Annotated in this window: 106 protein-coding genes (1 of these 106 running past the window's edge); 45 read left to right on the top strand and 61 right to left on the bottom strand. The window is 39.5% G+C overall.

All coding sequences use genetic code 11. The features are described from left to right. Together ppnN and ACHSBP_RS13435 are read right to left on the bottom strand one after the other, a co-directional pair. Positions 1-224: the start of a nucleotide 5'-monophosphate nucleosidase PpnN gene (gene ppnN, locus ACHSBP_RS13440; protein WP_395389140.1), read on the bottom strand. 1129 nt of this gene lie to the left of the window's left edge; only the first 224 of its 1353 coding nucleotides appear in the window; it begins with the start codon at positions 222-224; its stop codon lies off the left edge, out of view. A gap of 93 nt (positions 225-317) precedes the next feature. Then, positions 318-1853: a diguanylate cyclase gene (locus tag ACHSBP_RS13435; RefSeq protein WP_395389139.1), complete on the bottom strand. Its 1536-nt coding sequence runs from the start codon at positions 1851-1853 to the stop codon at positions 318-320. Between the two features lie 399 nt (positions 1854-2252). On the opposite strand from ACHSBP_RS13435, the gene ACHSBP_RS13430 reads away from it, so the two are divergent. Together ACHSBP_RS13430 and ACHSBP_RS13425 are read left to right on the top strand one after the other, a co-directional pair. Then, positions 2253-4043 (top strand): M61 family metallopeptidase, encoded by a 1791-nt coding sequence (locus tag ACHSBP_RS13430; RefSeq protein WP_395389138.1) that lies wholly within the window; start codon positions 2253-2255, stop codon positions 4041-4043. 184 nt (positions 4044-4227) lie between these two features. Then, positions 4228-5277 (top strand): S1C family serine protease, encoded by a 1050-nt coding sequence (locus ACHSBP_RS13425; RefSeq protein ID WP_395389137.1) that lies wholly within the window; start codon positions 4228-4230, stop codon positions 5275-5277. Positions 5278-5556: 279 nt separating this feature from the next. Here ACHSBP_RS13425 and ACHSBP_RS13420 read toward each other — a convergent pair whose 3' ends face one another. From ACHSBP_RS13420 to ACHSBP_RS13390, 7 genes are all read right to left on the bottom strand, one after another. Beyond that, on the bottom strand, positions 5557-6024 hold the full coding sequence (locus ACHSBP_RS13420) for a glycine zipper 2TM domain-containing protein (RefSeq protein WP_395389416.1): 468 nt from the start codon (positions 6022-6024) through the stop codon (positions 5557-5559). Positions 6025-6034: 10 nt separating this feature from the next. Further along, the gene (lpoB, locus tag ACHSBP_RS13415) at positions 6035-6634 is read right to left on the bottom strand and encodes a penicillin-binding protein activator LpoB (protein WP_395389136.1); all 600 of its coding nucleotides are present in this window, start codon (positions 6632-6634) and stop codon (positions 6035-6037) included. Between the two features lie 37 nt (positions 6635-6671). Then, entirely contained in the window at positions 6672-7100 is a 429-nt protein-coding gene (locus tag ACHSBP_RS13410; protein WP_105172898.1) for a YcfL family protein, read from the bottom strand. Positions 7101-7109: 9 nt separating this feature from the next. Further along, positions 7110-8519 carry a COG3014 family protein gene (locus ACHSBP_RS13405; RefSeq protein ID WP_395389135.1) on the bottom strand — a complete coding sequence of 470 codons (1410 nt, stop codon included), beginning with the start codon at positions 8517-8519 and terminating at the stop codon, positions 7110-7112. A gap of 151 nt (positions 8520-8670) precedes the next feature. Next, the gene (locus ACHSBP_RS13400) at positions 8671-10473 is read right to left on the bottom strand and encodes a DEAD/DEAH box helicase (RefSeq protein ID WP_395389134.1); all 1803 of its coding nucleotides are present in this window, start codon (positions 10471-10473) and stop codon (positions 8671-8673) included. A 252-nt stretch (positions 10474-10725) separates the two neighbouring features. Continuing rightward, positions 10726-11019 (bottom strand): DUF5329 family protein, encoded by a 294-nt coding sequence (locus tag ACHSBP_RS13395; protein ID WP_395389413.1) that lies wholly within the window; start codon positions 11017-11019, stop codon positions 10726-10728. A 58-nt stretch (positions 11020-11077) separates the two neighbouring features. Then, positions 11078-11926 (bottom strand): endonuclease/exonuclease/phosphatase family protein, encoded by an 849-nt coding sequence (locus tag ACHSBP_RS13390; protein ID WP_395389132.1) that lies wholly within the window; start codon positions 11924-11926, stop codon positions 11078-11080. 179 nt (positions 11927-12105) lie between these two features. On the opposite strand from ACHSBP_RS13390, the gene ACHSBP_RS13385 reads away from it, so the two are divergent. Continuing rightward, a complete protein-coding gene (locus ACHSBP_RS13385; protein WP_395389130.1) occupies positions 12106-12516 on the top strand; it encodes a hypothetical protein in 411 nt (136 codons plus the stop codon). Between the two features lie 56 nt (positions 12517-12572). Here ACHSBP_RS13385 and folE read toward each other — a convergent pair whose 3' ends face one another. Continuing rightward, on the bottom strand, positions 12573-13214 hold the full coding sequence (gene folE / locus ACHSBP_RS13380; protein ID WP_010559167.1) for a GTP cyclohydrolase I FolE: 642 nt from the start codon (positions 13212-13214) through the stop codon (positions 12573-12575). A 484-nt stretch (positions 13215-13698) separates the two neighbouring features. On the opposite strand from folE, the gene ACHSBP_RS13375 reads away from it, so the two are divergent. Beyond that, positions 13699-13950 carry a hypothetical protein gene (locus ACHSBP_RS13375; RefSeq protein ID WP_010559168.1) on the top strand — a complete coding sequence of 84 codons (252 nt, stop codon included), beginning with the start codon at positions 13699-13701 and terminating at the stop codon, positions 13948-13950. Here ACHSBP_RS13375 and ACHSBP_RS13370 read toward each other — a convergent pair. From ACHSBP_RS13370 to ACHSBP_RS13360, 3 genes are all read right to left on the bottom strand, one after another. Beyond that, on the bottom strand, positions 13947-14192 hold the full coding sequence (locus ACHSBP_RS13370; RefSeq protein WP_395389129.1) for a response regulator: 246 nt from the start codon (positions 14190-14192) through the stop codon (positions 13947-13949). The genes ACHSBP_RS13375 and ACHSBP_RS13370 overlap by 4 nt on opposite strands. Next, positions 14189-15634, bottom strand: a complete 1446-nt coding sequence (locus ACHSBP_RS13365; protein WP_395389128.1) for a sensor histidine kinase — start codon at positions 15632-15634, stop codon at positions 14189-14191. The genes ACHSBP_RS13370 and ACHSBP_RS13365 overlap by 4 nt, the downstream gene beginning before the upstream one ends. A 695-nt stretch (positions 15635-16329) precedes the next feature. Then, entirely contained in the window at positions 16330-16701 is a 372-nt protein-coding gene (locus ACHSBP_RS13360; protein ID WP_010559183.1) for a helix-turn-helix domain-containing protein, read from the bottom strand. A gap of 120 nt (positions 16702-16821) precedes the next feature. On the opposite strand from ACHSBP_RS13360, the gene ACHSBP_RS13355 reads away from it, so the two are divergent. The 7 genes from ACHSBP_RS13355 to ACHSBP_RS13325 are packed head-to-tail and all read left to right on the top strand — an operon-like array spanning position 16822 to position 21733. Beyond that, positions 16822-17403: an NAD(P)H-dependent oxidoreductase gene (locus ACHSBP_RS13355; RefSeq protein WP_010559184.1), complete on the top strand. Its 582-nt coding sequence runs from the start codon at positions 16822-16824 to the stop codon at positions 17401-17403. 9 nt (positions 17404-17412) lie between these two features. Next, positions 17413-17955 (top strand): redoxin domain-containing protein, encoded by a 543-nt coding sequence (locus ACHSBP_RS13350; RefSeq protein WP_010559185.1) that lies wholly within the window; start codon positions 17413-17415, stop codon positions 17953-17955. Between the two features lie 8 nt (positions 17956-17963). Then, positions 17964-18329, top strand: a complete 366-nt coding sequence (locus tag ACHSBP_RS13345; RefSeq protein WP_395389127.1) for a cupin domain-containing protein — start codon at positions 17964-17966, stop codon at positions 18327-18329. Beyond that, positions 18329-18970: a DsbA family oxidoreductase gene (locus tag ACHSBP_RS13340; RefSeq protein WP_395389126.1), complete on the top strand. Its 642-nt coding sequence runs from the start codon at positions 18329-18331 to the stop codon at positions 18968-18970. Before ACHSBP_RS13345 ends, ACHSBP_RS13340 begins: the two co-directional genes overlap by 1 nt. 12 nt (positions 18971-18982) lie before the next feature. After that, the gene (locus tag ACHSBP_RS13335; RefSeq protein WP_010559188.1) at positions 18983-19537 is read left to right on the top strand and encodes a carboxymuconolactone decarboxylase family protein; all 555 of its coding nucleotides are present in this window, start codon (positions 18983-18985) and stop codon (positions 19535-19537) included. 1 nt (position 19538) lies between these two features. Continuing rightward, entirely contained in the window at positions 19539-20744 is a 1206-nt protein-coding gene (locus tag ACHSBP_RS13330) for a low temperature requirement protein A (RefSeq protein WP_395389124.1), read from the top strand. A 44-nt stretch (positions 20745-20788) separates the two neighbouring features. Further along, the gene (locus ACHSBP_RS13325) at positions 20789-21733 is read left to right on the top strand and encodes an ion transporter (RefSeq protein ID WP_395389123.1); all 945 of its coding nucleotides are present in this window, start codon (positions 20789-20791) and stop codon (positions 21731-21733) included. A gap of 634 nt (positions 21734-22367) precedes the next feature. Here ACHSBP_RS13325 and ACHSBP_RS13320 read toward each other — a convergent pair. From ACHSBP_RS13320 to ACHSBP_RS13250, 15 genes are all read right to left on the bottom strand, one after another. Then, positions 22368-23798 (bottom strand): hypothetical protein, encoded by a 1431-nt coding sequence (locus ACHSBP_RS13320; RefSeq protein ID WP_395389121.1) that lies wholly within the window; start codon positions 23796-23798, stop codon positions 22368-22370. A 123-nt stretch (positions 23799-23921) separates the two neighbouring features. Then, on the bottom strand, positions 23922-24380 hold the full coding sequence (locus ACHSBP_RS13315; protein ID WP_395389120.1) for a GNAT family N-acetyltransferase: 459 nt from the start codon (positions 24378-24380) through the stop codon (positions 23922-23924). 147 nt (positions 24381-24527) lie between these two features. Further along, entirely contained in the window at positions 24528-25634 is a 1107-nt protein-coding gene (asd, locus tag ACHSBP_RS13310; protein ID WP_394225976.1) for an aspartate-semialdehyde dehydrogenase, read from the bottom strand. Positions 25635-25847: 213 nt separating this feature from the next. Then, positions 25848-28574: a TonB-dependent receptor domain-containing protein gene (locus tag ACHSBP_RS13305; RefSeq protein ID WP_395389119.1), complete on the bottom strand. Its 2727-nt coding sequence runs from the start codon at positions 28572-28574 to the stop codon at positions 25848-25850. Positions 28575-28651: 77 nt separating this feature from the next. Continuing rightward, positions 28652-30253, bottom strand: a complete 1602-nt coding sequence (locus tag ACHSBP_RS13300; protein ID WP_010559195.1) for a hypothetical protein — start codon at positions 30251-30253, stop codon at positions 28652-28654. Between the two features lie 262 nt (positions 30254-30515). After that, entirely contained in the window at positions 30516-31814 is a 1299-nt protein-coding gene (locus ACHSBP_RS13295; RefSeq protein WP_395389117.1) for a tetratricopeptide repeat protein, read from the bottom strand. Between the two features lie 52 nt (positions 31815-31866). Continuing rightward, positions 31867-32469: an energy transducer TonB gene (locus ACHSBP_RS13290; RefSeq protein WP_395389115.1), complete on the bottom strand. Its 603-nt coding sequence runs from the start codon at positions 32467-32469 to the stop codon at positions 31867-31869. 2 nt (positions 32470-32471) lie between these two features. Continuing rightward, a complete protein-coding gene (locus ACHSBP_RS13285; protein ID WP_010559198.1) occupies positions 32472-32882 on the bottom strand; it encodes a biopolymer transporter ExbD in 411 nt (136 codons plus the stop codon). 32 nt (positions 32883-32914) lie between these two features. Next, positions 32915-33442, bottom strand: a complete 528-nt coding sequence (locus ACHSBP_RS13280; RefSeq protein ID WP_010559199.1) for a MotA/TolQ/ExbB proton channel family protein — start codon at positions 33440-33442, stop codon at positions 32915-32917. Between the two features lies 1 nt (position 33443). Beyond that, positions 33444-34808, bottom strand: a complete 1365-nt coding sequence (locus ACHSBP_RS13275) for a MotA/TolQ/ExbB proton channel family protein (RefSeq protein ID WP_395389113.1) — start codon at positions 34806-34808, stop codon at positions 33444-33446. Between the two features lie 12 nt (positions 34809-34820). After that, positions 34821-35582, bottom strand: a complete 762-nt coding sequence (locus tag ACHSBP_RS13270) for a DUF3450 domain-containing protein (protein WP_395389112.1) — start codon at positions 35580-35582, stop codon at positions 34821-34823. Between the two features lie 345 nt (positions 35583-35927). Next, positions 35928-36437, bottom strand: a complete 510-nt coding sequence (locus ACHSBP_RS13265; protein ID WP_010559202.1) for an RNA methyltransferase — start codon at positions 36435-36437, stop codon at positions 35928-35930. Beyond that, complete coding sequence (locus tag ACHSBP_RS13260; protein ID WP_010559203.1) at positions 36437-36937, bottom strand: YcgN family cysteine cluster protein; 501 nt, start codon at positions 36935-36937, stop codon at positions 36437-36439. Before ACHSBP_RS13260 ends, ACHSBP_RS13265 begins: the two co-directional genes overlap by 1 nt. Positions 36938-37038: 101 nt before the next feature. Further along, a complete protein-coding gene (locus ACHSBP_RS13255) occupies positions 37039-38019 on the bottom strand; it encodes a lytic transglycosylase domain-containing protein (RefSeq protein ID WP_395389411.1) in 981 nt (326 codons plus the stop codon). 35 nt (positions 38020-38054) lie between these two features. Continuing rightward, positions 38055-38333, bottom strand: a complete 279-nt coding sequence (locus ACHSBP_RS13250) for a YcgL domain-containing protein (protein WP_010559205.1) — start codon at positions 38331-38333, stop codon at positions 38055-38057. A 136-nt stretch (positions 38334-38469) separates the two neighbouring features. Between ACHSBP_RS13250 and minC the strand changes: the two genes are divergently transcribed. The 3 genes from minC to minE are packed head-to-tail and all read left to right on the top strand — an operon-like array spanning position 38470 to position 40249. After that, positions 38470-39168, top strand: coding sequence for a septum site-determining protein MinC (gene minC, locus ACHSBP_RS13245; protein ID WP_395389109.1), 699 nt, complete (start codon positions 38470-38472; stop codon positions 39166-39168). Between the two features lie 12 nt (positions 39169-39180). Then, positions 39181-39990: a septum site-determining protein MinD gene (minD, locus tag ACHSBP_RS13240; protein WP_010559207.1), complete on the top strand. Its 810-nt coding sequence runs from the start codon at positions 39181-39183 to the stop codon at positions 39988-39990. Position 39991: 1 nt separating this feature from the next. After that, complete coding sequence (gene minE / locus ACHSBP_RS13235; protein WP_010559208.1) at positions 39992-40249, top strand: cell division topological specificity factor MinE; 258 nt, start codon at positions 39992-39994, stop codon at positions 40247-40249. A 42-nt stretch (positions 40250-40291) separates the two neighbouring features. Here minE and rnd read toward each other — a convergent pair whose 3' ends face one another. The 3 genes from rnd to ACHSBP_RS13220 form a co-directional block, all read right to left on the bottom strand. Next, the gene (gene rnd, locus ACHSBP_RS13230; RefSeq protein WP_395389107.1) at positions 40292-41419 is read right to left on the bottom strand and encodes a ribonuclease D; all 1128 of its coding nucleotides are present in this window, start codon (positions 41417-41419) and stop codon (positions 40292-40294) included. Positions 41420-41479: 60 nt separating this feature from the next. After that, positions 41480-43141 carry a long-chain-fatty-acid--CoA ligase FadD gene (gene fadD / locus ACHSBP_RS13225; RefSeq protein ID WP_010559210.1) on the bottom strand — a complete coding sequence of 554 codons (1662 nt, stop codon included), beginning with the start codon at positions 43139-43141 and terminating at the stop codon, positions 41480-41482. 137 nt (positions 43142-43278) lie between these two features. Continuing rightward, positions 43279-44130, bottom strand: coding sequence for an alpha/beta fold hydrolase (locus ACHSBP_RS13220; protein WP_010559211.1), 852 nt, complete (start codon positions 44128-44130; stop codon positions 43279-43281). Between the two features lie 80 nt (positions 44131-44210). Here ACHSBP_RS13220 and ACHSBP_RS13215 point away from each other — a divergent pair, with 80 nt between their 5' ends. Then, positions 44211-45533: an alkaline phosphatase gene (locus ACHSBP_RS13215; RefSeq protein ID WP_010559212.1), complete on the top strand. Its 1323-nt coding sequence runs from the start codon at positions 44211-44213 to the stop codon at positions 45531-45533. Between the two features lie 51 nt (positions 45534-45584). Here the strand turns inward: ACHSBP_RS13215 and tsaB are convergent, their stop codons facing one another. The 5 genes from tsaB to ACHSBP_RS13190 all read right to left on the bottom strand — a co-directional run bounded on the left by tsaB (position 45585) and on the right by ACHSBP_RS13190 (position 50675). Beyond that, positions 45585-46265 carry a tRNA (adenosine(37)-N6)-threonylcarbamoyltransferase complex dimerization subunit type 1 TsaB gene (tsaB, locus tag ACHSBP_RS13210; protein ID WP_010559213.1) on the bottom strand — a complete coding sequence of 227 codons (681 nt, stop codon included), beginning with the start codon at positions 46263-46265 and terminating at the stop codon, positions 45585-45587. Positions 46266-46268: 3 nt separating this feature from the next. After that, positions 46269-48182, bottom strand: coding sequence for an ATP-dependent DNA helicase (locus ACHSBP_RS13205; protein WP_395389105.1), 1914 nt, complete (start codon positions 48180-48182; stop codon positions 46269-46271). A gap of 103 nt (positions 48183-48285) precedes the next feature. Next, a complete protein-coding gene (locus ACHSBP_RS13200) occupies positions 48286-49374 on the bottom strand; it encodes an HDOD domain-containing protein (protein ID WP_040642555.1) in 1089 nt (362 codons plus the stop codon). Between the two features lie 95 nt (positions 49375-49469). Further along, positions 49470-49775, bottom strand: a complete 306-nt coding sequence (locus ACHSBP_RS13195) for an MGMT family protein (protein WP_395389104.1) — start codon at positions 49773-49775, stop codon at positions 49470-49472. A gap of 15 nt (positions 49776-49790) precedes the next feature. Beyond that, positions 49791-50675, bottom strand: a complete 885-nt coding sequence (locus ACHSBP_RS13190; protein ID WP_010559217.1) for a LysR family transcriptional regulator — start codon at positions 50673-50675, stop codon at positions 49791-49793. Between the two features lie 103 nt (positions 50676-50778). On the opposite strand from ACHSBP_RS13190, the gene ACHSBP_RS13185 reads away from it, so the two are divergent. The 4 genes from ACHSBP_RS13185 (at position 50779) to ACHSBP_RS13170 (ending at position 58956) form a co-directional block, all read left to right on the top strand. Next, positions 50779-51837 (top strand): efflux RND transporter periplasmic adaptor subunit, encoded by a 1059-nt coding sequence (locus ACHSBP_RS13185; protein ID WP_010559218.1) that lies wholly within the window; start codon positions 50779-50781, stop codon positions 51835-51837. A 1-nt stretch (position 51838) separates the two neighbouring features. Further along, positions 51839-54916 (top strand): efflux RND transporter permease subunit, encoded by a 3078-nt coding sequence (locus tag ACHSBP_RS13180; protein WP_010559219.1) that lies wholly within the window; start codon positions 51839-51841, stop codon positions 54914-54916. Between the two features lie 121 nt (positions 54917-55037). Beyond that, on the top strand, positions 55038-55520 hold the full coding sequence (gene nudB, locus ACHSBP_RS13175; protein ID WP_010559220.1) for a dihydroneopterin triphosphate diphosphatase: 483 nt from the start codon (positions 55038-55040) through the stop codon (positions 55518-55520). A 133-nt stretch (positions 55521-55653) separates the two neighbouring features. Next, positions 55654-58956 carry a methyl-accepting chemotaxis protein gene (locus ACHSBP_RS13170; protein ID WP_395389102.1) on the top strand — a complete coding sequence of 1101 codons (3303 nt, stop codon included), beginning with the start codon at positions 55654-55656 and terminating at the stop codon, positions 58954-58956. Positions 58957-58995: 39 nt separating this feature from the next. On the opposite strand, the gene ACHSBP_RS13165 is transcribed toward ACHSBP_RS13170, so the two are convergent. Beyond that, entirely contained in the window at positions 58996-59424 is a 429-nt protein-coding gene (locus ACHSBP_RS13165; protein WP_010559222.1) for an Lrp/AsnC family transcriptional regulator, read from the bottom strand. A gap of 138 nt (positions 59425-59562) precedes the next feature. Here ACHSBP_RS13165 and ACHSBP_RS13160 point away from each other — a divergent pair, with 138 nt between their 5' ends. The 5 genes from ACHSBP_RS13160 (at position 59563) to ACHSBP_RS13140 (ending at position 63970) form a co-directional block, all read left to right on the top strand. Next, a complete protein-coding gene (locus ACHSBP_RS13160; RefSeq protein WP_010559223.1) occupies positions 59563-60768 on the top strand; it encodes an aspartate aminotransferase family protein in 1206 nt (401 codons plus the stop codon). Between the two features lie 14 nt (positions 60769-60782). Next, positions 60783-61805: an arginine N-succinyltransferase gene (gene astA, locus ACHSBP_RS13155; protein WP_010559224.1), complete on the top strand. Its 1023-nt coding sequence runs from the start codon at positions 60783-60785 to the stop codon at positions 61803-61805. Between the two features lie 74 nt (positions 61806-61879). Beyond that, a complete protein-coding gene (locus ACHSBP_RS13150; protein WP_010559225.1) occupies positions 61880-62683 on the top strand; it encodes a DUF1338 domain-containing protein in 804 nt (267 codons plus the stop codon). Positions 62684-62810: 127 nt separating this feature from the next. Then, positions 62811-63554: a hypothetical protein gene (locus ACHSBP_RS13145; protein WP_395389100.1), complete on the top strand. Its 744-nt coding sequence runs from the start codon at positions 62811-62813 to the stop codon at positions 63552-63554. A 50-nt stretch (positions 63555-63604) separates the two neighbouring features. After that, positions 63605-63970 (top strand): hypothetical protein, encoded by a 366-nt coding sequence (locus tag ACHSBP_RS13140; protein ID WP_395389098.1) that lies wholly within the window; start codon positions 63605-63607, stop codon positions 63968-63970. Here the strand turns inward: ACHSBP_RS13140 and ACHSBP_RS13135 are convergent. Then, positions 63967-64947 carry a hypothetical protein gene (locus ACHSBP_RS13135; RefSeq protein ID WP_395389097.1) on the bottom strand — a complete coding sequence of 327 codons (981 nt, stop codon included), beginning with the start codon at positions 64945-64947 and terminating at the stop codon, positions 63967-63969. The two genes, ACHSBP_RS13140 and ACHSBP_RS13135, sit on opposite strands and share 4 nt — an antisense overlap. A gap of 195 nt (positions 64948-65142) precedes the next feature. After that, the gene (gene rluF, locus ACHSBP_RS13130; protein ID WP_010559229.1) at positions 65143-66024 is read right to left on the bottom strand and encodes a 23S rRNA pseudouridine(2604) synthase RluF; all 882 of its coding nucleotides are present in this window, start codon (positions 66022-66024) and stop codon (positions 65143-65145) included. Positions 66025-66142: 118 nt separating this feature from the next. Between rluF and ACHSBP_RS13125 the strand changes: the two genes are divergently transcribed. Together ACHSBP_RS13125 and ACHSBP_RS13120 are read left to right on the top strand one after the other, a co-directional pair. Continuing rightward, on the top strand, positions 66143-66928 hold the full coding sequence (locus ACHSBP_RS13125; RefSeq protein ID WP_010559230.1) for a Rossmann-like fold-containing protein: 786 nt from the start codon (positions 66143-66145) through the stop codon (positions 66926-66928). Between the two features lie 104 nt (positions 66929-67032). After that, positions 67033-68622, top strand: coding sequence for an AbgT family transporter (locus tag ACHSBP_RS13120; RefSeq protein WP_010559231.1), 1590 nt, complete (start codon positions 67033-67035; stop codon positions 68620-68622). A 137-nt stretch (positions 68623-68759) separates the two neighbouring features. Here the strand turns inward: ACHSBP_RS13120 and ACHSBP_RS13115 are convergent, their stop codons facing one another. Together ACHSBP_RS13115 and dapA are read right to left on the bottom strand one after the other, a co-directional pair. Continuing rightward, positions 68760-70025 (bottom strand): DEAD/DEAH box helicase, encoded by a 1266-nt coding sequence (locus ACHSBP_RS13115; RefSeq protein WP_395389095.1) that lies wholly within the window; start codon positions 70023-70025, stop codon positions 68760-68762. 106 nt (positions 70026-70131) lie between these two features. Continuing rightward, positions 70132-71046 (bottom strand): 4-hydroxy-tetrahydrodipicolinate synthase, encoded by a 915-nt coding sequence (gene dapA, locus ACHSBP_RS13110; protein WP_395389094.1) that lies wholly within the window; start codon positions 71044-71046, stop codon positions 70132-70134. 146 nt (positions 71047-71192) lie between these two features. Between dapA and ACHSBP_RS13105 the strand changes: the two genes are divergently transcribed. Then, on the top strand, positions 71193-71795 hold the full coding sequence (locus ACHSBP_RS13105; RefSeq protein ID WP_054979791.1) for a DUF6058 family natural product biosynthesis protein: 603 nt from the start codon (positions 71193-71195) through the stop codon (positions 71793-71795). A gap of 42 nt (positions 71796-71837) precedes the next feature. Here ACHSBP_RS13105 and ACHSBP_RS13100 read toward each other — a convergent pair whose 3' ends face one another. The 5 genes from ACHSBP_RS13100 to bfr (ACHSBP_RS13080) all read right to left on the bottom strand — a co-directional run bounded on the left by ACHSBP_RS13100 (position 71838) and on the right by bfr (ACHSBP_RS13080) (position 76801). After that, positions 71838-72479 (bottom strand): outer membrane beta-barrel protein, encoded by a 642-nt coding sequence (locus tag ACHSBP_RS13100; protein ID WP_395389093.1) that lies wholly within the window; start codon positions 72477-72479, stop codon positions 71838-71840. A 176-nt stretch (positions 72480-72655) separates the two neighbouring features. Then, entirely contained in the window at positions 72656-73033 is a 378-nt protein-coding gene (locus ACHSBP_RS13095) for a cytochrome b562 (RefSeq protein ID WP_395389091.1), read from the bottom strand. A 300-nt stretch (positions 73034-73333) separates the two neighbouring features. Beyond that, positions 73334-75574, bottom strand: coding sequence for an acyl-CoA dehydrogenase (locus ACHSBP_RS13090; RefSeq protein ID WP_395389089.1), 2241 nt, complete (start codon positions 75572-75574; stop codon positions 73334-73336). A 270-nt stretch (positions 75575-75844) separates the two neighbouring features. Beyond that, positions 75845-76327, bottom strand: coding sequence for a bacterioferritin (gene bfr / locus ACHSBP_RS13085; protein WP_395389087.1), 483 nt, complete (start codon positions 76325-76327; stop codon positions 75845-75847). 3 nt (positions 76328-76330) lie between these two features. Beyond that, the gene (gene bfr, locus ACHSBP_RS13080; RefSeq protein ID WP_395389085.1) at positions 76331-76801 is read right to left on the bottom strand and encodes a bacterioferritin; all 471 of its coding nucleotides are present in this window, start codon (positions 76799-76801) and stop codon (positions 76331-76333) included. 232 nt (positions 76802-77033) lie between these two features. On the opposite strand from bfr (ACHSBP_RS13080), the gene ACHSBP_RS13075 reads away from it, so the two are divergent. Then, positions 77034-77273, top strand: a complete 240-nt coding sequence (locus ACHSBP_RS13075) for a hypothetical protein (RefSeq protein ID WP_395389083.1) — start codon at positions 77034-77036, stop codon at positions 77271-77273. 58 nt (positions 77274-77331) lie between these two features. On the opposite strand, the gene ACHSBP_RS13070 is transcribed toward ACHSBP_RS13075, so the two are convergent. Both ACHSBP_RS13070 and ACHSBP_RS13065 read right to left on the bottom strand, forming a co-directional pair. Beyond that, on the bottom strand, positions 77332-78021 hold the full coding sequence (locus ACHSBP_RS13070; RefSeq protein WP_395389082.1) for a diguanylate cyclase domain-containing protein: 690 nt from the start codon (positions 78019-78021) through the stop codon (positions 77332-77334). A gap of 75 nt (positions 78022-78096) precedes the next feature. Continuing rightward, positions 78097-79503, bottom strand: coding sequence for a protein adenylyltransferase SelO family protein (locus tag ACHSBP_RS13065; RefSeq protein ID WP_395389081.1), 1407 nt, complete (start codon positions 79501-79503; stop codon positions 78097-78099). A gap of 47 nt (positions 79504-79550) precedes the next feature. Here ACHSBP_RS13065 and ACHSBP_RS13060 point away from each other — a divergent pair, with 47 nt between their 5' ends. From ACHSBP_RS13060 to ACHSBP_RS13050, 3 genes are all read left to right on the top strand, one after another. Then, positions 79551-80486: a hypothetical protein gene (locus tag ACHSBP_RS13060; protein ID WP_395389080.1), complete on the top strand. Its 936-nt coding sequence runs from the start codon at positions 79551-79553 to the stop codon at positions 80484-80486. A 2-nt stretch (positions 80487-80488) separates the two neighbouring features. After that, positions 80489-81661 (top strand): cation:proton antiporter, encoded by a 1173-nt coding sequence (locus ACHSBP_RS13055; protein ID WP_010559245.1) that lies wholly within the window; start codon positions 80489-80491, stop codon positions 81659-81661. Positions 81662-81786: 125 nt separating this feature from the next. Continuing rightward, positions 81787-84063, top strand: a complete 2277-nt coding sequence (locus ACHSBP_RS13050) for a S8 family serine peptidase (protein WP_395389078.1) — start codon at positions 81787-81789, stop codon at positions 84061-84063. Positions 84064-84125: 62 nt separating this feature from the next. Here ACHSBP_RS13050 and ACHSBP_RS13045 read toward each other — a convergent pair whose 3' ends face one another. From ACHSBP_RS13045 to ACHSBP_RS13035, 3 genes are all read right to left on the bottom strand, one after another. Further along, positions 84126-84635, bottom strand: coding sequence for a hypothetical protein (locus ACHSBP_RS13045; RefSeq protein ID WP_010559247.1), 510 nt, complete (start codon positions 84633-84635; stop codon positions 84126-84128). Positions 84636-84808: 173 nt separating this feature from the next. Beyond that, positions 84809-85192: a YacL family protein gene (locus ACHSBP_RS13040; protein WP_010559248.1), complete on the bottom strand. Its 384-nt coding sequence runs from the start codon at positions 85190-85192 to the stop codon at positions 84809-84811. Between the two features lie 182 nt (positions 85193-85374). Further along, on the bottom strand, positions 85375-85815 hold the full coding sequence (locus tag ACHSBP_RS13035) for a hypothetical protein (protein WP_010559249.1): 441 nt from the start codon (positions 85813-85815) through the stop codon (positions 85375-85377). 164 nt (positions 85816-85979) lie between these two features. Here ACHSBP_RS13035 and ACHSBP_RS13030 point away from each other — a divergent pair, with 164 nt between their 5' ends. The 3 genes from ACHSBP_RS13030 to ACHSBP_RS13020 all read left to right on the top strand — a co-directional run bounded on the left by ACHSBP_RS13030 (position 85980) and on the right by ACHSBP_RS13020 (position 92339). After that, the gene (locus ACHSBP_RS13030) at positions 85980-87983 is read left to right on the top strand and encodes a S9 family peptidase (protein ID WP_040642602.1); all 2004 of its coding nucleotides are present in this window, start codon (positions 85980-85982) and stop codon (positions 87981-87983) included. 240 nt (positions 87984-88223) lie between these two features. Then, positions 88224-89327, top strand: a complete 1104-nt coding sequence (locus tag ACHSBP_RS13025) for a branched-chain amino acid aminotransferase (RefSeq protein WP_021033073.1) — start codon at positions 88224-88226, stop codon at positions 89325-89327. A gap of 246 nt (positions 89328-89573) precedes the next feature. Next, positions 89574-92339: a methyl-accepting chemotaxis protein gene (locus tag ACHSBP_RS13020; protein ID WP_395389075.1), complete on the top strand. Its 2766-nt coding sequence runs from the start codon at positions 89574-89576 to the stop codon at positions 92337-92339. An 81-nt stretch (positions 92340-92420) separates the two neighbouring features. Here ACHSBP_RS13020 and ACHSBP_RS13015 read toward each other — a convergent pair whose 3' ends face one another. Together ACHSBP_RS13015 and ACHSBP_RS13010 are read right to left on the bottom strand one after the other, a co-directional pair. Beyond that, positions 92421-93800, bottom strand: coding sequence for a class II fumarate hydratase (locus ACHSBP_RS13015; RefSeq protein WP_395389074.1), 1380 nt, complete (start codon positions 93798-93800; stop codon positions 92421-92423). Between the two features lie 3 nt (positions 93801-93803). After that, complete coding sequence (locus tag ACHSBP_RS13010) at positions 93804-94178, bottom strand: hypothetical protein (protein WP_010559254.1); 375 nt, start codon at positions 94176-94178, stop codon at positions 93804-93806. Between the two features lie 246 nt (positions 94179-94424). Here ACHSBP_RS13010 and ACHSBP_RS13005 point away from each other — a divergent pair, with 246 nt between their 5' ends. The 5 genes from ACHSBP_RS13005 to ACHSBP_RS12985 all read left to right on the top strand — a co-directional run bounded on the left by ACHSBP_RS13005 (position 94425) and on the right by ACHSBP_RS12985 (position 98003). Further along, positions 94425-95129 (top strand): tetratricopeptide repeat protein, encoded by a 705-nt coding sequence (locus tag ACHSBP_RS13005; RefSeq protein ID WP_395389072.1) that lies wholly within the window; start codon positions 94425-94427, stop codon positions 95127-95129. Between the two features lie 57 nt (positions 95130-95186). After that, a complete protein-coding gene (locus tag ACHSBP_RS13000; protein ID WP_395389071.1) occupies positions 95187-95771 on the top strand; it encodes a DUF7010 family protein in 585 nt (194 codons plus the stop codon). Then, positions 95764-96843, top strand: a complete 1080-nt coding sequence (locus tag ACHSBP_RS12995) for a sensor histidine kinase (RefSeq protein WP_395389069.1) — start codon at positions 95764-95766, stop codon at positions 96841-96843. The genes ACHSBP_RS13000 and ACHSBP_RS12995 overlap by 8 nt, the downstream gene beginning before the upstream one ends. Continuing rightward, positions 96840-97442 (top strand): DNA-binding response regulator, encoded by a 603-nt coding sequence (locus ACHSBP_RS12990; RefSeq protein ID WP_010559258.1) that lies wholly within the window; start codon positions 96840-96842, stop codon positions 97440-97442. The genes ACHSBP_RS12995 and ACHSBP_RS12990 overlap by 4 nt, the downstream gene beginning before the upstream one ends. A gap of 375 nt (positions 97443-97817) precedes the next feature. Next, the gene (locus ACHSBP_RS12985) at positions 97818-98003 is read left to right on the top strand and encodes a hypothetical protein (protein ID WP_010559259.1); all 186 of its coding nucleotides are present in this window, start codon (positions 97818-97820) and stop codon (positions 98001-98003) included. Positions 98004-98195: 192 nt separating this feature from the next. Here the strand turns inward: ACHSBP_RS12985 and ACHSBP_RS12980 are convergent, their stop codons facing one another. From ACHSBP_RS12980 to ACHSBP_RS12965, 4 genes are all read right to left on the bottom strand, one after another. Continuing rightward, positions 98196-100445 carry an NAD(P)-binding protein gene (locus ACHSBP_RS12980; RefSeq protein WP_395389068.1) on the bottom strand — a complete coding sequence of 750 codons (2250 nt, stop codon included), beginning with the start codon at positions 100443-100445 and terminating at the stop codon, positions 98196-98198. A gap of 1 nt (position 100446) precedes the next feature. Then, a complete protein-coding gene (locus tag ACHSBP_RS12975; RefSeq protein WP_010559261.1) occupies positions 100447-101421 on the bottom strand; it encodes an acetoacetate decarboxylase in 975 nt (324 codons plus the stop codon). Between the two features lie 102 nt (positions 101422-101523). Next, the gene (locus tag ACHSBP_RS12970; protein ID WP_010559262.1) at positions 101524-102117 is read right to left on the bottom strand and encodes an arylesterase; all 594 of its coding nucleotides are present in this window, start codon (positions 102115-102117) and stop codon (positions 101524-101526) included. A 31-nt stretch (positions 102118-102148) separates the two neighbouring features. After that, positions 102149-105190 carry an FAD-binding and (Fe-S)-binding domain-containing protein gene (locus ACHSBP_RS12965; protein ID WP_010559263.1) on the bottom strand — a complete coding sequence of 1014 codons (3042 nt, stop codon included), beginning with the start codon at positions 105188-105190 and terminating at the stop codon, positions 102149-102151. Positions 105191-105364: 174 nt separating this feature from the next. Between ACHSBP_RS12965 and ACHSBP_RS12960 the strand changes: the two genes are divergently transcribed. Further along, positions 105365-105577, top strand: coding sequence for a PGPGW domain-containing protein (locus tag ACHSBP_RS12960; RefSeq protein ID WP_010559264.1), 213 nt, complete (start codon positions 105365-105367; stop codon positions 105575-105577). 109 nt (positions 105578-105686) lie between these two features. Here the strand turns inward: ACHSBP_RS12960 and ACHSBP_RS12955 are convergent, their stop codons facing one another. Beyond that, entirely contained in the window at positions 105687-106262 is a 576-nt protein-coding gene (locus ACHSBP_RS12955) for an HAD family hydrolase (protein ID WP_010559265.1), read from the bottom strand. A gap of 92 nt (positions 106263-106354) precedes the next feature. After that, complete coding sequence (locus ACHSBP_RS12950; RefSeq protein ID WP_010559266.1) at positions 106355-106957, bottom strand: response regulator; 603 nt, start codon at positions 106955-106957, stop codon at positions 106355-106357. A gap of 241 nt (positions 106958-107198) precedes the next feature. Between ACHSBP_RS12950 and ACHSBP_RS12945 the strand changes: the two genes are divergently transcribed. Continuing rightward, positions 107199-107450, top strand: a complete 252-nt coding sequence (locus tag ACHSBP_RS12945; protein ID WP_010559267.1) for a type B 50S ribosomal protein L31 — start codon at positions 107199-107201, stop codon at positions 107448-107450. Further along, positions 107450-107593, top strand: coding sequence for a type B 50S ribosomal protein L36 (gene ykgO / locus ACHSBP_RS12940; RefSeq protein WP_010559268.1), 144 nt, complete (start codon positions 107450-107452; stop codon positions 107591-107593). The genes ACHSBP_RS12945 and ykgO overlap by 1 nt, the downstream gene beginning before the upstream one ends. A gap of 93 nt (positions 107594-107686) precedes the next feature. Here the strand turns inward: ykgO and ppsA are convergent, their stop codons facing one another. Next, complete coding sequence (gene ppsA, locus ACHSBP_RS12935) at positions 107687-110059, bottom strand: phosphoenolpyruvate synthase (RefSeq protein WP_010559269.1); 2373 nt, start codon at positions 110057-110059, stop codon at positions 107687-107689. Positions 110060-110720: 661 nt separating this feature from the next. On the opposite strand from ppsA, the gene ACHSBP_RS12930 reads away from it, so the two are divergent. After that, positions 110721-111782 (top strand): hypothetical protein, encoded by a 1062-nt coding sequence (locus tag ACHSBP_RS12930; RefSeq protein WP_395389067.1) that lies wholly within the window; start codon positions 110721-110723, stop codon positions 111780-111782. 25 nt (positions 111783-111807) lie between these two features. On the opposite strand, the gene ACHSBP_RS12925 is transcribed toward ACHSBP_RS12930, so the two are convergent. Further along, positions 111808-112707 carry a hypothetical protein gene (locus ACHSBP_RS12925; RefSeq protein WP_010559271.1) on the bottom strand — a complete coding sequence of 300 codons (900 nt, stop codon included), beginning with the start codon at positions 112705-112707 and terminating at the stop codon, positions 111808-111810. A gap of 382 nt (positions 112708-113089) precedes the next feature. On the opposite strand from ACHSBP_RS12925, the gene ACHSBP_RS12920 reads away from it, so the two are divergent. Next, positions 113090-113899: a pyruvate, water dikinase regulatory protein gene (locus tag ACHSBP_RS12920; protein WP_010559272.1), complete on the top strand. Its 810-nt coding sequence runs from the start codon at positions 113090-113092 to the stop codon at positions 113897-113899. 207 nt (positions 113900-114106) lie between these two features. Continuing rightward, positions 114107-114961 carry a hypothetical protein gene (locus tag ACHSBP_RS12915; protein WP_395389066.1) on the top strand — a complete coding sequence of 285 codons (855 nt, stop codon included), beginning with the start codon at positions 114107-114109 and terminating at the stop codon, positions 114959-114961. The last annotated feature ends 382 nt before the right edge of the window (positions 114962-115343 follow it).

Raw genomic sequence — 115343 nt, 5'->3', positions numbered from 1 at the left:
TCTACTTTGATGCCGCGCTCACGACACAGTAAGTTAATATCAAAATTTTGGTATTTATCGTAAATTTCAACACTAGAATCGGTATGACTACCGACATTAAGAACTGCGAGCGAACAATTACGGAATAAGCGATAAAGCTCGCTGGTTGATGAGCGTTTAAGCGCTTCAACTTCTAATTGTGAAAGTAAATCTAACGCGCCTGTTGGATTGATCTGTACTTGCATAGGCGACTCCTTGTACGTCTAAACTATATTTAAATTATGCAAATTATAATAAGCACTTAATTTAAATATAGTTTTTTATCATCACTAAGCAAGCTAATTTTTTAGAACAATACGATCGCGTCCTGAGTTCTTCGCTTGGTATAAGGCTTCGTCTGCACGGTCGAAGGCTTCTTGCATTGAATCGCCTTCCTTTAACTGTGTTGCACCAAACGAGATAGTAATGGTTACTGCTTTTTGTTTAAATTTAAATGGAATTGCCTTAACGGAACGCCTTAGTTTTTCGAGTGGTACCGAAATTTGCTCTAACTTGCTATGGGGCATAATAAGTACAAATTCTTCACCACCAAAGCGAGCGATAAAGTCGGTAACACGAATGGCTTTTTTGAGCGCTTTAGCCACTACTTGCAGGGTTTTATCGCCAGCACTATGACCGTAATTATCATTAATTGATTTGAAGTGGTCGATGTCTGCAACAACAATACAGAGATCGTGGTGGTCACGTTTAAAGGTGTTGTATTCAAGGGCAAAGCGCTCATCAAATGCGGCGCGATTTGGCAGTTGAGTTAGGCTATCTTGTAAACTCTTGAAACGTTGCTCGGCTAGACGCTCTTGATATTGCTCTGTTTCTTTCTCGAGTTTGTTAACACGCTCCCCCATTTCTTTTAACGTAGTGACCAGCTCTTCGCGTTCTTGTTGTTCTAGCTTTTCTTTATTAGCGAGATCAACCGTTAACGATTCCATTTTCTCAGAAATAAGCTGCTTTAGCGTTGTAATATTTTGCGCTTCATCTACGTCTTGGCTAATAGTGCGCATTTTGTGCTGAATTTGCGCGTTTAGATCTTCCATTTGCGAGTTTATTTGGCTAGAGCGTTTTACTGACTCCATTAAACTCGCTTGCAATAAACTTAGGGTTTCATTGATTGCAAATAAGAACTTTTGTGCAGACGCACGTTCTTGTGAAATTGTTTCAACAATAATTCGAATAATTTCAACGCAACAGTCGAGTAGTACAGGTAAGCTGAATTCCTGTGACACTTTTTGTTTTATTGAATCAATGCGTTTACCACTTTCGCCTTCAAAAGCTAATTCACTGAGTAAATTTTGTAACTCTTGCGCAAGCTCTGCTGATTCAGCAATGGCGTCACTGCTGTCTGCCTTGTGCTTTTTCTCTAATACCGCATGGTAAATTTCTACAAGACGCGTTAAAACGGGAATAAACTCGGTAGTTGCTTTTACATTTTCTAAATCACTTGTCAGTAAAATGCGAAGATTGCGACGCAAATCATCAGGCAATCCTTTTTGGCGCTGAAGCTTTCTGCCAGCGGAGTCGACGCTTTGGTGTAACGCCTTTAGATTGGTTTCTGCGCGAGTGGCTTGCTCTTTAAATAGTTTCGAGATCTCTTCAAGCAACGGTACTAACTGTTCGTAATCAACACCTTTTTGAATCGTACTGCGATACTTTGCTAAGCGATTATCTAATTCAAGGTCTAAACCTTTGCAAACTAACGATAGTTTGGCGATGAATTGAGTTAAATAGTCAACTTGTACTTTATAAGCATGTTCGAGTTGTTTACGCCCTTTGATTGCTGAGTCTAACTTTGTGCGTAGAATACTAACTTGCTGAGACACCGTAATTTTTACCTATTTCTTTTGAGCAGTTGAAGTTTATCTCAATGCGCTGTCAATTTCGAGTCAAAATATGCTTATACTAAAGCATAGTTGCTTTTTAAGAATTTGTTCTTATTCGATTAAATACATAAAATTTAAATAGTTAGCTTAGCTATTGTTGTGATGATTTGGATTAAGGTTTTGAATCTTCTAAGGTATAGCGATTTTGTTGCAAGTTGATTGTTGTTAATTTAATGATAATCACACTAAACGGCTATAATCATTTTGTTACATCATGGTTACTCAATTATTCATAACGTTACATATAGAATATAAACAGTAGGCGACTACCTCAGATGCTGGTATTAAAAAGTTAAAATTGCTAGGGTTACGTAATTTTCTACTTTGCTTAATGGTATTATGAAACGTTTTATTCCTGCTTTTCTTCCGTTTGTTACGGCGTCATTATTTTATACAAGTCCGGTATTTGCCAAGGTTGATTATCAACTAACGATTGCACAAGGTGAACATCATTTAGGTAATGTCAGCGCCGAGTTTCCGAGTGGTTCAGAACAATTAATCGTAAAATTACCTTCGTGGCGTACTGGCCGTTATGAATTACTGGATATGGCGAACGGCATTCGTTTATTCAGCGCACAAGACGAAAGCGGGAAAGCGTTAAATTGGCAAAAAATTGATTCTAACTCTTGGCAGATTAGCACCACACCTAATCAAAAAGTAAAAATCAGCTATCAAGTTTACGCAAACGAGTTAGGCATGCGTTCACGCCATATCGATGATAGCCATGCATTTATCGATGCATCAGGCTTTTTTATGTTTTCAGAAGCCTATCGTGACCAAAAGGTGACTGTGGACTTAAACGTACCATCTGATTGGCGCAGTGTATCTGGTATGGAAAATGGTGAGCACGCACATCAATTCGTCGCCGATAATTACGATATTCTTGTTGATTCACCCATTGAAACCGGTATTAACAAGCTATTCAAATGGCAAGTAGATGGTCGCGACTATGAGCTTGTTGTATGGGGTGAAGGTAACTACGACACTGATAAAATGATTACTGACCTTAAAAAGTTAGTTAAAACAGGTTCAGATATTTGGCACGCCTACCCATATAAACGTTACGTTTTTATGGTACATGCGACCAGTGGTGCAAGAGGTGCGACAGAACATCTTAACTCAACGATTATCCAACGTCAGCGTGATTCTTTTCGTGAAAGAGATGATTACATAGGATTTATTACCACCGCTTCTCACGAATTTGTTCACACTTGGAATGTAAAAGGGTATCGCCCACAAGGCTTAACGCCTTACAACTATACAGACCATAATTACACAGATTTACTCTGGGTAGCGGAAGGCTCAACCAGCTATTTTGATGACTTATTGCTAATTCGCGGCGATATTATTACGTTGAAAGAATACTTTAAGGGGTTGTCTAAAAACATTAATAAACATCTTGCACGCCCTGGTCGTGAAATCCAATCGGCATCTGAAACCAGCTTTGATAAATGGATAAATCAAGGTGGCGACCATGATACTAACTTTTCGACCAATATTTACAGTGAAGGTGCGTTGTTATCGTGGGCGCTAGATGTAAAACTTATTTCAGATAGTAATGGTAAAGTCAGTTATCGCGATGTACATCGCACGCTTTACAAAGATTTTGCCTTGCCAAAAGGATTCACTAGCGGCGATGTTAAAGCGATTTTAAAAGCGGTATCGGGCAACGATTACACTGCGTGGTGGCAACAAAATATTGATAGTCCCGCAATGCTTAATTTTGATGACATGCTAAACACAGTTGGCCTTAAGTTTGATTATCCAAAAAGCGTAAGCTTTGCTGCAAGTGCTGATTTAAATGGTGATTATAAAGATGGCCAAGTATTTATAAATAAAGTTAAACGTGAAGGAAGCGCATGGAAAGCTGGATTAACTACTAGCGATATTATTGTTGCGATTAACGGTCAGCGAATTAGCGAACCATTTGATAAATATCTAAAACGCTTTAAGCCAGGTCAATCAATTGATATCAGTTATTTTAGACGTGACACCTTACATTCAACTAAATTATTACTGAGTGAAAAAGCGAGTAGCCCTAAGGTTATTAGTTTAGTTAAAAAACCGTCTCGCAAACAAAAAGCATTGTTTAAAGCGTGGTTAGGGGTCGATTACCCTAAGAGCTTATAAGTTACGATAAAATGGCGCGCTCAACCAGCGTTGAGCGCGCCACATTAATCTTTAATAAACCATTCCTGTTATTATTCATTTCCACTAAACGAGCTTAGTCAATAACGCATTGAAAAATTGTTGTTTACTTTGACAACATTACACTCAAAAATAATACGTCTCAACTACACCCTAAGGAATAGTCGTGTTTAAAAATATACTTAAGCCAGCGCTTTTATTGATGGTACTTGTTAGTGTTTCTGCTTTTTCAAAGGATTATAGTAGCCTTTATAAAAAGCTCGATAAATCTGTCGTTATTATTTATTCAGACAGCCAAGAAGTAAGAGCTGAAGACGACAAGTTAGTGACCAAAACAGCGAGCAGCTTGGGCTCAGGCACGCTGATAAATCAACAAGGTTTAATATTAACCGCGGCGCACGTAGTAAATAGTGCAGATGAACTTACGGTTACGGTAAAAGAACGCGGTACTTACAAAGCAAAAGTATTGGCTAGTTTTGAAGCTGCGGATATTGCATTAATTAAATTGATCAGCAACGAAACTGATTTTCCGTTTGTAGAACTGGGTGATTCAAATAAAGCTGAAATTGGTAATGAGGTGTTTGTTATTGGCACGCCTTATGGGTTAGAACACACATTAACAGTAGGGCACTTCAGTGGTAAACGCATTTATCAGCGCCCTGGATTTAATAAAATTGAGTTTATTCAAACAGACGCTGCAATAAACCAAGGTAATTCCGGTGGCCCGTTATTTATAGAAAATGGTGAATTAATTGGTGTTGTCAGCTATATCCAATCTCGTTCTGGCGGTAACGAAGGTCTTGGTTTTGCTGCAAGCACTGCAATGGTTAAAGATATTTTAATCGCGCAACCTATGGTGTGGTTTGGTTTTGAATACACATTTTTAACACCGGTAATGGCCGCAGCGTTAAACATTCCGCAACGAGCAGGGTTATTAGTTGAAAAAGTAACAACGCAAAGTTTTGCGGAAAAACTCGGGCTTAAAGGCGGAATAGTACCAGCAATTGTTGATAACAACCCGATTATCTTAGGCGGTGATGTTGTTCTATCGATTGGTCCGCATATATTAACGGGTGAAGAGCAAAATTATCTTAATATTCTAAATTACATGCGTTCACTCAAAGGTGGCGATAAAGTAACGTTTAAAGTGTTGCGCTTAGGTCAAGAAATAGAACTTGAAGCAGCGTTACCAAATTTGAAAATTAAACTTAAGTAAAACATTAAGCTCAAAGTAAAAAATAAAATTAGCACCTTCGTTTATGTAAAGGTGCTAATTATTACTTTAATTAACAAGCTGATATCTAATGCGCTACAAATAAAAAAGAATATTTAACCCTTTCTTTTCAGGTAGTTTATAATTATGATAACGTCACATTAAAAGGAGTTTAATAATGGCAAAATCACAAGGCAAAGGATCTGTTCATAAAGACATCATATTGTACTTTATTCTTGTACTAGCGATCGCCGCAATTCCAATCTTATATTTTCAATTTATTCAGTAAGCGATATCAACACGCACAGTATTTGACTGTAGATAAACGATTCTCACCGTTGACCCTTTGCTAAATTGCATGTGGCTGTCGTAATCTTGTATTACCATAACGCGTTGTTTATCTTCAGTTAAAATCATCATTTCAATCAACTTTACAGTGCGCTGTCGGTAATCCGGAACATTTTTTTTAGCAATCGACGCGCCAATGAGTGAGCCAAGTATGGTTGCAGCAACTTGACCACTGCCATCACCAAATTGGTTACCAATAACGCCGCCGATAAGTGCTCCACCAAAATGTTTCCAACCCGCTGATTTATCGCGCATCAATTCAGTATCAGTAATATGGCGAACAGTCTCTACTTTGCCATAAACCACTTTTTCTACGGGAACCGCTTTATTACGCTCATAACCAAAGGTTTGAAAACTCACTATAGCTAAAACGAGTGCCGAAATTATGACAAAAATGCGCATATTCATAGCATTACCAACCTACACGTTTTTTCTCACGATTTTTACGGATCTCTGTTTCATCCGCCCATTCAACTAAGCCAGTTTTAAGGTCCATTAAACGCATGGTGAATTTGTAATAAACATCTTGCTTGTCTTTGTTAAACTTTACAATGCTTGAAAGGTTGCCATATAACATATATTCAGCGCCAACATGCTGTCCAAAAGCAATCGCCTTACTTTGATCTACCATGCCACCATCTTGCTGAAACGTTAATTGTTCACGGGCTGCTTCAACACGTGCCATATCAACAAAGCGCACGCTCCCTGAGCGTAATAGTTTAGTCGAGATAGAGTCTGTAATTGATTCTGTATCTATGTGTTCGCTGGTTTTGTTCTTGATACGTTCAACGAAAAAGATAGGCCTGCCATTTTGACTAAACTCTTTCATCGCAGCAGAAACTAATAGCGAATCCGTCATTTCTGCGGCGACTTTTTGCAAGTCCGTTGAACCAAAACCAATGTCGACGGTTTCAACTTCTGTTGAATCGCCGTATGTCACCACTTCTCGGTTTGCACACCCACTAATCGCTAACGTTGTTAATAGGCTTAATGTAAGTAAACTGTTTTTCATAGTAATTCCTTAATATTTTTCGCACAGAGGTTATGTACTAAAAACGATAAATTGTTTCGTTAATTTCGCGTACATACAAACGAAATTTCACAACGTCTTTTGTTGGTGCAATTGCACCTAAATTTACAACTTGATGACCGTGAAGTGGCAATGACTTCCACGGCTCTTTACCTTGCTCAATTACAAAGCCGTCTTTATCAAACCAATTAAAATGGTATTGCAGGTTTTGCGTTTTTTTATAGCTGCTGGTTAATTCTAAATTTACGTCAAGCAAGCCATTGGTTGTACGCGTGAGTACATTTGAAATGACTAATCGTTTTGCAAGTGTCGGATTATCAACTTTTAAATGCGCCTGCCAATTATCGTTTGCTGTAATCTGTTCGGTTCCTGTTCCTGATGTGACGGGCTTGCCGGCACAACCTTGTAACAACGCAAAGAAAATTAAAATGCCAATTATGTTTTTCATATTCATCACCTATATCGTATAAACCGTTGTATTTAGTGTCGAACCTAGATTAACGACCTTAATCAAAACGGATTTGTTACCATCTGTTGAAAACGAAACGGGATGTGTTATCCCATTTAAATTTATCGAAAGCGTATGCTCACCGCTTGTAAGATACGTTTTTGCAATTTGATAATTATTCGCAAGCGTTAACCACGAGCGAGTATCTGCACGCTCGCTCGCAAGGTTGTAAAGTGTTGCGATTATATTACCAACATCACCGCCATTGCGCGCGGCGCTTTTTCTAAATTGCTCTTTTGCGATTAGCCGTGTTATTTGCCTTGCAACGATTCCGGGCATACGCTCTTTTAAATCTTTTGCCGCAAGGGCAGACAATTTAACGATTGTTTCGCTTTGTAATGTTTGTTCGCCAATATTAATAGATAGAGGTGCTGCGTATTCATGGTTATTTGCATAACTTGGTAATGCAACACTATAAAAACGAATATCATCGCGGGATGTAAATATTGGTAAATCGATACGAGCTTCTGTTTTTTCAGGAATTAAGCCTTGCTCTATTAACACAAGCACTCGCACTTGGTTATTCTTTGTTAGCGGCAAATCAGCATTAAATCGCGCTTTGAAATAGTTATATTCGTCATCAAAGCCAAGGTACTTAGCTAAACGCAAAATATCTTGCTGTAAATAGGTGTTTTCAGAATATATATCGATTGCACGTTTGTAATCGATATAAGCGGCATTGTATTCACCCGTAGCTTCGTATAAAAATCCTGACAAATAAAACGTAAACGCATTTTGAAAGCCATTTTTAACCGAGCCAATCATATCGTCCATAGTTGGATAGCGGCTGTATAGGTCGTTTAAATCTAACGATGTTTTTGCTACTGCTTTTTCTAATTCGTTTTGATTTTTTTTAAGTGCTTGTTGCTGTACTAAATTAGCGCGTCGAACTTCTACTAATGCACCTTCTACATTATTTAAAGCGACATAGTTGAGCGATTGCAGTGTGTGCACCATAGTCTGTTCAAAATAGGGGACGCGGTAGTCTCTTACATTGTCATTAGTTAAAAACGACGCCGTTGTTTGCAGTCCTTCACTGATTTCAATATTTGCTGCAAAATTTTGTTTATCAATCTGATACAGGGCATTTTCGAATGCAACTTTGCTGTCAGTGTAATTTTCAGAGAGTTGTGACACCCTTGCATTTTCAAGCTGACCTAGCGTATTAGATACGTTGTTTGCTGAATGTGTTGGTAGCAAACTCGCGGCTTGTTGCATATTTGCGCTCTGTAATGCGTTGCGAGCAGGGGTGAGTTGTTCAGTGTAGTTGGAAAATAGCTGTCCGCTGGTTATGCTGCTGCAAGCAGACAAAAACACCAGTGTACATGTAATAATTAAAGCTTGAAATACTAAACGCAAATTTCACCTAACAGCCATAGTCATTAAATTTAATTCATATACAGTATGAGCGTCTAAATAGTTTATTTCACGTTTTATGTTGTTGAAATTTGTAAGTGATTAATAACAAAAAAGCCATGCAATGCATGGCTTTTTGTGGAGCTAACCTTAATTAGTTAAACGTTGGCATCGAACGCTCATCTCTTCTTGGTCTGCTTTTCTTTTTAAATGTTTTAATAGAACGATCGTCGTTGCTACGCTCACGTTTACGAGGTGGACGCTTACCACGATTTTCAGAATCATATTGACCCGTTGCACCTTCAACAATGCTTGGGTTAATTTTATGACGACGAATTGTCACGTTCTTTAGTTTTTCAAAACCTTGGCTAGGCAATGTTTTTGGTAATTCAACGTGACAATGGTTATCAAACAGTTTGATATTACCGATTTCACGAGAATTAATACGTACTTCATTAGCAATTGCGCCAACGATGTCACTCGGTTTAACACCTTGTGCACGACCAACTGCAAATTTATAGGTAGCGAAATCACCTGGATTACGACGTTCACGACCGCCTTCACGACGACCATCTCTGCCACCGCGCTCACGGCCACCTTCACGACGACCATCACGTGCGCCACGCTTATCTACCGGATCCGCATGTGGGAATAGTGGTAGTTTTTGCTGTAGTTGATACAACATGGCGGCTGCTAATTGTTCCGTTGTAATTTCACTTTCTTCAGTGAACTTAGCAAGTACCTCAGTGTATTTCTCAAGGTTCGGGCTTGCTGCAACGCTTAGTAGCTTTTCTTTTGTTTTTTCAATGCGGTGCTTGCTTAATTGGCTTGCATCAGGCATTTCGAATGGCGTGATTTGACCTTCAGTTGCACGCTCTAGACGGTTAAGAAGACGCATTTCACGGTGTGATGCAAATAAAATCGCTTCACCTTCACGACCAGCACGACCAGTACGACCGATACGGTGAACATATGATTCACTATCAAATGGTAAGTCGTAGTTAATTACGTGGCTGATACGTGGTACGTCAAGACCACGCGCTACAACATCGGTTGCAATAAGAATGTGAATACGACCATTCTTAAGTTGGTCAACGATGCGTTCACGGTCTTGCTGCTGCATATCACCATTTAGTGCTGCTGCTTTAAAGCCTTTATTAACAAGGTGCTCAGCTAGCGTCAGGGTGTCGTTACGAGTACGTACGAATACGATCATTGCATCGTAATCAACAACTTCTGCAATACGTTCAAGACCCGCTGTTTTACCAATAGCACCAACACGCCATGCACGTTGTGTGATGTTAGCTTTTGCTTGTTTTTCAACAGCAATTTTAACGTGAACAGGATCAGTTAAGAACTGAGACGTAATTTTCTTGATAGGTGCTGGCATAGTTGCAGAGAAGAACGCCATCTGCGTATCTTCTGGTACATGGTCTAAGATCCATTCAATATCGTCTAAGAAACCCATGTTAAGCATTTCGTCTGCTTCATCTAATACACATGCTTTTAGGTTGTCTAGGTTTAAACGACCTTTTTCAATGTGGTCCATCATACGACCTGGTGTACCTACAACTATTTGTGGGCCACGTTTTAGGTCGCGGTTTTGGATAGTATAAGATTGGCCACCGTAAACAGTCGCAATATTTAAGCCGCGAATGTTTTTAGCGAAATCTGTAATTGCTTCTGCTACCTGAATAGCAAGCTCACGTGTAGGACATACCACTAACATTTGTGGTGCGTTTAGGTTTGCATCTAGGCGTGCTAGTAGTGGTAAACCAAATGCTGCAGTTTTACCTGTACCTGTTTGCGCTTCACCTAGTACATCTTTACCTGCTAATAATGCTGGAATTGACTGTTGTTGGATTGGAGTTGGCTCTACAAAACCAAGTTCTGTAATTGCACTTAGAATAGGGGTAGGAAGGTTTAGTTCTTCGAATAAAATTTTGTCGTTTGACATCTACTACTCAACTTTTTTGCGGCTTTCGCCTAAATAAGATACACGGAGGTAGAGGCCAAAATGTAGAAATATACATGGCAGCATATAGCACCCAAATAGCGTTAGCTATTTTAGTTATGTTTGGTCTTTACCTCGTCACACAGTTAACGCGTAATTTAGCGTTCATTCCGACGATTGGCTGATAAAGTCCCAAAACACAGCGCTTGCCGGAGTTGGGGCACTATACAGCAATATACTGCCAATGCAAGTAATTTAGCGGTTTCGCGTTGATTTTTTAAAATTGATCAGTTTGTTATTTAACCACCCATTACTGTTAACAGCTTCTTTATTAGGACATTTTATCTTATAGACTATACCCGTCCACGAGCTTTTAGTTGCGAGATTTTTAATAAAGGATTTACCGTTTTGTGCGTATGATTTTCCATTGTTATATTTTAATGTTAGGTGCTCAGCGGCACGTTTCGCTGAATGGGAAACGCCATTACGTATAAACGAACAATCGCTTTGTTTTATCTCGTTTATTAAAAATTTTACCTCAAGCAGCATTGCTCCGTGCGCAAACGTAGACAAACATAATAGTAATGTACTTAGTTTAATGCTTATTTTAGAGCTCACTGAATTCTAGCTCCGCAACAACAAAGGCATGATCCGATAAAGCGCCTTCAACATTGTAATATGACTTAAAAGTAAAGTGTTGCGAGACCATTATCCAATCGAGTCTTTTTGCGCCAAAGGTGTTGAGTTCATTAGACTGTGCGTTATAAATACGTAAGCCATAGCTATCTGATAAGGTTTTAACGATTGAATTTTGCCACCGCCAATCGGTATTAAAGTCGCCCATAATTATAATAGGGGCGTTCAAATCTTTGAGTTTGGTAAGAAGTTCCTTTATTTGCTTATTACGTACTGATGCTCTTGAGAAATCTAAATGCAAAGAAACCACAATGATATCTTGAGTTTGCTTATTTAAATTAACCTTAGCGTAACTAAAGCCCTTATTAGTTGTAGGCCAACTTGGGGCAAACGTAAATCCATCACAATTTATAAGTGGAAGTTTAGAAAAAAGCGCGGTTCCATAATTTCCCCACCAAGCATTTACATGACTCGTGGCGACGTAATTTTGAAAATTTGTTCGTTTTAATAAGTAATCCACATGACTAAACTGACCACTCCACCAAGAGGCTTTGTCTATTTCTTGAAACGCAACAATATCGGGATTGATTTGATTCACCTTTGTCGCAATCGCGTTTAAATTTGTTTTAATCTGCTCAATTGAGCTGGTTATCTGAGAGAAATTGGTACCGCGCCCGTGGGCGATGTTGGCACTCATTACCGTAACTGTATTTTTCTGAGTATCTGAGGCAGAGCGAGTGTTATCACAATAACTACTGGCTGCAACATTTAAACACCAGACGCTTATCATCAAAATGGTTAACTTAAATAATTTTTCCAAATTGGTCACCTTTAGCTTGCCATTTTCATCGTTAATATGAAAACAGCTTGTTAATGATGTGAGCTTAATGATCACTGAGTTAGTTTAATTTGTAGACAGTTTGGTTTTAGCTATATTTTCCATTGTTAAACTAAATTTAGTGTATATAATTCGCTCAAAATTCATTTAGGAGCTATATTATGCTTAAGTTAATTTCAGTACTTACTCTCACTATGTCGTCATTTGCCTTTGCAAGCAACGATGTGTCTAAAGATACATTCTATACTTCTGTATGTAATGTAGCCAAAACGAATGGATTTCAAGCTGCTAAAGCATTTGCAAAAGAGCAGGGCGTATTTATCAGTGAACATTATTCAGATATCGCGTGTAATGGCGTTTCACTTAAAACCTTTGCGAAAACGCAAAAAGAAAATCAAAACTCATCGCAAGAGTTTAATTTAGTAGATGATAGTGACGCGACGCAATTATGTGCAAAAGCGGCAAAGCTTGGTGTTAAAGCGGTTGAGAAGCGAAGCAAGAATGTTAAAGCACTTACGTGTAATGGCATGCCAGTCACTGAGTTTGTGAAAAGCATTAATACTGCAAGCTAAAGTAAAATTGTATTTAATTAAAAAAGGTGTGATTTTTAATCACACCTTTTTTTGTATTAATTCGCTAAGAACTCAGCGCGAGTATTGCTATTGGTTTTGAAATCGCCACCTAATGCAGTGGTTGATGTTTCAGACGTGGCATCCATTACACCACGGCTTTTAACACAATAATGAGTTGCGTTAATTGATACTGCGACATTGTCAGTTTCAAGCAGAGCTTGTAAAGCAATGAGTATTTGCTGTGTTAGTCGCTCTTGTACTTGAGGGCGCTTTGCAAAAAAGCGCACAATACGATTGATTTTAGACAGACCGATGATCTTTTCATTTGGAATATAAGCGACCTTGGCGTAACCATCGATGGTAACAAAATGATGCTCACAGGTACTCGTTAGTGAAATGCTATTCACTTTAACCATTTCATCTACTTGCATTTTATTTTCAATTAACGCAATTTTTGGAAAGGTTTCGTAATCAAGCCCCGAAAAAATCTCATGCACATACATTTTTGCAATGCGATGTGGCGTTTCGGCTAGGCTATCATCATTAAGATCAAGCCCAAGTGTATCAACAACTTCTGTAAATAAGCCTTTTAGTTTGTCATATTTTTGTTCTGAACTAAGGCCTACGTCTTTGAGAGGTGTTTCTAACCCCTTAGCAATAAGCGCTTCTTTTACAAGAGTGGCTTCTTTGGAAATCATGTTACTTCCTAAATATGGCTGAACGATAGCCAGTGACCTCAATCAATAGTAATTGAGATGATTAACGACGCATTTAAAGGAGTATATTGTAGAGATTTTGCCGAAATTCACAATCATAAAAACGAATTCTATATTTCAAAACAACTACTTTGCGCAATTTATGCACTGGTAGTTATTTGGCAATACGCTATTAACACTTCATAAATAGTTTATTTTCTAATACCTATATCTAATTTACACACGCAAATGTATTTAACGCTAAAACTAGTAAAGTGAAAATAAGTAGGGTAGTTTTGTAGAATCTATGAATAAATAGTCAGTGCTTATTATGAAATTACTTGCGTTACTCTCTGTAGTAATTCTGTTTGTTTTGTTACTCAATCTCTTTGGAAAATTCTTAGCTAAGAAAGCGGGTAAAAATAAATAGGAATTTAAATTCGCTTCTTGGTAGAATAACTTCACGATTAGTAAAGAAGTACATACTATGGATTTAGTTCAGTCCCTTTTTAATTATGCTTGGCAGATTGTTGTTTACTTATTTTTGCTTTGGCTCGTTTATTATTTCTTTACTAATACCTCACGTACCACCAAAGTGTCTGTCACAATCGCATCAGCAATTATCATTACAGTAGGCGTAAGCACCGGCATGTTAGAAAGCCAATTCAACAATATTGATGCTGCGTCTGAGCAACACATTAAGCATATCAAAGCGATCCAAGAAACTTACGACTCTTAGCTATCACTTCCGTTTGAGTTATCAGCAAAGCTTTTTAAAGTTTTATACAACACATTTGCCGTTATAGCAATTATTGGAATGTCACCATTTTCGCCTCTAATACGACGACAAGCTTCCATGCCATCCATTTTGGGCATTTGAATATCCATTAAAATTAAATCGGGTGAGAATTCAGTGAATTGTTCAACCGCCTCAGCACCATCAGTGACAAAGTGAAGAGAAGCATTAGTTGCCTCTATCATAGCTTTGATAATACCGCTACTAAAATTGATAGATGCTTTAAATCGGGTGGGGTAATTGTTTGTTCTTCGCTCACCAGCGTGTTTTTATCGCTTTGCGGTAATGGTAAAAACACAGATACCTGCGTACCTTGGTTAATACCACTGGTTGCAGTAATTTTTCCACCCATTAAGGTAACAAGGTTTTTTGTGATTGCCATTCCTAAACCAGTGCCACCAAACTTGCGGGTGATACTTGAATCGGCTTGGGTAAATCGTTCAAAAAGTTGAAATAATGCCTCTTCACTCATACCGATGCCTGTATCGGTTACCACAAAATTTATTCCATCAATATCATTTAATTGTTTGCGGCAAACAGACACAGTTACACCACCAGTTTCAGTAAATTTGACTGCATTTGACGTTAAATTAAGTAAAATTTGCCCGACACGAACCGGATCACCAACCCACAAATCACTCATGTTGTTGTCTTTTTCTATGGCAAATGAAATGCGTTTATCACTAGCTAGCGGCAAAACATTAGATGATAAACCTTCTAAAACTTCACCTAATGAAAAATCAACCTGTTCTATATCAATTCGATTTGCTTCAATTTTGGAGAAATCCAAAATATCGTTAATGATTGTCAATAAAGCTCTACACGAAAATAATGCCTTTGAGGCTAAGTCGATATTTTTAACTTGTTTTAAATTACCTTGAAGTAATTGCAACGCTCCCATAATGCCGTTTAACGGTGTTCTAATTTCATGACTCATATTTGCAAGAAAATCAGATTTTACGCGCGCGCCTTCCAAAGCTTTGTTTGTTAACTCGTGTTCTTTTTTGTTTGCTGATATTAACTTAATAAAATAAATTGCGAATAAACAAAGAAAAATAACAATACTGGCAATATGAACGCTATACGCAACAGAAAAGTGGTTGTTAATTAATTTTCCTTCTTTTGTTAAACGAGAATTTAGTTGACTATCAAATTGTGCAAGCGCTTTAAGCGCGGGTAAATCATCCACTTTAACAACAGCATCAATTTGTTCACTGCTTTTACCTTGGCCAATCATGACTAAAACAACATTTAACTTTTGTTCGTAGGCGGTAACCGTTTTGCTTATAACCTTAATTGACTCAGGTGTATATTGATTAAACTCCTTAAGCTTCTCCAAGGTCAATTTTATGTCTTGTAGATTTTGATTAAGTAATGGCTCATATCGTTCAATGTCTTTACGTAACACCAAGTTCTTAAAATCATGTATGAACCCGCCATATCCCATTTTTTGTATAAGCGTGTCATGTAATGAGTATACTTGCTGTGCATCAGTTGAATACAAGCGCCATTGTTTATCAACCTGGCTATAAAAGTACAGTGAGACGAATGTAAGCGCGATACCAGTTACAATAACCGCGATTGTGTATACGCTAAGTAGATGACGTTGTTTTTTAAAGTCACTCATGTAAAACGTAATTTATAAAATAATTTGTTCTTTATATAGTTAAGAACTTAATTCGAAAATTGCACTAAAGAATTGATATAGCGAAACACATTAAAGCTTATAATGTACGTTATGTTAAATTACGTGTTTTGCGTCATAAATGTGTCTAACTTCTTCCTGTCGTCGTTGTAACTCAAATCGAGAATCTCACGCAACCCCGTGAGATTTGTAATACCTCAGTAATTCTGTGAGTAGAGAAACTTAACGCAACTTAAATATTTTTAATTAAAGTCAGAGCGTTTCTAATACTAGAAAATTAAAAAGTTATTTAAATTTTGTTTTCAATATCAAAGAGCCATATTGAGTCGTCTAGCTACTGCTAATGGTTAAAATAAATAACAAACGCTAACCACAATTCATTTTTGGACAGAAACGAGCTAGACTCTCTGTGTTTTATTCGTACACTTTTATTTTAAGCTTTCCTGTAAAAGAGCATTAAATTTAGACAGGTTGTCTACTGATAATGTCTCGGACCCAATTATGAAGAGGATCTGCTGTCATCCTTTTGTGCCACGCAACTATGATTTCAAACGAAGGAAGTTCACGATCTTTATCAAAATAAAAACATAAACTTTAAGTTATTTAATGACATTGACTTGGCCAAATCTTGGTTAAAAACATATGACATTGTATTAAATGATGAGCTAATTAATAAGCTACTTTGAATTTAGCTGTACATCATTCGATTCTGACCAGGTTCTTAACTCTTCCAAGATATGTAAAGCTGACTTCCCAAAATCAGTAAGTTCATAAGTAACTGCGATTGGTCTATCGCTTATAACTTTTCTAATTACCATACCTTCGTCTTCAAGTTCCTTGAGACGCTGATCAACCATTTTCTTTGTTGCGCCGCCTAACATTCTAGTTAAATCATTAAACCGGACGGGCTCATCTTTTAAATGATATATGATTGATCCTTTCCATTTTCCGCCGATTAAACGCATGCCTTTTTCAATTGCACAAGGCTCTGTACATGCGTTATAAACTTTTTTTCTTCCCTTACTATCTGTTTCTATTGAACTTTCCACAATTACCCACTTATTTATTCTAGGTTACTAAAAGTATACTAATTGATTGTTGTTAAAAGGTAACTAAAATATACCACAAATAACCGTTCAAAATAAATTTTAATTTTGGAGTAAACACAAATGAGCAATATTTTAATCATCAATGGTCATCAGTATTACCCTTTTTCTGAAGGCAAGCTTAACAGTACCTTAGTAGATAAAGCAGCTAGCTTATTAGAAGGAAAAGGTCATAAAACACGTGTAGTAACAATGTCTGAAACGATAGATGTTGAAAAAGAACTAGAGAACCATCAGTGGGCGGATTTCGTTATTTTCCAATCACCAATTAATTGGATGGGGGTTACTTGGTCTTTTAAAAAGTATATGGATGAAGTGTATACAGCAGGTATGGGCGGTGCTTTGTGTAATGGTGACGGTCGCCACCATGACTCACCTAAAGAAAACTATGGTATGGGTGGCACACTAACTAATACGAAATACATGATGTCATTGACTTTCAATGCGCCAGAAGAGTCATTTAATGACGAAACTGAGTTCTTTGATGGCAAATCTGTTGATGATCTTCTGTTCCCTATGCATATGAACTTCAAGTTCTTTGGTATGAAACCAATGGAAACATTTGCGTGTTTTGATGTGATGAAAAATGCCGATGTGGAAAATGACTTAAAACGTTTTGAAGCGCACATTAACAAACATTTTTAAGGAGCAGTCATGAGCGTTGAATATACCAGTAAGTTACATGCAGGTGCTAATTTTCCAATTATCGAAGCCAAACTTTTGAATGGCGATATTAAAAAGTTGTCGACTCCTGAAAATGGTTTGGATTGGAAGATGGTCGTTGTATACAGAGGTCAGCACTGCCCGCTCTGTACCCGCTACTTAAACCAGTTAGAAAATGCAAAAGGCTTACTTGCTCAAACAGGCGTAGATTTGATCGCCGTTTCTGGTGACAGTAAAGCGCAACTAGAAAGTCATATGGAAAGACTTAATGTGACCTTCCCTATCGCATACGGCCTTACTGTTGAACAGATGGAAGAGCTTGGACTGTATATATCAGATCCTAGATCGCCTGAAGAAACGGATCACCCTTTTGCTGAGCCGGGTCTATTTGTTGTGAATAGCGAAGGAAAGCTCCACGTAGTGGACATTTCAAACAATCCATTTGTTAGGCCAGAACTTCAGTCATTGATAAGCGGCTTAGATTGGATAAGAAATCCCGCTAACAACTACCCTATTCGTGGTATGCGTAAATAGGAGCGCCTATGAAAAAGGTTGTATTGTCAGCTGTTATTTCAACGCTATTGTTTGGCAGTGCGCTTGCAGAGGACACGAAAGTCGAATCTGCGCACATTGCGTCTCCAAATCACTATGAGCTGCTGCGTGAGAACGCGGAAGTTATGGTGCTCAAGATGACACTAAAACCAGGTGAACAGGATAATTGGCATAAACACAATGCTGAGACTGTTTACTTCGAAAAAGGTGGCAAGGCGACGATAACAACGAATGAAAAAGACATGACTTTGGAGATCCCAGACGGCTATGTTATGTGGCATGACCAATGGGAACACCAAGTTAAAAATGTTGGTGACACAACAATCACTGCAATTATCGTTGAAAAGAGAAAATGATGTCAAAGATACAAATTAACATTGATATCGTTTCTGATGTGGTTTGCCCTTGGTGTGTCATTGGCTATGGGCGCTTAAAAACGGCATTAGCCAATTTTGACACTAAATTTGACGTTAATATTGTCTGGCACCCCTTTGAGCTTAACCCCAGTATGCCAAAAGAAGGTGAAAACCTAAGACAGCATTTGTCGAAAAAGTACGGCACTACATTAAAAGGCAGCATTCGAGCCAGAGCCATGTTGACTGAAGAAGGCAAGAAAGTCGGCTTCACGTTTAACTACTTTGATGAAATGAAAATGCTTAACACCCATCAATGCCATCAACTGCTTCACTGGGCGAAAGAAAGTAATTTGCAAAACCAATTAGCAGAAGCACTTTTTGAGCATTTTTTCAGTAATAGAGGCACATTTACAGCATCTGAACTTATCCATATTGTTGACAAGGTTGGCTTGAATTCTCACCAAGCTCAGTCTGTATTAGCTAACAACTCATATAGTGAGGAAGTGAAGTTAAGCGAAGCGCATTGGCATCGAAATGGAATACATGGCGTGCCATTATTTATTTTTAATGGCAAGCAGGCCCTATCAGGTGCAAAAGAAGTAACAACTTTCGAACGTGTACTCAATCAATATTTAAAATAGAGACAACTTATTATGTTTACATATTATGAACCGGATACGGCTCCAGAAGAATCGAAACCACTGATGGAGCAATCTTTAGCAGGTTTTGGCATGATCCCAAACCTCCACAAAATTTTAGCTGAAGCGCCAGCAACGTATAAAGCGTACAACCAAACCTTTACAAGCTTCATGAAAGAAACAACATTTAGCCCAGTTGAGCAACAAGTTGTTTTTATGACGTCAAACTTTGAGAATAATTGCCACTATTGTGTTCCGGGCCATACATGGATGATGAAGTCATCAAAAATGCCAGATGATGTTATTGAAGCGTTGAGAAATGGCACTAAACTGCCAGACGCAAAACTTCAAGCGCTCCATGATTTCACAAAAGCCTTATTAGACAACCGAGGTCATATTGGTGACGATAAGTTAAATGAGTTTTTGAATGCGGGATATACTAAGCGCCAAGCTTTGGAAGTACTCACCGGACTAGCATCAAAACTAATCTCAAACTTCACAAATGCATTAACGCATACAAAAGTAGATGATGCTATGAAGCCTTATGCTTGGGAAAAGCCGGAGAAATAGTATGTCACTAGAAAATCATCCAATGTGGCGATTGCCAAAGCACCACTTAGATCATGAAGGTGCGCATGACCATGTGCATTGGGTTGAGTTATTTTATGATCTTATCCATGTGGTCATTATTTTCTTACTTGGAAATTTTTTAAGTGACCACTTAAGTGTGGATGGTTTTCTAGCATTTGCGGGACTATTTATCGCTGTGTGGTTTGCATGGGCGGACTCTAGCGTATTTAACTCGCTTTATGTCAGCACTGATGTAAAACATCGACTCATCATGTCTTGCCAAATTGTAAGCGCCATGGTGATGGCTGCGTCGATTCCTCATGTTTTAGATAAAGGCTGGATGTATTTTGCCCTTGCTTATGCAGCGAATAGAATGATCACCGCATACTTGTATCACAGAACAAATAGGTTAGGTGTTGAAGCAACTGTGCTTTCCCGTAGAGTAAGCCGCAACTTCTTTGTTCTTGCTATCGTATTCGCAATAAGTGCTTTTCTTCCTGAACCGTATAATTTTGCGGTATTTGCACTTGCCATTGTTTCGATCCAACTACTGTATATGCTTCCCAAAATTGGCGTTTTAGAGTGTAAGCGATTTTTGCCTCGATTAGGGCATATGTCTGAACGGTTTGCTTTATTGCTCCTCATAGTTGTTGGTGAAGGATTCTTTAAGCTAGTTATTACTCTTTCCGAAAAGGGCGTCTATAAAGTTACTCCAGAAGTCCTATTTAACTTTATGTTTGGGGGTATCGCGGTATTTGTTCAATGCTGGATTTATTTCGACTTTGTCGGCAATGGCAAACCGAAAAATCAAGAAAAATGGACACTTGTTAACTGGTGGTTAGCCCATTTGTTTCTGATGCTTTCTGCTGTGATAGTGGGTGTTGCGCTTGCTGGTGAAGTAAAAGTAGGATTTTGGGACCCATACCCGCTTAAATATGGTGCAATTGGTTGTATCGGGCTTGCCTCATATTTACTGTGTCTACTTTGGATTCAATTCAATATCGAAGAACGCATAGCGCATCGATTTGCTACCGCAAATGTGCGTATGTTTGGTGTTGCTTTGGCTTTAGCAACATTAATGGTCTTACCCTATGTGCCAGCTTTAGTAGGTAATCTTTTATGGGGAACGGCATTAATCTCTCAAATAGCCATTCCAGTGACAAGAGCCTACCTTACCTTTTCCAAAGAAGAACAGATTAAAGCTTAACGATTACGCATTAACAGTTAACTCAAAAATTAGCGGAAAAATTGATGAGCAAGGCACTAACAACTAGAAAAAAAGTATACGACATTCTCGAGCATGGGTTCGATGGCTCGAGGACTAGTCGATTATTTAGCGGCTTTATCGTAGTACTTATCATTTTAAATGTGAGTGCCATTATTCTTGAGTCTTATAAACCCATAGGCGAAATGTACCATCAAGAGTTTGTCTTGTTTAACATGTTTTCTGTTGTTGTGTTTACGCTAGAATATTTCGCGAGGATCTGGGTTTCAGTTGAATCACCGCACAGTGACCGTTCTGAACCTATAAAATCAAGAATTAAGTATTCATTAAGTCCAGTGTCACTTATCGATTTGTTGGCAATAGCCCCTTTTTACTTATCGTTCATATTTGCAATAGATTTAAGATATCTGCGTATGCTTAGAATGCTTAGGTTATTGAAACTAACTCACTATTTCAAAGGACTTCGACTATTCATGGACGTCTTGAGAAAAGAATTACCCAGCATAGGCGCTGCAATTATAATCATGAGTGTTTTAGTAATAATGTCAGCCAGTGTTATGTATAGCGTTGAGCACGAGGCTCAACCAGATGTGTTTGATAGTATCCCTAGCGCCATTTGGTGGTCCGTAGTGACTATGACGACTGTTGGCTATGGTGATGTAACACCAATCACTTTCTTAGGGAAATTTATATCCATTTTTATCATGTTGTTAGGTGTTGGTATAGTCGCGTTACCTGCTGCTATGCTTGCAGCTAAGTTCGGAGATGAGCTGAGAACGCGGAAACAACTACTAGAACATGAGATAGCTACTGCTCTTCAGGACGGTATCATTACGTCAGAAGAACAAGTCGCTATTGAAAAGTTGTCTGAATCAATGGGGATCTCTTCACAAGAACTTGAGCAGGTAATATTAAACTATAACAGACACAATTCTAAACCTGTGACATGCGCACATTGTGGTAAAACCTAGCTTTTTAGCGATTCAGCCTAAAAGATATAATAAACCAAGATCTCTAAATAATTTGGTTCACAAACGAGTTGGTTTAAGTCCACTCTGTAGAAGTCAGCCTATGACAGCAAATAACTGCGACTGCCCGCCAGATAAATTAATAATCATGTTTATACGATAAGCTAATAGGAGCTTCACCAGAAGATTGTACATAAGGTTTAAATTGAGGAAATAAATGGTTCATCTCACAGTAAAGGAATAAAGCGCTTCAATTTTTTCTAAATTTACACGATAAAAACAAGTCAAAAACTAAACTATTAATTGTTAGTTATTTATAAGTATGATTAGTCTGAGATTAAAATAACGAAAACTTCTAATTATGAGTTCTTTGATAACTTGCTGATTTATCGTCTATCTAATTCTTAATTCTTTCTGGAATCACCATTCACCTCTACTTAACGTTACGCTAATACGTGTGCAAACAAGTTTATATATTTCACTTTACATAAGCCTGCTTTAAATTGGACGTTTACGTTTGATACGTTGAATTCCGCTAACGAGCTTAGTTTGCAACGTACTTATTATTTATATTTATAGCGAGCGATGAATTTAACGCTGAAATTTACCAAATGAACTTTTAAAAGGCACACTCGCATTATAAGGTATTTGTGTTAAGTGATTTTTCCATTACATCTTTAGTGATGTTGTTGTTTCTGTGATAACCAACGATACGTTTAACGTTTAGTTTTTCTTGTAAAACGAATTGAATAAATTGATGACTATAGCTTGGTAGCAATTTTGCTATGGTGTTGTCGTTAGCGATTTCTAAAAAATCAGTTTGGAAAATAATACCTGCATTTTTAAAGTACGCAAAGCTTTGCTTTTTTGCCCGTGCGTTTTCTAACACAAAAAACTGGATGTCATACATTTTATGGCCATGTGTAATTGGCGAAAACTTAAAACGTGAAATATCATTTTTAAATTTTGCATACTGCTTAATGGCACTTATGGTGTAGCTATCAGCATAAACTGTTGTGCCATTGTCTACAAATGGCACTAACCCCGCAATATGATCGCTATATGGGTGTGTTACGTAAACGCCGGTAATAGATTTATCTGGCTGAACTTGTTTTATTTTTTCAATGATATCAACCGCCATATTGGCATTTCTAGGTACGCCTAAAACAGTAATATCATTATCATTCACATAAAATAATGTATTGTAATGATTGCTTTCATCAGTAATTAAATAAAGCTTGTTAGCAATAGAAGTTACTTTAAGCGCCCTATTGTTTGGGCTTTGTTTAAGGTAAAACCCTTGTGGTAAAACGAGTTTTTCAGGCTCTATTCTATCTATCGTATTAAACGCTTCAATTCGTGTAATAAAGCTCGGTAACGTGTCCCCGTTATAATGCTTAATTAGTGAATGCGCTAAGTAAAAACCATTATTGTATTTGTAGTCATCGTAAATAAAAATACGATTGCGCGTTTTATTATTAATTGAGTTTAAGCGTATCGGATTTGTGCTAAACGTATATTCTATTTCACTTTTTTGTGATGCGTGGTGAGTTAGAGTCACTCTATTATTTGCTTTCGTATACACGACATTTTGTGCAACGTTTTGTTCTTCTAGCAATGGATTGACTGCAAAAAAGTCAATATTCATCAAAGTTAGGTTTTTATAGCGCTCATAACTTTTCATATTCTGCGGCGCTGCACGTTTACCTAATGAAATACCATTTCTTTCGTAGCGTAGACTATGTCTACCATTTTGAAAATGCACCTCATCAAAATACAAACCTCCAGTGTAATGATGCACAACATTTTGATAATAATGCTCGTTTGTCATATCAATGTCGGTTACTTTAAACGCCTTATAGCGAGTCGGAACCTTAAAGTCCCATGACTGATACGGGTTACTTTGCCCTAAATAACTGTGTGTTAAAGAAAATGCTTTAATTGAACGGGTACTTTGGTAATGCTCTTTTAGTTCCTTTACAAACTCAGTAGCATTATTTGCATATGCTACCTGTGTAAAATTAAATATTAGTAACGCTGGGGCAAAAATAGTTAGGTAGGATTTCAAAATAAATTCCGTTTTTTGTTTACACGCATCGTTGCGAGCACATTGTTATTATTGATTAACTATTGCACAACTGTGAAAATATTGAAATCTTTAATTCGTAATTAACTCTTATTGTATTAAAGATTAAAGGGTAAGGGTCATGGATATATCTACCATACCGTCTCTATTGCGTATGCCTGATAGTCGTTTAAAACCAAACGATAAATAAACACTTTCAGCTGTTATTGCCGAATTAACCGTGAACTGCTTGGTATTATTGATACGTTCTGCATCACGCTTAATGGTTTGCCACAAGGTTTTGGCAATGCCCCGCCCTTGGTGATTATCACAGACAAATAAATGATAGAGATGACTATAATCTTTTAACCCCGCAACACCGATAAGTTGTTTGTTGGCGTTTTCTGCAAGTAAGTAATAGTAGCCATTTTGTAGGTTGTTGCGTAACTGCTTAGAACTCATTGAGTTCAGTAGTATGTGGTGAACCTTACTTTCACATGATGGTAATACGTACTTTACCGTTAATCTACTTATCAGTTTACTTATCGCCACTGAATCTTCAAGTATTGCCTGTCTTACCAACATACGAGTCTTTAATTTAGAATAGCTAAAGATTTATTTTACATATAGACAAGTGCTTAGATAGTAATTTATACGTTTAGATATATACTTTTTAAATTTAAAATACAAAAAAGCCACCCGCAGGTGGCTTTAAACAATAGCTGAATAATATTAATCAGTAATGATACGTAACATTCTACGCAGTGGCTCCGCAGCGCCCCAAAGTAGCTGATCACCAACCGTGAACGCACTTATATATTCTGGGCCCATCGATAATTTACGAATACGACCAACAGGAATAGATAGGGTTCCGGTTACATTAACTGGCGTAAGTTCTTTACTTGTTACTTCACGCTCATTAGGTACAACTTTTACCCATTGATTATGTGACGCTAAAATTGATTCAACTTCTTCCACCGAAATGTCTTTTTTCAATTTGATTGTCATTGCCTGTGAATGACAGCGCATAGCGCCAATTCTTACACATAATCCATCAACTGGAATAGGCTGCTTATTGCTACCTAAAATCTTGTTTGCTTCAACTTCCGCTTTCCATTCTTCTTTACTTTGACCTGAAGGCATTGGCACATCAATCCATGGGATTAAGCTACCTGCTAACGGCACACCAAATTGGTCGGTTGGCAAAGTGTCTGATTTAATTTTTTCAGAAACGAGTTTATCCACTTCTAAAATAGCCGATGCAGGATCAAGTTTGTCAGCCACTTCGTGATGAATTTCACCCATTTGCGCAATGAGTTCTTTCATATTACGTGCGCCTGCGCCTGATGCCGCTTGGTAAGTCATTGGGCTTACCCACTCAATAAGGTCTTGCTCAAACAAGCCACCTAAAGCAAGAAGCATAAGTGAAACAGTGCAGTTACCGCCAACAAAGGTTTTAACCCCCTGCTCTAACCCTTGTTTAATTACATCAAGGTTTACAGGATCTAATACAATAATACTGTCATCAGCCATACGTAGTGCAGATGCAGCATCAATCCAGTAACCATTCCAACCGGTTTCACGTAATGCTGGGTACACAGCTTTGGTATAATCGCCGCCCTGACACGTGAGTACCACGTCCATTTTGGCCAGCTCATTGATATCATTTGCGTCTAATAATGGTTTTGCGTCACCTGCGATATCAGGTCCAAGTTGGCCGGTTTGTGAGGTGGTGAAAAAGGTCGCATCAATTTTCGTAAAATCACCTTCCTGTTGCATACGCTCCATTAATACGGAGCCAACCATACCACGCCAACCGACTAAACCAACTTTTAACATAATTCTAATTCCTAAATAAAATGTAATAACTTTGATGCGTGAGAGTTATTAATGTTCTACAAAGTGCAGAAATTTGAATCTATCATTTAGACTTCTAGAAATCTACCGTATAAAAGGCTTTGTTGAATAAAAATCATAAAAAAAAGCCCAACCGAAGTTGAGCTTTTTGGCTAGGTAAATTAATACGCTAGGTTTAGTTGAAAGTCTATGTTGTTAGAACTCGTATGAGAAGTCTAAGCTGATTTCCGTTGGCATTTCTTTTTGACGAATTAATACGTCATTTTGCTCAACTTCAAAGTCTTGACCTAGTAGGTTTTTAACTTTGAACGTAATCGTTGAGTTAAAGTTTGGATAATAACTATATACAAGGTCTAACGAGTTAATTGGTTGCTCGTATGCATCGTCAAAGTTATTAACACCAGCCGCAAGAATACGGTCGCCAAATACATTGTAGATAACGGACGCTTGATGATTACCATTGTGAGAATCATAGTTAAGCTGAACGTTTGCAACGTACTTAGAGTGACCTGTCATTCGACGTTTAAGATTTGTTAAATCGCCGCGCTGACTCTCTAAAATTGTAACTTCTGAATCACTTACCGTTAAGTTACCTGATGTAAAGAACGCACCGCCTAACATATCGGCACTTAGTTCTGTCATCCACTCCGCTTCAATACCGTAAACAACTGCGTTGTCTGCGTTATCAAATTGCAGTGTAAAACGACCATCACTTTCAGTAAGTAACGCTTCAATTGGGCTATCAATATCTTTATAGAATGCACCAATTGAGTAGTTATCACCGTTGTCTAGGTAAAACTCCACACGTGTGTCAAAGTTATCAAGGTAACTTGACTCTAGGTACGGATTACCAAGGGTACGATAATCAGTGAGTGGGTCTTGATATTGAACAGGCGTAAGTTCACGTAGATCTGGGCGAACAACCGTGTTGCCGTAACCAAAACGTACTTGGTAGCTATCTTGACTGTACGTCATAGAAAGTGAGCCAAAGTAGTCGTCTTCCATTACGGTCGCTTGCTCTATGGCTTCGCTGCTTAGCTTATCTTCAAGTAATGCAGGGTCAAATGCACTTCGTGAAAACGCTAACGCAACTTGACGGAAATCTTCATAACGCACACCACCGCTTAAACGCCAGTTGTTATTAATGGTGTAATCGAATGCACCAAAATATGCGTCAATCATTTGCGCTGCTAAGTAGTCATCTGCTGTTGGCTCTTGGAATAATAGCTCAACATCTGTGTTATCTACTGTGCTGTCGTTACTGAAGAAACTGCCAATGTTTAATGCATCATTTTCACTTTGAGCCAGTTCTACTTGCTGAGTTTGTGCAAAGCGGTAGTTAAAGAAGTCAGTGCGATAATCACGCGCTTTTTCTATAAAGTAACCACCACCTGAAAGCTCAATGTCAGAACCATCAAAGTAAAATACCTTGTTTACATTTACGCCCCAGTTTTCAACCTGATCTTCCATATCAACAAAGCGATATAAATACGGGTTGCCACCGAGTGAGCCATTATAGAAGGTACGTTGGTATTGACCGTCTTGATACTCATCGCGCACTGTGATTTCAAGTTCACCTGGAATTTCTGTCGTCGCCGTTGAATCGGTATAATGCCAATCTATACCAACGCCGTCTAATACACTCCACGTTAAATTATGCTGACCGCGAACTTGAAGAATATCTAATTCACGCTCTTCAAATGACGTTGTATGACTGCGCTGAACTTGACCATCATCAATACTTAATGATTTTGATGGCTCTTGATAAATAGCAACTGACGCTTCGTCTTCGGTATCACGAAGTTTCATGTATGTTGCCGTTAATTCATGGCCATCAAGTTTATAACCTAAATTTAAAGAGGTATTTAGCTTGATATTATTTTTGGTAGTTTGCTTTTCATTTTTAGCCGAATAACAGGCAAAAGTTTTTGTTGAACACTGCGCTGCCTTGGCTGCATCGGCTGACGATAATACGGCACCAAACTCATTTGCATTAGACCACTCATTGTCATATGCAACGCTTGCCAAAAAGCCAAGCGACCCGCCAAAACCCAATACATCGTCAAAACGGTCACCATAAACTGCTTTAATGCCAAAATCTGGATTTAAGCTTTCTTCTTGTAATCCATAATCACGTGGCAGTGCTTTAATCAGATCTTTGTTTAACGCAATCGCAGCGTCTTGACCGATATCTTCACCAAGCGCTTTTGACTCAATATCACGAATGTTTCGAATAGAAATATCCGATAAACCGTTAACATAACGATTAAGTGCAGCACGCACCGTGCCAGGCATAGCACGTGTGCCGTCGTCGGTACCTAACCAATCATCGCTGCCACCTTCGTAGGTGTAACCTTCATCATTGGTGTCTTTATAGCTTGCACCGATATCCACTTTAAACACGCGATCATCAGGAATGCTTTTAGTACGAATATTTACGTCACCACCACCGAACGCCGCTGGCATATTTGGTGAATAGGCTTTTTGTACTGAAAGTGACTCGATAATGCTTGATGGGAAGATATCAAGTGGAATAACGCTACGCGTTAAATCTGGGCTCGGTACAGATGCGCCATTTAATCGAACGCTTGAGTAACGCTCACCTAAACCACGTACATAAATAAATTTATCGTTTACTAAGCTTAAACCTGTTACACGACGAAGCGCAGATGCAGCATCTGAATCACCGGTACGTGAAATTTGCTCAGCACCCATAATGTCGGCAACGAAAGCTTGGTTTTTACGCTCTTCAATTACTGCACTTGCACTGCCTTTTAAACGGCTTGCGGTTGCAACAACTTCTTCAATTTCCTTTTGTACTTGTGCCTGTTCATTCTCATCTGCAACAGAGGAAAATGACGAAAACGCACAAAGCACCGAAAGCGTAACTAAATTAGCTTTAAACTGCTTTTTTGGTTTCATTATATAATCCTCTAAACCTATAGTTTTTATAAAGAGGTGTGGCTAACGCCACACCTAAACTCACTACTTGGCTTAGATTAGTGACCAGCGCGCTCTAGCGACGCTTTAACAAATTCTGCCCAATCGCCTGTTGCACCTTCTTGAATTGCGCCAACAAAACCGGCGTTATCAAAGAACGGATTGACTTCGCTCATGTCTTTTGCAACAACTGTCACAGCGTTACCGTCTTTATCCATCATTGCCGATTTAGTAGATACGCCATCTGCTGCAAAAATGTTTTCAAAGTTAGCAAAGCCAATCGTTTGGTTGTTGTTACCTGCCGCAAACCACGCTGCGATATCGAAATCAGCTAATTCACCAGTTAACGGAGTGTCAATTTCTTCAAAGTTAAGACCACATGCAAAAATCGCGCTTTCAAATGAAATATCGCCATTTTTCGCGTTTGCATGAACACCCGCTGCACCTGATAAATCTTTATCGTTAAATAAATCTAAACAGCCTGCTCCAGCTTCTGTAGACGAGTTGGCAAACAGGATATTTGCCATTTGCACTTTACCCCATTCTTTCATTTCCATGCCAGCTCCGTCACGGCGGCCTTCTGCACCTGCAGATCCAGTTGCAACAACCGTTGCGTTAGCAATAATTGGGTTTGATACTGTTGTTACTAAGCCTTGGCCATCACCTGAAAGCGGATCTTTTTTCGCACCGTCAGTTTCAAAGCCGTGGTTACCGTATTCTTTTGAGTGAACAAGGATGTATTGGCCCATGCCTTTCCAACCCTCATCCCAGTCAATACCGTCATCGCCAGTTTCTGTTACAACAATGTGCTTAAGGTTCACTGAACCACCGAATAGCTCGATACCGTCATCGAAGCCGTTGTGAACGTGAACGTAATCGATTGTAGTGCCTGAACCTACCGCGTTAAGCGTTAAACCGTTAAGTTCATCACCTTCAACACCAAAACCTGCGTATTTGATAACAATATGCTTTAAAATACCGCTGTTATCTTGTGGATCGTTACCACCGTAGTATGAAACGATACCTTCTGCTGGGTGGTTACATAGGTCTTGGCTTGCAGCGTCTGCAGTACAACGAATTGAATGACCGCGACCATTTACTTGAATACCACCCCAGTCACCAATTTGTGCTGTTGTTGAATCATCGCCATCAATCTCTGAAATAGAGGTAAATACGATTGGCTTGTCTACTTCACCAATTGCTTCGATATTTGCACCACGTGCAATACGAATAAAGCTTTCTGGTTTAGTGAACGCAATAGTTGCGCCCGCTTCAATTGACAGTGTTGGACCATTATCGTCAATGGTTGCGCCCGTTGACGTATCAATGTCTTTACCAATAAATAAAGCACCTTCGAAGATATGTGCGCCGTTATCTTCAAGCGCTGGGATTACGAAAGAGCTTGTTATGTCTTTTGCGTTACTTGCAAATGCTTGGCTGTAAACACAGTTTACGCCGTCTGCTTCACCAGTGAACGATGCACCGTCAAGCGTATACGTTGCACATGAAATTGGGTCTGGATTTGAACCACCTGGGTTTGTTACAGAGTTGTCTACGCTGTTATCGACTGTAGTTGGTGTAATATTGATATCGCCGCCACAACCTGCAAGAGTAAGTGCTGATGCAACCATGCTCACTTTAAATAAACCAGAAAGTTTCATTGTTTTCTCCGTTGATAGTTTTTAAGCTTTTTCGCTTTTTATGTGCGTGTGCACTAATTTAGAACTGGCTCTAAGTTAGAGGGTTTATGTGTCAAATGGGTTACACTTACTTAACATGTGCGTGACAGTTTCTTGTCAGATTTTTTAAACACTACGAACTTACACGTATACATGAGTTGCTTTAAAAGTGTTTGAAATACAAAGAAATAAGGGACCATGAAGGTCCCTTAGGGTTGATTACAAATTTATTTTGATAGGTATGTTACAAATAAGCCTTGGTTAACGTGTCTTTATCAAGTTTTTCACGTTTCACATATTGCAGCCACTGGGCCGCTAAGCGTTCTGACTTTTTGTATTTTTTAGCTTGCTCAAATGCAAGGATAGCTGCATCGAAGTTTTCGAGATTGTATTGCGCCATTCCAAGCGCAATATAGGCGTTTGATTCTTGCTTTAAACTGCCTTTATTTAACGCAGCACGTGCAGAATCAGCCGCTTCATCAAATAATTCTAAGTTTAAGTACACTTCTGCTAAACGGCGATCATATTCACCAGTATCAGTTTGTTTTGCAGCCGCAATAAAATACGGCACTGCTTTTTTATCTTCTCGCGCTTGCATATAGGCTTCTGCTACAAAGATAAGGTTCTTTGCTGATTTTTCGATATTGCCTTTTTCAAACCCAATCTCCATCGCGTTTGCTGCTTTGTAAGCAAGACCTGAATACATGTATATTTGTGCCAGATTTTTAAGCTTAGTTGCATCATCCAAGAAACCACGTTGTTTTGCTGTTTCAATCAGTGCTAGTTGCTTATCGTCCTGGCCTACTTCACCGTACATGCCAGCCAGCTGTACCCAGTATTCAGGTTTGTCAAAACGTAGCACCATTTCTTCTAGTACACGTACCACCTCTTTTGGTTGGTTTAGCGAATAGTGAGACGCACGCAGTAAGATAAACCAGTTTTCTTTTACGTCTTTATTATCAACTTTGTTAAGGTTAATCGCGGTATTAATGTATTTAATTGCGCTTTGGTAATCCTTCGCTTGATAACTAGCGTTGGCTTTAAGCTCATAATAGTTTGCCTGTGGCGGTTTGGTATTAAGCGACTCCCAACTATCAAGATAACTCAGCACTTTATCGAATTGGCCTTCAGCCATTGCTAATTGCGCTAGCGAGAAAATGGTATTGAGCTTTAAACTTTCTGGGATCGGGTCTTGCTTTACTACATTTTCAAATGCAGCCATAGCCTCACTAACACGGTTTTCGTTGTAATAAATAAAACCGTAAAAGTTGTACATCATGGCTACTTCATAACTGTTCATGCTTGAAGATTTCTTTTGGACAATATCCAGTGCTTCAAGGCCTGCTGCTACATCGCCGTCGTCAGCCAGTTTTTGTGCACGCGCTAGTTGCGTATACACTTTATTGCGAAGAGCTGGAACACGTTTGGTTTTAACTTCTTCAGCAGATACTGATGCAAACTGTGTCTGGAACATCGCGTCGCTCATTGGCGCGCCAAATACACAACCAACTAATGCAATACTAATTAAATTTCTTTTCAACATTGTAATTCAACCTAACTATTTAAAGTGTTAGCGGGACGTTCCCGCTAACAAACTACCCATTAATTTGGAATGTAATTTTGTTTTGTACACCCGCTACTTCAACGGCTTCACCGTTAACAACGCGCGGTTTGTATTTAAACTTAAGCGCGGCGTCCATTGCGGCACGGTTAAAGATTTCTTCTGGCTCAGCTTGTATTACACGTGGTTCACTTACTGTGCCTGATTTAGTTACGGTAAATTCAACAATAACGTAACCCTCAATACCGCGACTTAACGCTCGACGAGGATAAACAGGCGATACCTTAACAATCGGTAGGTATTCACCATCACCCGAATCAAGCGCAAGCCCTGCAGCTAAATCAACATTGGTGTCAACATTGGCAGAAAAATCAAAATTACTCGCTGTATCAGTGCTTTCGCTGCTACTCGTTTGTGGCGCCATTGGCGGTGGTGGCTCTTTTGGCTTTGGCGGCTTTTGCGGCTTTCGTTCTTTCTTTTGCACAGTCTCTTCTTGTTTAAGACGCACAAAATCAAGAACGTTCCCTTTTACCGGTTCACTTGCCACGCCATCACCACTTTGAATTAGCGCCTGCATGCCGAAAAACAACAACGCAGTTACAACAATCGCGATTAAAGTGGAAATTAAATAACGCATTGTTACGCTTCCTGCGCCGCGATTGATACGTCAAATACACCTGCCGAACGCGCCGCATCCATTACCTTAATTAAGGTATCAGTAGTGGCTTTTTTATCAGCTTGAATTACAACGCTGCCCTGGGGGTTTTCTGCGTGTAAACGTTCGATATTAGCTTGAACCGCACGCACATCTACCTGGCGTTTGTTAATCCAAATTTCGCCTTTATCTGATATAGCGACAAGAATATTGGCTCGTTCTTTTTGTACTGCTGTCGCCGCTTCAGGTCGGTTTACATCGATACCCGCTTCTTTTACAAAAGTGGCCGTTACAATGAAGAAAATCAGCATGATAAATACAACGTCAAGCATTGGCGTCATATTGATTTCTTCGTTTTCTTCTTCTTGAAATACATTTGCTAATGGTGCTCTCATTACTAGCTCCTAAAATTCGTTTAAAATTGGTGTTAGTGGTCTAAGACCAATTTATCGTCAAGTAGCGCTACTTCGCGCTTTGCTTTACGCTGTAAATACGTTGAGGCAAATACCCCTGATAACGCACCTACCATCCCTGCCATTGTTGGTATAGTGGCTTTTGATACGCCCGATGCCATTGAGCGTGCGCTACCCGTACCGGTAATTGCCATCACATTAAACACCTCAATCATGCCGGTAACCGTGCCAAGTAAACCAAGTAATGGACACAGTGCTACTAACATATTGATCATGGGTAGATTGTGATTTAGCTTTAAGCTAATACGCGAAATATTTGCTTGTTTGATTTGCTCCGCTTCCCAGCTATTGCGCTCCTCGCGTGCGAACCAGTTGGTGATCACTGATTTTTTACTTGAACGGTATGTTGTAAACAAAAACATAAAACGCTCAATAACCAATAACCACATTGCGCAAATCAGGACTCCGATCACCAGCAGCACAGAGCCGCCGGTGTCTAGAAAATCGCGTATCGCGTTGATGAAGTCCGCAAAGATAACCATCTTACTGCGCACCTTTCTCACTGCGCTCAGCAATGATGCCTGCGCTTTGCTCTTGTAAAATTACCAATAGGTTTTTAGAGCGAGTATTTAGTAGCGTGTAAATAAATACCGTAGGAATTGCCACAACAAGGCCTAACACAGTGGTTACAAGCGCTGTTGAAATACCGCCTGCCATTAGTTTCGGGTCACCAGTACCGAATAACGTAATGGCTTGGAAGGTATTAATCATACCGGTTACAGTACCTAGTAGACCCAGTAACGGCGCAACGACAGAAATGATTTTAATCAGCGTTAAGTTACGTGTAATACGTGGCATTTCTCGTAAAATTGCTTCTGATAATTTGAGTTCTAGGGTGTCGTAGGTTACATCTGGGTATTGATCTTTCACCTTCATTACACGGCCAAGTGGATTGTCTTCTGATGCAACATCCGTTTTAAGCTGACGTTTGATTTTGCCACCCATAATCATTAGCGAAACAAAGCGTTCTAAGGCAATTAATAAACCGATTAAACCTACCGCTAAAATAACGTAACCTACCGCTCCACCTTGGTGAACTTGCTCTTCAGTACTTGGTGCTTGAACTAATAAACCAAGAATTGAGCCACCTGTTGGGTCTAGGGCAAAATCAACAAAACCTGAGTTTGCTGCTTGTAAATCTGCCGCACTTGACTGAAAACGTGAAGCGGGTTGACGCGTCAATTCAGATAATGTGTTAGTGGTTTCGTTGTAAGTAAGGTATTTGCCATCCGCGATTAGGTTGAATGAACCAACACGTACCACTTCTTTATTTACTTTTTCGCCGCCAGCAACAATCACATCGCGGTTAAAGCGCGATACTTTACCTTGCTCAGTCATTTCGCGCTGTAATTCGAACCATACTTTTTCAATATCTTCGATTGACGCAAGCTTTGAACTCGAACCCATTTTTTGCGCAAGTTCGCTTAAGAAAGCACCACGACCTGGCAATTCAGCAGATACGTTTGACGTAATAAATTTACTTTGTGTATCGCCCGCTACTTGCTGTAACACACCAAATAGTTCTTTTAATGAACCCATGCGCTTGTTTAGCGTTTCGCTCATATTCGCTAGTTTGATTTCATTTTCTTCAAACTGAGTTTCAAGACGCGTCGACGCAGAAATTAATCCATCACGTTCATTAATACGCGAACGTAACATCGCAGCTTGTTGAGTATTTGCTTTAGCAAACTCAGCTTCGCGGCGTTGGTTATCTTGTGATTGTTGATAGTTACCCTGCTCAAGTGTTTTTAACAGTGAATCAAGATCTACTGGCTGTGCTACAACTGCACTTGCTGTGAATAGCGTGCTTGCAGCAATAACAGATTTTACGAATTTCTTAACTAACATAATGGCCTCTAATTAAACTGCTTTAACAGGTAGCGTTAACATGTCTGGTGCAAGTTGCTTTTTAGCAATGCGAATTGCTTTATTGATTTGTGAAATATTGCTATCTGGTAAGCGTTCAAACGCCTTAGCGTCGGTATTCCATACACCCGCTTTTTTGCCATCTTTCGTTAGGTAAATAAGGTCAAGGCGACCAATACGTAAAAAGTCCACTTCACGCTCTTGGCCTTCAACATCGATAAGACCGGTGTACGCTTCAATGGTACGGCCATAGTCAACTTCGATTTGATAAGCTTCTAATACGCGGCGGAATTTTTCACTTGATGCTACATCTGCGCGGTCCATTAACTGCTTTAATGTGGCTAAGCGTTCTGCGCGCTCGTTTGGTAAGAAAGGAACATCTAATGCTACAAACTGCTCAAGTGAGGTGATCATCTTAAGCATTAATGGCGTAATTTGACGTTCAATAACCGATACTTGGTCAATTGATACGTTAATGTTGTCCATTTCTGTTAATTGATTTGCGATTTGTTTTTCTAGTTGCTTGTTATAAATCGTTAAACCATCAATCTCTTTATTAACAGTTTTAAATTGCTGTAGGCGACCTTGCATTGTGTCAGCAATTTTATCTATTTTTGCTTGCGACTTTTGTGCTGATTTATTAATTTTATCTGCGCTGTCGATCACAGGCTTAAGTTGATCATTAGCAACGGCCGTTAGCGAACATCCAACTAGCGCTGTTACCAATATCTTTCTACTAAACTTAGTTGTAAACATTTTATGTAACCCTATTAAATGATTGCGCATAGTCTAGAGGCACAAAATGACACAAGGGTTTCATAAACATGTCATTTACATTACATGGCAGTAAATTTGAAATCTTTAGATATTTTTACGTTATAAATCAATTGTTAATGATTTGCATTTTATCTCGCACAGGGATTCTGTTAACGAATATGTAACCGTGATTTTTCATTGACATGACAAAAAATCGTGCGCGTTGTCATATTTCTTAGATGACTTTGAGCAAAACAGATACGGCAAAGTTGGCATGAAGTTGATTGGTAAGAATTGGCTATGCGGCAAAAATACGAATTAATGCCGCATGTGAAAATGAGATTGCTAGTTTTTCTTTTTAAACGTAACGCGATTATTGTTATCGCGATTTTGCAACAAAAACTCTCTTGAGTAGTCAGTGTTAGTAGCCTTTGCTAACCTGTCGTATAAAACAACATTAACCGTTGCTGCAAGATTCATACAGCCAACTGTCGGTACATAAACAACATCATCGCAGTGCTTTAGTACGTCTTTACGAATTGACCCATCTTCGGGTCCTAATACATAAATGGCGTTTTCGGGGTGCTCGAAATGCGGTAACGGTGTTGCCCCATCAATTAATTCAACAGCGATTATTTTAGTATCGGACTTAACAAGTGTTTCAATATTTTCAAGTGCACACAGTGGTATTTCATCGATACGCTGTTTTGTGTCGGTTGCAAATTTTTGCGCAAAACCATAACGATTACCTGTGTGATGAACCTTTTCAACGCCATAGCACCCTGCGGCACGCATTACGCCACCCACATTTGTTGCGCTTTTAGGGTTAATCAGTACCACTTGTACCTTGCTCATTAGTCGTGGTCCTCTTTAGGCCAATCGGCTATGTAATCTTCAAACAAATCCATATCGATTTGGTTATCTTTCATTACACGGCCTTTAACGCTAATCCCCATACGATGCATTACCGCTTTACTGCCGTTATTTAAAAGTGGATGCCAAGACGCAAGGCCACGCCCTTCATGTAGACGACGGTAGCTACAACTTGGTGGCATAAAAAAGATATTATCGATGTTATCTTTGGTCAGTTTTACACAGCTAGGCACTAAAGATGTGCGGTTTTCATATTCTGTACAAAAACACTTTTTAGTATCGAGATAGCGACACACAATCGCAGTATAGATAATCTCTTCGCCTTCACGCAGTACATCGGTACTTTCAAAACTTTCTTCTTGTTCATCGCTATCAATAAATGTGTGTAAACAACATTTACCGCAGCCATCACAAATGGCTTCCCATTCATCGTTGTTCATCTCTGCCAACGACTTTTTAAGCCAAAATTTATCTTCTAACATATGTGCCCCTAAATTTCAGGGCGACATTTTAAGCTAGTTGTGTGAGAAAAGCGAAAAGAAAAAGGTGCCAGATACAACGACTGGCACCGATAAATAGGTGATTAGATTTTAGGGTAACCGATACGGTCTGATAAATAGCCAACTGAAGTCGCAAAATAATAAGAACGATTCCAGTGCATTAGCGCCTTGTAATTGTCATATGCCAAATACATACGGCCATTTTCATCGTCTGGCATAACGAGCGCTGCGGTAATTCCAACATTTGGCAAATCAGTGCCATCAGTACGGCGAAGACCAAGTGCCTGCCAATCGGCTAGACCACGTTCTGATTTATTCCAATTCTCGAGCCATTGTTTGCGAGTACGCGTGCCACGCTGCAAAATATGTTCACTATTGAACCCCTCAGGCAACACCACCTGACGGCCCCATGTTAGTGAGTCATTCCAGCCCGCTTTTTTCAAATAGTTTGCAATAGATGCGAAGGCATCGAGCTTGTTTTGCCAAATGTCTTTTTTACCATCACCGTCGTAATCAACCGCGTAAGCATTAAACGACGTTGGCATAAATTGTGTTTGACCCATTGCGCCTGCCCACGAACCTTTAAAGTGGTCAAGATCAATATGGCCTTCTTCTAAAATCGTTAACGCAGCCCAAAGTTGGCGTTTATACAGCGCCTCGCGACGTCCGTCGTATGCTAACGTTACCACTGAAGAAATAACCGGATGTGAGCCTTGGATTTTACCAAAGTTACTTTCAAGGCCCCAAAGCGCAACGATAAAACGCGCTTGTACGCCATACTTAGCGGCAATTTTTTCAAGCTCTGTTTGATTTTCTTTGTACAGTTTACGTGCTCTATCTATCTTCCACTTAGGTACACGCTTTGGCAGATAAGTTTCTAACGTTTCTTTTACTTCAGGCTGATTTTTATCCGCTTTAATAACTTTTTTCTTAAACTTAACGGTTGCAAAGGCGTTATCAACAATTTTTTGTGAAAACCCTTTTTCAATTGCTTCTATTTTTAAATCTGCAACGTACTGGTTAAATTTTGCTTGCTCTTCATCTGCAAAGGTAGAGACCGAAATAAGGCTTGCTGTGATTAGGGCGAGTTTTTTAAACACTAGTCAGTGACTCCATTTTGTTTTCTAAATTCATCTAATAAACTTTCTTGTTTTGGCGGTAGCTGTAAATAAAATCCTTTTTCAGCTAATTCTTGCTTCACTTTTTCAAGGTCAGCCGTACCAAGTTGTTCACGTTTTGCTAAATTAATTAGCATTACAAAACTTGGTTGACCAAAAGTTGCCATTAAAGGTTCCGGAACTTTTGAAAAATCATCTCTTTTTTCAACGTACAGATAGGTATCTGCCTTTTTTTTACTTTTATACACTGCACTGAGCATTCAAACACCTTTTACTTCTTGCGTAACACTGCGTCACACTATACCATGGCATACACTAAAAGTGAGATAAATTGCGCTTAATGGCTGGATTCTTCTAAAAAATCAGCCTGTGATTTTTATAATAATAATTGAGATTATGTCGGAACAAATTTTTGAACTAAAAGGGAACCTTTTTACACTATCTGTATTGCATCTATTTAAAAACGATCTAGATAGTTTGATTAGTCAACTTGACGAAAAAATTGCTCAAGTACCCAAGTTTTTCTTCGGTGCGCCAATTGTCATAAACCTTCAGTCTGTACCAAACGAACACATTGACTTTGCAAAGTTAAAGCAAGCTTTAATTGACCTACAGCTTAACCCTGTAGGTGTGTGTAACGGTACGGACGAGCAAAACACTGCCGCTAAACTGCACAAACTATCAATACTAAATTACAGTAAAGACCAAGCACCTAAAGCAAAACCACAATCAGCTGCAAATACATCAATTGTTGAAAAAGAAGTATTTGTTCCAGCACAAATTATTAGTGGTAATGTGCGTGGTGGTCAGCAAGTGTATGCGAAGAACCGCGATCTCATTATTACAGGCTCAGTAAGTCCAGGCGCTGAAGTGATTGCCGATGGCAATATTCATGTTTATGGCACATTACGTGGCCGCGCTATCGCTGGCGCAAAAGGGCAAGAATCCGTTATATTCTGCCAAAAGCTTAATGCTGAGTTAGTTTCAATTAACGGAAACTACTGGCTGAGCGACTCACTGCAAGGTGAATCATGGGGCAATGCTGCATGTATTTCACTTGAAAACGAATCATTAAAAATTTCAGCTTTGGTTTAAAGGATAGATTTCATGGCAAAAGTTATTGTTGTCACATCAGGTAAAGGCGGTGTTGGTAAAACAACATCAAGTGCAGCGATTGGCACTGGGCTTGCGTTAAAAGGATACAAAACCGTTATTATCGACTTTGATATTGGTTTACGTAACCTTGATTTGATTATGGGTTGTGAGCGCCGTGTTGTTTATGATTTCGTTAATGTAATCAACAATGAAGCAAACTTAAACCAAGCATTGATCAAAGATAAACGTGTAGAAAAATTGTTTATTTTACCTGCTTCACAAACGCGCGATAAAGACGCGTTGACCAAAGAAGGCGTTGAGCTGGTATTAAACGAGCTTAAGAAAGATTTCGACTTTATCATTTGTGACTCACCAGCGGGTATTGAAGCCGGTGCAATGATGGCACTGTACTTCGCAGACGAAGCAATTGTTACGACCAACCCTGAAGTTTCATCGGTGCGCGACTCAGATCGTATTTTGGGTATTTTACAAAGTAAGTCAAAACGCGCTGAAGAAGGGCTTGAAAACGTAAAAGAACACCTGCTATTAACACGTTATAACGCAGAGCGTGTTGCAACGGGTGAAATGCTGTCGGTAGAAGATGTTCAAGATATTCTAGCAATCGATTTATTGGGCGTTATTCCTGAATCAAAAGCAGTGCTTAATGCGTCTAACTCGGGTCAGCCTGTAATTCTTGATTCAGACTCTGATGCGGGTAAAGCGTATTCTGATGCAATTGACCGTTTATTAGGTGAAAAAGTTGATTTTCGCTTTTTAGAAGCTGAGAAGAAAGGCCTACTTAAGCGGATATTTGGAGGTTAATGTGTCATTACTTGATTACTTTCGCTCACAAAAGAAAACAACAGCAAGTTTAGCTAAAGAACGATTACAGATCATCGTAGCGCATGAGCGCTCAAGTCGTGGTACGCCTGATTATTTACCACAGCTTAAACAAGATATTCTTGAAGTGATCCGTAAATACGTAAATATCGAGCAAGATCAGGTTCAAGTTCAGCTTGAGCAAAACGAAGATGACTTGGCTGTACTCGAACTCAATGTCACTTTGCCTGACGATAAGTAAACATAAAAAAGCCTGCGTGAAGCAGGCTTTTTTAATGTTAGTTTAAAACCAGTCTTTTAGTGAATGCTTAACCATTTCACCGCGCCAACTCGTCATTAAATCGGGTTTTAAGAGCGCACCTTCGTCAAACTTAGACTTGCCTTTCCACTTCCAGCTGATCAATTGATTCATCTGCTTTTTACTTGCTAGCACATCAAGTGGAATATCATTGTCTTTGGCGATTTTTTCAAGCTTAGCACGTAGCTCTTTTAACGTTTTTTTATAGCCATGAAAGTCTATTAAGCGTTGGATTTTTTCTGGATGCTCGGCTTCGTCTTTATCTAAACCGATTTTCACAAGATTTAACAAGGTTTTACCATAACGATTAAGTAAGCCTTGGTCGCCTTCACATAAACGTTTTAGTGCACCAAAATGAGTAGGCTGCGTTTTAGCTATCTCGAATAAAATGTGCTCTTTAACGATAAAGTTAAGTGCTAAGTTTTTCTCACGGGCGCGATTTAAGCGCCAAGCTGCTAACTGCTGCAGCACAGCTAATTGTTTCGGGTTAAGTTGCCACGCGTTTTTAATATCTAGATAGGCAAGTTCTAACGGCGTTTCATATTTGCGTTTATTAGCAATAACCGCACTTTCACCAAACACAATCCCTTGCTTATCGTCATTTAGTTTTTCTTTAATAATGTTAAAACAAGGCATTAAATAAAATACATCGGCAGCTGCATAATCTAACTGGGCTTTCGTTAAGGGGCGTTGCAACCAATTAGTGCGCGATTCACTTTTGTCGATTTGCTCTTCAAGTAACATTTCAACCATATTGGCAAAACCAACACAATTGCGTTCGCCTAATAAACTTAATGCAAACTGAGTATCAAACAAGGGCGCTGGAGTACAATTACCGTGGCGTGCAAATACTTCAAGATCCTCAGATGGCGAATGCAACACTTTTATAATATTCGGATTTTCCATTAGCTGCCAAAACGATGACAAATCAAGATCTAACGTTGGATCAATAAGGCAAATACGATCACCGTCGTAAATTTGCAATAATGCAAGCTCTGGGTAAAGGGTGCGACGTCGCATAAACTCGGTATCTACCGCGAGTACCGATTTGTTGTTATAGCTAGCGACCGCTGAGTCTAATTCTTGTTGTTCTGTAATATATGAGTATTGCACTACTTTTCCTCATAAAAAAACCGGCAAATTGCCGGTTTTTCTTTTTAGGGTATTCCCTATTTAACTTGCTTCTTTAAGTGCACGTCTTAAAATTTTACCAACATTTGTTTTTGGTAAATCTTCGCGGAATTCCACAAACTTTGGCACTTTATAATTGGTCAAGTTTTCACGACAGTGCTTGATTATATCTTTTTCTGTCAGACTTTGGTCTTTTTTCACGACAAAAATCTTAACTTGTTCACCACTTACTTCATGTGGTACACCGACAGCCGCAACTTCAAGCACACCATCATGCATTGCTACCACTTCTTCCACTTCATTTGGGAATACGTTAAAGCCAGATACAATAATCATGTCTTTTTTACGGTCAACAATATAGAAGAAGCCTTCTTCATCGTATTTAGCAACGTCACCCGTTGCAAACCAACCGTCTTTTAAACATTCTGCGCTTGCTTCTGGACGATTGTAATAACCTTTCATTACCTGAGGACCTTTAACCCAAAGCTCCCCTGCTTCACCGAGTTCTGCTTCAGTGCCGTCTTCTTTTACGATTTTAAGTTCTGTGCTTGGTGCTGGTAAACCAATTGAGCCATTAAATGCTGCAAGGTCATACGGGCTAACAGTAACAAGTGGCGCACATTCAGTTAATCCATAACCTTCAACTAAGCGAGAATCAGTAACCGTTTGCCATTTTTCAGCAACTGGGCGTTGTACTGCCATACCGCCACCAAGCGATATTTTTAGCGATGAAAAATCAATTTCTGAGAATCCAGGCGTATTTAACAGGCCGTTAAACAAGGTATTTACACCTGTCATTACGGTAAACTTTTTGCCCTGAAGTTCTTTAATAAACCCTTTCATATCACGCGGATTAGTGATTAAAAGGTTATGACCACCGTACTTCATAAAGGTTAGGCAGTTGGCGGTTAAGGCAAAAATATGATAAAGCGGTAGCGCTGTTACTACCATTTCTTTACCTTTCTTAAGTAGTGGGTCTAAACAACCCGTTACTTGCTCAAGGTTTGCTACCATATTGCCGTGTGTAAGCATGGCACCTTTAGATACACCGGTAGTACCACCGGTATACTGTAAGAATGCTAAACAATCTTGCGTTAAATGTGGGCGCGTATATTTAGATACATCACCAGATTTCATCACATCTGTGAAATCGATAATGTTTGGTAGGCTATAGCTTGGCACCATTTTCTTAAGGTGTTTTACAACAAAGTTAACTAAGTGCTTTTTAACACCACCTAACATATCGCCGATTTCAGTAACTACGATGTTTTTAACATTCGTCTTTGGTAATGCTTCTTCAAGTGTACGAGCAAAGTTAGCAAGAATAATAATAGTGCTTGTTTCTGAATCGTTTAATTGATGCTCAAGCTCACGCGTAGTGTAAAGCGGGTTTACATTTACAACAGTCGCGCCCGCACGCAGTGTACCAAGAATTGCTATTGGCGTTTGCAATAAGTTCGGCATCATCACCGCAACTTTATCACCTTTTTTAACGCCCAGTTGATTTTGAAGATATGAAGCAAATCGTTTAGTTGCGTCATCCATCTGTTGGTATGTATATACCTTACCCATATTTTCAAAGGCAGGAAGATCTGCATAGTCTTGAAAGCTTTTTTCAAATAGTTCAAGCAGGGAGTCATAGTGCTGTGGATCTATCTCAGCAGGAACACCTGCTGGGTAACGCTTCAACCAAATCTTTTCCACGATAGGCTCCTATAAATTATATTTATTGTTTGTGTTTTTGTGTTCAACTTAAACCTTAATTCATGTAAGGCAATTTAACAATTGAGTAATTACTCTAAAGGGCTAATATTCACATATTTAAGCACGTTATACAAACTTTAGTTTACACCGTTTACGTAAACGTCAACCTCTTTCGCAATCACGTGCGCATATTCCATATGACAATGATGCCCACCAGGGATCTCTATTACACCTAAATTTGTATAGAGTTGTCCATAATTTTCAATCGCTTGCGATATTATTTTAAATCCATTTAGCGCTTTTATTAGGAGCATTGGTACAGTTGTATCTGTACAAATTGCTTGGCATTGGCTTGGACTAAAGCGAAAGCCAGAGTGATGTTTGAGTTTTGGGTCAGTCAAAAGTTTAATGCCATCTTCTACTTGCTGTGTGTTTCTTTTCATAATGAGTGCAGCATTGTCGTAATCTAAATCACTTACTGCAAGTCGCGCATTAACAACTTGGTCAAAGCGTTTAAACACGCGCTTACTACTTGGTTTAGCACGGCTTTCAATGGCATTTCTTAATTGCGCTGTTACTTCACTTTCTGGTGTTGTAACACACGCTAGTCCCTCAATTGCAATAACGCATTTAACTTTATCAGGAAAACAGGCTGCAAATAGATTAGCAACCATAGCGCCCATTGAATGACCAACAATAATCACCTTTTCATTTGGAGCAATTTGCTGCAACACGCGATAAACATCATCTACATAATCAATAAAATAATAATGCGCTTGTTTATTGCGCCAGCTTGAACGTCCGTGTCCTGGGAAATCAATCGCATACCAATCATATTGAGGCATTTGATTAATAAGTGGTAAAAATGAATTACTATTATCTTGCCAACCATGCAGTGCGATAATTTTTGTATTGCTATTGTCTAATCGCTGACATGCGATTTTTAATTCATCAATTTCGTACGATGTTTCTGTTATTGTAACTTGCAATGTAATTTCACCGATAAAAATGTAATTTAGTGCATAAATACGTTATGTTTAGCGCAAAATAACACAGAAAAACAATACACATGAAAAAATCGTTAATTGCCTCAACAGTATTATTGGCAAGCAGCAGTTTAGCGTATGCAGAAGCACCGAAGAATATTATTTATATGATTGGTGATGGCATGGGACCCGCCTACACTACTGGTTATCGCTACTTTAAAGATGACAAAAGTACTAAATACGTAGAGCGTACTATCTTTGATGAGCTATTTGTCGGCCTTGCTAGCACAAGCCCTGATGACGATACAGTAGTTACTGACAGTGCTGCGGGTGCAACAGCGCTTTCAACGGCAACTAAAAGCTACAATGGCGCAATTGCAGTTGATACCGCAAAAAAACCATTAACTACGATGCTGCAAATCGCTAAATCTAAAGGCCTTACTACCGCGTTAGTTGCCACATCACAAATTAACCATGCTACGCCTGCAAGTTTCGCCGCACATAACGAAAGCCGTCGTAACTATGACGAAATCGCAAACGACTACGTTGATGTTAAAGTAGATGGAAAGCTAGCGGTAGATTTAATGCTTGGTGGTGGTACTAAATATTTTATTCGTGATGACCGAAATCTTGTTTCTGAATTCAAACAAGCGGGTTATCAATATGTCGATGATTTTGACAAACTAGAATCGATTAAGTCGCTACCAGCGCTTGGCTTGTTTTCTGATGTGGCATTTGCGTATGCAATTGACCAAAACCCTACACGACTTGCTGATATGGCAAAGAAAACCCTGTCGTTACTTGATAACAATAAGCGTGATGGTTTCTTTGTAATGCTTGAAGGCTCGCAAATTGATTGGTGTGGTCACGCTAACGATATTGCCTGCGCGATGGCTGAAATGGATGATTTTGCCAATGCAATTAAGCATGCAAAACAATACGTAGACCAAAATCCAGATACCTTACTTGTGGTTACCGCAGATCACAGTACCGGTGGGTTAACTCTTGGTGCCAACGGCCACTATTCTTGGCATACCGATGTAATAAAAGGCGTTAACGCGAGTATTACTAAAATTGCCAAAGCGCTGATGAAAAGTGATCACCTTTTAACTACTTGGTCAGACAAAACTGGCATTAAGTTAGATAAATCGCAATCAGAGCAGCTGGCTATGCTTACCGCCAGTGCTAAGAGCGAAAAAGATGATGAGCACAAAGAAAAAGAAGCATTGGTAAAACATGTACGACAACTAATTAGTGATGCGTCAAATACAGGTTGGACTACAGGCGGTCACACCGCGATTGATGTGCCAATTTTAGCGTATGGTAAAGGTGCCGACGCCTTTAAAGGCCACTTAGACAATACCGAAATCGCAAATCAGTTAATTAACTACATTAAGCAAAGATAAACCCAAACAAAGACTGTGCCGATAGTTATCGACACAGTCTTTATACTTAACCTATTCTCGGCCCGGTAATTTTTTCCACGTTACCGTGTCTCGCACATAAACAGGCTGCGCATCTGCGGCAACCACCGTATTGCCAGCGACCAGTTCACGCTCTGCTAATTTCGTCATAAAACGTGCGTTTGGTAGCGTTATCTCATCTAAAATCGTTAAATTTGTTGCTTCAAAGTGCACTTTATACGTTTGACAACCGGTACCCACAACTACGGCATCGTATTCTGGTAGGGTTAATTCTTCTGGTTTTATGACCATTTCGTGTGACATAAACGCTGCGAGATTATTTTCATCACGCTTAAATTCTGCGTAATAAATTTCGCCCATACGCGCGTCTATCGTTGCGATTGCATAATCCGCCTCTGTCGTGTCAAATGCCTGTTGTGCCATCATTTGTAAGTTCGATATACCGATCACAGGTAAATTTGCGGCATATGCCAGCCCTTGCGTAACCGAAACACCAACGCGCACACCAGTAAAGCTGCCAGGACCGCGGCCAAACGCGATAGCATCCAGTGCTTTTAGATTCGTGTTTGCGCTATTTAAAATATTATCGACCAACGGCAACATTTTTTGGCTATGTTGTTGAGGGCACACCTCAAAGTGAGCGTTTTCTAAATCACAGCTAACGGCTACAGACAACGCTTCTGTAGCAGCATCTATAAGAAGTATATTTGACATAATCTATTTAATTTTTTCTAAAAATGCAGACGCTTTTGCGAGATCGCGAGTGCGCGCCATATTGGGTAAACTTGCTAAAAAGATTCTACCATATTCCCTAGTCACTAAGCGATTATCACAGATCACCAGCACGCCTTTATCTTTTCGGTCACGAATTAAGCGGCCAACGCCTTGTTTTAACGCAATGACAGCCCCAGGTAATTGCAGCGAATAGAACGGGTCGTTGCCCTGCCCGCTATGGGATTTCATCTTTGCCTGTAATAAGGGGTCATCGGGCGCTGCAAACGGCAATTTATCAATGATCACGCACGACAGTGCATCACCTCGTACATCAACCCCTTCCCAAAATGATGCTGTACCAAGCAACACAGAGTTACCATGCATCACAAATTTCTCTAACAAAATACGTTTTGACGCTTGCCCTTGAACTAAAAGCGGATATTCAACGCTGTGCGATAAGCCATCTGCCACTAAGTTAAGCATACGATAACTGGTAAACAAGATAAAACAACGCCCTTTTGCTGCTTTAATCATTTGTTTTGCAATGCTAACGATGGAAAAACCCATTTCCGATTTACTCGGCTCAGGTAGGTAACGCGGTATACACAATAACGCTTGGTTTTCGTAGTCAAACGGGCTGTCGTACACTTCCATAATCTTGGTGTTTAAGCCTAAATCTTTTGCGAAGTGGGTTAAATCACCATTTACCGCAAGGGTTGCCGAAGTAAAAACCCAGCTCGACGTTGCATTATCAACAAGTGCCCGAAATCGTTCTGATACATTGAGAGGCGTAATACTGAACGTTAAATGACGCTTAGTTGTTTCAAACCAAAAACTAAATCCCGGTTTTTGTGCGTCATACATGGTTTCTAACTGGCCTTTTAGGCTGGCTGTACGTTCAAACAATTTTTCAATTTTGTCACTGCGTTCAAGACATAATTTAAGCACTTGATATAAAAAGCTAATATCGTTTATTACCCGTTCAATGGCTCGATACACATTGGCTTGTTTGATCATTTGTTGCCAGTCACCACGTTGGCTTTCACTTGGAAATTGCAAGCGTAAATCAAATACCGCAGTTTCAAGTTTATCTAATGTTTTGCCCAGCTGGATCATGTCGAAGAGCTCAGCGCGATACACTAAGCGAATATCGCGAACAAGCTCGATTACCATACGTGTGCTTACGCGCGAGGCAAAATAATCTGATGCAATGTTTGGTAACTGATGTGCTTCATCGAATATATAACAATTAACATTTGGAATAAGTTCGCCGAAGCCCGATTCTTTAACAACTGCATCTGCCAAAAATAGATGGTGATTAACCACCACTAAGTCTGATTCAATGGCTTTAACACGGGCTTTTCTGACAAAACAATCTTGAAATGATGGACATTCTTTACCAAGACAATTATCAGTTGTAGATGTGACATAAGGTAAAACTTTGGCATCTTCTTCTATCCCGCTGCAATCGGCCATATCTCCCGAACGCGTTTCGCCCGAAAATTTTGCCACCATGGCAAGTTGATGCATTACGTCGGGGTCGTCTACTGGTACATGGGCAACGTGCTGATTTAAACGTTCAGTACATAAATAGTTGGAACGCCCTTTTAACAGCGCAATTTTTTTGCCTTTTCCGAGAATCTTTTTCAACGCAGGTAAATCACGATGGAATAATTGCTCTTGCAGTGCTTTGGAGCCAGTCGACACCATCACTTTTTTATCTGATAGTAACGCAGGGACCAAATAAGCAAATGTTTTACCGGTCCCTGTTCCTGCTTCAACAATTGCCTGCTCATCTTTTGCAATCGCTAAAGCGACCGATTTGGCCATATCAATTTGTGGTTGCCTGGGTGCATACCCTTTTATCGCAAGGGCGAACGGGCCTGATTTACCAAACAAATCGTCGATACTAGTCATTTAAAGCACGTGTTTTAAAAATGGAGTGCAAGTGTAACGATTAAGCATACTGACAACAAGAAAAAGGCCGTTTTAAATAAGCAAGCTAACAAGCATTAATGACTTAAATCACAGCATTAGCGCTATGATTTATCAGTAAACTCGCTTCTTCATTTGTTAGTAACATTATCGTTGCATTGTTGAAATCGAAATCTTCTAATTCGATTTTATTGTGTTGTACCAATAACGATAGCATTGCAAGTTGGTTAGCTTGATAAACACAGGCACCAATAGGATATCGCTCGGAATATTTTAGCAACTCATGCTCTGTGCTGATCTTATTTTGTACCGCTAAGCTTTCTAAAATTTCGCGCGGAAAGTTCCAAAGTTTTGCGATATCAAGGGTCAAACGCTGACCATAATCCGTTACTAAACGTTTAATATTTTGGGCGTTTGGCTGAGTATCAGGGCAGACGCTTGAAAACGCATCAATCATCAATTGAAAAATAACCATACTGCCTAGATTCACGAGCAAACCGACTAAATAAGCTTGCTCTGCGTTAATTTTATATTTAGCGGCTAACTGTTGGCTTAAACGTCCTGTAGTCTGGCTATGCGACCATAGGTGCTTACCATAGTTTTTAAAATAGATTTGTGCTTTTGGTACCATTTGAGCCACGAAGCCGTTAATCACTCCTTCAGACAACCCTTTTTGCCCGAGTAACATAAATGCTGCTTTTATATCTGAGATCGGCTTATTCGCGCGGTTGTAAAATGCAGAATTCGCCAGTTCAATGACTTTGGCCGCAATAACAGGGTCATCGCTAATCAGATTGACAAGTATTTCAACATCAAATTCCGCCTGATTGAGCGTATTCATCACTTGGGTTAACGAACTCGGTACAAGTGGCAACGCTTTCAAGATATATTGCGGTTGGCGTAATAACTGTAGGATTTTACTTTCAATAAATTCATTTATCGGGTCGCACTGAGATGTGGTAATTGCGCTATTAAATAACAGTTCAAAAAAGCGGTCCTGATAATGAACTGAATTGTTTAATTCAAAGGTAAGATCAGGCACGTCAGCAGTATTTTGATTATATTGAATATCTTGGTTTTCAGGCACATCTTTTGTGTCTTCAAAGAAGTAATGATTCGCTTCAACTTCTTGCTTTAAAGTTGGAAAAACCTTTGATATTAATCGTCTAAACATACTACTGCGATTCACGTTAAATAATGCTTAATTGTAAACCGTAACGTCTCAAATACGAAACGACAAATGCATTTAAATTTGCTATCGCTTTATACCTACCACATACAGACTTTTAAGTTTACTTTTGTTCCTTTAAACACAATTCCCTCTTGTTCCAGCAGCGATTTTTGCTGATGAAATTTTTCGCTGTTTTCGGGGAAACTAATTTTACCTTGTGAATTAATCACTCTAAACCAAGGAATACGGCTGCCAGTTGGCAGTTTTTTCATCACGGTTCCCACTAAACGGGCATGCCCTTTTAGTGAAGCCATTTCTGCTACTTTGCCATAGGTACAGACCTTTCCGCTTGGAATGGACCCGACCACCAGTAAAATTGCTTGTACTTTTTCTTCTTGCGTCATGTTAAAATCTAAAAATTAGTAAAGTTCTTGTAGCCCTTGCCAAATTGCACTGGCAACCGGTCCGTAAAAATTACGATTACTTCGAAAAGCACGTAATTCAGATTGAAATTGGTCTTCGTCGTCACGTAATCTTATTTGCACTAGATCGCCATTTTCCAGTTCAGTTTTACACACGTGTTTTGCAGCTAACCCCCAACCCACGCCCTGTAATAATAAAGAGCGCAATGTTGCCAACTCTTCCACCATCACCACTTGCGAGCCTTTTGCAAACGACAATTTTTCATCGTCAAAAGGCAATTCAGTGGGTTTTAAAGTTAAACATGGAATAGCATCAAGTTCATCACTTGCTAAAGTTGTTCGGCCTTCAGGTAAGATTTTGGGTGACGCCACTAAAATAACGTCGATCGGTTTTAGCAAAACGCTTTGGAAATCCCCTGACGCGTGAAAAATATCAAACCAAGGACCAATGCCAATATCAACCTCTCCTTTGGCGAGTTTTTCAACTGCTTGAAACCGCGAACCACCGACTATTTTGAACTGCGTACGCGGAAATTGTTTAATAATTTTACCAAAGAGTTGGCTTATACGCTGGTCTCCCGCCAATTGCTCATACGCAATACAGATACTCGGTTCATAACCAAGTGCTAATGTTGAACTAATTTTATCAAGCTCATCGCAGCCAGATAACACCCGCTTAGCTTGCTTATAAAAGCGCTCACCAGCTGGCGTTAATTTTAAACGATAACCACTGCGGTCAATTAAGGTAAAACCGATGTCCTGTTCTAACTTTTGCATCGCCATGGTCAGTGCAGGCTGGGTTTTATGACACTTTTCAGCTGCCTGTTTTAAACTTTGAGAACTAACAATAGCGTCTAAAATCTTCAATTGACTCAACTTCATTATTAAAACTTATATAGTTAGTAATTTTTTATAAATATTATTTTATATTGTGTTTCGTTATTCTGGCTATAGTTAATTAACTTTTTCTTTTTAGGATAATAAGATGCGCGCTTTTTTACTGTGTTTACCAGTAATGCTATTAACTGCCTGCAAAGATGCAGCGCCAGAAAAAACTGAATCTGTCACTTCTCGTCCTGTTAAACTTTTTACCGTACCTGATTCAGGAAGTCCGAACATCAGGCGTTTCCCTGCTAAAGTAGAGGCAAATCAAGGATCTTATTTATCGTTTAGAGTGAATGGCGAGCTAATAGAATTTCCTACACTCGCAGGCCAAGCAGTTAAAAAAGGCGATGTGCTTGCCAAGCTAGACCCAGAAGATTTTAAACTGCAGCTCGCTGACAGAGAAGCGCGTTACAAACTCGCGAAAAATCAACTCGAACGTACCGAAACCCTAAAACAAAAAGGCATCGCATCACAAGCGGAATTAGATCAAGCAAAGGCCAATATGCAAGTTGCGCTCTCTGCATTAGAAAAAGCGCAAACTGATTTAGAATACACGGTTTTACGAGCACCGTTTTCCGGCACCATTAGTAAAGTCTTTATTAAGAACTTTGAGAGTGTTGTCGCAAAGCAAAATATTATGCGTATCGAAACCCGTGATTTGATGGACGTAACCATTCAAATTCCGGAAAAATTGGTAGCGCGTGTCGATAAACAAACGAATTATAAGCCACAAGTGGTATTCGATAGCTTTCCAAATAAGGCGTATTCACTGTCACTTAAAGAATGGGATACCCAAGCGGATCCGTTAACGTTAAGTTATCGTGTGGTATTTACCTTGCCGCTACCGAGCGATTTTAATCTGCTCGCAGGCATGACGGGCAATGTACTAATTGATTTAAATAAAGTGTTCCGTTCAGATCAACAAAAATTCACTATTCCAACGACCGCAGTATTTAGTGATGCAAGTGAAGATTCGTTTGTTTGGCGTTTTAAAGACGGTGCAATTGAAAAAGTTAAAATCACCTTAGGTGAAATTCACAAAAGTGGTATTGAAGTCGAAAGCGGCCTACAACCGGGCGACAAAATCGTGAGTGCAGGCGTACATCAATTATCTGAACAAAGCTTAGTGCGTCCATGGACTAAAGAGCGAGGCTTATAATATGAGCATTGCTGAAACGTCAATTGAAAAACGCACCATAAGCTGGCTTTTTACACTAATTTTATTACTCGGCGGTGTGTTTTCTTATCAGCAACTTGGTCGTTTAGAAGACCCTGAATTCACCCTAAAGAAAGCCATGGTGATAACACGCTACCCAGGTGCATCGCCAGAGCAAGTTGAACAGGAAGTTACTTACCCCATTGAAAACGTTATTCAACAACTGCCCTATGTTGATTATGTTACGTCTATTTCCTCACCCGGTTTATCGCAAATTGCGGTTGAGATGAAAAGTACCTATCGCAAAGAAGAACTAAGGCAAATTTGGGATGAATTGCGCCGTAAAATAAATGATTTATCACCGCGCTTACCTTCGGGTGTTTATCCGCCAAGTGTAATGGATGATTTTGGCGACGTTTATGGTGTGCTTTACGCAATTAACGGCGATGATTACTCTTATGAAGAACTTGAAAATTACGTAGATTACCTACGCCGTGAATTAGTATTAGTAGACGGCGTTGGTAAAGTTACCGTAGCCGGCGAACAAAAACCGCAAGTGACCGTCGAAATTTCGAGTCATAAACTCGCGCAACTTGGTATTTCAGCCAACGTGATATATCAGTTATTGCAAAATCAGAATACCGTATCAAACGCGGGTAAAGTAACCGTAGAAGGCGAATCAATTCGTCTCCATCCTACTGGCGAATTTAAAGATGTGTCGGAACTTGAAGATCTGCTGATCTCAAAACCAGGCGCAAAAGAAATTATCTATTTAGGTGATGTTGCCACGGTAAAACGTGAATACCCTGAAATACCTAATAACCCGACCCATTATGCAGGTAAACAAACTCTGCTATTAGGCGTGTCGTTCGCATCAGGCGTTAACGTGGTTGATGTGGGCGAGCGTTTGTCTAACCACCTTGCATCACTTGAATATCAAAGACCGTATGGCATTGAAATTAATACACTTTACAACCAGCCTAAAGAAGTTGAGAAGTCAGTTGATGATTTCATTATGTCGCTGGCACAAGCGGTTGCAATTGTAATTGCAGTACTGTTGCTATTTATGGGGTTTCGCAGTGGCTTACTCATTGGTGCGGTACTACTTATTACCGTTTTTGGTACCTTTATCTTTATGTTGGTTCAAGAAATTGACCTGCAACGTATTTCTTTAGGTGCTTTGATCATTGCGTTAGGTATGCTCGTTGATAACGCCATTGTTATAACAGAAGGTATTTTGGTTGGCCTTAAAAAAGGTTACAGCAAAGTAAAAGCGGCTAACAGCATTGTTAATCAAACTAAATGGCCATTATTGGGCGCAACGATTATCGCCATCACGGCTTTTGCCCCAATAGGCCTTAGCTCTGACGCAACCGGTGAGTTTGCTGGAAGCCTATTTTATGTCTTGCTAATTTCACTTCTATTGAGCTGGGTAACAGCTATTACAATTACCCCGTTTTTAGCCAGTGTGCTATTTAAGCAAAGTGAAATTGAACATAACCCTGACAATGAACTTGATGCTGACGAACTTTATAAAGGGGCATTATTCGTTTTTTACGGAAAAGTTCTTAAAACCGTTTTAGCGTGGCCAAAAAGTACACTTACAATTATGTTCGTGTCGTTACTTGGTGCATTAGTCCTGTTCGGTAATGTTAAACAGTCATTTTTCCCACCGTCAAACACGCCGATGTTCTACTTAGACTACTGGCGTTATCAAGGGTCTGATATTAGAGCAACGGAGAAAGATATTTCTGCGTTAGAAGAGTACTTACTTGCCAAACCACAGGTTGTTGAAGTAACGAGTACAATTGGGCAAGGTGCTCCTCGCTTTATGCTGACCTACGCGCCAGAGAAAATTCACCCTGCGTTTGGTCAATTAATTATCAGAACGACGGATCTTGAGTCACTTAATGAATTGTTAGCTGATGTACGCAATTATGCCGATGAAAATTTACATAATGCGGTTATTAAACTAAAACGCATGGAGATTGGTCCATCAACCGATGCAAAGATTGAAGCGCGTTTTCAAGGTCACGACCCTAAAGTGCTACGCGATTTAGCTAACCAAGCCATCGACATATTAAATGCCGATGGCGCGGCGTATAACATTAAACATGATTGGCGCGAATTAACGAAAGTTATCCGTCCGCAGTTTAATGAACAAAAAGCCCGTCGATTAGGCATTAGTAAAGCCGATTTAGACAATGTGTTGTTAACGACACTGTCGGGACGTCAGGTTGGTTTATATCGTGATGGCACACGCATGTTGCCGATAATTGCGCGCTCACCTGCATCAGAGCGTCTTAACGTAGATTCGCTTTATGACTTACAAATTTTCAGCCCAACGCTCGGTGTTTATGTATCAATAGAACAAATCGTCGATGGCTTTAATACCGAATGGGAAAATAACTTAATTTTGCGTCGCGATCGTAAACGCACCATAACGGTTATGGCCGATCCAGATATTCTAGGTGATGAAACCGCGGCAAATTTATTAAAGCGTGTAAAACCACAAATTGAAGCGATAAAACTGCCGCAAGGTTACCAATTAGATTGGGGCGGCGAGTTTGAATCTGCATCTAAGGCACAAAAAGCCATTTTTGGCTCATTACCGCTTGGCTACCTAGTGATGTTTATTATCACGGTGCTACTATTTAATTCGATTAAAAAACCGTTAATTATTTGGGCTACTGTACCGCTTGCGGTAATTGGCGTTACCATTGGTTTGTTTACCATGAGCAGCCCATTTAGCTTTATGGCCTTACTTGGTTTGTTGAGCTTATCGGGTATGCTAATTAAAAATGGCATTGTGCTTATGGATCAAATTGAACTCGAGCTGAGTGAAAATAAACACCCATACACCGCCGTTTATCATTCTGCACTGAGTCGTTTGAGACCGGTGTCTATGGCGGCCATTACAACGATTCTGGGTATGATTCCGCTACTATTCGATGTGTTTTTTAAATCGATGGCAGTGACTATTATGTTCGGTTTAGGATTTGCAACCATTCTTACTTTGTTGGTAATTCCTGCGCTGTATACTTTAGTATTTAGCGTAAAACCAGAAAACAACAAAGCCTAGCTATAACTGTCCCACGCTACAGCCTCTTAGCGTGGGACATCCACTTTCCAACACATCACTTTAAATGTGAATACCACGATTTTTAAACATTAGTTTAACTCGTTATTGTTAAAGGTATACTGTGGATAAAAAAACGGTGTGCTCAATTATGCTTCGTGATCCCTATTCGGTGCTTGTGGTAATTCAAAATACTCAAAATCAATTTTTGGTGATGCAACGTGCAGATGACCCGTCCTTTTGGCAATCGGTTACTGGTGGCATTGAACAAAACGAAACCGCCCTTGCCTGTGCATATCGCGAAGTGCTTGAGGAAACTGGCATTAATTGCCATAAGCAAGACCTTACAATCAAAGACCTAAATATTACTAATCGCTATGAAATTCGAACTCAGTGGCGTAGTCGTTATAAGCCTAACAGTACTATAAACACTGAGTTTGTATTTCATTTGTTGGTACCAATTACACAACCTATCGTTTTGCATCCAAACGAACACTTAGCTTATAAATGGCTTAATTACCAAGACACCCTAGAAATTTTATGGTCCGATTCGAACAAACAGGCAATAACGTATTGTTATGAAAATACAATGTGTAAACTTATTTAGCCATTTTTACAAAAAATCACAGTTAAAAAACCGTTTTCGTTAGCAGCAAAATTGCGATAGTCAATTTATGTTTTAGACTTAGTTAGGACTTAATACTGATTAATTCATTCATGGATTAGCACTAAGGAAGGTTATGACTAGGTTACCGCTAACTTTACGCCAATACTTTGCAAACATTAACTTATCTAAAAAGTTAACTCTGTCGTTTTTAGTTGTTGCAGTCATCCCACTGCTAATTGTGTTTATTATTGCCTATTACAACTCTTCAATCGCTATTAAATCACAAGTTTATAACCAGTTATCAGCGATAAGCAGTATTAAAAAAAGTGGGCTCGAGCGCTACTTTAAACAAGTTGAGCTAAAGCTAGTAACTACCGCACTGAGCCCCACGACAAAGTCAGCCGCCATCGAATTTCAACGCGCATTTGCTGAGGTTAATACCAATAACAATGCAAAACCTGCGCTCAAAAACTATTACGATACAGTTTTTTTTGATGAATTTAAAAAAACAAACCCGAATGTTCAGCAGCTTAACATCAATTTTGATGCCTTAAGTACAACCGCGGTTGCGCTACAAACTCGTTACATTTTAGATAATGCTAATCCAATTGGTAGTAAACAGCAGCTGCTTACAAGCGGTATAGGTGATTCTTACGATAATGTGCACAGCCGTTATCATAACTATTTTACCAATCTAACTGAATATTATGAGTTTTATGACTTGTTTATTGTTGATAATCGCACCGGCAATATTATTTACTCTGTTTATAAAGAGTTAGATTTTGCGACATCGCTACTTGACGGCCCTTATGCCAATAGCAACATCGCCAGTGTTTTCAAAAAGTCACAGAGCATAAAAACAGGAAATAACGTTGCGTTTATTGATTATCAACCTTATTTTCCCTCATATAACAATCCAGCAAGTTTTATCGCAATGCCAATTGATCGCGATACTACCTTAATTTTTCAGCTTTCGATTGATGCACTAAATAACATTATGAGTAATCGTGATGGTCTAGGTGAAACCGGCGAAACCTACCTTGTTGGCCCTGATAAGTTAATGCGCTCAGACTCGTATCTTGACCCGGAAAATCACTCGGTAATTAATTCATTTAGAAACCCAGAAAAAGGCAGTGTAAATACCTATGCCATAGAACAATCATTACAAGGCGTGGCGGGGCAAAAAATTATTGATGACTACAACGGCAACCCCGTACTTTCAACTTATCAACCACTTGAGGTGTTCGATATTACCTGGAGCTTATTAGCCGAAATTGATGAAAGTGAAGCATTTGCCGCAGTTGATAGACTTGCACTTATTCTTACCTTAGTGCTGTTATTAGTGATTGCGGCTGTTGCATACACAGCACCTAAGTTTGCTGCATTTTTAGCAGCACCGATTAAACATTTATCTGAATTAATGAAAAGCGTTGAAAATACCGGTGATTTTTCGAAACGTACGACTGAAATGAATAACGATGAGATTGGCGATACGGCGGGTGCTTTTAACAACTTGCTTGCGAGTTTACAAGCATCAATTATGGACACCAATCGCGTTATGCAACAACTTGCTAAAGGTGATTTTGACGCTCGCATAACCACAGAATGTAAAGGCGAACTGGCATTACTTAAACAAGCAACCAACGATAGCGCAGAATCCATAAGCTTAGCGATGTCAGAGTTAAACTCAGTCGTAAACGCAATGTCTCAAGGTAAGTTTGATAAAACCATCAATTCACCTATGGCAGGCGATTTAAATACATTAAAAGACAATATTAATTCAACGTTATCAACGTTAGATTTAGCAATAAGTGACATAGTTAATGTCATGCAATCTATGGCTCAAGGCGACTTTGAACAACAAGTGACGGTTGACTGTAACGGTAAGTTAGATGAACTAAAACAAGGAATTAACCAAACTATTTCAAGCATTAACAACGCCATAAATACCATAGATTACACGATGGCAGAACTTAGTGATGGTAATCTTGACGCGCAGATTAGTGTGCCACTCAATGGCCAATTAGATCTGTTAAAACAAAAAATTAACCAAACCATTCTAAATATTTCTACTGTTATTAACGACATTTCATTTGTTATGGCAAACGTCAGTGAAGGTAATTTTAGCTCTCAGGTTGAAAGTGAAATGACAGGTCAGTTCGCGCGCCTTAAAGATGATGTCAATATCAGTATCAAATCGGTAAATCACGCCATCAACGATATTAGCGCGGTAATGAATGGTATTAGCCAAGGCGATTATCGCCAACAAATAGACGCTAATATGAAAGGACAGTTAGATGCGTTAAAAACCAATATTAATAGTTCAGTCAACAGTGTTAAAGAAGTTATCGCATCACTTAGCGATGTCGCCGAAGCGATGAAAAAAGGTGACTTTACGCAGTTTATTGAACTTGAGTTTAAAGGTGATTTAGCGCAGCTGAAAACAGATATCAATAGCTCTGTGACGGCAACAGCCACGGCCATTAACGAGGTTTCTACCAGTTTAGAGGCGTTAGCGAATGGTGATTTGAGCAAACAAATGCAAGGTAACTTCCATGGTATTTTTTCGCAACTACAGCAGAATATAAATCGCACAACAAAACAACTAATCGATGTAATAGGCAATATTCAAGCGTCTGCCGAAGAAGTAAAACAGTGTGCGAAAGAAATCTCGCTCAGTAATACGGAAATAAGCGAGCGCACGGAAGAACAAGCTGCAAGCCTAGAACAAGCAAGCGCCAGCACTAAAACATTACTCGAAGAAGTATACGGCGTCGTAGAACAATCAAAACGTGCGGTATCGCAAAGTAACATTGCCACAGAAAGTGCCAAACAAGGTAAATCACTGTCGCTTGAAACCCAGCAATCCATTGAAGAAGTTGAAAAGTCCAGTAAGAGTATTAATGAAATTGTTGAAGTAATTGACGGACTTGCCTTTCAAACTAACCTATTAGCACTAAATGCCGCGGTGGAAGCTGCGCGTGCTGGTGAAAATGGACGTGGTTTTGCCGTGGTTGCAAATGAAGTGCGTGAACTTGCGAGTCGCAGTGCCAAATCGGCAAAGCAAATTCGCGATATTATTTCTGACAGTAACGATAAAGTCCATTTAGGTAGTCAGTTATCGGTTGCATCTGGTGAGAAGCTATTACAAATTGTGGAGCGCGTTGAAGAAGTAAATCAAAGTATTCATAAAATCAGTGAAAGCTCAAACAATCAAAGCCATAGCTTAAAAGAAGTCGATGTGGTTGTGCAGCGATTAGCGACTATCGTCCAACAAAATTCAGCGGTAACAGAAGAAACCATGGCAGCCGCTAACTTAATGGCTGAGCGTGCGAACAATATGAATCACTTACTGGAATACTTTAAAACCAACAACCCCACTGAGCCGACACCAATGATTTCAGGAGAGCTGATCCCAGCTAGTAGACGCGCATAAACATTACGTGGCGTAATATTTTAGACCGAGTTTTTGCAATTAGCGCTTAAACTTGGTTTCTAGAATAACAGAAGATGTAGTGCGCTCTACGCCATCTAAATTACCGATTTCGTCGAGTGTATGACTCAGTTGCTCTAACGAGCTTTCTTCTACGACTGCTATTAAGTCGTACTCTCCGCTTATTGCATAGAGCTGCGAAATAGCGGTGAATCGCTTTAATTCGACATTGGTTTGTGTTGTTAATTTTTGTTTAACCTTAATGGATACATGGGCGCTCACTCTATTTTTTAAATAATCTTCACCAAGCTTTACGCTGTAACCAGTTATGACACCAGTAGACTCCAGTCGGGCAAGTCTGTTTTGTATGGTTGAGCGGCTTAAAGATAGCTTTCTAGCTAAGTCTGAAACGCTCAAACGCGCGTTTTCTTTTAGCGCATTAATTAAACTTTTATCTGTATCACTAATCATATTAACTAAAAATATAAACAATTTGATAAATAATATCGTTAATATGGTTATTTTTACACTACAAAATGGCTTTAATTGATTCAATAATTGAAATAATTAAATTTTAAGTAATTAGACAACAAGATTGAGGAAAGAATAATGGCTGTAAATCGTGCTTTATTTGATGATGTAATGGTACCTAACTATGCTCCTTCAGCGGTAATTCCAGTTAAAGGTGAAGGTTCACGTGTATGGGACCAAAACGATAAAGAGTTTATCGATTTTGCAGGCGGCATCGCGGTAAACTGTTTAGGCCATTGTCACCCAGCTTTAGTAAATGCGCTAAAAGAACAATCAGAAAAAATTTGGCATTTATCTAACGTATGGACAAACGAACCAGCACTTCGTCTTGCTAAAAAGTTAGTTGATGCAACGTTTGCTGACAAAGTTTACTTTGCAAACTCAGGTGCTGAATCAAACGAAGCGGCGCTTAAACTTGCACGTCGTTTTGCCCTTGATAACTTCGGTGCAGAAAAATCAAAAATTATCGCATTTAACAAAGGCTTCCACGGCAGAACATTCTTTACCGTAACGGTAGGCGGCCAAGCGGCCTACTCTGACGGTTTTGGTCCTAAGCCTGGTGATATTGTTCACTGTGATTACAACGACTTAGATGCATTTGCAAAACTTATCGATGACAACACATGTGCTGTAATGCTTGAACCACTGCAAGGTGAAGGCGGTATTATTTCACCAACACCTGAATTTATCCAAGGTGTTCGCGAGTTATGCGATAAACACAATGCACTACTTATTTTTGATGAAGTGCAAACAGGTGTTGGCCGTACAGGCACACTTTATGCGTATGAAGGTTTAGGTGTAACTCCAGATATCCTTACGACAGCGAAAGCATTAGGTGGCGGTTTCCCAATTGGTGCGATGATCACCACGACTGAAATCGCTAAGCACCTTAAAATTGGTACTCATGGCTCAACATATGGCGGTAACCCTCTAGCGTGTGCAGTTGCAGAAGCTGCGTTCGATACTGTTAACCAAGCAGATGTGCTTGACGGTGTTAGCCAAAAAGAAGCGCTTTTCCGTGAAGGGTTAGATGCTATTAATGCTAAATATAATGTATTTAGTGAAGTACGTGGTAAAGGTTTATTAATCGGTGCAGTTCTTAACGATAGTTACAAAGGTCGTGCTCGCGATTTCCTAGTAGCGTCTGCAGATAACGGCCTAATGGCCCTTGTAGCAGGTGCAGACGTAGTTCGTTTCACACCTTCATTAGTTATTCCAAATGAAGATATTGCTGAAGGTCTAGCACGTTTTGAAAAAGCCGTAGCGGCGGTTGTTAACGGTTAATAACCAAGCTGGCTATGTTAGTACTTAGACCAATTACAAAAGATGACTTTGCTGCTTTGAAAGAAGTAGCAAAAGCGTCTGGCCACGGCTTTACATCACTCCCTGTTTGCGATGATTTACTCGAAAGTAAAATTAATCGCGCAGTGGAGAGTTTTGAAAAAGACGTAAGCGTTCCACGCGATGAAGGCTACTTATTCGTATTAGAAGACACCAATACAGGTGAAATTGTGGGCACTACGGCAATCGAAGCTGCTGTTGGACTTGATGTACCGCTCTACCATTATCATATGGGCAAGACAGTTCATCACTCAAGTACACTTGGTGTTTACAACACAGTTGACATTCTCACCATGTGTAACGATTACACAGGTGCCACTGAAATCTGTACCTTGTTCTTGAAAGAATCACACCGCAGTGGTTTAGCTGGTCGTTTTCTATCACGTATTCGCTTTTTATTTATGGCCCAGCATCAAGCACGTTTTTCAAACCGTGTAATCGCAGAAATGCGTGGTGTTTCTGATAAAAATGGCCATTCACCATTTTGGCAATGGTTACAAGAACACTTCTTTTCAATTGACTTCCCAACTGCTGATCATTTAATTGGCACGGGCAATAAGGTATTTATCTCCGAACTGATGCCTAAATACCCTATTTACGCCAATTTGCTCAGCAAAGACGCTCAAGCCGTCATCGGTAATGTTCATGATAAAACAAAACCTGCGTTAAGATTGCTAGAAAAAGAAGGCTTTGAATTTCGCGGTTATGTTGATTTATTTGATGCAGGGCCAACGGTTGAAGCGCAAATGGATAACATTAAAAGCGTACGAGAAAGCCGTTTGCTTACGGTGAAAATTGGTAAAGGCCAAAGTGTTGATACCTATGCGATTGCAAACCTTGAAGTCAATGCATTTAAAGCCGTATTTAGCTGTGATATTTCGATTGATGATAATGATGATACGGCAATCATCGACAGCGAATTAGCATCAGCGCTTAACGTTGGGTGTGGCGATTCAATACGAATTTTAAAATTAAGTTAGGTCGTGCTTAAACCTACTTTAATACACAATTACAGTGTTCAGGTCGCCCTGTTCACTAATACAAAGGTAACATTATGCACAACAATGTAGATACATTATTTGAAAACTTATGGCAAAGCTATTTAGACGTAACGCCATCAGCAGTTAAAGTTCACAAGTTATTAGGTGATACGCAGCAAACAGACGTGATTAATGACCACATTGCATTACGTACATTTAATATCGAAAAAGTGGGCCTTGAAAAACTTGCACAACACTTTTTAGCTGTCGGCTACACAGAGTGTGGCGAGTATCATTTTGAAGCTAAAAAACTGTATGCAAAGCATTTTGAGCACAGCGATCCGACTAAACCAAAAGTGTTTATTTCTGAATTACTTGTTGAAAAGTTTTCGCCTGAGCTACAAAAAACAATTCACGCATTAGTTGAGCAAATCGACGAAGACGCAATTACTGCTGATAATTTCTTATACTCAGGTGCGCATTGGCAAATTGACTCAGCGACCTATGCAACACTATTAGAAGAATCTGAATACGCTGCTTGGACTGCTGCTTGGGGTTACCGTGCAAATCACTTTACGGTTAGCATTAATCACCTCGCTAACTTTGAAACAATTGAAGCTGTAAACACAGCACTTAAAGATGCCGGTTTTGAACTAAACAGTTCAGGTGGCGAGATCAAAGGTTCACCAGAAGTACTGCTAGAGCAGTCTTCAACGCTTGCTGACAAAGCAGACGTAACATTTAGCGACGGTGTTAAAGCGATCCCTAGCTGTTTTTACGAATTTGCCCTACGCTACGCAAAACCAGATGGCGATATTTACACCGGTTTTGTTGCAGCATCGGCAGACAAAATTTTTGAAAGTACCAACGCACGCTAATTGGTAGATAATAAAAAACGAGCCAATGGCTCGTTTTTTATTATTCGCTCACTATACTTAATAAACCGTGTTGTAACTGCCGCTATTATTTAGAAAGCGTGTTTATCAAGAGCCTAAATACCAATTGATGAAATATATTTTACTGCTTTTATTTATCTTACCTTTGCAACTAACCGCAAGACAAAACCAACTTGAGGTATATACCTATCATAATATGCCGCCTTACGTTATCGACTTGGAACAAAAATCAGGATTATATTTTGAGTTCGTCGATTTACTCAACCAAATGAATTCTGGCTATCAGTTTAAATTGGTGTACATGCCGCGAAAACGCATCGACCATCGTTTGAAACAAAACAAACTAAACGGTGTAGTCATTGGTGTTAATCCCAAGTGGTTTAGAGACCCCACTCAATCACGCTATCATTGGACGCCGAAAATTATGTCCGATCAAGATATATTTGTGAGCTTAAGTAAGCACCCTGTGATTGTGAGCGAATTATCAGATCTTGAAAGCAAACGGGTTGGTGGCATTCACGGCTTTAAATATGTGGGTGTAGATTCGTTAGCAAATCAACAAAAATTAACCCGCGTAAATACACAAAGCGAAACGCAATTATTTGATATGTTGAAAAAAGAGCGTATCGATACTGCGATATTGAGCTATTACACCTTTCTTTATTTAAGTAAACAAGACCACAACGACTTCTACATTGCAGAAAAACATCACGATACGTTTACTCGCCATATCATGTTGCCTAAAAGCCAAAATAGCAGCTTATATTTAACGTTAAATTCAATTTTAATCTGTGAAGACTTTACGAAACACTGGAAACAACGCCTACTAAATTATACTATGCCTGTTCATTAGTAATTTATTTCTCTCGCATGTCACATAAAAATTGTCTGCTAGCTTCATTTATGACAGCGCTTGTCAGCGGGTGTTTTATTCTTTTAGATGTTGATTTTCTTCAACATTCTAATGAGATTTTTTGGCATGTTCCCTATCGTTCCTTTGTCATCATGCTATGCCTAGTTGCCGTTGCCTGCTCTGCAAAATTAATCGCACTTCCAACACTTTTTCAACAGAGCATTGCCAATATTGGACTATACGCCGCATTAAGTTGGTTCCCGGTGTCGTTAATTTTCTCTGGTAACGTGCGCAATATATTCAGCGCAAGTAGTTTAGTCAGTTATGATGTATGGCTTATGTTTAGTTTACTGCCGCTCGCGAGCGCAATCTTAATTAGCGTGATGGTTGTATACCATAAAATTTTTAGTCACTAAGTTGTTGGTATTGTTACCGAGTACGTAACAATATTATTATCAGAATGTGCCACTTGGTGGGTCTCTAAGTTATTTGTTTTTAATCGATAACTAAAAAAGCATTGACTTGTATTGATTGCACCTAGCCCACCCAAAGACTTTAACCAAGGCTTTGCATACCAAGTGCCATAAAGTCCCATTGTATAAGCACATGAGCGTAAGTTCGTTAAATTTGGAAAATACTTAGACCACACCGTTGTATACAGCTCGGTAACAACCAAAGAATAAGGCGACGTATTATCACCATTATTTAATCGCGCCTCTAATGTATTCAACATTAAATTGCGACGTCGCCAATTAACCTCTGTTGTCGGTCTCGGTGGGTGCATTGCAAATATATCGAGAGTTTGCTTGTTAAATACTATGCCAAGAGACACCAAATCCCCTCTTTCATCTAAAAAGGAGGTTTTTTGCTTTTTACTGATTGCATACTTACTGATAATGGCAATATTACTTGGCAGACTTTCTTTTTTGCGAATACCGTAATTAAAGCGCCCTTCACTTAATGCTTTTAATTGATTGATATGCAATTCATTGACATTGAAAAGAATTATTAACTCGGCATTTTGTTGTGTTATTTCTTGATAAATCGGTGCAAGCGCCAAGTCGAGCGAATCATCAAACGTGTATTGCAACACTTTTATCGCATCGCCCTCACGTTGGTTAACTAACTCTCCTGTTTTGCTAATAAACAATGTGCTGTTTAGATAGGCATTAAAATTTGCAGCAATCAATAATCCACTAACGAGCAGAAAAATTACCATTACGGTACGATTCCAAAAGCCCAACAGTAGACTTAGTGCGATTGACAGCATCGCAAACTGGGTTTGTAGACTGGCTATCAAATCAATTTGATAAATCGATTTGATGATTTCAAAGCGTGGCGTTAATTGCCCTAAAAAAACAACAAACAAAGCTAATAAAATCAGTATACGCACAGGTTATCTCGGGTTTTAACTTAATGTTAAAAGCGTAGTCTAATGTAATCATTTATGCTTAATTTTTGTTGATATGTTATGAAGATAGCTGCTTGGTTACAGTGCAATAAATCGCATGCGAGATAGATAAATCTTACACATAAATGCGTTATTAAAGGTATTCCAGTGCAAAAATAGGTGGCTCGCACCCATTGTTTATTTGCGTTTTAAACTTAACGTGCCTGAAAGGCGCTTAGCTGGTTTTCTAGATTGCTCTTGACGCTTGCGTTTATCGCGCGGTTTTTCGCTGGCTTTTGAGGTTTCATTTAGCACAGGTTTAAACGTTTTCTTCGCTTTTTTATTGTGGTCCGTTGAACGTTCTTGCGTTTTACTTGAATCGGCAATTGATGCATTAATTTGCGCCATTTCACTGTCGCTTAAAAAGCGCCAACGTCCCACCGCTAAATCATTTAACGATACATTCATAATACGAACACGTTTTAGCTTAATTACTTCAAATCCTAAGTACTCGCACATACGACGGATCTGTCGGTTAAGCCCTTGTGTTAAAATAATATTAAAGCGTTTCTTGCCAAGTTGTTTAACTTTACACGGTTTTGTAATGGTATCGAGAATAGGAATACCTGACGCCATCTTTTCAACAAAACGCTGGTCGATTTCCTTATCGACTGTGACAATATACTCTTTCTCGTGATTATTGCCTGCGCGCAATATTTTGTTGACGATATCGCCTTCGTTGGTCAAAAAGATTAGCCCTTCTGACGGTCTATCTAGGCGGCCAATTGGGAAAATTCGATCTTTGTAATTGATTGCAGAGACAATATTACTTTTAATTTTCTTTTCGGTTGTGCAGGTAACACCCACAGGCTTGTTGTATGCAATATAAACGCGTTTCGGTTTTGCCTTTAATGACTTACCGTTAACCGTAATGTTATCAGCATCAGATACTTTTAAGCCCATTTCAGCAACTGTTCCGTTAACCGTAACTTTACCTTCTGCGATTAACGTATCTGCTTCTCGACGTGAACAAATACCAGTTTCACTGATATATTTGTTTAAGCGTTTTAATTCACTCATATCTAAACAACTAAATAATCTATGGCGCTATTGTAATTCAGCCACATTTAAAACGCTTGCGTTTTCTCAGGTAAATGCACATGTTAGAATAGCGTTTTTGTTTTAGCACTTTGATTTTATGTTCTTAAAACCCAACTGGCGTATTCTTACCATTGGCGATGGCGACCTCACCTTTTCGTATTCGTTACTTGCTCATCATCAAATAACACATTTATCAGCGTCAGTATTAGATGCGAAAGCAACCATTATGGATAAATACAGTAAAAATGGCATTAACGGATTAAATCGATTAAATGCGAATGTACATTATGAACTTGATATAACAAACGCTAAAACCTGGCCAAATACCCTTTGCGGTGCGTTTGACTTAGTGATTTTTCAATTTCCGCTTGTTCCTGCAGTTAAGTCAAAAGATGCGTTTGATCAGGCCCCAAATCAAAATATTGTAAATCGTAACTTGCTACGTAATTATTTACTTGCATGTTTTGACTACTTTTTAGATAAAAACGGTGCACGTCTCAGTTACATCACTTCAAAAGAAGTTAAACCTTATAGCCATTGGCAGATAGAAACTGATCTTGTTACCGACACATCAATCGCTTACTTGGGTAAACAAGCGTTTAACTATTCACTTTTTCCTGACTATCAAATTCGTAATGTTGATCGTGATAAACAGGTTAAAGACACTAAAGGCTTTATTTATTGCTACTCCGATGTAACACAACCAGAATCGGTGATAAATCAATTTACCCCTTTTACTTTTAATAAAACCGGTTATTGCCCGCTATGTCGTGTCGGCCCGTTTACATCTGAGGAAAACAAGCAACGCCATTTGCTGTCGAAAAAACACATTAAACTAGCCGCATATCAACAGCAGTGGTTTGACTTCTTAGCACAGCAATAATCGCCGCTGTTTGGCAGCGTAACGCGCGGTTAACCGCATCAGCCTTGGTAATATCTACGTATTATGGTATGTTGCGGGCATTTTTATATTAACCGTTATTATTCATGTCAACGATAGAAGTAAACTCTCAAGATAACCAAAATAAAGGGTTGTTTAATCGCTTTTTAGCAACCGTCGAATTCCTCGGTAATTTACTGCCTCACCCAATCACCCTATTTGCAATGTTCTGTGTTGCTATTGTTATTTTCAGCGGTATTGCAGATTGGATGGGGGTTAGCGCCATTGATCCACGCCCAGAAGGTGCTAAAGGTCGTGCACCAGATGGTGTTATTGAAGTTGTATCGCTTATGAGCGCTGAAGGTTTACAACGTATCGTGACTGGACTTGTTACTAACTTCACAGGTTTTGCGCCACTTGGTACGGTACTCGTTGCATTATTAGGCGTAAGTGTTGCAGAGCATTCAGGTATGTTATCAGCGGCAATGCGCGGCATGGTAATGGGTGCGCCAAAACGCCTAGTAACGTTTATGGTAGTGTTTGCTGCGATTTTGTCTAACACAGCGTCAGAACTTGGTTATGTCGTACTTATTCCGTTAGCTGCAATGATCTTCCACAGCCTTGGTCGTCACCCGTTAGCAGGCCTAGCTGCTGCGTTTGCCGGTGTTTCTGGTGGTTACAGTGCCAACCTGTTGCTGGGTACAATTGACCCATTACTTGCGGGTATTACTACACCAGCAGCACAAATGATTGACCCAACATATGAAGTAGGCCCAGAAGCAAACTATTACTTTATGGCCATTTCAGTGGTGTTAATCGCCTTTGTTGGTACGTGGGTAACGGAAAAAATTGTTGAGCCTCGCTTAGGTAAATACAACAATGATGAAGCAAGCATTGATTTAGCAGATAACAAAATCGACCATTTAACTGACGTTGAGCGTAAAGGTTTACGTTACGCTGGTCTTGCATTTTTAGCGACATGTGCCGTACTTGCTACAACAATCGTGCCTGAAAACGGCATTCTACGTCACCCAGAAACCGGATTAGTAGCAGGTTCACCTTTCTTAAAAGGGATTGTTGTATTTATCTTTGTAACCTTTGCTATTCCTGGTTTTGTTTATGGTCGCGTTGTTGGTTCAATGAAAAATGACCGCGATATCATTGATGCCATGTCTAAAAGTATGAGCTCAATGGGTATGTACATTGTGTTAGTATTCTTCGCTGCGCAATTTGTTGCATTCTTTAAATGGACCAACTTAGGTACTATCTTAGCGGTTAAAGGCGCGGCTATGTTAACTGCGTTAAACTTAACTGGCCCTGAAGTATTTGTACTGTTTATTTTTATGTGTGCAGTGGTTAACTTGAGTTTAGGTTCATCGTCGGCACAGTGGGCAATCACCGCGCCAATATTTGTACCTATGTTAATGCTTATCGGTTATGCGCCTGAAACAATTCAAGCAGCCTACCGTATTGGTGATTCGGTAACTAACCTTATCACGCCAATGATGAGTTATTTTGGCTTAATCCTCGCGGTGGCAACCAAATACAAAAAAGATATGGGCATAGGAACACTTGTCGCAACCATGCTGCCATATTCAATGTTCTTCTTTGTCGGCTGGGTATGTTTATTCTACTTATGGGTATTCGTACTAGGTATGCCAGTTGGCCCTAATTCACCAATCTACTATACGCCATAGTAGATTGCCCTGCTAAGCGCCATTGGCGTTATCTATTAGCAATTGTGAATAAAAAAAGGAGCAGTAAATGCTCCTTTTTTTGTATTTAACCTTCGCTTTGTCAGCGACTCGATAACAACGAAATATTAAATTGGTTGTTACTTTTTAAATGCTTTTCTGATTTTCTGACGATTTTGCATCTTGGCTTCTGCACCATACTGCGTTGCTCTATTAGAACGAATACGTTTTTGCAGTGAGGTTTTCTTACCGATTTTCTTAATTAAGCCATCGCGGTTACTTACTTCAAAGCCAGGGTAATAAATACGCTTAACTTTGTCTTGAATTAAGTCTTCAATTTGCGCAAGTACGTGCTCTTCTTCGCGGCTAACTAATGAAATAGCAAAGCCTTTTTGCCCCGCGCGACCTGTACGCCCGATGCGGTGAACATAATCTTCAGCAAGGTACGGCAAATCAAAGTTAATTACGCGTGGTAGTCCGGCAATATCCAAGCCGCGAGCCGCGACTTCCGTACCCACTAAAATAGTGGTTTTCCCGTCTTTAAATTCACGTAAGGCGCGGCGACGATTACCTTGGCTTTTATCGCCATGCATCACGCCAACGGTAACGCCGTATTGTGTAAGCTCATCAACAATTAACTGTACATCTTCTTTCATGTTGACGAAAACCAGTACTTGCTTCCATCCCTTACGACAAATAAGCTCTGACAATAGCTCTAATTTTCTGTCGTTTGATACCGGATATGCAACGTGGGTGATTGTACTCGCCGTTTCGTTGTCTCTACTTACCTGAACAATTTTCGGATTTTTAAGTGCTTTTGTAGCAAACTGTTTAACTGCCGACGGATACGTTGCCGAGAACAACAATGTTTGTTTATTTTTGTCACATTGCTCTAAAATAGTTTCAATATCAGAGCGAAAACCCATATCTAACATACGGTCTGCTTCGTCAAGTACGACATGACACGCGTTATTAAGCGCAAAATTGCCTTTACGTAAGTGTTCAATTAAACGCCCTGGCGTTGCGACAAGAATATCGCAGCCTTTATTTATACGGTTAATTTGTTTGTCGTGCTCTACACCACCGAAAATTGCAACCGACTTTAAATTGTTAAACGCCGTAAATTGTTTAATGTTGTGATCAATTTGATCAACTAGTTCACGCGTCGGCGCTAAAATCACAGCGCGAATTGACTCGCCATTGGCGTTACTATCAAGTAGCTTTTGAATGATCGGCAGCGCAAACGCTGCTGTTTTACCTGTGCCTGTTTGCGCACTTGCAAGCACGTCGTGACCACGACGTACATGTGGTATCGCCATTTTCTGTACTGGCGTTAGTGATTCATAACCCATTTTCTCTAGTGCTGATAAAATCGAGTCAGCAAAGCTAAAGGATTTGAAATTCATAATATTGGAAACCTATTGAGGGAATTACGTTGATTATAACAAGGAAAGTACGGTGCAGAATAGCTAAAAGCGATCGTTTAACCGATCGCTTTTATAAAAACGGGCGTTATGGGGTGATGATAAAATCGCTTTGTGCTAGTTGATTAAGCGAATCGCCAACCAGTTTATCTTCAAACTGGCGCATTAATCCCATACCTGTTTCGATTTGCTGATCGTTAAGCGGCACGTACGGTAAGCGGAACACAGGTTTTACCGCGCCCGATAACGCCAATGCGGTATTAATCGCAATTGGATTTGGCTCACAAAATAACCAGGCCATTAATTGCTGGCATTGGTCGTTAAGTTCATTATTTTCACGGTCCATTAATTCACGAAATACACTCGGAATTAAATTTGACGTAACTGAAATCACACCATGTGATTTGGCTTTATGGCGACTCTCATGGGCTTCGTCGTCGTTACCAGACCAACATGCAATGCCTTTGTTTTCATAATATTCAATTCGCTCATTACCGCCGCATTCTTTTACGCCAATAAAGTTTTCTGACTGAGCAAGCTGCTCAATAATATCAGGTGTTAAATCTTGACCCGTACGCCCAGGTACGTTGTAAATAAATGCAGGGCCAATCGCTAATACACGTTCAAAGTGAGCAATAACCCCTTGATTTGACGTACGTCCGTAGTAAGGATTAATCTGCAGTGATGCATCCATACCTGTAGCAAAACCATATTCTGTGGCTTTAATTGCTTCTTTAGTATTGTTACTACCGGTGTTACCAATAATAAGTAATTGGCCTTTAAATTTGTTAACGCTGTGGGCGATAAGCATTAAATGCTCTTCCCAGTTCATTAACTGGCCTTCGCCCGTTGTACCACCGACAATAATGCCATCTACACCGGCTTCGATTTGCTTTTCAACTAGCATGTCGTAAGTGGGTAAATCAATTTCGCCATTGCTGTGGTAAGGCGTTTTAATTGCGGTGATTAGACTCGCTTGTTTAATTGTGGCAACGTTTGTCATAGCTACTTATCATTATAAAAATTTGCACTATTTTAACCATAAACAAGGTGTCACGTAAGTAGGTAACAAGTCTTAGTTAAAATTTGTTGTTATTTTTATTAGTTACGATAAGATAACTGTACAAATATACAGTTAATTATTTTGCAATGGCTATATCCGAATACTTCGAAGATTATTTCTACTCGTTAAAACAGCTTTCTCTACACACAGGGGTAAAAGAGCACACCTTAAATGAGTGGCAAGACGCCTGTATTTTGCCAAGCGCCGCCTATCATTTAAAAAACCAAGTGCAGTCGAGCTCGTTTTTTGGCATTTGTGATTTCAATGAAGAGCAAGAGTATTACGCCCGAGGCTATACTAAATGGATAGATTTGTTAAAAAATCACTCAGAGCTGAGCTCAGCGCAAGCATATACCTTGTTCTATCAGCAATATGCAAAATCAGTAAACGATTTGGCGGCAAAAGGCTTTGAACTTAACGCCGAATACTTTGAAAATCTTGAAGAGCAAATTCAAAACCATTGGCAATTATTTTTGGCAGGTAAATATGGCGTTATTACAGCAAATGGCTTTATACATGAAATTGTTGCGCTAGAAGCGGTAGATTACTTAGTTAATAACTGTGAAATAGGCGACGAACAGTTAAGTAAATGTTTGCGTCTACTTGAGCGCACTTTAAGCTACCCACCACAGCAGCTAAATTGTGTGTCAAATGCCCATAAATTACTCAAGCGCCTGAAAGATTTATAGTCGAGTACTTAGCGATATTAAACATATCGCTAAGTACCAAATCTAAAATCGGAACAGTAACGACACACTTACGGTATCGGTTTTAATTTCAGCGATTTCAGTTTTCTCATAATCTAGGGTAAGCGCCATTGATTTGCTGATGCCGTAACCGATTCCCAGCCCACTTACTACAGACGTGCTGCGGTCGTCAATTTTTTGCGTGGCTAATGCGCTGTCTTGATATATCAGTTGCTCCATTTTATTGTCCCAACCGATTACACCCACTTGCGCTTTTAAAAATAGCTTATCATTTATAGGTAATGTACCGATCAAACGTAAATCTGCCGCTAACGTTTCAAATTCGCCTTTATGCTTTGTCGTACTTGTTTTTTTGCCTTTGCTATCGGTGCTTTGCTCTGTCACTTTGAAATCGGCTACCCCAAAACGCGACACACCGCCTTCTAAAGCAACAAATCGGTTAAATTGAAAGCCAACTAAAACCCGTGCACCAAAACCACGATCACTGGATTTATACTTATATTCACCTAGGTTTTCGTCCACAACTGATGGTTTAAAATCAAGTGATTTAAATTTTTGCTGTTGTAAACTCAAACCGTAATATGCAAATTGATTGTGGTTTTTTGCATATGAATTAAGTGAAAACACACTGACAATGAGACAAAGTAAATAAGTTAAGGGTTTCATTATTGTCCTTAAAATGAAAATAAAACGGTGATCGCGCACCAGAACCGATTAAAACGCTCTTATCTGGTAGATAAGCGCTAAGACGTTATCAAGGTTATAAAAGAAACACCGAATAACGGCGCAATATAATGCAAATTGAAAAATGATTTATCAAGTCAAATTACAATTATTAACAGTTAGTTACCAAATAATAGGTGCCAGAAACTGGGCTCATGAATTTTGTGATATTGCTTGCGTAATTTATCAATTTCGGTCAATTGTTTTTTAGCAGTTGGCAAGTCGTTTACGTTTTGCTTAATTAACGCAACGTGTTTAAGTACACGCTCGATTCCTTGGTTCGATTTTTGCGATTCACGGTTAAAGCCAATTTGTTGCGACTTACGTAAGGCCTTTTCAATATCAGTTAAATGAGTAAGCAACTCACCTGATGTTTGTGCAGTTTTGGCTTGTTTGTAACTTAGTGCCATTTCTTTCATCACTAACGCTAGCTCTGATTGTTCAGCTGAGAGTGAAAAACACATTATAAAAATCGATAAAAGGAAGGTTTTCTTCATACTGCTCTCTTGTTAGCGAAATCGCTAAGGTTTCTAATTTATAGTACCGTGATACTAATACCAATTCACTTAAGTAGCTGATCATCCTCGCGGGAATATATATCATGTAAACTGCGTTAGAATTAATCAATGTAGAACGACTACATTAAAAAAATCCCGCCTTGGTATCATTTCGTTTATCCAGCGATAACCCAGATCTCACACTTAACAGAAACGGTATTAAAAATCGCGCCTATTGTAACAAGAACATAAAAAAAGCCAATCACATGGATTGGCTTTGCAAGTACGTTAGGATTCTAATTAGCTAACTTGTTTTAGCTTTGCCTGTTCTGGCTTTAGTAAATTCATATCAAAATCAAATTCATCAACGCGTATTGCAAGCTCACGTTTTACGTTGTAGTCGACCAGCATTTTATACTCGTCAGCCGTAATAACGTTTGCTACCAATGCGTTATCGAGTGTTTCAGCGAAGCGTACGCCAGATTTAATTTCTTTCTTGCGTAGCGACTTTTTAATCTTAGCTAGCATCTCTAAACACTCTAGTTTAGCGAGATACGCTTGCTGGTTAATGTCGTGTCCATCGCCATTCGAAGCATGCACTAAATGCGTTAATTGCTTTTTAAATTTGGTATTTAACTGACACTGATGCGCAAGTTCTCTTACCAAATCATCACTGATACGCATTGAGCTTTCAGAGTAAGTTACTGTTATCAAGCGCATAAACTTACGTGTTGTACCTGATGGGAAGTTTGCTAAGAAATCGCTGATTGCGTTTTCAGCTTGTGCAATGGCCCAACGTGTTGCGTAATGGAAGTATGGTGCTGCTTGTGCACGGTCTTCAGCAGACACTTTTTGCTCGTAGTAACGAATTGATGCCATTGCTGCGTATAAGTAACTCATTACATCACCTAAACGCGCTGATAGTAGTTCAGCTTGCTTAAGTTTGCCGCCAAGTACAAGTAATGAGAAGTCTGCGTATACTGCAAGTTTTGCTGAAAGTTTATTTACCGCTTTTTCGTACTGACGCACTTCAGACAGTTTTGACTTCGCGCCTGCAGTAAATGGCAGTAAACCTTTAGTAAATGCACTTAGACTGTTGCCAACACTGTAGCCAATTGTTTTAGTTAACAAGCCGCGGAACGTAGCGTCTGCATTTTTTTCAGTACTGTGAATTGATTCAACCATGCTTTGCAGGTGCGGGTGACAACGCATTACGCCTTGACCAAAGATCATAAGGTTACGCGTAAGAATGTTTGCACCTTCTACTGTGATTGCAACTGGTTGACCAAGGTAGCCTTGCGCTAAGGTATTTTGCGGACCGCATTGAATTGCTTTACCGGCTTGAATATCCATTGCTGAATTTAATACATCACGGCCAAGCTCTGTCATATGGTATTTTGCAATTGCGGTTACAACTGATGGTTTTAAGCCTAAGCCCAAGCCTTCTGTTGTTAATACACGCATTGCTTCTTGTAAGTACGTTTTGCCCGCAATATCAGCCAGTTTTTCTTGAATACCTTCAAATAAGCCAATGCTTAAACCAAATTGCTCACGCACTGCTGCGTATTCTGATGCTGATTTAAGTGCTACGTGGGCAGTTGAACAACCTAACGCTGGTAATGAGATACCACGGCCCGCGCCCAAACAACTTACAAGCATTTGCCAACCGCGACCAATGTTCTTTTGACCACCAATGATAAATTCCATCGGTACAAAAACACTCTGACCACGTGTTGTACCATTGTAGAATTTAATGCCCATTGGGTTGTGGCGATTACCCAGTTCAACACCTGGATGATCTTTTGGAATTAGCGCACAAGTAATGCCTAGATCTTCTTCGCCGCCAAGTAGCCCTTGTGGATCTTTTACTTTAACCGCAAGACCAAGTACCGTTGCAATTGGTGCAAGCGTTATATAACGCTTATCCCAAGTTAACTCTAAACCAAGTACTTGTTTGCCTTGGTATTCGCCCATCGTTACGATACCTTGGTCTGGAATACCGCCAGCATCAGAACCCGCTTCAGGGCTTGTTAGGGCAAAACATGGAATATCTTGGCCGATAGCTAATTTAGGCAAGTAGTGCTGACGTTGCTCTTCTGTACCATAGTGCATTAGTAGCTCACCCGGGCCAAGTGAGTTTGGTACCATTACCGTTACAGCAACAGCTGTACTTTTGGTAGCGATAGTCGCAACAATTGTTGAATTCGCATATGGGCTAAACTCTAAACCGCCATACTGTTTAGGAATAATCAGTGAAAAGAAGCGATTTGATTTAATAAACTCTAGAATATTGTCAGGTAAATGATTTGAACTTTGGATCTCAGTTTCATCAATCATGTCTAACAATTGCGCTACTGGACCATCTAGGAATGCTTGCTCTTCATCGCTTAGTTTTGCTTCAGGCACTGCACGTAACGCATCAAAATCAGGCTTACCTTGATAGATAGAACCTTCCAACCAAACATCGCCTGCATCTAAGGCTTCTTGCTCTGTTACAGAGATACTTGGTAATACTTTTTTCAAACTTGTTCTTAAACTCATGGCTACTCATCCGACCAGATAATTTTTATACATTACGTCATAAAATTTTGTTTAGATCAATTACTCTAGTTTAAAAAATTAATAAATTTATTACATTTAGTAGTTACATCACTGATTTTACATAATTTTTAAATAGACACACATGTACGCTGAAACGTTATTTGAGCATGTTTTTTTGGGGTAAATTTGCGCAGCAGAGCAATGCGCAGGCTGTAATTTAAACAAGACTATAAAACCGCGCGATAATAAAAAAGGCCATAAAGGCCTTTTTTAGGGGGTATCACTTTTCATTTGAGACTGAATATAATTTGGTAATCCAATCAGTTTTATTAAGTTCAGGTGCTGCTCTAACCAATAGATATGATCCATTTCGGTATCATCAAGTAAGGTTTCGAGTATTTCCCGTGTCACATAGTCTTTTTCGTCTTCACATACTTTAATGATTTCGATAAGACTTTGCTGAACCGTGTGCTCTGCTGCTAAGTCGTTTTCGAGCATTTCTTGCACATTGCTGCCAACGTTAATTGGTTTACGTGACGCCGTGTCCGGTGTTCCTTCTAAAAATAGAATACGCTCAATCAATTTATTGGCGTGTTCTAGCTCTTCTTCATATTCGTGGGCTAATTGCTTGTGTAGTTTTTCAATGCCTAAATCTTCATAAATTTTACCGTGCGCCAAATACTGATCCATTGACGTTAGTTCAAGTGTAAGCTGGCGGTTAAGTAAATCAATAATCTTCTGATTGCCTTTCATTACTTACTCCTCAATTTGACTTTGTAGGTAATTTTCAATACCGATGTTACCGATCAGTGAAAGCTGTGTTTCTAACCAATCAATATAATCTTCTTCATACTCTAAAATATCTTCGAGCAATTCTCGGCTAACGTAATCTTGTTTGTCTTCACACAATGCGATTGCTTGTTTTAATAATGGAACTTGGTCCATTTGCATAGCAAGATCACATTCAAGCATTTCAGTGGCGTTTTCACCTATGCGCAAACGCTCTAAATGTTGAAGGTTTGGTAAGCCTTCTAAGAATAAAATGCGTTCAATCAAATCATCCGCTTGCTTCATGTCTTTAATTGACTTTTTATAGGCCTTTTCATTTAGTTCCTCTAGGCCCCAATTTTTAAACATACGTGCGTGTAAAAAAAACTGATTAATTGACGTTAATTCGTGTGTAAGCACTTGATTTAACGTCTTCAGTACGTCTTTATTTCCTTTCATTACGATTACTCTACGCGATATTAGATGTATTAACTCTAGCGCATATAAAACGAGAAACAAGGGTTCTAAAAGATTGTTTTTATATTAAAAATTCAATAACCTAGCTAAAATGTTTAAGCAATTTTAAAGGCTATTGAAAATGATTTTTAATTGGTTTACTACCCAAGTTTGAACTATGCAATTTTTAACAATGTACTAAACTTGAATTATTGAGTTGTGAAGGTTTAGCACTATGAAAATTGCATTTAAAAAAGCCATTGCAGTTACGTTATTATTGGTTATCACAAGTACGTTTTTACTCAATATTCTTATGCAAGAATACACTGGCTGGACTAAAAAATTGGCGTGTTACGACAAGTGTGAAACACTCGGGTTTGAGTCATGTGTGTTGAAAACGAGCAAAAGCGATATACATCAACATCAATGCAACGGCATTAACAACAACGATATTATCGTGTTAGTTCTAAACTAATCTGGAAATCTAGTCTGTATTGTTCGAAAAACTTCGTTAAAACAGTCATTTAGTAAACTTAAATTAATTGGTCTTCAAGCTCTGTAAATAGGTTTTCTAACTCAGCTTTATTGTACACAGTGCTCGCTGCACAACTAAATTTTAATGGTTGGCCAAGTAATTTGTCTCTATTGATTGAAATTGCTTCAAAGCGTTTCTTTAATGCTTCAACATCACCTTGTTCAAGCCCTGGGCATACACAAATAAACTGTCCTGCCTGCCAATACGCTACAAGCTGGTCGCCACTTAGCTCTTTTGAGATATGGTATAAAATTTCAATTAAAACGTGTTCAACAACGGTCTGACCAAGTAAAGAGCGAATATTCTCAAGCCCTTCAATGTCGACTAACAACACCCCTACTGGGTATTCTTTGTTTTCGTTTGCTTGATTTAATATACGTTGCACCGCACGTCTGTTAGGCAAGTTGGTCATTGGGTCAATCATTGACAACTCTTCAGCGTATAGCGAAAACGCTTTTGTATCTTGCCAACGTCTGTAAGCATATGCTGAAAACCCCAAACTCAAAACGCACAGCGTAGGAATGACTTCCGCCAGCCCCCTAACTCCAACTTCGTGGCTGATATGATGCAGCCAATCAATTACGTTGAACAACAAGAACAAAAAGTAACTTACAACAAACAACAAAATCAGCGCAATTAAATCCCAAAACATACGCTTTCTAATTTGTTGCTTTATTACGTCTATCATAACTGCTCTCGGCTCTGCTTAACTGCTAATAGGGCTTTTCCTCAAAGTATAGCAGTCTGCAATGGGTTAACGTGATTATGTACCACAAAACGTACGATAACTCGTATCAAACGGGTGATTAGCGTGAAGTTCGTTAGCGCTTTGATTGTTTAATAATGCAAAATAATGCGAAATGGTTTGAGTTGCCTGCTTGGGATTAGTTACACACTTATCAAGCAAGGTTTCAATGTCGCTGTTGGAAAAATATGCATTTTTTATAACATGACACATTCGTGGTATTAAGTCCAATTTTCGCTGTGATTGCCATAACTTAAACCATTCTGATTGAACAATATCGTAATCACCATGTATGTGTTTTTCCGTCATTGCCAATTGGCTAAAAGCACCATTAAAATCTATTTGTTCCTGTTCGAGATACTTCAATAATGCTTGAACAACTGGTTTTGATTGTTGTTCTTTTGGGTCAAGGGCAAGTTTTTCACACATTCGCTGGTGGAAATAGCTTTCATATTTTTGTGGAAACAAATTCAATACAGTTGAAAGTAGCGATATCGACTTGTCTTCATCTTGTGCGACAAGTCCAATAAGACTTTCGGCTAAGCGCGCAAGATTCCAGTGCATTATGCCTGGTTGATTACGGTACGCGTAGCGCCCTTGCCTATCAATACTGCTAAACACTTGCTCAGGTTTATAGATTCCCATAAATGCGCAAGGGCCAAAATCAATACTCTCTGCACTTAATAAAACATTATCGGTATTCATAACCCCGTGAATAAAGCCATTAGCCATCCAACTTGCTACTAGATCAGCTAATCGGTCACTTACAACATCAAACAATGAGAGGTATGGATTTTCATGGTCAATAAGTTCTGGGTACAGTTGCTTTATTGTGAAATCGGTGAGTGTTTTTAATACATCGCTGTCTTGATGCATCGCCGCGTATTGGAACGAGCCAATGCGTAAGTGACTTTTTGCTACTCGGCATACCACTGCGGCTTGCTCAAGATCATCGCGCATAATTTTATCGTCGCCTGCAACCACGTACAGACTGCGCGTTGTATCAATACCCAGTTTATGCAGGTATTCACTTACAATATATTCTCGAAGTGCGGCTCTAAGCGTTGAACGTCCATCACCTCCTCGCGAATATCGCGTACGCCCACTGCCTTTAAGTTGCAAATCATAATGTAACCTATTATCTGCGCTCACTTGACCCAGTACATGCGCACGGCCATCACCAAGCTGAGGCGTTAAATTGCCAAATTGATGCCCCGCATAGCCAAGGGCAAGAGGATTGCACGAATCAATCAATTCATTACCCGCTAAAATCGATGGGTTTTGCGAATTAAAACCAACAGGCAGAGTTAAACTTGACGCTAACTTATCGTTAAACACAATAGTTTTAGGCTGTGCCAGCGACTCTGGTTTAATCGATTGAAATAACGCGTCAGGTAGTTCACTATAGTATTGAATTAAAGACATAAACGATCCCCAGAATAATTAGCGCCAACATGGAAAAGACGTGTGTAATGATTAAACCGTTATTCGACACTTTTGCTCAACTGCCTTATCAAATCGATTACGCACAACGTCATTTTAATGTTGGAAATTATACACATTTAAGTAGGTTAACGCAGGCGCAATTAAACGACTTAACGTTTTGTTTAAAGTACTTACAAAAAGTAGGTATAAAAAGTGAAAACAGTTTTAATCGTTTTCGTAATGAAATAGAAAAATTATTGCTATGGCTTTGGTTCAAACATAATTGCGGCTTGAGGTCGCTTAATAAAGAATTATTAACCACATATACATTATTTTGCCAATCTCCGGATGCCACTTGGTGCGCACTCAGGCATAATCCGCGTTTTAAACTGCGTAATGGCGAGCGCCATGTTAATGAAAACTGGCGCCCCTTTAAATCTGCGGTAATGAGTTATGAATCTCGCGCGTCGATGTTTACTGTGCTTAACCACTTCTGCGATGCCTTAACGCAAGCTGCTATTATTAAAGTCAACCCAATAAAAGCGCTGAGAAAAAACGACGCAATTTTAAAAAAGAATAATAAGCCTGTAACGCGCACAAAAGCGATTGACGAAAGCATGTTGCGGGATGCGTTTGCGCGCTACCAAAACGATATTCATAAAATGCGCAACTTGTTCTTGCTTTACCTAGTTAGGAAAGCGCAATTGCCGCTGCAAGCTTTTTCTCAACAAAACGCTGATTCAGGCCCACTGTTGGCCCACCTAGACCTTACCGAACAAGTACTTTATTTTTTTGATAATAATCAGTTAACCCCGCATCGTTTGTGTGACATTGGGTTACAAATCGCGACATGTTACAAGCAGCTTCGCGGAAATGCGCTTACGCTAGATGCCCCCTTGTTTCACAGAGAAAGGGGTAATGGCAGTTACGAAGTCCGGCAGTTAAGACGTTTAATCACCGCCATGGAAAAAGAGATCAGCTAATTATGGAAAATGAATACGCAATCTTCGTCGCAATTACAAGCTTGGTTATCGTCTATTCGCTTTTTGCCAAACGTATTGGACAAGTAAGCATCACAGGCCCAATGTTTATGCTGTTTTTCGGCTTTTGTTTTGCGTATTTTTTTAGAGCTCCTAACCACTTAGAATTTGACGTATCTGCATTTCAAATTTATATCGAACTCACCTTGGCACTCATCTTATTTGGCGACGCGGCGAAAGCCAGGATATCGGTGTTAACGCACAGCTACCTCTATCCGCTTTTACTGTTACTCATAGCAATGCCGTTAACCTTTTTATTTGGCACCTATATCGGCACTATTTTATTTCCTGATGAGCCATTTATCCATTTGGCTTTGTTGGCGATTATTTTAACGCCAACAGACGCAGCGCTCAGCAGTAACTTTATCGACAATCAAAAAATTCCAGCGCAAACACGCGAGGCAGTAAATGTTGAAAGCGGATTAAATGACGGTTTAGCGGTACCCGTATTTTTATTGCTTTTATATTCCGCGAGCAATCAACAAACCTTGAATCTAACAAATACGCTTATGATTGCAGTCAAAGAAATCGGCGTAGCGATTTTTGTGGCCGTTATTGTGTCTGTACTCGTCTTTAAGCTAGTGATATTTTCTGAAAAATACCGACTTTATAACAAACAAAATGAAGTATTTATTTGTGTTGCTATCGCTATTTTAATCTTTTTAGTTGCGCAACTATTCGGCGGTAGTGGTTTTTTTGCCGCCTTCACCGCAGGCTTGCTGTTTGATTTTAAATTTAAAAAAGCGTTTAAACGTCAGCGACTCAGTAACGCCCATGCCTTAGCTAACACCTGTGCACTCATAATCTGGTTTATTTTTGGTAACTTTGCCTTTAATTATTTGATTGATGGTGTGTCATTATTAGTTTTACTTTATGCATTATGCGCGTTAACTGTTATGCGCATCATTCCCGTGTTGTTGTCTCTGTTATTTACGCAACTTAACCTTAAACAACGATTTTTACTGGCATGGTTTGGCCCTCGCGGTTTAGCTTCCGTTGTTTTTACATTGATTTTATTGCAGCAATTAGATGGAGTCTCAGAACAGTTAATCGACATTGCTATTTTAACAATAATATTAAGTGTCTTTTTTCATGGAATAAGCTCTAGAGTCAAGTAATTGAAGGTTTTGAAAACAATATACATTAACAATTGTTTACACTCGCAAATGTTAAATAGTTGTAACCACATGTAACTCACTGTTACATTCCAAGTTCCTATAACGACAACAACCTGGGAACTATTATGACAAACAAACCTCTAAAGCTTTGTTCACTGGCAGCGGTAGCGCTTGCAGTTAACACCGCAGTAGCGACTGAAGCTGAAGGCTTATTAACCGTTAACTTATCAGACCGTGCAGCCGTAAAATCACCTTTACCAAAGCGCTATATCATTAAATATAAAAACAATTCAGCGTTTATGAATTTTGCACACTCAACAAATGTTGAGTTCGCAACTACTGATCGTTTATCAAAAATGGGCGTTAATAACGCGCAATTCAATGCATCTATTAACGCGAATATTGCACGCTTATCAGATTCACAATTAAAACAATTACAAAACGACCCTAACGTAGAATACATTGAAGAAGATTTACCGCGCCGATTAATGGCACAAACACAGCCTTACGGCATTGCAATGGTACAAGCTGATCAGGTTGATGATTCAGTTGCATCAGCTGCAAATAACGGTAAAAAAATCTGTGTAATCGACTCTGGTTTAGATCTTCCACATGAAGATATGGGCACTAATGGCGGTACCGTAACTGGCACAAACAACAGTGGTACAGGTAACTGGTACCAAGAAGGTGGTCCTCACGGTACACACGTAGCGGGTACAATTGCAGCCATTGATAATGGTGTTGGTGTACGCGGTGTAATTGGTTCAGATCCATCACTTCATATTATTAAAGTATTTAACGCAAGCGGTTGGGGTTACTCATCTGATCTTGTTGCGGCAATGAATGAATGTAAAAACGCAGGCAGCGACGTTATTAACATGAGTCTTGGTGGCTCAGGTTCGAGCACATCAGAGCGTAATGGTATTCAAGCAATTGCTGACGCTGGTTTATTACTCATTGCGGCTGCTGGTAACGATGGTAACCCATCGAATACTACTGATATTGAAAGCTTCCCTGCATCATATGATTCAGTAATGTCTGTCGCAGCGATTGACAGTGCAAAAGCACTGGCCGATTTCTCACAAAAGAACAGCCAAGTTGAAATCGCAGCACCGGGTGTAGATGTGTACTCAACTTACCCAGAAGGCACGGGCCAAGTTGTTTCGCTATCTGTTGGCAGCAATGCATACAGCGTTAACGCAATGGAAAACAGCGGCTCAGTTACTGCACCTCTTTATGATTTTGCTACAGGTGAATCTACTGATTCAGGCGCAAACGGTAAAGTATGCCTAATTCAGCGCGGTAACATCTCATTCCACGACAAAGTTAAAAACTGTCAAGATAGCGGCGGCGTTGGCGCGGTAATCTATAACAATGCAGCAGGTAGTTTCGGCGGTACGTTAGGCGATACAAACCAAACTTCGATTCCAGCTGTAACAGCTACCGATACTGACGGTGCAGCAATGCTGTCTCAAACTGGTCTATCAACAACAATTGAGATTGGTACTGGTAACTACGGCATGATGAGCGGTACTTCAATGGCATCACCACATGTAGCGGGTGTAGCAGCATTAGTATGGAGCCATCACCCAAGTTGTAGTGCAGACGATATTCGTGGCGCATTAAATGCAACGGCTGAAGATTTAGGTACAGCAGGTCGTGATGTGAAATTCGGTCACGGTTTAGTGCAAGCGAAAGACGCTATCGACTATTTACAAGCAAATGGTTGTTCGGGCGGTACAACACCACCTAACCCAGGTGAGAATGTACTTGTTAACGGTCAGACGGTATCAGGTATTAGTGCAAATACTAATGAAGAGATCCTGTACACATTTGAAGTTCCAGCAGGCGCTACCGACGTAACAGTATCAATGAGCGGTGGCTCTGGTGACGCTGATTTATATACGCAATTTAATGCAGCACCAACTGACAGCAGTTATGAGTGTCGCCCATATAAATCTGGTAACAATGAAACATGTAATCTAACGCAATCTGGCGGTACTTATTATGTGCGCTTAAAAGCTTACAGCAGCTTTGCCAATGTAAGCCTTACCGCAAGCTATACTGAAGGTAACGACGGTGGCACAGGAGAACTTACGCCAATTAACGATACCGTAAACGATGTATCAGTTTCACGTCGTAGCTGGCAGCGTTATACAATTGACCTAGCAGCTGGTTACACTGATTTTAATGTAACTATGTCTGGCGGTACTGGTGATGCGGACTTATATGTAACGCATGGTGCTCAATCAACAACGAGCAGCTATGATTGTCGTCCATATGAAAGTGGTAACAATGAATCTTGTTCATTCAGCACACCACAGGCAGGTACTTGGTACATTGACGTATACGGTTATCGCGCAGCAAGTGGTATTACGCTAAACGTGCAAGCTAACCCATAAGCAACACGACATCTTAATCATTGAAAAGCAAGGAAAGTGGCTAGCCACTTTCCTTTTTTGTATTAATAAACCTCTTGCGGGCCGTCAACCGCCACACATTTTTCATTTTTACACATGCCTTTTGGTTCAAATAGGCGCTGACAAATCCCCATTGTCCCCTCTAACGCATGTTTACTCTTTTCTAAGCGAATAAGTTCAGCAGTAAGTGCTTCAATTTCATCTTTATCACTAGTTTTTGATGATAAAACTGCATAACCACTTGCGCCGCCACAAGGGTTAGAACCGGTTGACACGACATAACATTGTGCACTTGTATCACAACTTACGTCCGATTGCGCAAGCTCAATACGCTCTTTAAAACCGTCTAGCGTTTTGCTGTCCGTTTTTGCAATGCTCACCTCTTTATCCAAGTTTTTAAGCTTGTCTGATGTCTCTACTTTTTTAACGCTTTGCTGTGCTTGAGGCTTTAACTCTTGTTTTAATTCTTGTTTTACGTCGTTATTGCTATTAACTTCGTTGTCACCACACGCAGTTAACATAAAAAGCGCCGACAGCGCGATTATTTTATTCATTGGAGCTACTCCTAATATTTAACCTCAAATATAAATTAAAAATTTGCTTCTAACTTTCATTTAAGCAAGCCTAAGTCTTTAACTCAGTAGCAATCACTTGCTAGGACTAATAAGTACTTTTATATTTTCAGGACTTTAATACGTCGTAATTTTGTATCTTACATTCAAGTTACTTAAACACGATTATCCTTAAGAAAAAGATACCAGTCTTGTAACAAAGACACAAAATCATCTAAGCCGCATTCACTTAGATCATTTGTTGTATCAACCGATAGCATTTCTTGATCAAACCGTTCTTGTTCAAAATCGCTTACGCAATGTTGGTTCACACGTACAGCAACCTCTCCATCAACAATCGACATCACCATTTCTTTACCACGGAAATTGACATCATGGGTAAATGCGCTCGTTTTTTGATTAACTTGAACGAGTAAATCATTCACCGCGCTACTACTAATGCCTGTTTCGTCAACAAGCCAACGGGCGATATTTGCTTGTTCATCGCTAATCAATAGTCTAAACCCATCGATCGGATCTTTGATAAACTGATATTCCACTACTTAAACTCTCAATACTAATTATGCTGCTAATTGTACGCGTTTGTTGTAACAACAACGATATCGATTTCGTGTTATTGCCAAATAAACACCTACCCTCGCAAAACCATTACCTAAACTGCACACCATTGCGTCGATTACAGTGAGTTATTAACTAGTATGATGTGTTCTTATTGATTATTTTATATAAAATAGAAATAACTAATTGCAAAGCCCAAGGTCATAATACCGTGCGGTAACATCACATGAGGCCAAAACAAGCTTCTGTAAAACAACGTTCTGCCTTGCTTATTGTATTCACAACTCCAAGATGCATTAATCTGTAAACAATCAATCTCAGTAATTGTACCGTTTAAGTACCCTTCTATCTCGGCAATACGTTGATAATTAGCGCTTTGAAATGTTTTCCAGTACCCTTCGATTAGCCAAAACAATAATGCCGCCATCGCCGCGTACAACAACACATTATACGTTTTGCTAAATGCCCCCGAGCTTAAAACAGCCATTGCCAATGACACACTCCACGCCTTAATGGTTAGCGACTTAGCATCAAAGCTTTCTACACGTGCTTGTAAATGAAAGTATTCCTTTTCTAAAAAAACGATTTTTTGTTCTTCTGTCACTTTGTACTCCTTTTAAAAACAAGGCTCATCTTGCGGTTACCACGGTTGTTTGTCTACTAAATTGTTGCATTCGTCCTGATTTCGCTGTTAAAGCCAATTAACTAGGATATTGTGATACAAACTAAAAAAATAAAAGGCATTTTATGTTTACTCCAACCAAAGCGATGATGCTAGTCGGTGCATTTGCGGCGTATGCAGCACCCAGTTTTGCAAATACATTTCAAGCAAATGACGTATTTCAGCTAGAGTATGCAAATTCACTTAGCGTATCACCTAATGGCAAACACATTGTGTATGTTAGAAATAGCAACAACATCATGCGTGACGCAACTGATAAGCACTTATGGTTGGTAAATACTGAAACAGGTGATCAAACACCGCTCTTTTCTGATGATAAACAATACAGTTCACCTATTTGGTCACCAAGTGGCGATAGGATCGCATTTATTAGTAACCTCTCAGGAAACAAACAAATACACGTCCACTACCTTAAACAAAACCGCACAGCAAAAATTAGTAATGTGCAAAGTGGCGTTACTAACCTAACCTGGTCACCCGATGAAAAGTGGCTCGCTTTTAGCCAAAAAGTGTCTGAAAAACCTAGCGTCATCGCAAAAATGCCTACAGCCCCTAAAGGGGCTAAATGGTCAAAGCCGGCCATTGTCATCGATAAAGCATATTATCAAGCTGACGGCAGTGGCTTAGTAAAACCCGGGTATAATCAACTGTTTGTAATTCCTTCGGAAGGCGGAACACCGCGCCAAATCACTTCTGGTAATTATCATCACAAAGGCCGTTTAGCGTGGCGCCAAGATAGCAAAGCGATTGTGTTTTCTGCGAACCGTATAACTGACTGGGAATACAAAACGTTGGAAGGCGACTTGTTTCAAGTAGACGTAAACAACTTAGAGTTAACTCAGCTAACAAACGCGCCAGGACGCGAGTTCAGCCCACAATTTTCAAAAAACGGTAACAAGCTCGTTTATTTACAAAGCTCTAATGCACTCAACCCATATCGCAATAACATCTTGAATGTGATGGATTGGCAAACGAAGCAATCAAGCCAAATTAAGCCAGACTTCGACCGCTCAGTTAACCAGCCAAGTTGGATTGGTAAAAACACCATCGCATTTAGCTATGATGATTTTGGTAAACGTAAAGTCGCCACTATTACGACTAAAGGTAAGTTAAAAGACTTAACTGATACCTTGTCAGGGACCACACTCGGTCGCCCATATATTAGTGGTGAATTTAGTGCAAATTACCAAGGTGATATTGCATTTACGCACGGCAGCGCAACAAAACCTGCCGATGTAGCGATAGTTTCAACAAAAGGTAAAGTTACCCAACTCACTGCGCTCAATAACGACTTACTAAACCATAAAACATTGGGTGAAGTTCACGAGATTAACTACAAATCGTCTTTTGATGGGGAGCAAATTCAAGGTTGGTACATCACTCCACCTAATTTTGATCCAAACAAACAATACCCAATGATTTTAGAAATCCATGGCGGTCCGCATTTAGCCTATGGTCCGCATTTTTCTGCAGAATTACAGCGTTTCGCTGCCGAAGGCTATGTTGTGTTTTATGATAATCATCGCGGCAGTAGTTCATATGGCGAGCGCTTTGCAATGCTTTTAAAGTATAAATACTCGTCAAAAGAAGACTTTGCCGATCACAATTCAGGCGTTGATGCGATGATAGCGAAAGGTTTTGTTAATCCTGACCAAGTTTATATTGCGGGTGGTTCCGCAGGGGGTATTGCAACAGCCTACGCCATTGGCTTGACCGATCGCTTTAAGGCTGCGGTTGTTGTAAAACCTGTTATTAACTGGCTAAGTAAAGTGCTCACCGCCGATAGTGGCCTTCGCCAAATTCCAACACAATTCCCGGGTATGCCTTGGGATAACGTAGAACACTATTGGCAGCGCTCGCCACTCTCGCTGGTTGGTAATGTAACAACACCGACCATGCTGATCACAGGAGAAAAAGATTTACGCACGCCGATGGCAGAAACTGAGCAATATTATCAAGCGCTTAAACTACGAAAAATAGATAGCGTATTGGTGAAAATTCCAGGCGCTTATCACGGTATTGCAAGTAAACCGTCACGCATGATTAGTAAAATTGAACATACGCTCGCGTGGTTTGAAAAATATAAATAATTTAACAGTGGAAATTGGCAAATAACAATCGGGGTGCCCCAACCTCAATGCCAATTACACATTGACCGTTTTCCCAACCATTTTAAGCCAGTTTCGACTGGCTTTTTTTTACGCATGAATTTTCGCGCTACACTATTTGATAAATTTATTTACGTTTTAATTATAAATTGATTAATTTTACCTTGATTATTTAAACGCACAGCTTCACTATGCATTCATCACCAACAGAATTACATAATAATGAATATCGACTATCAACTACTGTCATCAGAATTAAGACGTACAGCGCCACTTGAACAATGCGACTCCCTCGGATTCGGCCAACAAAGAACCGACCATATTTTCTTAATGGACTATAAAGATGGCCAATGGATAGCGCCGCGCATTGTTCCTTATCAAGCACTGCAGTTAGCCCCAGGCGCAATGGCATTACATTACGGCCAATCTGTGTTTGAAGGAGCCAAGGCGTTTTTACACCAAGACAACGAGATTTATACCTTTCGACTCGACAAAAATTGCCAGCGTTTAAATGTATCTGCCAGTATATTATCGATGCCCAGTGTACCCGAAGATATGCAAATGTCGGCAATACACGCGCTGCTCGATGTAGAGCGATTATGGATGCCACGTGCAAATGGCGCCTCTATGTATATTCGCCCATTTTTATTCGCTACTGAAGATAACCTATCGGTTAGAGCCAGTAACAGCTATACCTACGCGGTCATGTTAAGTCCTAGCGGTTCTTATTACCCAAAAGGAATGACAACCTCGCTTAAGCTCCTTATTTCAAATACTTATCACCGAGCGGTGTCAGGTGGTACGGGCGCTGCTAAAGCGGCGGGTAACTATGCGGCATCATTGCGTGCACAAAAACAAGCTGCAAGTTTCTCAGCAGACCAAGTATTGTACCTTGACGCAAGCAACACGTATCTTGAAGAAGTGGGCGCAATGAATCACTTTCATATAACTAAAAGTGGTCATTTAGTTATTCCAGAATTTACCGACACCATCTTAAAATCAATTACCTCTGAATCCATTTTAGCTTTGGCAGCGCGTCTATCTGAAGAACTTGGCCTAAAACCGATACAACAAAAAATAGCGCTAACAGATTTCTTAGACGATATAAAATCGGGTGAGATAATTGAAGCGGGTGGATTTGGAACAGCAGCAGTCACTGCATCCGTAGGCCATTACATATTAGAAAATGGTGAGCATTATACGGTTGGAAACGGTGAGATTGGCAAGCTGACTTTAGCACTTCACCAGTTTTACAGTGATATGCAACAAGGTCGTATCAAGGCTCCTAGTGGTTGGTTGCAAAAAGTAGCAACAAACGCGCTGTAATCGATTAACTATGGCTTAGCTCGGCCTTTCAGCAGCTCAGCTAAGCCATCTAAATTTTTTAACGTTTCACCTTTCTCCTAGAAGCCTCTGAATTAACAATCATTTTTTGCCGATTTTCGATTCTTTGACTAGAGTAGTTATACCAATTGTTTTAATTTTCTTGATGAGTTTAAAGATTACTCAACAGCATAGTTAACAACGTTTGGTTTAGAATTATGTTTCTTTTGTCACATTCAGGGACGAAATATGAAAAGTATCAAAGCTAAGTTAATGACAAGTGTACTGATAGGTCTTTTTTCAATTCTTATTGCAGCACTTATCTCGGTATTTATTTTACGCTCGCTCGCCAAAGACTTTGACAATGTAATTAACCAAGAACTGGATTCACGTGAGCAAGTAAATATGGTTTTGAGTAATTTTAAAATCCAAGTGCAAGAGTGGAAAAATATATTGATCCGCGGCCATGACGCAACACAGTATGAAAAATATTTGCAGAGATTCATAGATAAAGAAACGGAAATCCAAAACGACTTAGCGTCGCTAAAAACTAAGCCTTATTTGCCAACCGCGCTCCAAACAAAAATATCGGAACTACAAAAGCAACATCAACAATTAGGTGCGCTCTACCGAAAAGGCCTAATTGACTTTAATAATGCAGACTTTAATACACAAGCTGGCGACAGCGCGGTTAAAGGCATAGATCGCCCGGTAGTTAAATCTCTTAACTTGCTTAGTGACGAGATTAACAAAATTGCACTTACTGAAACATCACATTTGTCTAAACAAAAAGATCAACTGATTAACTATACCTTAATCGGCCTTACCGTGATTACAGTTTTAACCATTTTATTACTAACAAGGTACATTCGCATTTTAATTACTCGACCGATTAATCACGCAGCTAAGGTGGCAAACGAAATTGCCAATGGCAATCTTGATAATGCAATAACTGGGCACAACCGTGATGAAATTGGCTTATTATTAACTGCACTCTCGCGCATGCAACACAATTTAAATGAGGCAAATACAAACTTAACTAACCAAATGGAACACCAAAAAGAGGTTGCAAAAGTGAATGGGCGCATTAAACAAGCGCTTGATAACGTTGCCGCGCCCGTTATGATGTCTGACAGCTCGCACAAGGTTATTTATTGTAATAACCAATGCAAGTCGCTGCTAAATAATCACCAATCTAACATTCAAACTACCCAGCCACACTTTACCAGTTCAGCTTTGATAGACCATGCCGATAGTCTGTTATTTGATAACCAGCCAGAATTTGATGTATTGAAAAATGCTATTTCGACACAAGTTGAATGTGAATTAACTTACCAAGATAGCGTTATATTTGTGATTGCAGGACCGGTTAAAGATAGTTCCGGTGACGTAATAGGCATTGTTTATGAACTTAATGATTTATCAGAACAACGCCGTGCAGAGCAGCAAGTTGCAACAATTATACAAGCTGCAGTTGAGGGCAAACTGGCAACACGAATTGATGCAAGTGAATTTGGAGGCTTTATGTTGACACTTGCAAACGGCATTAACCAAATGCTCGATGCCATCGTAAAGCCCGTTAAACAAACACAAGAATATTTAAATTTAATTGGCAACGGACAGATCCCAAAGAGCATATCTGGCGACTACAAAGGTGATTTTCTATTAATTAAAGAAAGCTTAGAGCAATCCACCAGCGCGATTGCAAAACTGATTAACGACACTAACGCCATTGTACAAAGCGCTGTTATTGGCGAATTATCAAAACGGGCAGACGCCGATAGTCACAACGGTGATTACAAAAAAATTATCGAAGGCATTAACGCAACACTTGATGCCATTGTTACACCAATAAACAACACCTCGTTATATTTAGATCAAATAGCTAAAGGTGATATACCAAACACCATTAGTAACGATTACAAGGGCGACTTTTTACAGGTTAAACACAGTCTCGAAACCTGTTGTAATGCCATTCAAGGCTTAATATCAGATACTAACTTATTAGTTGACGCTGCATCGAGTGGGCAATTATCAACACGCGCCGACAGCAATAAACACAGTGGCGATTTTGCAAAAATAGTTATTGGCTTTAACGACACTTTAGATGCAATTACCCACCCATTAAACGAATGCCAAGATGTAATGCAAGCACTCGCCGATGGTAATTTATCTAAAACTGTAAATGGTCATTATCAAGGAGAGTTTGACACATTAAAACAAGCGGTTAATCGTAGCGTTGAAAACTTATCGTTATTGGTGAAGCAAATTACCGATACCGCCTCTAACATCACTGATTCTGCAGATGATATAAAGCACGGCATCAACGATTTAAGCAGCCGAACCGAATCACAAGCCGCATCAATTGAAGAAACAACCGCATCGATGCACGAAATTACCGAAACAGTCAAACGTAACTCTGAAAACGCGCAGGTTGCAAATCACTTAGCCACAAAAGCTGATGAACAAGCGCAAGAAGGCGGTCGCCTTGTTGGTAATACAGTCGATGCGATGAAAGAAATAAGTACAAGCTCAAGTGAAATATCGAGCATAATTGAAGTAATTAATGAAATTGCATTTCAAACTAATTTGCTTGCATTAAATGCAGCTGTTGAGGCGGCAAGAGCTGGTGAAAAAGGGAAAGGGTTTGCGGTTGTCGCAGCCGAAGTACGCTCTTTAGCGCAGCGAAGCGCCGATGCGTCAAAAAATATTGCTGATTTACTCAATGATAGCGCAACAAAAGTGGAACACGGCATGGCGCTTGTAACGCAATCGGGTGATACGCTTGCATCTATCGTATCTAACATTCAAGAACTATCTGCCAATATGGCGAAAATTGCCGATGACAGTGCGGAGCAAGCCAACGGGATAAATCAAATCAATACCGCCATTAAACAAATGGATGGCATTATTCAACAAAATAATGGGCTAGTAGAGCGTGCAAATGCATCCAGTAATAATATGGCCGAACGAGCAAACGAGTTACGGCACTTAATGACGCGTTTTTCTCACTAACAGTGCACTTATGGCCGCAATAATAAAAGCCCGTTTTTTACGGGCTTTTATTATTTAAAAATGAACTAGGGCGTCAATCGTTTAGGCGATACCGCCTTGTGTTAATTTTTCAGGGTTGAGTAAATTTTCAAGCTCTTGTTGTGAGAGTTCGGTTTCTTCTAAAGCAACATCAATGATTGGTCGATTTTCTTTGTAGGCTTTTTTCGCAATGTCTGCGGCCTTTAAATAACCAATTACCGGATTTAGCGCTGTGACTAAAATCGGGTTCTTATTGAGTGATTTATTAATGTTCTCTTGTTTAACCACAAAGGTCGCAATTGCTTTATCCGCAAGGTGGTAACACGTATTCGTCAGAAGGTTAATACTTTCTAACACATTGTGGGCAATAACTGGCAACATAACATTGAGCTCAAAATTACCTGACTGACCGGCAACGGTAATTGTCGCGTCATTACCAATAACCTGCGCACCCACCATTGCAGCAGCCTCAGGAATAACTGGGTTTACTTTACCCGGCATAATAGACGAACCTGGTTGTAATGCTTGAAGTTCAATCTCACCCAAACCTGATAGTGGGCCTGAGTTCATCCAACGTAAGTCGTTTGCAATTTTAATAATGGCAACTGCTAGCGTTTTTAACTGGCCTGACAAAGCTACAATGGCGTCTTGAGAGCCAATATTATAGAAAAAGTTTTCACTTGGTTTAAAGCTAATACCAACCGCAGCACTAAGGTTACTCGCAAATTTACCGGCAAATTGTGGGTCCGCATTTATACCCGTACCAACCGCCGTTCCGCCTTGTGCAAGCGGCTTCACCTGTTCAAGCGATGTGTTAATACCCGCAATAGCATTTTCAATTTGGCTTTTCCAGCTTTCGAGGGTTTGTGCAAACGTGATTGGCATCGCGTCCATTAAATGAGTACGGCCTGTTTTACAAATATGCCCTACTTCTTTCGATTTTTGTGTTAACGCATTAATTAAGTGGTTCGCCGCTGGCAGTAAATGGTAGTACACACCAATACAACAACTTACCTGAATACTGGTTGGAATAACGTCGTTAGAACTTTGTCCCATATTCACGTGGTCGTTAGGGCTTACGTTTTCATCAAGGGAATTAGAAGCAAGTGTGGCAAGTACCTCGTTCATATTCATATTAGAACTTGTACCCGAGCCGGTTTGAAATACATCGACTGGGAATTGGTTGTCATATTCACCTGTCAGTACTTTTTCACATGCATCAACAATGGCTTCACTGATATGTGGCTGTAAGTGACCGAGTTCTTGATTTGTTTTAGCTGCCGCAGACTTTACGTACGCTAATGCCTGAATAAACCATACGGGCATGGTTAAGCCACTAATAGCAAAATTATCAACTGCACGTTGCGTTTGAGCTTGATACAAGGCATTGGCTGGTACCTTTAATTCGCCCATGCTGTCTTTTTCAATTCGGTACTGTGTCATAGTTCACCTTTTACACGCTAAAAATTCATTACTTAAAATGCGTAACTCTCGTTCCAACTTATAATATGCCTCTAACTTACCATGATATGTACGATAAAACCGTTTGAGTGCAAACAACGGTTGATATGTAAAATCAAGGCAGATGCGTTGCACCACACTACCAACAAGTGGGTCGCATACTTTACCCAGTAAATCAAAGAATAAACGCCTTAAAAAGAGCTCTTGTAGCAAAGATTGTTGGCGCTCACCATAGAAATTTGCAAGTACTAAACCGGTCGAAACCAATTCATCCACTATTTGATATGCACTTGCAGACGAACATTTGCTTAGTTTAGTTAAAAGCACTGAATAGTGGCTGTGAGTGTCGCTCGCATTCATTTGTAAATGATTGTTATTATCAATTAATTGAGAAGCTTAATATAGATGCAAATTAAATGCAAACGATTATCAATTACATAAAATTAACGACACGAAGATCTATTTGCTGATTTTTCCAAACACCACAAGATGACATTTGTCATATGCAATTGCTGACAAACGTCTCTAACCACCAAGCTCCTTTTGAATAACACTATAACTGCGCCGAAAAAACGGTCAGTCATTAATCATATAAAGGAAATTACTATGTATCTAATTACTAAAAACATCTACGCATTACTTATTGCTACTGCAACGTTTACAGCTAACTATGCAAGTGCTGATCAAACGACTATTGATGAGATTGAATTGGCGTCACAGCAAAATAATGTGGCTCAACTTACACAAATCGCAAACACTGCCAAAGGCTATGATGCAGCGCTCGTTAACTACCGCTTGGCTATCGCGCATAACATTATGGGCGAGAGTGACAAAGCGATAAGCTTACTCGATAGCGCGCAAGTGATTTTAACAGATGAAAAACTTAGCGAAGACAAAACAGAGGTTAATGCATTACTTGCCCAAGTTTACGGCTATCGCATTTCAATAAAGCCAATTACAGGTATGTACTACGGCATTAAATCGTCTAACGCGCTTGAAAGCGCGAGTGAAAGCGATGAAACAAACCCGCGTGTGCATTTAATTAAGGGCATTATCGCTTACAACACACCAAATATTTTTGGTGGTAGTAAACAACAAGCTCTTAAGTCACTCAATACTTCAATTAACCACTATCAAAACGATGACAATCTCGGTTATCAGTGGGGTCAGGCCGAAGCGTTGGTTTGGCGTGGGCTTACTCACTTAGCACTTAACGATGTACAAAGTGCGCTTGATGATTGGCAGGCATCACTCGACATCGCACCAAACTACAGCTGGCCACAAATGCTTATTAGCAATAATCAAGGTTAACCGCCCAACAAACAGCTAATGGGCAGCGTGCTGCCCACTCTCTAATTAGGATCTATCATGAAAACACTAGAACAGTACCGTGAAGAATATAAACAGAAAAAACTACTCGCCATGCCAATCGCTGGCTGTTTCACATGGGCCGTATTGGGTATTTTAGGTACCTTTATCGACAACCAATACATGGGACTTATCACCTTTATTGGTACCGGAATGATTTTTTACATCGCGTTAGGTGTAGCCAAGTTAACGAATGAAGCCCTGTTTGTTAAAAAATCTGAGCGCAACCCATTTGATAATTTATTTTTAAGTACAGTTCTTATGTCTTTGATGGGTTATGGTTTAGTGATCCCAATGACTCAACTTGATCACACCACCGTACCGTTAAGTGTGGGTATTATGTCGGGGTTAATGTGGCTTCCACTTTCTTGGACGTTGCAGCACCCACTCGGTATTATTCATACATTCACACGCACAGTATCCCTTGTAATTTTATGGTATTTATTTCCGGAAGATAGATTTGTAGTACTGCCTTTTGCTATTGTACTCATCTATTTATTTAGTATTTACCAACTGTATTCACGCTGGCAAAATCAACTAAAGCAAACACACTCAACGGCATTAAACGTAGGTCAAAATGGATAATTTTAAACAAAGCCTCGCAGTAGAAGGAAAGTCATATTGGGTGTGGGGGCCACTTGCCTTTTCTAGCTTTTATTTTTTACCCCTTATTTTTAGTTTTGAACGGTTTACGCTATTTAAACTTATCGCAATGTTTATGCTGTACTGCGTATTCATTGTGTGCTACGTAAAAGCAGTCAATGCGAAAGGTGAAAAAGCACTCTCACCCGTATTAAAGATAGTAGTCCTTGCTACTTTCGGCGCTTATATTACACCGGGCACACAAGCACTGTTTGGCTTTGCCTGCTATTTTTGTGGCTTTAACTTTAGGCAACATAGAGGGTTACAAGGGTTAATAGGCGTATTACTTGGCATTGCGCTATCGGCCTATTTGTTTAATCTGATGGATTTGTACTACATAGTGCCAGCCCTTATCACCAGTATTGGCTTATATTTTATGGGCCGTGCTGAGCGCCGCGAACGCCAACATAGATTAAGTGAACAACAAAGCCAGCAACAAATAGAACAATTAGCTATGGTGGCAGAGCGCGAGCGTATCGCCCGAGATTTACATGATTTAGCAGGTCATAGCTTATCGTCAATCGCACTAAAGGCAGAGCTTGCTGAAAAGCTTATCTCGAACGACCAAGTATCGTTAGCACAAAACGAAATACAGCAAGTGGCAACCCTTAGTCGTGAATTATTAAGCGACATTCGCCAAGCGGTTACCAATATGAAGCAGTTTAAATTAGACGAACAGTTAAACCACCTAGCAGGCGAACTAATGAAAAATGGCTTTCAGGTAAACATCAAAAATAACTTACAAAACACCTCGCCAGCTTTACAAAATACCGTATCACTTGTGCTAACTGAAGCAACCACTAATATTTTACGTCATAGCAAAGGTAACAAGGTTACAATTGATATTAGCGAGAACAAAATTTCAGTAACTGATAATGGCAAAGTGCATACATTTACAAACGGCAACGGCCTTAGCGGTATAAAGCAGCGTATTGAAGCGCTGGGTGGTGAACTCCTTGTCAGCAACAAAAATGGCTTTTGTTTAGCCATGACTTTTAAAACGGAATTATCATGATAAATGTACTTGTGGTTGAAGATCAGCAAATGGTTAGAGAAGCAATTAGCGCGCTGGTTGGTTTAGACCCGTTTATTAATGTTGTTGGCCAAGCACAAGACGGCAAAGCAGCACTCACGTTTTTACATGAAAATACTGTCGATATTGTGCTTTCAGATATTGAAATGCCAAATATGACCGGAATTGAATTAGCGGAATCTTTGCAAAAGAATAATGCTAATTTAAAAACCATGATTATGACAACCTTCTCAAAAGCAGGTTACATAAAGCGCGCGATGAACGCAGGTGTGTATGCCTTTATCTTAAAAGAAGCCCCGTCAGAGCAACTCATTAATGCTATAAAATCGGTGCAACAAGGTAAAAAGGTGATTGACCCAGAACTTGCCCTACTCGCACTATCAGATACAGACCCACTTAATGATAAAGAGCGCAAAGCACTAAAACTTGCAGGCGATGGTCTTAAGACCCACGATATTGCGGCTAAGTTATTTTTATCAGAAGGCACAGTGCGCAATTACCTGTCAGAAGCTATTAGCAAATTAAACGCGGTAAATCGTGTGGATGCAGCGCGTATCGCACAGCAAAAAGGCTGGTTATAAACCAGCCTTTGGAAACATATTATTTGTGGTAGCTCATATTTAAACTAACATTTTTAAATTTTTAGTTCGATCAAATCGTACAGTTGAGTAGGTCTACTACGATCTAACAGCGGTCTTTCAAAATTACTTTTCTATTTCGTCAAAGTACATTGCTTGCATAGTCAGGAAAACGACCCAATCGCTCGTTTTCGTCCCGAGATAAGAGCCATCACTGCTGCATTTTAATAGCACTAGCAAATAGTTATGAAGTTTGTTACAAATGAGTCATTCATAAAAACGAGCAACACTGTGGTAGAAAAACACGCGATTCATTCGCTATAAACATGTTAGTTGTATAGGCTGATTTGACCTAAATAATTATCAAAGGGTTTACTTATGGAAAAAGAGTCAAAAAAGTCAAATAGCTATTACGTTTCCTGTTTGTTGTCTGTAGCTGGGGCAGGTTACTTTCTCTCTGAAGATAATTCTGTTCTTTCGATGATACTTCTGGTGGTAGGTTTAGTGTTCCTATCTATTGGTTTAGTTAAAAGTCAAGAATCGTTTAAAGACGATATTGAATAAAATACAACTAACAAACAGTTTAAAAGTGGACAAAATTAAGTTGGCTGGTTTCGCTCCGCTTCACATTATAGCCAACCAAATTTTGCCTTTTAACTGAGGCGTTACGACTATCCGCTTACGGCTCTTAAGTGACTTTCAGATTTGATTGAGTCCTATTAATCGAATCTGAAAGATCACGTTCAAACTGATTTATTATTGCTCGTCAGGCTCAAAACCAAATTCACCACTAATATGATTTGGGTAACCACAAATAGCGCGCGATGTTGCCATACCTGCCATGGTTGCGGCTTCCACACAACCTGCATTAACACCGGTTTTAATCCAATCTCCGGTAATCAACAGATTAGTAAATTGCGTTCCATCCGTTGCTAAACGGTATTGGCTAGAATTAACCACCGACATTACATAACGCTCACTGGGATCGACATTTGCACGCCAATATTGGCTATCAAAACGCGCCTCTCCTACCGCATTTGTTTTATCCATTAGTGCTTGCCAATCAAATTCACCTTGTTTGGCAATATCCGGCCACAGTGGATACATTTGCTGCGTAAGTTTAAAAACACTATTGGCTTTTACGCGTGCGTTACACACGGCTTGAAAATCACTCTGGGTACTTGGTGGAAAACTGTCTTGCGTAAATGCGCTACAAAAATAGGCGACATTTTTCGGCTCAACATCACCTTGCCAATCTTCTTTATTAATCAGCTGATCCATTGACGCCCAAGTATCAAAGGGTTCACTAAAGCCACTTAAAATTGGTTGCTCACCACTTGCGGGCGTATACGCCCAACCTGTTTCATCGAGTGGTTTGTCTAACCACAATTGAAACGCTTGTGTCGCAACGGCTTTTACTTTTTGTGAAGTTAAACTTAGCCCATGGTCTTTTGCTAATAACTTTTCACATAAATGAGGCAAACTGGCGACTGATATCCCATAGATGACTTTATCAAAATCAACGCCCTGTTTTAGCGTCACTTCTGGCAGAGCTTCGCCAAAGTGTTGCTGATACACATTTGGCCAATCACTGTAAAAACTTTCTAAATTAATATTGTGCTGTTTTATTAGCGCTGTCTGCTCATCGTCAATTTGCTCATAAAGTGGAAATGACGGCCAGCATGGTAACCCTTTTACATCAACAAGCGGATAATATTGCCCTGATTTTAGTGCAACCTGCTTAATCAGTTTAATCTCATCGACACTGTTTTCGCCTTCAATGCTTTGCGTTGGTAAAAGTTGCGTTACTTGATGGAAATATTCAAACTTAACACCGCGTTTAATAAGTAACTCGTAAATCGGACTAAATATGGTATCGCCCATACCTGCTTGCATTTTCCACATAACTCCGCCGTGATAACACAGCGATAAGCGCAGCATTGCCAACGCCGCGACGCCCGCTTCCACATTCGGTTTTGCAAAGTCCCCGTCTTGATAAGCAAAGACAAGATCGTAAAAACCACGAACCGGCGCAGAATCAACTGAAAACTGTGTGTTTGCCCCGTGCTTTTCTAACCACGCTCTAAAATCAAGATTGTTAATTGCGCCAAAGCCACGTTCAAACACCTTGTCTTCAATTAAGCCTTCCATCATGGCAAGGGCTAAATCAGCGCAAATATAAAGGCGGCGAATATCAGCGTTATCTTCAAGTAAGTCTTCAAACTCTTCGTTTAACCAACGCTTAAAACGTCGGATGATCCACTGAATCGCGGATGGGTGTTTTGTATTAGATAGGTTTTTATCGCTCGCACGCTTATCAAAAAAGTAACTAAGCTCGCTTAGCGTAACTTGAATATGTTTTGAGAACGTTTCTAACGAATCTTCGGCATCGTCTTTAAACTCTTGCCATTCGTCTTTGATATCGTCGATTTTTTCTTTTACTTCATCAATAAAGTGGGCAAATAGGTTTTGCTCTTCATCGTTTTCAGGCGTTTTTATATCGCGACCTTTATTCAAAGAGTTCGCTTTGTACTCTAATTCGCCGATAAACTTTTTTATCCAAAAGTATAATAAGCGCGCGATTTCCCAAAAGTGTAAATCCAATGTGCCTTCGGCAGGGTTGCCTGGAATTAGCGGAAAATCAACAGGCCATGTTTGCCACTCGTTATCAATCAGCTCTTGTAATACAACATAACTGTGAGGCTTAAACGCCTCTTGCCAGGTTGCTAGTGGCATGCTTTCGGGGCGTGCTAATTTTTCGTAGACTGATTGAATTGTTTTAAAAGAGTTAACATAAGCGCCAAACCATACGTGAAGTCCGTGCTCTTCGATACGTTGCCCTAAATACGGGTTACGGCCACTAGCGCCTTTACCACCAATGCGCCAACCTTGCTGATACACTGTGATATCGTACTTATCTTGCCAGTTTTCATCGTCTGTTAAATACACTGCGGCGGTCATCGCTGACACGCCACCGCCAAGTATCACAATTTTTTCTTTTGCCATGTTAAAGTCCTTTTGTAGCGATAATTTCACACGCTTTTTCTTGGTCAAAATCCATTACAACATTAAATGGTAATAGCGCACGATGGGTGCCGGGATAAATTCCAAACATTTCACCAAGGGGAAACGTATCTAGCTGATAAACGGTCACATCAAATTCATGCTTATAGATTTTAGCGCTGTGTACCTTTTTAATAATTGACGGAGAATGTACAACGCCTTGGTAAACTGCTTTACTGCCATCACCATTTGGTAATTGCTTAAATAAGATCTGGTCCATTTGCGGGTTTACAAAACCATCAAGCAACTGCTTGATAGCGTTTAAATCAAGGTCAAAAAAATCAGTATCGGACTTTAGAATTTCAAACGCTTCTTTCACCAGTTCGACAAAATCACTGACAAGGTGTTCGCCGCCTTGCTCAACTAAATTTACTTCAAGCAGTTTATGCTTTGCCATTTTGGTATTCGGGGAAAAAGGTTGGAAGGCATCAAGGCTAAGTTCAAAAAACTGAGGTAATTCACCAATGTTTGGCATCTTATAGTCACACAAATATTTGTTGTAACCCCAGGTCTCGCGTCCATTAATCAATGCATAAATATTATTTACTGTGATAAACGCTGGATACCAATAAATATGGTCAACTTTTTCTTTACCACGTTTACTCACCATTTTGGCGACTGGTAACCAAAATATAATGTCGGTCTCTTGCATCCACCCTTGTTCACTAAACGGAGGTACTTTAGATGCGATGTTTTCGATATCCGTAAACGTAAGCAAGGTGTACGCACTTAGCGCCTTGAAGCGAAATTCATCTGATTTAACCGCGTTGAGTGTTACATCGATATAGTGTTGAATTTTTTCGCTACAGCCTTTAACGAAAAAGCCATATTGATTGGCATTCAACATGCGACACGGTGGTTCGGCTATCACATTGCCAGGAAATTGAATAAAGTTGGGTTGTAAAGGTGCTTGCGCCATAGTCTTCCCTCTAAATCGCAAATCAAAATTAGGTATTTAACCCTTTGAAAATAGTACAAACTTGCGAAAGAGGGAATAATTAGTTTCTATTATTTTTATGCTTTAATTGGTAATTTCGATGTGCTTAGCAATTTCACTGGCTAATAACGCATAGCCTTGCGCGTTGAGGTGTACTCGGTCGGATTTTTTGCTGGCATCACCCAATAAATCAGGCAAGGTATCTTCAATAAGCACCAGATCATATTCATCAGCCAGTTTTTTATACACTGGCATAGGTGAAAGTAACAACCCAAATTGCGGTACGGCAACTAACATCACCTGCGCACCGTGTTGCTTAGAGCGAACAATCATTTGCCTTAAATTTGCTTCGAGCTGGGTTTTACTTTTGTTTTGCAGCACATCATTACCGCCATAACAAATAATAATAAGGCTCGGCGTATGCGTAGTTAACACATTATTTAAACGCGCGAGCCCTTGGCTGCTGGTTTGGCCTGAAATGCCGCTGTTTATCACTTCAATGCCCAACTCACTTGCCAGTTTTGAAGGATAGCTATTTGATTTATCGACCCCAACTCCTTGTGTAAGGCTATCGCCAAACGCAACAATGTTAGCGTATGGGCTAATTTGCACGGTATTGTTACCACCGCAACCATAAAGGCAAGTTACCATAAACATTAACAGGGTGATGCGTATCATATTACTTGCCTCTTTGCGTTAAGCAGTTTAGCTATAGCAAACTGTTTAACAATTGAATTGGGTGTTTTGGTTTGTTGCCGTTATTAAAACGCTTAACTTGTGAGCGGCACGAAAATCCAGTTGCAACAAGCTGTTCAATTGGTGTGTTATCAACCGTTTGTTGCCAGCTCATTTCATAAAGCGCACGAGATTTATCTAAGTTTTGCGTTTCGTGCCCATAAGTGCCCGCCATACCACAGCAGCCTGTTGCTTTAGCATTGAGTGTTAAACCAAAATTAGCAAACAGGTTTTGCCACACCTTACTGGCATTTGGCATTGCTGTGGTTTCGCTGCAGTGGTTTAGTAACACAAATTGACTATCAGTGTTTGCTTCTTTTTGCTCAAAGCGTTGCGATTCAAACCATTCGTGGGCCAATAACACATGGAAATCGCCACGTTGTTCGCCAAGCGCTTGGTTATATTCGTCGCGATAACACATAACAAGCGATGCATCTAACCCAACCATAGGAATATTCAGTTCAGCTATCTGGTTCAAAAATGCAGCACTGTTTTTCGCTATTTTCGCAAACTCGTTTAAAAAGCCTTTTACATGCTGTGGCTTACCATTTGGTTTAAATGGTAATAGCACTGGCGTTTTACCAAGTTTTACCAGTAACTGGCAAAAATCTTCCACTAATTCAGCTTCATAAAAGCTAGTAAACGGGTCTTGTACAATTAAAACAGTTTGCTGCTTTTGCGATTCATCCAGTGTTTTAAGCTGATTTAGATTAAACGCAAACTGCTTCGACACGCGTTCTATAATGGCGTTATCACTTAATAATGGTGAATCCACATAACCGATTTGGTTTTTCAAAAAGCGTTCTACAAACCCTAATTTTAAAATAGGGTTTACTAGAAAGTGTATTTTGCTTAAAAGCGGCGCTTGCGATTCAATATTAGCCACTAAGTAATCTTTAAGCGGGCGTTTATAACGGGCATGGTATAAATTTAAAAAGCGCGCACGAAAGGTCGGTACATCCACTTTAATTGGGCATGCTGTAGTACACGCTTTACATGCCAAACATTCGTCCATCGATTCTTTCACTTCATGTGAAAAATCGTAAGCCCCTTTGGCTTTTTGTTTTGCGAAAATGCGTTTTTCCCACCACGACTTAGTCTCGCCTTTCGCTATCGCTTTTTCGCTTTCGAGTAGATCTATGCCCTTTTCGCTTTGTAAACGCATCCATTCACGCATCAAACTGGCACGCCCTTTTGGTGAATAACGTCTGTCTTTTGTTACTTTATACGATGGGCACATAGGCGAGTGGCTATCATAGTTATAACAAAGACCGTTACCGTTACACCCCATAGCGTTATCGAAGCTGTCTTTAATGGTGATCGGGATTTGTTTATCGAAATGTGCACGCTTCGTATCGTCAACGCTGACGAGCTGCTCATTTGAGTCAAGTGGCGTACAAATTTTACCTGGGTTTAACCGATTAAGCGGATCGAATGCAGTTTTGATCTTTCTAAGTTCAGTAAACAAGGTTTCGCCAAAGAATTCTGGTCCATATTCACTACGGTAACCTTTTCCGTGTTCACCCCACATTAAACCACCGTACTTAGCGGTTAGTTTTACCACTTCATCGGAAATATGACGTAGTAATTTTTCTTGGGCTGGGTCGCACATATCAAGGGCAGGCCTTACGTGCAGTACACCTGCATCAACATGGCCAAACATGCCATAGTTTAAGTTATGTGAATCAAGTAACTGCCTAAATTCAGCAATAAAGTCTGCAAGTGCTTCTGGAGGTACTGCCGTATCTTCGGCAAATGCCAGCGGTTTTTCTTTACCCTTTACATTGCCAAGCAAGCCTACCGCTTTTTTACGCATGGCATAAATTTTTAGAATGTCGGCCTTGGAATGCGTTACCTGATAACCAATGATCCCAGCTTGGTTATTTGCCATTAAGCTATCCAGCTTTGCCAATAAGCCATTTACTTTATCATCGATATCCGCCTGATTTGTCGCATTAAACTCAACCATGTTGAGGCCCTGCATATCTTTACCCGGCACATCTTCAATCAGGCTTGAAACTGAATGCCAAATTATGTCCTCTCTAGCAAGATTAAGTACACGGCTATCAACGGTTTCAACCGAAGTCGCTTTGGCGTCCACTAAAAACGGCGAGTTACGAAGCGCTGAATCAAAGCTATCGTATTTTATATTGATCAGCGTTTTAAATTCGGCAATCGGCGTAATATTGAGTTTGGCTTCACAAACAACCCCTAACGAACCTTCTGAGCCTGTAATAATGCGGCTTGCATCTAACGTGGTTAGTTCATCATTGAGAATATTTTCTAAATCATAACCTGTTAAAAAGCGGTTTAAGCGGGGAAATTTCGCTTTAATTTGGTCGCGTAAATTTATACCGGTATCGAGTAATTGCTGATAAATCTTGCCGCGTGTTGATTGTTCTTCGGCGTATGTTTTTGCAATATTAACAGCAACGGGGGCAGTATCGAGTTCAGTGCCGTCTACCAGCATGGTTTTTAATCCCAGTACATGATCGGATGTTTTACCATAAACAAGCGAGCCCTGACCCGACGCATCGGTATTTATCATACCGCCAACCGTTGCTCGGTTGCTGGTCGAGAGGTCCGGCGCAAAGAAGAATCCGTAAGGGCGCAGAAAATCATTAAGCTGATCTTTAATCACACCGGTTTGTACGCGCACCCATTTTTCTTCAACGTTGATCTCTAAAATCTCACGCATATGGCGCGATAAGTCAATCACCATACTGTGCGTTAGCGATTGACCATTGGTGCCTGTGCCGCCACCACGCGGTGTAAATTTGATTTGCTGATATTTGCTTTGATTTGCAAGGGAAAAAATCTGTTGAATATCTTGGCTTGTTTTTGGAAATAAAATACCTTGCGGTAACGCCTGATAAATACTGTTGTCAGTTGCGGTTACAATGCGTGTTGCGTAGCTGATGTCAATTTCACCACTGTAGTGTGTTGTCTTTAACTCAGCTAAAAACGCCTCTGCTAAAGGCGATAAGGTATCTTTTTGATCTATTACTTCAATCATTACTTGCTCGGTGACGGGGAACAGGGTTTGCACTCATTATATCAAAGAAATACAGCGAGTTTTGCTTCATATTTACAGTTTGTAACATCATTTATTCGCGCGCTAAACCAAATTTTTTATACTATGAATAAATATCGTGTTTATACGTAAATTTATGCGTTTAGGATGCTACAGATGAAAAAAATGATAAACCATGTGTTTGCAGTAATGTTTCTAGCGCTTGGCTTGCTTTTTATGGTGGTGCCAGGCCCATCACTGATCTTTTTTATTGCAGGTTTACTGTTATTGGCGTTTTACTATCCTTGGGCAAGGCGCTATTTAAGCCATTTTCAAAAAGCACTTAAATCATCTTGCCAGTTTATCGATAAAAAATTAGCAAGGCGTTAAGTTAAAATCGGTTTTAAAACATACATTCATGCTGCTCGCTAAACTAGCAGCTTAGCGGCTCGCACTGTAATCCATCTAACATTAAACTCATCTATAACTGATCGCTAAGTTAAGCGAAACGCTTCATTAACTCAGCGTAGGTCTCAAATACATAATCTGCTTGATGCGCATAGTCTGGTGTTTCAAACTCGCAAAACAGTGCACTTTCCACACCTGCATTTTTAGCAATGTTAATATCGTGAAGATAATCCCCTATGTATAACAAGTTAGCGGGGGCAATATTCCACTTTTCAGCCAGCATAAGTAACGCCGTAGGATCGGGCTTTGCCGGTGCGTCTTCGCGGGTTATTACGGTTTCGATTGGTATTTGATTGTTGGCTATTTTTATAGAACTTGCTTCAACACTGTTTCGCGTAATAATCGCGGTGGGATAGTTTTTATTGATTAAATGCTGCACGAAGTGCTCTGCCCCTTCAATCCACTTTGCACTATGAGCATCGTCAAGTTCTAAACGTTTTATTGTGTGATTTGCTAAAGACTGTTTAGGCTCTTCTAACGCATCAACAAACTGCAAAATATCTTGTTCTGATGGGCAGCCAATTTCCTTTCGCATTGTTTTAAAGCACAAACTGCACGTAACTAATGTACTGTCTAAATCGAAAATTACGCCTTTGATATGTTTCATAAAATCCCAAAGTAAACTCAAACACCGTAGTTTATACAAACACGACGAATCTGCAGATCATTTTACGAGGTATTTTTCACTTACAAACACGCTTAAGTCATTTCAGTATTTTTTTTCGGCAAATATGCGCTTAATTTTTGACTGAATACCTGAAAGTTTAATGGTTTTAAAATATAGCCAGTAACACCTGCATTAATTGCTTTAAGTATATGACTTTGCTCTCCATGACCAGTAAGAATATACACTGCTGTTTCTAACATGTTTGCGTCTAAACGAATTTCTCGTAACAAATCTAACCCTGATTTTCCATCCATTTCCCAATCCGTAATTACGATATCGAACTTATCGTCTTCTGCTACCGCTTTTTTCAACTTAATTAACGCACTTTCAGCGCTATTTGCTTCTTTAATATGCTCGAAACCTAACTTTCTGAGCATACTTGTGGTTACCACTCGCATTGATTCAACATCATCAACGATTAAGATTTTGTACTTTGAGGCATTACCATCGGAACTTGGTTGTAACTTTTGTAGATCATGCTTAATTTTGTTAAAGCACGACACTAACTGAATTAATTCTGTTTCAAGCTTTTCTTTATCATTTACATTCTTTGGTTGTTGCAGTTCATCACGTGATAAATCGATCGCGTCATTGATTAGTTGCGCTAACAAAGTGCCTTCTATTTTTGTAAACATGGGTGTCCCTATTGAGCGCTTAATATGTCAAAGCAAATCCACATAAAAAGACAAAGCGTGTCTTATCTATATTATTTAAAGTAATGCCTAACTGTTAGTCTAGTTAATACATAAACTTATACATAACATTATGTATTTTATTTTAAATTAAACTTATTGATAATTATTTGCATTAACTATTGATTGTTATGTTATAACAATTTATATTACGTGATGTTGTAACATATTAATTGGAGCTTATATGAAACCTGGTATCCACCCTGATTACGGAAAAGTGGTTTTTCACGACACAGCAGCAGATGCATATTTTTTAGTTGGTTCAACCATCAAAACCGATCGCACAATCGATTATCAAGGTAAAACATACCCTTATGTAGCGATAGATGTATCGAGTGAATCGCACCCGTTTTACACAGGTAAGCAACGCGCTGCTCAATCTGACGGCCGTATTGCTAAGTTCAATAAGCGTTTTGGTAAATTAGGAAGCAAATAATGCAAGTATTAAGTTCATTAAAAAGCGCGAAAAAACGCCACCCTGATTGCCAAATCGTAAAGCGTCGCGGTCGTTTATTTGTAATTTGTAAATCAAACCCACGTTTTAAAGCAGTACAGGGCAAAGGCAAAAAGAAAAAATAGCATTATGAAATGAAAAAAAGGCGCATTGAGCGCCTTTTGTTTTGTCAGCTTTATACTGATGACATATCAGTTAAAGGAACTGGTTAATACAATTTATTTAGCGTGCTTCTCACCTAGGTATAGCCAAGTTTCAAGCACTGTGTCTGGGTTTAACGACACAGAATCAATACCTTGATCCACAAGCCAGGCTGCAAAGTCTTCGTGATCTGACGGACCCTGACCACAAATGCCGACATATTTACCTTTTGCTTTCGCTGTTTGAATCGCCATTTCTAATAGCTTTTTAATCGCAGGATTACGCTCGTCAAATAAATGAGCAATTAATCCAGAGTCACGGTCCAAGCCAAGCGTTAACTGAGTTAAGTCATTAGAACCGATAGAGAAACCATCGAAATACTCTAAGAACTCATCTGCTAATAATGCATTAGATGGCAGCTCGCACATCATAATTACTTTTAAGCCGTTTTCACCGCGCTTTAAGCCGTGTTCTTCAAGTAGCTCAATTACGCGTGCTGCTTCTTCTAATGTGCGGACAAATGGGATCATGATTTCGATATTGGTCAGACCCATATCGTTGCGAACGCGTTTAATCGCTTCACATTCAAGGGCAAAACAATCGCGGAAATCTTCTGAAATATAGCGAGATGCACCGCGGAATCCGATCATTGGATTTTCTTCTTCCGGCTCGTATTGCTCACCACCCACTAAATTCGCGTATTCGTTTGATTTGAAATCAGACATACGCACAATTACGCGCTCTGGCGCAAATGCTGCACCTAGTGTCGAAATACCTTCAACAAGTTTGCTGATATAAAATTCAACCGGACTTTCGTAACCTGCCATCATAAAATCAATATCAGATTTTACGTCGTCAGACTGAGCATCATAGTTAAGTAGTGCTTTCGGGTGTACACCAATCATACGGTTAATAATGAATTCAACACGTGCTAAACCAATGCCTGCATGTGGTAATCGCGCAAAGTCGAATGCTCTGTCTGGGTTACCCACATTCATCATAATTTTCATTGGTAGTTCAGGCATTTCATCAACGCGAGATGTTAATACCTCATAATCAAGTAAACCTTGGTAAATATAGCCAGTGTCACCTTCGGCACAAGAAACTGTCACTTCTGCGTTATTTTCGATGGTGTCAGTTGCGTTACCACAACCGACTACAGCAGGAATACCTAACTCACGTGCAATAATTGCTGCGTGACACGTACGGCCACCACGATTTGTAACAATCGCTGCAGCACGCTTCATAATCGGTTCCCAGTCAGGGTCGGTCATGTCGGTTACTAGCACATCACCTTGCTGTACTTTATCCATTTCATCAATTGAGTTAAGTACGCGTACTACGCCTTTACCAATTTTATGACCAATAGCACGGCCTTCGCATAACACGTTTGATGAACCATTTAGTTGAAAACGTTCCATTACATTGGCGTCTTCGTTAGAACGCACTGTTTCAGGACGCGCTTGTACAATATATAGCTTGCCGTCATTGCCGTCTTTAGCCCATTCAATATCCATCGGGCGACCATAATGCTTTTCAATGATCACTGCTTGTTTAGCAAGCTCCATTACTTCTTCATCAGTAATCGAGAATTGATTTGAGCGGGTTTGTTCAATATCCACTACTTCTACTTGCTTACCGTGAGCTTCATCGCTTGAATAGATCATCTCAACTGCTTTTGAACCAAGCGTACGGCGCACAACCGCAGGGCGATTTGCCGCAAGTGTTGGCTTGTGTACATAAAATTCATCTGGGTTAACCGCGCCCTGCACTACCATTTCGCCAAGGCCATAGCTTGATGTTACAAATACCACATCTTCAAAACCAGATTCGGTATCAATACTAAACATTACACCTGATGAGGCTTTATCAGAACGGACCATGCGCTGAATACCCGCAGACAGTGCAACACCACGATGGTCGTAACCTTGGTGAACACGGTACGAAATTGCACGGTCGTTAAATAACGATGCAAATACGTGCTTAATTGCCACCATTACTGCGTCAATACCGCGCACGTTTAAGAAAGTCTCTTGTTGCCCAGCGAAAGATGCATCTGGCATATCCTCAGCAGTTGCTGATGAGCGAACCGCAAACGAAACATCTTGATTTTTACCACCATGAAGCGTTGCATACGCTTCACGAATCGCAGAATCTAAATTACTTTGGAAAGGTGTATCGATAATCCATTGACGAATTTCGCCGCCTACGCGTGCTAGTTCGTTTACATCATCAACATCAAGCGTATCAAGTACATTGTGGATTTTGTCGTTGAGGCCTGATTGGTCTAAAAACTCATTAAAAGCATCAGATGTTGTAGCAAAACCACCAGGCACTGTTACGCCTGCGTTTGCTAGGTTAGAAATCATTTCACCGAGGGAAGCGTTTTTACCACCAACACGTGGTACGTCATTCATACCAAGTTCTTGATACCAAAGTATATATTGCACGGAAATTCTCCATAAGCAAAAGGTTGTGAGAGTGTGTTATCTAATCCTAGTTGAGATAACATCAAGTTGCTAAATGTGAACGCCTATTACATCTGCGATAAATTTGAACGGGTAGCAGGAATTAAGGTTTCGTTTAAAGCGAGCATGATTTTACATAGATGAACAAACCAGGTAAAGCGAGCAAAAACAACAAAATCAAGGACAAATACCCGAAAAACAGTAAAAATTAACCTTAAATGCGTTAAAACTGCATTTTTATGCTAGTGACACCGGTGCCAATAGCAAAATTAGAATAAATCATAACAATAAATTTTTTTTAAATATGATATTAAATAAGTGTTTAAAGCCCTAATTTGAAGCAAAAGCGGCATTAAAACCAATAGCTCCCCCCCGATAAGCACAACTCGGTTATTTTTGGCTTATCCCCTCCGAATACATTAATTCGCTCTAATGCCAAGAACTGATATTTTAGAGCCTGTAAATCGACCCTAAAGCGAGTAACGTTTGTCATGAACAGCAACGATTAAAGTGCCTTGTCAGGATATGTTAATTGGTTTAACATTTCTGTTAACGTGTATTTCGGCAAAGGAGTCGCCGTTTAAATACACCAAAACCTTACAAATAATTCATTAGCAAGCAGTTGAAAAACATGGAATATGCAATGAGACGCGCAGACTTTTACAACCGAAAACGTATGGTGCATTTGGCATCGTGCGCCGCTTTTGTCATCTCGACCATTTTAATAAGTTTAATCCTTGCAGATTGGCATAAGAAATCCTTAGCTTGGGTAAAAAATGGCTATTTAGCACAGGGAACAATTGTAAATCTTGATAACAACCCAAGTAAGCTTAATACGCTATTGCACCGGGCAAGACTTCATACCGCTTTCGCAATTACCTACAGTGTAAAAATCAATAACGCACTGTTTAAAAAAAATGCCTATGTAGATCAGCACGTGTATGCAAGTTTGAGTGAAGGTAAGTCGGTTCCAGTATACATTGCAAAAAATGGCGAACAGCACAACTTAAAGAGCAATATCGATAATCAACTAGCGCAATCACATCTTATTTATTATTTAACTAAAACCGCCGTCATTACTGTGCCGGTATTTTTAATTTTTCACGCGCTGCTAATGCTGATATTTGTTCGAACTCGCGCAAATATCTTGCTCAAAGGGTTTTATACTAAGCACTCTTGGTTAAATACCAACGACAATGTACTAATTTGGTTAACCCATTCGCAAATCATCGTTATCCGCTTTGAAAAACATCAAACTAAAATGCTGGCTCAGTTATATCAACAAGAAGAGTTTTTAGACGATTTAATTGCCAAGCTTAAGCGTCCTAATATTTACGCAATTGATATCGCAGATATTAGCGCAATTGAAAGTGAATATGCCTCACAAAAATTATTGGTATCAACCGCAAATCGAGCCTACAAACTTAGCTTTATGAATTACGGGTTAAAACATCACGCATTAACTCAAATCGCACAACATCTACCCGCGCACCTTATTCACAGCGTTAACAAGAAATCACGGATTATGGGATTTATGCCATGGTTTTTACTCTCAGTGCTTTGCGTAGCAGCCGTTTTACAATTAAATAATCACGCGCTTATGCTAATAATTGCTGCGATTTTTGTACTAAAGCTATTACCGAAATGCATTTTTCATATCTGTTCGCCACGCGAAGTACAGCGCTGGCGAATCCCTGATATTTAACAGCTGTGCATTCAATTGCAGAAAACTATTGAAGTTTAAGTCGTATTAAATATCTATAGTCTTTTATGATACCTCTAAACTCGTCTACTAAACTAAATTTCTCTGATATTTCAAAGTTTTCGCATGATGAAACTGCATCTTTGTTTAAAGTTAAAAGAAAAGTGTCTTTTGCACGTTGAAGGTCATCTATTGCAACTGTTTTATCGCCAAACAGCGAACGCACTAGGAAGTCTTGAGGGTCTAGTGTCTCCAACACCTTAGATAATCTAATTTTTTTATCATTAGAATTGATTGTCGCTTTTAACGGTGGCATCACTGTAGTTGAATCTTGAAAAGATATTTTTAAAACACGCCTTTGTTTGTTCATTCGATTAGGGCTAGCGCGGTGAACAGCTGTTCGATTGAATAAGAATGAAAAGCCTCTTTGACCTATTAAACGATAGTATCGCGAACTCTTAAAAAGGTAAGGCCAAAAACTCAATGGTTTATCTGAAATTTCAAACGCGCCATCGGCCTCTCCTACATCGGTAAGATAAACGAATAGGCTAACATGTTGCGTCTTTTTATCCGATTGACGGTGCCTGCAATCTACATCTCGGTGCCAACCTCTTAAAAAATTACCTGATGAGATATGCGATTTATTATTTTTTCCATCAATTTCGTATGCATGACAGTGATAGAGTACAGGTTTGTCAAACATTGAGTAAATTAGTGATAACACTTCCTTGTTAAATATATCATTAAGTAGACCTAGCTCTTGAATGTGCTTCGCATCAACATAGCGTCTGCTTGCTTTTTGTTTTGCGAAAATATCGTCAAAACTTGTATTTAATTTCTCAATTATTTTGTCATTTAAAAGTGGATTAACTTTAACAACCGCATTCGCTTTTACTGCAGTATTAACTTCAATACTAGGTTTAAACATATTTAAAAAGACCGATCATTAAAAGTAATATAGCCGCCGAGCCATAAATCGTTATGTATGGGCTTAATGCAAAGAGGCCAAATAGCGCAAGCAGAAACACAGACAAAGCAAGCACCACACCGATTGATTCTTTTAGTTTAGTTTTAAGTAGCACTTAATTGATTTCCTTATTTCTAGATCCATAATGTGCGTAACTATATAATTTTATTAAACTTGAACAAAGAACTATTTAATCATCAATTAAACAAGTGTAAACAAATAAGCTTTAGAAAATATTCTCTTTCAATGTAGTTATATTTTAATATCTACATTCACAATGTTGTGTCGTGTTTAATTATTTGCTCTTATATAAGCGCTCTCACAACAAAAAAATAAGGTTATTATGCGCAGCGCATTTTATATATCCGATGGTACCGCAATTACCAGTGAAGTATTTGGTCATGCTACCTTGTCGTTATTTCCTGTCGAATTTAAACACATCACAATCCCGTTTGTTGAAACTGAACAAAAAGCATATGAAGTTAAGTTACAAATAGATAAAGCATTTAAAGTAAGTGGTGAAAAGCCTTTAGTATTTTTTACCTTTGTTGATCCTCAGTTGAGCGACATCATATTATCGTCACAAGGCCAATGCTTTGATTTTTTAACTGCTTACAGCGGCCAAGTAAAAGACACGATTGGCGTTGAACCTGTACCACGTACACACCGAACTCACTCAATCCATGAAAAAAGCTACGATTTCAGAATCGATGCCGTTAACTATGCACTTGCAAACGACGATGGCAGCAATTTAAAAGACTATGATGAAGCCGATATTATATTGGTGGGTGTGAGTCGCAGCGGTAAAACGCCCACCAGCTTATATTTAGCACTTCAATACGGCATAAAAGCAGCTAATTACCCACTTACTGAAGATGATTTGGATATGATGCGTTTGCCGAACGCGCTTAAAAACCACAAAAAGAAACTGTTTGGTTTAACGATAAATCCTGAGCGCCTTGCTGCAATTCGTAACGAACGTATGGCAAACAGCAAATATGCATCGCTAAGGCAGTGCCGCCTTGAGGTGCGAGAAGCTGAAATGCTCTATAAGAAAAATAAAATCCCTCATTTAAGTTCAACACACTTTTCAGTTGAAGAAATCTCCGCGAAAATCCTCGCCGAAACCGGTTTAGAAAGACGCAAATACTAGCACGTACAGGATTACACCTTCTAATATATTGCACCTAAAATCATACAAGTTTTAGGTGCAATACACATAAACACGTCGACAATGATCTTAAGTAGATTTATACCGTATCAATCTTATGGTGTATTCATTTGTCACGTCGTTTGTGCCATATTTACTGTGTAGGGATTTTGTTAAATAAGGAGCGTATTAACCTAACCGCGAGAGACTATGCGCGCAGTACTTTTTAGCTTGTTACTTTTTAACCATGGTTTGGCCTTTGCTCAAGTCATCGATATTTACATTCGCGATGATGTGTACAAGGATTATCAAACGTTTGTTAATGGCCGTGACATTGCCACAATCTCAAATTTTAATGGAAATGCAATTCGACGCGATGTAGTCGATATGATAATTGCCCAAAAGGCGCTTAAGTTAGGCGGCTTTAACCACAGTTTCAATTACATTCCAGGTAAAGTAAATTTTCGTAATACCCGCATGCTAGAAACCGGCAAGTTATTGATTAGTTTCGATACTTATTGGTTATCTGACGCACATGCTAAAACTAAATATTTGCACATTAGCAAACCCATAATCCGTCAAGGTGAATATATTGCTGGGGTTTATACTAAAGCAGGACGAGAAAAAGCCCTTGGCTTAACTCAAATGAGCGACTTTAAACGTTTAAGTGCGGTATCAACACCAAAATGGCGCACCGATTGGAAAACGCTCTCAGATTTACCGCTCAAAGAGTTAGTCATTGAACACGAGTGGATCAGTATGGCGCGTATGGTCAATACTGGTTGGGTAGACTTTATGTTAATGCCATTTAATTCAACTACTGACCAAAGCTTTAAGCTTGATAAAATCAATTTGGTACCCGTGCCAAATGTTGCAATAGAGCTAAAAGACAGTCGTCACTTTGTTATAAGCCGTAATCACCCTCTTGGCTCACAAGCATACCTAGCCCTTGAAAAAGGATTAAACATGTTACGAAACCAAGGCGAAATTGAGAAAGCCTATACACAAGCCGGCTTTTTTGTTGATAAACAGAATTTAAATATTATTAATGCGCAGCGAGAATGAGCGCTATCTAAAAAAACGATTGGGTCTTATTGTATTAACAACGCCTAACTTGCTTTGTTAGATTGAAATTTGTTAGTTGTATGTGTGCCAATTAAAGCCGCTAAAATGCAATATTTTTTCTTAAATTAAAATGAATAACACACTTTTATCTAACTTATATTTGAACAATTATGAGTTAGAGTCAACGGACGGTTCTGTGCCAGAAGCTGCCGTTGGGAAAGGGTTAAGTCAACGACTCGGACCTCATTGATTTAATTTAGATAAACATAATCATCATTAGCGTTAATGAGAAATGCTGTTGTACCAAAAACAAAGGGCAAATAATCGCAATTATAAAAAGGTTGAACCATAAGCTCTGAGTATTTTGCGTAGTCTCCAGGTT

The organism is Pseudoalteromonas sp. XMcav1-K (assembly GCF_044005875.1).
GTDB classification, from domain to species: Bacteria; Pseudomonadota; Gammaproteobacteria; order Enterobacterales; family Alteromonadaceae; genus Pseudoalteromonas; species Pseudoalteromonas spongiae.
Note: the sequence above shows the minus strand (reverse complement) of the source record. Positions and strands in the feature narration are given on the sequence as shown.

What these genes read in the sequence shown, in the direction of transcription:
- ACHSBP_RS13430 (WP_395389138.1), top strand. Translation starts at nt 2,253, where the DNA reads ATGAAACGTTTTATTCCTGCTTTTCTTCCGTTTGTTACGGCGTCATTA.
- ACHSBP_RS13420 (WP_395389416.1), bottom strand. Translation starts at nt 6,024, where the DNA reads ATGCGCATTTTTGTCATAATTTCGGCACTCGTTTTAGCTATAGTGAGT.
- lpoB (WP_395389136.1), bottom strand. Translation starts at nt 6,634, where the DNA reads ATGAAAAACAGTTTACTTACATTAAGCCTATTAACAACGTTAGCGATT.
- ACHSBP_RS13410 (WP_105172898.1), bottom strand. Translation starts at nt 7,100, where the DNA reads ATGAAAAACATAATTGGCATTTTAATTTTCTTTGCGTTGTTACAAGGT.
- ACHSBP_RS13400 (WP_395389134.1), bottom strand. Translation starts at nt 10,473, where the DNA reads ATGTCAAACGACAAAATTTTATTCGAAGAACTAAACCTTCCTACCCCT.
- ACHSBP_RS13395 (WP_395389413.1), bottom strand. Translation starts at nt 11,019, where the DNA reads ATGCTGCTTGAGGTAAAATTTTTAATAAACGAGATAAAACAAAGCGAT.
- ACHSBP_RS13385 (WP_395389130.1), top strand. Translation starts at nt 12,106, where the DNA reads ATGCTTAAGTTAATTTCAGTACTTACTCTCACTATGTCGTCATTTGCC.
- folE (WP_010559167.1), bottom strand. Translation starts at nt 13,214, where the DNA reads ATGATTTCCAAAGAAGCCACTCTTGTAAAAGAAGCGCTTATTGCTAAG.
- ACHSBP_RS13375 (WP_010559168.1), top strand. Translation starts at nt 13,699, where the DNA reads ATGGATTTAGTTCAGTCCCTTTTTAATTATGCTTGGCAGATTGTTGTT.
- ACHSBP_RS13370 (WP_395389129.1), bottom strand. Translation starts at nt 14,192, where the DNA reads ATGATAGAGGCAACTAATGCTTCTCTTCACTTTGTCACTGATGGTGCT.
- ACHSBP_RS13365 (WP_395389128.1), bottom strand. Translation starts at nt 15,634, where the DNA reads ATGAGTGACTTTAAAAAACAACGTCATCTACTTAGCGTATACACAATC.
- ACHSBP_RS13355 (WP_010559184.1), top strand. Translation starts at nt 16,822, where the DNA reads ATGAGCAATATTTTAATCATCAATGGTCATCAGTATTACCCTTTTTCT.
- ACHSBP_RS13350 (WP_010559185.1), top strand. Translation starts at nt 17,413, where the DNA reads ATGAGCGTTGAATATACCAGTAAGTTACATGCAGGTGCTAATTTTCCA.
- ACHSBP_RS13345 (WP_395389127.1), top strand. Translation starts at nt 17,964, where the DNA reads ATGAAAAAGGTTGTATTGTCAGCTGTTATTTCAACGCTATTGTTTGGC.
- ACHSBP_RS13340 (WP_395389126.1), top strand. Translation starts at nt 18,329, where the DNA reads ATGTCAAAGATACAAATTAACATTGATATCGTTTCTGATGTGGTTTGC.
- ACHSBP_RS13335 (WP_010559188.1), top strand. Translation starts at nt 18,983, where the DNA reads ATGTTTACATATTATGAACCGGATACGGCTCCAGAAGAATCGAAACCA.
- ACHSBP_RS13330 (WP_395389124.1), top strand. Translation starts at nt 19,539, where the DNA reads ATGTCACTAGAAAATCATCCAATGTGGCGATTGCCAAAGCACCACTTA.
- ACHSBP_RS13325 (WP_395389123.1), top strand. Translation starts at nt 20,789, where the DNA reads ATGAGCAAGGCACTAACAACTAGAAAAAAAGTATACGACATTCTCGAG.
- ACHSBP_RS13315 (WP_395389120.1), bottom strand. Translation starts at nt 24,380, where the DNA reads ATGTTGGTAAGACAGGCAATACTTGAAGATTCAGTGGCGATAAGTAAA.
- asd (WP_394225976.1), bottom strand. Translation starts at nt 25,634, where the DNA reads ATGTTAAAAGTTGGTTTAGTCGGTTGGCGTGGTATGGTTGGCTCCGTA.
- ACHSBP_RS13305 (WP_395389119.1), bottom strand. Translation starts at nt 28,574, where the DNA reads ATGAAACCAAAAAAGCAGTTTAAAGCTAATTTAGTTACGCTTTCGGTG.
- ACHSBP_RS13300 (WP_010559195.1), bottom strand. Translation starts at nt 30,253, where the DNA reads ATGAAACTTTCTGGTTTATTTAAAGTGAGCATGGTTGCATCAGCACTT.
- ACHSBP_RS13295 (WP_395389117.1), bottom strand. Translation starts at nt 31,814, where the DNA reads ATGTTGAAAAGAAATTTAATTAGTATTGCATTAGTTGGTTGTGTATTT.
- ACHSBP_RS13290 (WP_395389115.1), bottom strand. Translation starts at nt 32,469, where the DNA reads ATGCGTTATTTAATTTCCACTTTAATCGCGATTGTTGTAACTGCGTTG.
- ACHSBP_RS13285 (WP_010559198.1), bottom strand. Translation starts at nt 32,882, where the DNA reads ATGAGAGCACCATTAGCAAATGTATTTCAAGAAGAAGAAAACGAAGAA.
- ACHSBP_RS13280 (WP_010559199.1), bottom strand. Translation starts at nt 33,442, where the DNA reads ATGGTTATCTTTGCGGACTTCATCAACGCGATACGCGATTTTCTAGAC.
- ACHSBP_RS13275 (WP_395389113.1), bottom strand. Translation starts at nt 34,808, where the DNA reads ATGTTAGTTAAGAAATTCGTAAAATCTGTTATTGCTGCAAGCACGCTA.
- ACHSBP_RS13270 (WP_395389112.1), bottom strand. Translation starts at nt 35,582, where the DNA reads ATGTTTACAACTAAGTTTAGTAGAAAGATATTGGTAACAGCGCTAGTT.
- ACHSBP_RS13265 (WP_010559202.1), bottom strand. Translation starts at nt 36,437, where the DNA reads ATGAGCAAGGTACAAGTGGTACTGATTAACCCTAAAAGCGCAACAAAT.
- ACHSBP_RS13260 (WP_010559203.1), bottom strand. Translation starts at nt 36,937, where the DNA reads ATGTTAGAAGATAAATTTTGGCTTAAAAAGTCGTTGGCAGAGATGAAC.
- ACHSBP_RS13250 (WP_010559205.1), bottom strand. Translation starts at nt 38,333, where the DNA reads ATGCTCAGTGCAGTGTATAAAAGTAAAAAAAAGGCAGATACCTATCTG.
- minC (WP_395389109.1), top strand. Translation starts at nt 38,470, where the DNA reads ATGTCGGAACAAATTTTTGAACTAAAAGGGAACCTTTTTACACTATCT.
- minD (WP_010559207.1), top strand. Translation starts at nt 39,181, where the DNA reads ATGGCAAAAGTTATTGTTGTCACATCAGGTAAAGGCGGTGTTGGTAAA.
- ACHSBP_RS13215 (WP_010559212.1), top strand. Translation starts at nt 44,211, where the DNA reads ATGAAAAAATCGTTAATTGCCTCAACAGTATTATTGGCAAGCAGCAGT.
- tsaB (WP_010559213.1), bottom strand. Translation starts at nt 46,265, where the DNA reads ATGTCAAATATACTTCTTATAGATGCTGCTACAGAAGCGTTGTCTGTA.
- ACHSBP_RS13205 (WP_395389105.1), bottom strand. Translation starts at nt 48,182, where the DNA reads ATGACTAGTATCGACGATTTGTTTGGTAAATCAGGCCCGTTCGCCCTT.
- ACHSBP_RS13200 (WP_040642555.1), bottom strand. Translation starts at nt 49,374, where the DNA reads ATGTTTAGACGATTAATATCAAAGGTTTTTCCAACTTTAAAGCAAGAA.
- ACHSBP_RS13195 (WP_395389104.1), bottom strand. Translation starts at nt 49,775, where the DNA reads ATGACGCAAGAAGAAAAAGTACAAGCAATTTTACTGGTGGTCGGGTCC.
- ACHSBP_RS13190 (WP_010559217.1), bottom strand. Translation starts at nt 50,675, where the DNA reads ATGAAGTTGAGTCAATTGAAGATTTTAGACGCTATTGTTAGTTCTCAA.
- ACHSBP_RS13185 (WP_010559218.1), top strand. Translation starts at nt 50,779, where the DNA reads ATGCGCGCTTTTTTACTGTGTTTACCAGTAATGCTATTAACTGCCTGC.
- ACHSBP_RS13180 (WP_010559219.1), top strand. Translation starts at nt 51,839, where the DNA reads ATGAGCATTGCTGAAACGTCAATTGAAAAACGCACCATAAGCTGGCTT.
- ACHSBP_RS13170 (WP_395389102.1), top strand. Translation starts at nt 55,654, where the DNA reads ATGACTAGGTTACCGCTAACTTTACGCCAATACTTTGCAAACATTAAC.
- ACHSBP_RS13165 (WP_010559222.1), bottom strand. Translation starts at nt 59,424, where the DNA reads ATGATTAGTGATACAGATAAAAGTTTAATTAATGCGCTAAAAGAAAAC.
- ACHSBP_RS13160 (WP_010559223.1), top strand. Translation starts at nt 59,563, where the DNA reads ATGGCTGTAAATCGTGCTTTATTTGATGATGTAATGGTACCTAACTAT.
- astA (WP_010559224.1), top strand. Translation starts at nt 60,783, where the DNA reads ATGTTAGTACTTAGACCAATTACAAAAGATGACTTTGCTGCTTTGAAA.
- ACHSBP_RS13150 (WP_010559225.1), top strand. Translation starts at nt 61,880, where the DNA reads ATGCACAACAATGTAGATACATTATTTGAAAACTTATGGCAAAGCTAT.
- ACHSBP_RS13145 (WP_395389100.1), top strand. Translation starts at nt 62,811, where the DNA reads ATGAAATATATTTTACTGCTTTTATTTATCTTACCTTTGCAACTAACC.
- ACHSBP_RS13140 (WP_395389098.1), top strand. Translation starts at nt 63,605, where the DNA reads ATGACAGCGCTTGTCAGCGGGTGTTTTATTCTTTTAGATGTTGATTTT.
- rluF (WP_010559229.1), bottom strand. Translation starts at nt 66,024, where the DNA reads ATGAGTGAATTAAAACGCTTAAACAAATATATCAGTGAAACTGGTATT.
- ACHSBP_RS13125 (WP_010559230.1), top strand. Translation starts at nt 66,143, where the DNA reads ATGTTCTTAAAACCCAACTGGCGTATTCTTACCATTGGCGATGGCGAC.
- ACHSBP_RS13120 (WP_010559231.1), top strand. Translation starts at nt 67,033, where the DNA reads ATGTCAACGATAGAAGTAAACTCTCAAGATAACCAAAATAAAGGGTTG.
- ACHSBP_RS13115 (WP_395389095.1), bottom strand. Translation starts at nt 70,025, where the DNA reads ATGAATTTCAAATCCTTTAGCTTTGCTGACTCGATTTTATCAGCACTA.
- dapA (WP_395389094.1), bottom strand. Translation starts at nt 71,046, where the DNA reads ATGACAAACGTTGCCACAATTAAACAAGCGAGTCTAATCACCGCAATT.
- ACHSBP_RS13105 (WP_054979791.1), top strand. Translation starts at nt 71,193, where the DNA reads ATGGCTATATCCGAATACTTCGAAGATTATTTCTACTCGTTAAAACAG.
- ACHSBP_RS13100 (WP_395389093.1), bottom strand. Translation starts at nt 72,479, where the DNA reads ATGAAACCCTTAACTTATTTACTTTGTCTCATTGTCAGTGTGTTTTCA.
- ACHSBP_RS13095 (WP_395389091.1), bottom strand. Translation starts at nt 73,033, where the DNA reads ATGAAGAAAACCTTCCTTTTATCGATTTTTATAATGTGTTTTTCACTC.
- ACHSBP_RS13090 (WP_395389089.1), bottom strand. Translation starts at nt 75,574, where the DNA reads ATGAGTTTAAGAACAAGTTTGAAAAAAGTATTACCAAGTATCTCTGTA.
- bfr (WP_395389087.1), bottom strand. Translation starts at nt 76,327, where the DNA reads ATGAAAGGCAATCAGAAGATTATTGATTTACTTAACCGCCAGCTTACA.
- bfr (WP_395389085.1), bottom strand. Translation starts at nt 76,801, where the DNA reads ATGAAAGGAAATAAAGACGTACTGAAGACGTTAAATCAAGTGCTTACA.
- ACHSBP_RS13075 (WP_395389083.1), top strand. Translation starts at nt 77,034, where the DNA reads ATGAAAATTGCATTTAAAAAAGCCATTGCAGTTACGTTATTATTGGTT.
- ACHSBP_RS13070 (WP_395389082.1), bottom strand. Translation starts at nt 78,021, where the DNA reads ATGATAGACGTAATAAAGCAACAAATTAGAAAGCGTATGTTTTGGGAT.
- ACHSBP_RS13065 (WP_395389081.1), bottom strand. Translation starts at nt 79,503, where the DNA reads ATGTCTTTAATTCAATACTATAGTGAACTACCTGACGCGTTATTTCAA.
- ACHSBP_RS13060 (WP_395389080.1), top strand. Translation starts at nt 79,551, where the DNA reads ATGATTAAACCGTTATTCGACACTTTTGCTCAACTGCCTTATCAAATC.
- ACHSBP_RS13055 (WP_010559245.1), top strand. Translation starts at nt 80,489, where the DNA reads ATGGAAAATGAATACGCAATCTTCGTCGCAATTACAAGCTTGGTTATC.
- ACHSBP_RS13050 (WP_395389078.1), top strand. Translation starts at nt 81,787, where the DNA reads ATGACAAACAAACCTCTAAAGCTTTGTTCACTGGCAGCGGTAGCGCTT.
- ACHSBP_RS13045 (WP_010559247.1), bottom strand. Translation starts at nt 84,635, where the DNA reads ATGAATAAAATAATCGCGCTGTCGGCGCTTTTTATGTTAACTGCGTGT.
- ACHSBP_RS13030 (WP_040642602.1), top strand. Translation starts at nt 85,980, where the DNA reads ATGATGCTAGTCGGTGCATTTGCGGCGTATGCAGCACCCAGTTTTGCA.
- ACHSBP_RS13025 (WP_021033073.1), top strand. Translation starts at nt 88,224, where the DNA reads ATGAATATCGACTATCAACTACTGTCATCAGAATTAAGACGTACAGCG.
- ACHSBP_RS13020 (WP_395389075.1), top strand. Translation starts at nt 89,574, where the DNA reads ATGAAAAGTATCAAAGCTAAGTTAATGACAAGTGTACTGATAGGTCTT.
- ACHSBP_RS13015 (WP_395389074.1), bottom strand. Translation starts at nt 93,800, where the DNA reads ATGACACAGTACCGAATTGAAAAAGACAGCATGGGCGAATTAAAGGTA.
- ACHSBP_RS13010 (WP_010559254.1), bottom strand. Translation starts at nt 94,178, where the DNA reads ATGAATGCGAGCGACACTCACAGCCACTATTCAGTGCTTTTAACTAAA.
- ACHSBP_RS13005 (WP_395389072.1), top strand. Translation starts at nt 94,425, where the DNA reads ATGTATCTAATTACTAAAAACATCTACGCATTACTTATTGCTACTGCA.
- ACHSBP_RS13000 (WP_395389071.1), top strand. Translation starts at nt 95,187, where the DNA reads ATGAAAACACTAGAACAGTACCGTGAAGAATATAAACAGAAAAAACTA.
- ACHSBP_RS12995 (WP_395389069.1), top strand. Translation starts at nt 95,764, where the DNA reads ATGGATAATTTTAAACAAAGCCTCGCAGTAGAAGGAAAGTCATATTGG.
- ACHSBP_RS12990 (WP_010559258.1), top strand. Translation starts at nt 96,840, where the DNA reads ATGATAAATGTACTTGTGGTTGAAGATCAGCAAATGGTTAGAGAAGCA.
- ACHSBP_RS12985 (WP_010559259.1), top strand. Translation starts at nt 97,818, where the DNA reads ATGGAAAAAGAGTCAAAAAAGTCAAATAGCTATTACGTTTCCTGTTTG.
- ACHSBP_RS12980 (WP_395389068.1), bottom strand. Translation starts at nt 100,445, where the DNA reads ATGGCAAAAGAAAAAATTGTGATACTTGGCGGTGGCGTGTCAGCGATG.
- ACHSBP_RS12975 (WP_010559261.1), bottom strand. Translation starts at nt 101,421, where the DNA reads ATGGCGCAAGCACCTTTACAACCCAACTTTATTCAATTTCCTGGCAAT.
- ACHSBP_RS12970 (WP_010559262.1), bottom strand. Translation starts at nt 102,117, where the DNA reads ATGATACGCATCACCCTGTTAATGTTTATGGTAACTTGCCTTTATGGT.
- ACHSBP_RS12965 (WP_010559263.1), bottom strand. Translation starts at nt 105,190, where the DNA reads ATGATTGAAGTAATAGATCAAAAAGATACCTTATCGCCTTTAGCAGAG.
- ACHSBP_RS12960 (WP_010559264.1), top strand. Translation starts at nt 105,365, where the DNA reads ATGAAAAAAATGATAAACCATGTGTTTGCAGTAATGTTTCTAGCGCTT.
- ACHSBP_RS12955 (WP_010559265.1), bottom strand. Translation starts at nt 106,262, where the DNA reads ATGAAACATATCAAAGGCGTAATTTTCGATTTAGACAGTACATTAGTT.
- ACHSBP_RS12950 (WP_010559266.1), bottom strand. Translation starts at nt 106,957, where the DNA reads ATGTTTACAAAAATAGAAGGCACTTTGTTAGCGCAACTAATCAATGAC.
- ACHSBP_RS12945 (WP_010559267.1), top strand. Translation starts at nt 107,199, where the DNA reads ATGAAACCTGGTATCCACCCTGATTACGGAAAAGTGGTTTTTCACGAC.
- ykgO (WP_010559268.1), top strand. Translation starts at nt 107,450, where the DNA reads ATGCAAGTATTAAGTTCATTAAAAAGCGCGAAAAAACGCCACCCTGAT.
- ACHSBP_RS12930 (WP_395389067.1), top strand. Translation starts at nt 110,721, where the DNA reads ATGAGACGCGCAGACTTTTACAACCGAAAACGTATGGTGCATTTGGCA.
- ACHSBP_RS12925 (WP_010559271.1), bottom strand. Translation starts at nt 112,707, where the DNA reads ATGTTTAAACCTAGTATTGAAGTTAATACTGCAGTAAAAGCGAATGCG.
- ACHSBP_RS12920 (WP_010559272.1), top strand. Translation starts at nt 113,090, where the DNA reads ATGCGCAGCGCATTTTATATATCCGATGGTACCGCAATTACCAGTGAA.
- ACHSBP_RS12915 (WP_395389066.1), top strand. Translation starts at nt 114,107, where the DNA reads ATGCGCGCAGTACTTTTTAGCTTGTTACTTTTTAACCATGGTTTGGCC.